Annotated in this window: 107 protein-coding genes and 3 pseudogenes (1 of these 110 running past the window's edge); 108 read left to right on the top strand and 2 right to left on the bottom strand. The window is 54.1% G+C overall.

The window, feature by feature from the left end; genetic code table 11:
- The 66 genes from ETR37_RS03745 to ETR37_RS03420 form a co-directional block, all read left to right on the top strand.
- Window positions 1-822, top strand: partial view of a flagellar hook-length control protein FliK gene (locus tag ETR37_RS03745; RefSeq protein WP_025039274.1) — the 3' portion only. 726 nt of this gene lie to the left of the window's left edge; the window shows 822 of its 1548 coding nt (coding positions 727-1548); its start codon lies beyond the left edge, outside the window; its stop codon occupies window positions 820-822.
- Window positions 819-1106, top strand: coding sequence for an EscU/YscU/HrcU family type III secretion system export apparatus switch protein (locus tag ETR37_RS03740; protein ID WP_011230707.1), 288 nt, complete (start codon window positions 819-821; stop codon window positions 1104-1106). The genes ETR37_RS03745 and ETR37_RS03740 overlap by 4 nt, the downstream gene beginning before the upstream one ends.
- Window positions 1107-1221: 115 nt before the next feature.
- Window positions 1222-2382 carry an ADP-forming succinate--CoA ligase subunit beta gene (gene sucC, locus ETR37_RS03735; protein ID WP_011230708.1) on the top strand — a complete coding sequence of 387 codons (1161 nt, stop codon included), beginning with the start codon at window positions 1222-1224 and terminating at the stop codon, window positions 2380-2382.
- A 17-nt stretch (window positions 2383-2399) separates the two neighbouring features.
- The gene (gene sucD / locus ETR37_RS03730) at window positions 2400-3302 is read left to right on the top strand and encodes a succinate--CoA ligase subunit alpha (protein ID WP_015374401.1); all 903 of its coding nucleotides are present in this window, start codon (window positions 2400-2402) and stop codon (window positions 3300-3302) included.
- 322 nt (window positions 3303-3624) lie between these two features.
- On the top strand, window positions 3625-4506 hold the full coding sequence (gene dprA / locus ETR37_RS03725; protein WP_015374402.1) for a DNA-processing protein DprA: 882 nt from the start codon (window positions 3625-3627) through the stop codon (window positions 4504-4506).
- Between the two features lie 78 nt (window positions 4507-4584).
- On the top strand, window positions 4585-6660 hold the full coding sequence (topA, locus tag ETR37_RS03720) for a type I DNA topoisomerase (RefSeq protein ID WP_015374403.1): 2076 nt from the start codon (window positions 4585-4587) through the stop codon (window positions 6658-6660).
- Window positions 6661-6755: 95 nt separating this feature from the next.
- Window positions 6756-7658: a tyrosine recombinase XerC gene (gene xerC, locus ETR37_RS03715; RefSeq protein WP_015374404.1), complete on the top strand. Its 903-nt coding sequence runs from the start codon at window positions 6756-6758 to the stop codon at window positions 7656-7658.
- Window positions 7659-7681: 23 nt separating this feature from the next.
- Window positions 7682-8224: an ATP-dependent protease subunit HslV gene (gene hslV, locus ETR37_RS03710; protein ID WP_011230713.1), complete on the top strand. Its 543-nt coding sequence runs from the start codon at window positions 7682-7684 to the stop codon at window positions 8222-8224.
- A gap of 17 nt (window positions 8225-8241) precedes the next feature.
- Entirely contained in the window at window positions 8242-9636 is a 1395-nt protein-coding gene (gene hslU, locus ETR37_RS03705) for an ATP-dependent protease ATPase subunit HslU (RefSeq protein ID WP_015374405.1), read from the top strand.
- Window positions 9637-9652: 16 nt separating this feature from the next.
- Window positions 9653-10432, top strand: a complete 780-nt coding sequence (gene codY / locus ETR37_RS03700; RefSeq protein ID WP_011230715.1) for a GTP-sensing pleiotropic transcriptional regulator CodY — start codon at window positions 9653-9655, stop codon at window positions 10430-10432.
- Between the two features lie 197 nt (window positions 10433-10629).
- Window positions 10630-11019 (top strand): flagellar basal body rod protein FlgB, encoded by a 390-nt coding sequence (flgB, locus tag ETR37_RS03695; RefSeq protein ID WP_011230716.1) that lies wholly within the window; start codon window positions 10630-10632, stop codon window positions 11017-11019.
- Window positions 11020-11022: 3 nt separating this feature from the next.
- Window positions 11023-11475, top strand: coding sequence for a flagellar basal body rod protein FlgC (flgC, locus tag ETR37_RS03690; RefSeq protein ID WP_013145762.1), 453 nt, complete (start codon window positions 11023-11025; stop codon window positions 11473-11475).
- A 19-nt stretch (window positions 11476-11494) separates the two neighbouring features.
- A complete protein-coding gene (fliE, locus tag ETR37_RS03685; RefSeq protein ID WP_011230718.1) occupies window positions 11495-11791 on the top strand; it encodes a flagellar hook-basal body complex protein FliE in 297 nt (98 codons plus the stop codon).
- An 81-nt stretch (window positions 11792-11872) separates the two neighbouring features.
- Window positions 11873-13459, top strand: coding sequence for a flagellar basal-body MS-ring/collar protein FliF (fliF, locus tag ETR37_RS03680; RefSeq protein ID WP_015374406.1), 1587 nt, complete (start codon window positions 11873-11875; stop codon window positions 13457-13459).
- A gap of 12 nt (window positions 13460-13471) precedes the next feature.
- Complete coding sequence (gene fliG / locus ETR37_RS03675) at window positions 13472-14491, top strand: flagellar motor switch protein FliG (protein ID WP_015374407.1); 1020 nt, start codon at window positions 13472-13474, stop codon at window positions 14489-14491.
- Window positions 14475-15254, top strand: a complete 780-nt coding sequence (fliH, locus tag ETR37_RS03670; RefSeq protein ID WP_015374408.1) for a flagellar assembly protein FliH — start codon at window positions 14475-14477, stop codon at window positions 15252-15254. Before fliG ends, fliH begins: the two co-directional genes overlap by 17 nt.
- Complete coding sequence (gene fliI, locus ETR37_RS03665) at window positions 15232-16542, top strand: flagellar protein export ATPase FliI (protein WP_081132402.1); 1311 nt, start codon at window positions 15232-15234, stop codon at window positions 16540-16542. The genes fliH and fliI overlap by 23 nt, the downstream gene beginning before the upstream one ends.
- 42 nt (window positions 16543-16584) lie before the next feature.
- A complete protein-coding gene (gene fliJ / locus ETR37_RS03660) occupies window positions 16585-17031 on the top strand; it encodes a flagellar export protein FliJ (protein WP_014195451.1) in 447 nt (148 codons plus the stop codon).
- On the top strand, window positions 17032-17643 hold the full coding sequence (locus ETR37_RS03655) for a MotE family protein (protein WP_015374410.1): 612 nt from the start codon (window positions 17032-17034) through the stop codon (window positions 17641-17643).
- Window positions 17640-18830, top strand: coding sequence for a flagellar hook-length control protein FliK (locus ETR37_RS03650; protein ID WP_081132400.1), 1191 nt, complete (start codon window positions 17640-17642; stop codon window positions 18828-18830). The genes ETR37_RS03655 and ETR37_RS03650 overlap by 4 nt, the downstream gene beginning before the upstream one ends.
- Window positions 18831-18847: 17 nt before the next feature.
- Complete coding sequence (gene flgD, locus ETR37_RS03645; protein ID WP_014195454.1) at window positions 18848-19276, top strand: flagellar hook assembly protein FlgD; 429 nt, start codon at window positions 18848-18850, stop codon at window positions 19274-19276.
- Between the two features lie 18 nt (window positions 19277-19294).
- On the top strand, window positions 19295-20095 hold the full coding sequence (flgG, locus tag ETR37_RS03640; RefSeq protein WP_081212545.1) for a flagellar basal body rod protein FlgG: 801 nt from the start codon (window positions 19295-19297) through the stop codon (window positions 20093-20095).
- Window positions 20096-20138: 43 nt separating this feature from the next.
- A complete protein-coding gene (locus ETR37_RS03635; protein ID WP_014195456.1) occupies window positions 20139-20363 on the top strand; it encodes a flagellar FlbD family protein in 225 nt (74 codons plus the stop codon).
- A complete protein-coding gene (gene fliL / locus ETR37_RS03630) occupies window positions 20350-20778 on the top strand; it encodes a flagellar basal body-associated protein FliL (RefSeq protein WP_011230729.1) in 429 nt (142 codons plus the stop codon). Before ETR37_RS03635 ends, fliL begins: the two co-directional genes overlap by 14 nt.
- Window positions 20779-20806: 28 nt before the next feature.
- Window positions 20807-21811 carry a flagellar motor switch protein FliM gene (gene fliM, locus ETR37_RS03625; RefSeq protein ID WP_011230730.1) on the top strand — a complete coding sequence of 335 codons (1005 nt, stop codon included), beginning with the start codon at window positions 20807-20809 and terminating at the stop codon, window positions 21809-21811.
- The gene (gene fliY, locus ETR37_RS03620) at window positions 21801-22982 is read left to right on the top strand and encodes a flagellar motor switch phosphatase FliY (RefSeq protein WP_020754640.1); all 1182 of its coding nucleotides are present in this window, start codon (window positions 21801-21803) and stop codon (window positions 22980-22982) included. The genes fliM and fliY overlap by 11 nt, the downstream gene beginning before the upstream one ends.
- 25 nt (window positions 22983-23007) lie before the next feature.
- Entirely contained in the window at window positions 23008-23367 is a 360-nt protein-coding gene (locus tag ETR37_RS03615; RefSeq protein ID WP_013145750.1) for a response regulator, read from the top strand.
- A gap of 19 nt (window positions 23368-23386) precedes the next feature.
- The gene (gene fliZ, locus ETR37_RS03610) at window positions 23387-24043 is read left to right on the top strand and encodes a flagella biosynthesis regulatory protein FliZ (protein WP_015374413.1); all 657 of its coding nucleotides are present in this window, start codon (window positions 23387-23389) and stop codon (window positions 24041-24043) included.
- Window positions 24036-24704 (top strand): flagellar type III secretion system pore protein FliP, encoded by a 669-nt coding sequence (gene fliP / locus ETR37_RS03605; protein ID WP_020754637.1) that lies wholly within the window; start codon window positions 24036-24038, stop codon window positions 24702-24704. The genes fliZ and fliP overlap by 8 nt, the downstream gene beginning before the upstream one ends.
- A gap of 15 nt (window positions 24705-24719) precedes the next feature.
- Window positions 24720-24989 carry a flagellar biosynthesis protein FliQ gene (gene fliQ / locus ETR37_RS03600; protein WP_011230735.1) on the top strand — a complete coding sequence of 90 codons (270 nt, stop codon included), beginning with the start codon at window positions 24720-24722 and terminating at the stop codon, window positions 24987-24989.
- 6 nt (window positions 24990-24995) lie between these two features.
- Window positions 24996-25769, top strand: coding sequence for a flagellar biosynthetic protein FliR (gene fliR / locus ETR37_RS03595; RefSeq protein ID WP_013523405.1), 774 nt, complete (start codon window positions 24996-24998; stop codon window positions 25767-25769).
- Between the two features lies 1 nt (window position 25770).
- The gene (flhB, locus tag ETR37_RS03590) at window positions 25771-26853 is read left to right on the top strand and encodes a flagellar biosynthesis protein FlhB (RefSeq protein WP_013523406.1); all 1083 of its coding nucleotides are present in this window, start codon (window positions 25771-25773) and stop codon (window positions 26851-26853) included.
- Window positions 26854-26871: 18 nt separating this feature from the next.
- Window positions 26872-28917 (top strand): flagellar biosynthesis protein FlhA, encoded by a 2046-nt coding sequence (gene flhA / locus ETR37_RS03585; protein ID WP_015374415.1) that lies wholly within the window; start codon window positions 26872-26874, stop codon window positions 28915-28917.
- Window positions 28914-30116, top strand: coding sequence for a flagellar biosynthesis GTPase FlhF (gene flhF, locus ETR37_RS03580; protein ID WP_060787824.1), 1203 nt, complete (start codon window positions 28914-28916; stop codon window positions 30114-30116). Before flhA ends, flhF begins: the two co-directional genes overlap by 4 nt.
- Complete coding sequence (locus ETR37_RS03575; RefSeq protein ID WP_060787823.1) at window positions 30110-30976, top strand: MinD/ParA family protein; 867 nt, start codon at window positions 30110-30112, stop codon at window positions 30974-30976. The genes flhF and ETR37_RS03575 overlap by 7 nt, the downstream gene beginning before the upstream one ends.
- Before the next feature lie 9 nt (window positions 30977-30985).
- Window positions 30986-32035: a protein-glutamate methylesterase/protein-glutamine glutaminase gene (locus tag ETR37_RS03570; RefSeq protein WP_015374418.1), complete on the top strand. Its 1050-nt coding sequence runs from the start codon at window positions 30986-30988 to the stop codon at window positions 32033-32035.
- A gap of 12 nt (window positions 32036-32047) precedes the next feature.
- Window positions 32048-34048: a chemotaxis protein CheA gene (locus ETR37_RS03565; RefSeq protein ID WP_015374419.1), complete on the top strand. Its 2001-nt coding sequence runs from the start codon at window positions 32048-32050 to the stop codon at window positions 34046-34048.
- 82 nt (window positions 34049-34130) lie between these two features.
- Window positions 34131-34568, top strand: a complete 438-nt coding sequence (locus ETR37_RS03560; protein ID WP_015374420.1) for a chemotaxis protein CheW — start codon at window positions 34131-34133, stop codon at window positions 34566-34568.
- 22 nt (window positions 34569-34590) lie between these two features.
- Window positions 34591-35223, top strand: coding sequence for a chemotaxis protein CheC (locus tag ETR37_RS03555; protein WP_011230744.1), 633 nt, complete (start codon window positions 34591-34593; stop codon window positions 35221-35223).
- The gene (locus ETR37_RS03550; protein WP_011230745.1) at window positions 35220-35717 is read left to right on the top strand and encodes a chemotaxis protein CheD; all 498 of its coding nucleotides are present in this window, start codon (window positions 35220-35222) and stop codon (window positions 35715-35717) included. Before ETR37_RS03555 ends, ETR37_RS03550 begins: the two co-directional genes overlap by 4 nt.
- Window positions 35718-35755: 38 nt before the next feature.
- Window positions 35756-36511 (top strand): FliA/WhiG family RNA polymerase sigma factor, encoded by a 756-nt coding sequence (locus tag ETR37_RS03545; protein ID WP_015374421.1) that lies wholly within the window; start codon window positions 35756-35758, stop codon window positions 36509-36511.
- Window positions 36512-36527: 16 nt separating this feature from the next.
- Window positions 36528-36773 carry a hypothetical protein gene (locus tag ETR37_RS03540; RefSeq protein ID WP_015374422.1) on the top strand — a complete coding sequence of 82 codons (246 nt, stop codon included), beginning with the start codon at window positions 36528-36530 and terminating at the stop codon, window positions 36771-36773.
- 8 nt (window positions 36774-36781) lie between these two features.
- Entirely contained in the window at window positions 36782-37399 is a 618-nt protein-coding gene (locus ETR37_RS03535) for a hypothetical protein (RefSeq protein ID WP_015374423.1), read from the top strand.
- 162 nt (window positions 37400-37561) lie between these two features.
- Window positions 37562-38269, top strand: coding sequence for a 30S ribosomal protein S2 (gene rpsB, locus ETR37_RS03530; protein WP_013145737.1), 708 nt, complete (start codon window positions 37562-37564; stop codon window positions 38267-38269).
- 157 nt (window positions 38270-38426) lie between these two features.
- Complete coding sequence (tsf, locus tag ETR37_RS03525; RefSeq protein WP_011230750.1) at window positions 38427-39311, top strand: translation elongation factor Ts; 885 nt, start codon at window positions 38427-38429, stop codon at window positions 39309-39311.
- A gap of 68 nt (window positions 39312-39379) precedes the next feature.
- Entirely contained in the window at window positions 39380-40102 is a 723-nt protein-coding gene (pyrH, locus tag ETR37_RS03520) for a UMP kinase (protein ID WP_011230751.1), read from the top strand.
- Between the two features lie 2 nt (window positions 40103-40104).
- Window positions 40105-40662: a ribosome recycling factor gene (frr, locus tag ETR37_RS03515; protein WP_011230752.1), complete on the top strand. Its 558-nt coding sequence runs from the start codon at window positions 40105-40107 to the stop codon at window positions 40660-40662.
- An 82-nt stretch (window positions 40663-40744) separates the two neighbouring features.
- The gene (locus ETR37_RS03510) at window positions 40745-41518 is read left to right on the top strand and encodes an undecaprenyl pyrophosphate synthase (protein WP_129446913.1); all 774 of its coding nucleotides are present in this window, start codon (window positions 40745-40747) and stop codon (window positions 41516-41518) included.
- The gene (locus ETR37_RS03505) at window positions 41515-42309 is read left to right on the top strand and encodes a phosphatidate cytidylyltransferase (RefSeq protein ID WP_014195473.1); all 795 of its coding nucleotides are present in this window, start codon (window positions 41515-41517) and stop codon (window positions 42307-42309) included. The genes ETR37_RS03510 and ETR37_RS03505 overlap by 4 nt, the downstream gene beginning before the upstream one ends.
- Before the next feature lie 20 nt (window positions 42310-42329).
- Window positions 42330-43478 carry a 1-deoxy-D-xylulose-5-phosphate reductoisomerase gene (dxr, locus tag ETR37_RS03500; RefSeq protein ID WP_011230755.1) on the top strand — a complete coding sequence of 383 codons (1149 nt, stop codon included), beginning with the start codon at window positions 42330-42332 and terminating at the stop codon, window positions 43476-43478.
- 2 nt (window positions 43479-43480) lie between these two features.
- Entirely contained in the window at window positions 43481-44746 is a 1266-nt protein-coding gene (gene rseP / locus ETR37_RS03495; RefSeq protein WP_173346434.1) for an RIP metalloprotease RseP, read from the top strand.
- 23 nt (window positions 44747-44769) lie between these two features.
- Window positions 44770-46473, top strand: a complete 1704-nt coding sequence (locus ETR37_RS03490; RefSeq protein WP_015374425.1) for a proline--tRNA ligase — start codon at window positions 44770-44772, stop codon at window positions 46471-46473.
- 102 nt (window positions 46474-46575) lie between these two features.
- Window positions 46576-50880: a PolC-type DNA polymerase III gene (locus ETR37_RS03485; RefSeq protein WP_033006432.1), complete on the top strand. Its 4305-nt coding sequence runs from the start codon at window positions 46576-46578 to the stop codon at window positions 50878-50880.
- A gap of 244 nt (window positions 50881-51124) precedes the next feature.
- Window positions 51125-51598 carry a ribosome maturation factor RimP gene (gene rimP / locus ETR37_RS03480; RefSeq protein WP_015374427.1) on the top strand — a complete coding sequence of 158 codons (474 nt, stop codon included), beginning with the start codon at window positions 51125-51127 and terminating at the stop codon, window positions 51596-51598.
- A 24-nt stretch (window positions 51599-51622) separates the two neighbouring features.
- The gene (nusA, locus tag ETR37_RS03475) at window positions 51623-52774 is read left to right on the top strand and encodes a transcription termination factor NusA (protein WP_015374428.1); all 1152 of its coding nucleotides are present in this window, start codon (window positions 51623-51625) and stop codon (window positions 52772-52774) included.
- Between the two features lie 13 nt (window positions 52775-52787).
- The gene (gene rnpM, locus ETR37_RS03470; RefSeq protein ID WP_011230761.1) at window positions 52788-53078 is read left to right on the top strand and encodes an RNase P modulator RnpM; all 291 of its coding nucleotides are present in this window, start codon (window positions 52788-52790) and stop codon (window positions 53076-53078) included.
- The gene (locus ETR37_RS03465; RefSeq protein ID WP_011230762.1) at window positions 53068-53376 is read left to right on the top strand and encodes a YlxQ family RNA-binding protein; all 309 of its coding nucleotides are present in this window, start codon (window positions 53068-53070) and stop codon (window positions 53374-53376) included. Before rnpM ends, ETR37_RS03465 begins: the two co-directional genes overlap by 11 nt.
- A 13-nt stretch (window positions 53377-53389) precedes the next feature.
- The gene (gene infB / locus ETR37_RS03460; protein ID WP_015374430.1) at window positions 53390-55609 is read left to right on the top strand and encodes a translation initiation factor IF-2; all 2220 of its coding nucleotides are present in this window, start codon (window positions 53390-53392) and stop codon (window positions 55607-55609) included.
- A complete protein-coding gene (locus tag ETR37_RS03455) occupies window positions 55606-55884 on the top strand; it encodes a DUF503 domain-containing protein (RefSeq protein WP_015374431.1) in 279 nt (92 codons plus the stop codon). The genes infB and ETR37_RS03455 overlap by 4 nt, the downstream gene beginning before the upstream one ends.
- A 15-nt stretch (window positions 55885-55899) precedes the next feature.
- Window positions 55900-56283, top strand: coding sequence for a 30S ribosome-binding factor RbfA (gene rbfA, locus ETR37_RS03450; protein WP_015374432.1), 384 nt, complete (start codon window positions 55900-55902; stop codon window positions 56281-56283).
- 54 nt (window positions 56284-56337) lie between these two features.
- Window positions 56338-57246: a tRNA pseudouridine(55) synthase TruB gene (gene truB / locus ETR37_RS03445; protein ID WP_013523418.1), complete on the top strand. Its 909-nt coding sequence runs from the start codon at window positions 56338-56340 to the stop codon at window positions 57244-57246.
- Between the two features lie 43 nt (window positions 57247-57289).
- A complete protein-coding gene (gene ribF / locus ETR37_RS03440) occupies window positions 57290-58270 on the top strand; it encodes a bifunctional riboflavin kinase/FAD synthetase (RefSeq protein WP_033006431.1) in 981 nt (326 codons plus the stop codon).
- Window positions 58271-58357: 87 nt separating this feature from the next.
- Entirely contained in the window at window positions 58358-58627 is a 270-nt protein-coding gene (gene rpsO / locus ETR37_RS03435) for a 30S ribosomal protein S15 (protein ID WP_011230768.1), read from the top strand.
- A gap of 140 nt (window positions 58628-58767) precedes the next feature.
- A complete protein-coding gene (gene pnp / locus ETR37_RS03430; RefSeq protein ID WP_015374434.1) occupies window positions 58768-60939 on the top strand; it encodes a polyribonucleotide nucleotidyltransferase in 2172 nt (723 codons plus the stop codon).
- An 87-nt stretch (window positions 60940-61026) separates the two neighbouring features.
- Window positions 61027-62010 carry a polysaccharide deacetylase family protein gene (locus ETR37_RS03425; RefSeq protein ID WP_015374435.1) on the top strand — a complete coding sequence of 328 codons (984 nt, stop codon included), beginning with the start codon at window positions 61027-61029 and terminating at the stop codon, window positions 62008-62010.
- On the top strand, window positions 61997-63244 hold the full coding sequence (locus ETR37_RS03420; protein WP_013145723.1) for a M16 family metallopeptidase: 1248 nt from the start codon (window positions 61997-61999) through the stop codon (window positions 63242-63244). Before ETR37_RS03425 ends, ETR37_RS03420 begins: the two co-directional genes overlap by 14 nt.
- Window positions 63245-63306: 62 nt before the next feature.
- Here ETR37_RS03420 and ETR37_RS03415 read toward each other — a convergent pair whose 3' ends face one another.
- Window positions 63307-63549, bottom strand: coding sequence for a YlmC/YmxH family sporulation protein (locus ETR37_RS03415; RefSeq protein WP_011230772.1), 243 nt, complete (start codon window positions 63547-63549; stop codon window positions 63307-63309).
- Window positions 63550-63741: 192 nt separating this feature from the next.
- On the opposite strand from ETR37_RS03415, the gene dpaA reads away from it, so the two are divergent.
- From dpaA to ETR37_RS03215, 38 genes and pseudogenes are all read left to right on the top strand, one after another.
- Window positions 63742-64647, top strand: a complete 906-nt coding sequence (dpaA, locus tag ETR37_RS03410) for a dipicolinic acid synthetase subunit A (RefSeq protein ID WP_013145722.1) — start codon at window positions 63742-63744, stop codon at window positions 64645-64647.
- Complete coding sequence (locus ETR37_RS03405; RefSeq protein WP_013145721.1) at window positions 64644-65249, top strand: dipicolinate synthase subunit B; 606 nt, start codon at window positions 64644-64646, stop codon at window positions 65247-65249. Before dpaA ends, ETR37_RS03405 begins: the two co-directional genes overlap by 4 nt.
- A gap of 111 nt (window positions 65250-65360) precedes the next feature.
- Window positions 65361-66404, top strand: coding sequence for an aspartate-semialdehyde dehydrogenase (gene asd, locus ETR37_RS03400; protein WP_015374436.1), 1044 nt, complete (start codon window positions 65361-65363; stop codon window positions 66402-66404).
- Window positions 66405-66424: 20 nt separating this feature from the next.
- A complete protein-coding gene (gene dapG, locus ETR37_RS03395; RefSeq protein ID WP_011230776.1) occupies window positions 66425-67678 on the top strand; it encodes an aspartate kinase in 1254 nt (417 codons plus the stop codon).
- Window positions 67679-67683: 5 nt separating this feature from the next.
- Window positions 67684-68559 carry a 4-hydroxy-tetrahydrodipicolinate synthase gene (gene dapA, locus ETR37_RS03390; RefSeq protein ID WP_015374437.1) on the top strand — a complete coding sequence of 292 codons (876 nt, stop codon included), beginning with the start codon at window positions 67684-67686 and terminating at the stop codon, window positions 68557-68559.
- A gap of 167 nt (window positions 68560-68726) precedes the next feature.
- Window positions 68727-70397 (top strand): ribonuclease J, encoded by a 1671-nt coding sequence (locus tag ETR37_RS03385; RefSeq protein ID WP_015374438.1) that lies wholly within the window; start codon window positions 68727-68729, stop codon window positions 70395-70397.
- 117 nt (window positions 70398-70514) lie between these two features.
- Window positions 70515-71255, top strand: a complete 741-nt coding sequence (locus tag ETR37_RS03380) for a ClpP family protease (RefSeq protein WP_015374439.1) — start codon at window positions 70515-70517, stop codon at window positions 71253-71255.
- A complete protein-coding gene (locus ETR37_RS03375) occupies window positions 71252-71476 on the top strand; it encodes a YlzJ-like family protein (RefSeq protein ID WP_013145716.1) in 225 nt (74 codons plus the stop codon). The genes ETR37_RS03380 and ETR37_RS03375 overlap by 4 nt, the downstream gene beginning before the upstream one ends.
- A 108-nt stretch (window positions 71477-71584) precedes the next feature.
- Entirely contained in the window at window positions 71585-73915 is a 2331-nt protein-coding gene (locus tag ETR37_RS03365) for an FtsK/SpoIIIE family DNA translocase (protein ID WP_015374440.1), read from the top strand.
- A 209-nt stretch (window positions 73916-74124) separates the two neighbouring features.
- Window positions 74125-74856, top strand: coding sequence for a GntR family transcriptional regulator (locus tag ETR37_RS03360; RefSeq protein WP_011230782.1), 732 nt, complete (start codon window positions 74125-74127; stop codon window positions 74854-74856).
- 84 nt (window positions 74857-74940) lie between these two features.
- Window positions 74941-76029 carry a BMP family lipoprotein gene (locus ETR37_RS03355; RefSeq protein WP_015374441.1) on the top strand — a complete coding sequence of 363 codons (1089 nt, stop codon included), beginning with the start codon at window positions 74941-74943 and terminating at the stop codon, window positions 76027-76029.
- Between the two features lie 393 nt (window positions 76030-76422).
- Window positions 76423-77949 carry an ABC transporter ATP-binding protein gene (locus ETR37_RS03350; protein ID WP_011230784.1) on the top strand — a complete coding sequence of 509 codons (1527 nt, stop codon included), beginning with the start codon at window positions 76423-76425 and terminating at the stop codon, window positions 77947-77949.
- The gene (locus ETR37_RS03345) at window positions 77949-78995 is read left to right on the top strand and encodes an ABC transporter permease (RefSeq protein ID WP_025951132.1); all 1047 of its coding nucleotides are present in this window, start codon (window positions 77949-77951) and stop codon (window positions 78993-78995) included. The genes ETR37_RS03350 and ETR37_RS03345 overlap by 1 nt, the downstream gene beginning before the upstream one ends.
- The gene (locus ETR37_RS03340) at window positions 78996-79955 is read left to right on the top strand and encodes an ABC transporter permease (protein WP_011230786.1); all 960 of its coding nucleotides are present in this window, start codon (window positions 78996-78998) and stop codon (window positions 79953-79955) included. It begins immediately after the preceding gene.
- Between the two features lie 153 nt (window positions 79956-80108).
- The gene (gene yfmF / locus ETR37_RS03335; RefSeq protein WP_129446912.1) at window positions 80109-81404 is read left to right on the top strand and encodes an EF-P 5-aminopentanol modification-associated protein YfmF; all 1296 of its coding nucleotides are present in this window, start codon (window positions 80109-80111) and stop codon (window positions 81402-81404) included.
- Window positions 81385-82674 (top strand): EF-P 5-aminopentanol modification-associated protein YfmH, encoded by a 1290-nt coding sequence (gene yfmH, locus ETR37_RS03330; protein ID WP_013145709.1) that lies wholly within the window; start codon window positions 81385-81387, stop codon window positions 82672-82674. The genes yfmF and yfmH overlap by 20 nt, the downstream gene beginning before the upstream one ends.
- Before the next feature lie 54 nt (window positions 82675-82728).
- On the top strand, window positions 82729-83445 hold the full coding sequence (gene ymfI, locus ETR37_RS03325; protein WP_129446911.1) for an elongation factor P 5-aminopentanone reductase: 717 nt from the start codon (window positions 82729-82731) through the stop codon (window positions 83443-83445).
- A gap of 62 nt (window positions 83446-83507) precedes the next feature.
- Window positions 83508-83756, top strand: a complete 249-nt coding sequence (locus ETR37_RS03320; RefSeq protein WP_011230790.1) for a DUF3243 domain-containing protein — start codon at window positions 83508-83510, stop codon at window positions 83754-83756.
- Window positions 83757-83887: 131 nt separating this feature from the next.
- Window positions 83888-84679, top strand: coding sequence for a DUF3388 domain-containing protein (locus tag ETR37_RS03315; RefSeq protein WP_015374447.1), 792 nt, complete (start codon window positions 83888-83890; stop codon window positions 84677-84679).
- A 27-nt stretch (window positions 84680-84706) separates the two neighbouring features.
- A complete protein-coding gene (locus tag ETR37_RS03310) occupies window positions 84707-85600 on the top strand; it encodes a helix-turn-helix domain-containing protein (protein WP_060788131.1) in 894 nt (297 codons plus the stop codon).
- Window positions 85601-85680: 80 nt separating this feature from the next.
- Window positions 85681-86259 carry a CDP-diacylglycerol--glycerol-3-phosphate 3-phosphatidyltransferase gene (gene pgsA, locus ETR37_RS03305; RefSeq protein WP_011230793.1) on the top strand — a complete coding sequence of 193 codons (579 nt, stop codon included), beginning with the start codon at window positions 85681-85683 and terminating at the stop codon, window positions 86257-86259.
- A 26-nt stretch (window positions 86260-86285) separates the two neighbouring features.
- Window positions 86286-87530: a competence/damage-inducible protein A gene (locus ETR37_RS03300; protein WP_129446910.1), complete on the top strand. Its 1245-nt coding sequence runs from the start codon at window positions 86286-86288 to the stop codon at window positions 87528-87530.
- Window positions 87531-87707: 177 nt separating this feature from the next.
- A pseudogene (locus ETR37_RS03295) lies at window positions 87708-87995 on the top strand (recombinase RecA); the annotation flags it as partial.
- A gap of 1024 nt (window positions 87996-89019) precedes the next feature.
- Window positions 89020-89103, top strand: a pseudogene (locus ETR37_RS20770) (hypothetical protein); the annotation flags it as partial.
- Between the two features lie 710 nt (window positions 89104-89813).
- Complete coding sequence (locus ETR37_RS03285; protein WP_063211235.1) at window positions 89814-91721, top strand: group II intron reverse transcriptase; 1908 nt, start codon at window positions 89814-89816, stop codon at window positions 91719-91721.
- Between the two features lie 186 nt (window positions 91722-91907).
- Window positions 91908-92582, top strand: a pseudogene (recA, locus tag ETR37_RS03280) (recombinase RecA); the annotation flags it as partial.
- A gap of 374 nt (window positions 92583-92956) precedes the next feature.
- Window positions 92957-94513, top strand: coding sequence for a ribonuclease Y (rny, locus tag ETR37_RS03275; RefSeq protein ID WP_011230797.1), 1557 nt, complete (start codon window positions 92957-92959; stop codon window positions 94511-94513).
- Between the two features lie 101 nt (window positions 94514-94614).
- The gene (locus tag ETR37_RS03270) at window positions 94615-95409 is read left to right on the top strand and encodes a TIGR00282 family metallophosphoesterase (protein WP_011230798.1); all 795 of its coding nucleotides are present in this window, start codon (window positions 94615-94617) and stop codon (window positions 95407-95409) included.
- Between the two features lie 128 nt (window positions 95410-95537).
- Window positions 95538-95798: a stage V sporulation protein SpoVS gene (spoVS, locus tag ETR37_RS03265; protein WP_003251598.1), complete on the top strand. Its 261-nt coding sequence runs from the start codon at window positions 95538-95540 to the stop codon at window positions 95796-95798.
- A gap of 92 nt (window positions 95799-95890) precedes the next feature.
- Entirely contained in the window at window positions 95891-96814 is a 924-nt protein-coding gene (locus ETR37_RS03260) for a dipeptidase (protein ID WP_015374450.1), read from the top strand.
- Window positions 96815-96969: 155 nt separating this feature from the next.
- Window positions 96970-98742: a 2-oxoacid:acceptor oxidoreductase subunit alpha gene (locus tag ETR37_RS03255; protein ID WP_015374451.1), complete on the top strand. Its 1773-nt coding sequence runs from the start codon at window positions 96970-96972 to the stop codon at window positions 98740-98742.
- The gene (locus ETR37_RS03250; RefSeq protein ID WP_011230801.1) at window positions 98709-99575 is read left to right on the top strand and encodes a 2-oxoacid:ferredoxin oxidoreductase subunit beta; all 867 of its coding nucleotides are present in this window, start codon (window positions 98709-98711) and stop codon (window positions 99573-99575) included. The genes ETR37_RS03255 and ETR37_RS03250 overlap by 34 nt, the downstream gene beginning before the upstream one ends.
- 228 nt (window positions 99576-99803) lie before the next feature.
- Entirely contained in the window at window positions 99804-101399 is a 1596-nt protein-coding gene (gene miaB, locus ETR37_RS03245; RefSeq protein WP_013145701.1) for a tRNA (N6-isopentenyl adenosine(37)-C2)-methylthiotransferase MiaB, read from the top strand.
- Complete coding sequence (locus tag ETR37_RS03240) at window positions 101377-101808, top strand: YlbF/YmcA family competence regulator (RefSeq protein WP_011230803.1); 432 nt, start codon at window positions 101377-101379, stop codon at window positions 101806-101808. The genes miaB and ETR37_RS03240 overlap by 23 nt, the downstream gene beginning before the upstream one ends.
- 223 nt (window positions 101809-102031) lie before the next feature.
- Window positions 102032-102580: an outer spore coat protein CotE gene (locus ETR37_RS03230; RefSeq protein ID WP_015374452.1), complete on the top strand. Its 549-nt coding sequence runs from the start codon at window positions 102032-102034 to the stop codon at window positions 102578-102580.
- A gap of 96 nt (window positions 102581-102676) precedes the next feature.
- Window positions 102677-105388 (top strand): DNA mismatch repair protein MutS, encoded by a 2712-nt coding sequence (gene mutS, locus ETR37_RS03225; RefSeq protein WP_129446908.1) that lies wholly within the window; start codon window positions 102677-102679, stop codon window positions 105386-105388.
- 15 nt (window positions 105389-105403) lie between these two features.
- Window positions 105404-107296 (top strand): DNA mismatch repair endonuclease MutL, encoded by a 1893-nt coding sequence (gene mutL, locus ETR37_RS03220; RefSeq protein WP_129446907.1) that lies wholly within the window; start codon window positions 105404-105406, stop codon window positions 107294-107296.
- A gap of 209 nt (window positions 107297-107505) precedes the next feature.
- Entirely contained in the window at window positions 107506-108531 is a 1026-nt protein-coding gene (locus tag ETR37_RS03215; RefSeq protein WP_129446906.1) for a C40 family peptidase, read from the top strand.
- Window positions 108532-108758: 227 nt separating this feature from the next.
- Here the strand turns inward: ETR37_RS03215 and ETR37_RS03210 are convergent, their stop codons facing one another.
- Window positions 108759-110279, bottom strand: coding sequence for a glycine betaine uptake BCCT transporter (locus ETR37_RS03210; protein ID WP_129446905.1), 1521 nt, complete (start codon window positions 110277-110279; stop codon window positions 108759-108761).
- A 193-nt stretch (window positions 110280-110472) separates the two neighbouring features.
- Here ETR37_RS03210 and ETR37_RS03205 point away from each other — a divergent pair, with 193 nt between their 5' ends.
- The 4 genes from ETR37_RS03205 to hfq all read left to right on the top strand — a co-directional run bounded on the left by ETR37_RS03205 (window position 110473) and on the right by hfq (window position 115137).
- A complete protein-coding gene (locus tag ETR37_RS03205; protein ID WP_129446904.1) occupies window positions 110473-111822 on the top strand; it encodes an MDR family MFS transporter in 1350 nt (449 codons plus the stop codon).
- A gap of 211 nt (window positions 111823-112033) precedes the next feature.
- Complete coding sequence (locus ETR37_RS03200; RefSeq protein ID WP_033006253.1) at window positions 112034-113731, top strand: methyl-accepting chemotaxis protein; 1698 nt, start codon at window positions 112034-112036, stop codon at window positions 113729-113731.
- A 193-nt stretch (window positions 113732-113924) separates the two neighbouring features.
- On the top strand, window positions 113925-114872 hold the full coding sequence (gene miaA, locus ETR37_RS03195) for a tRNA (adenosine(37)-N6)-dimethylallyltransferase MiaA (protein ID WP_129446903.1): 948 nt from the start codon (window positions 113925-113927) through the stop codon (window positions 114870-114872).
- A 34-nt stretch (window positions 114873-114906) separates the two neighbouring features.
- A complete protein-coding gene (hfq, locus tag ETR37_RS03190; protein WP_060788119.1) occupies window positions 114907-115137 on the top strand; it encodes an RNA chaperone Hfq in 231 nt (76 codons plus the stop codon).
- Window positions 115138-115343: the final 206 nt, after the last annotated feature.

The raw sequence follows: 115343 nt of genomic DNA, 5'->3' as shown, positions 1-115343 counted from the left end.
CTCGCCCCGTTGCCGGAGGACCGCCGCTTGGCGCTTCGGGAGGCGGTGCAATGCCGCCGGTTTGCCGATATCATTCGGCAGCTCGGCTTGACGGACGAGGAGGCGTTTTTGGAACGGTGGGCCGCTCTCGATGCTGCCTATCAAAGCGGAGCGCTGCCCGCCGCGGAAGCGAAGTTGTGGGCGGCCGCTCGAGCGACGAGAGATCCGGCGCTGTCGCTGTTTTGCTGGCTGAGGCGAGCGGCCGTGCGGCTTGGGCTTGAGGACGAGGCGGCGCTCGTCCGTGTTGGGAAAATCGAGGATTTGCCTTCCGCCCCGTCGTTGAAACGGCTGCTTCTTCGCTTTCTTCATGAATCGGGGAGCGAAGGGGCCAAGAGGGCGGCCGAAGCGATTCTCGACCAGCTCGATGGCATGGCCATCGCTGCTGGCGGCGATGGGCTCATTGAGCACGTATGGATTTCGTTTCCATTGCCGCTTGGCGGCCGCAGCAGCGATTTTGCTGTGTGCTGGCAAGGAAGGAGGAAACAAGGCGGGCCGCTTGATGCCGATTACAACCGCATTGTTTGTTGCCTGACGCTTGAAGAGCTGGGAGAGGTGATCGTTGATATGCGCGTGCAACGACGGATCGTCCACATCTCCATTTTTCACGATGATCCGCGGTTGGCGGTTGCTGCCGCTCGGATGGCTCCGCTTGTCAAAGAGCGGTTTCAGGCGCACGGCTATGCGCTTTCAGGCATTGATGTAAAGGCAACGCGTTCCGCCCCTCCTCCGCCTTCCGTTTTTCTGTTTGCCGACAGTTGCAGCGAGGTGGATTGCCAAGCATGAACGAGGAGCGGAAAAAAGCAGTCGCCTTGTCTTACGATGCGGCACTTGACGCAGCTCCGATCGTCAAGGCGAAAGGGGTTGGCAAGGTCGCCGAAGCGATCATCGCCGCCGCCCGGCAGCACGGCGTGCCGATTCGCCAAGATCCGACGCTTGTTGAGCTGCTGGGGAAAGTGGAGATCAACGAAATGATCCCGGAGGAGCTGTACGCCTTAGTGGCTGAATTGTTCGCGTTTTTGTATCAGCTTGATCAGGAAGCGAAAGGAGAAAGAGCGGGGAAGGGGTAATTTTCCTATTCCCCGCTTTCTTAATTTTGCGGCGAAACGGTGGACAAGCGCGAAATGTTAGGTATAAAATGAAAGCGCTAAGACTTTTTTGATTTTATACATAGGAGGTTGGCGCATGAACATTCATGAATACCAAGCAAAAGAAATTTTGCGAAGCTATGGTGTGAGCGTGCCGAACGGCCGCGTCGCGTTCACGGTGGATGAAGCGGTCGAAGCGGCGAAAGAGCTCGGCGCGCCGGTGTGTGTCGTCAAAGCGCAAATTCATGCCGGCGGGCGCGGCAAAGCGGGCGGGGTGAAAGTGGCAAAAAGCCTCGAGGAAGTCCGTACATACGCCAGCGAATTGCTCGGCAAAGTGCTCGTCACCCATCAAACCGGCCCGGAAGGAAAAGAAGTGAAACGGCTGTTGATTGAAGAAGGGTGCGACATCCAAAAAGAATACTACATCGGCCTTGTCGTCGACCGCGCCACCTCGCGCGTCGTGTTAATGGGGTCGGAAGAAGGCGGAACGGAAATCGAAGAAGTGGCGGCGAAAACGCCGGAGAAAATTTTTAAAGAATACATCGATCCAGCCGTCGGGCTCCAAGCGTTCCAAGCGCGCCGATTGGCTTTCAACATCAACATTCCGAAGCATCTCGTCAACCAAGCGGTCAAATTTATGATGGGCTTGTACCAAGTGTTTGTCGATAAAGACTGCTCGATCGCCGAAATCAACCCGCTTGTCGTCACCGGCGACGGCAAAGTGATGGCGCTTGATGCGAAGCTGAATTTCGATTCAAACGCCTTATACCGCCATCCGGACATCCTTGAATACCGCGACTTGGATGAAGAAGACCCGAAAGAAGTCGAAGCGTCGAAATACGACTTGAACTACATCGCTCTTGACGGCAACATCGGCTGCATGGTCAACGGCGCCGGCTTGGCGATGGCGACAATGGACATCATCAAATATTACGGAGGCGAGCCGGCCAACTTCCTCGATGTCGGCGGCGGCGCCAGCGAGGAAAAAGTAAGGGAAGCGTTCAAAATCATTTTGTCCGACCCGAACGTCAAAGGCATTTTCGTCAACATTTTCGGCGGCATTATGAAATGCGATGTCATCGCGAGCGGCATCGTCGCGGCGACGAAGCAAGTCGGTTTGACGCTTCCGCTTGTCGTCCGACTTGAAGGAACGAACGTTGAGCTTGGGAAAAAGATTTTGCAAGAGTCGGGCTTAAACATTATTGCGGCCGAATCGATGGCGGACGGAGCACAAAAAATCGTCGAGCTAGTACGTTAAGAAAGCGAGGGAGACACGTGAGCGTTTTTGTCAATAAAGATACGAAAGTGATCGTACAAGGGATTACCGGTTCGCAAGGGCTGTTCCATACAAAGCAGATGATCGAGTACGGGACGAACATCGTCGGCGGCGTCACGCCGGGCAAAGGCGGCACGGAAGTCGAAGGCGTGCCGGTGTTTGACACCGTTTCCGAAGCGGTCGAAAAAACAGGCGCGAACGCCTCGGTCATTTACGTTCCGCCGGCCTTCGCTGCGGATGCCATCATGGAAGCGGTCGACGCGGGACTCGACCTTGTTGTTTGCATCACCGAAGGCATTCCGGTGCTTGATATGGTGAAAGTGAAACGGTACATGGAGGGCAAAAAGACGCGCCTCATCGGTCCGAACTGCCCGGGCGTCATTACGCCGGAAGAGTGCAAAATCGGCATTATGCCGGGCTACATCCATAAAAAAGGACATGTCGGCATTGTTTCCCGTTCCGGCACGCTGACGTACGAAGCCGTTCACCAACTGACGCAAGCCGGCATCGGCCAGTCGACGGCGGTCGGCATCGGCGGCGACCCGGTCAACGGCACAAACTTCATCGATGTACTGAAGGCGTTTAACGAAGACGAAGAAACGTACGCGGTCATTATGATCGGCGAAATCGGCGGCACGGCGGAAGAAGAAGCGGCCGAATGGGTGAAAGCGAACATGACGAAACCGGTCGTCGGCTTTATCGGCGGGCAAACGGCGCCTCCGGGCAAACGGATGGGCCATGCGGGCGCGATCATTTCCGGCGGCAAAGGCACGGCCGCAGAGAAAATCAAAAAAATGACCGAATGCGGCATTAAAGTGGCGGAAACGCCGGCCGTGATCGGCGAAACGCTCATTTCTGTGCTGAAAGAACGCGGCTTGTACGAGAAATGCAAAACGCACTAATGGTTTGGCCCCGCACGTTGCCGTGCGGGGTGTTGCATATCATGTCTATAGATGCAATTTGAAGCTTTCCCATTTGCCGCTTTTACAGAGCAATTGGATCGGCTGTCGGGCGACCGAACAACGCCGCTTAAAGACCCATGTATGGGTCTGTGAAGCGGGTGGCTGTTCGGTCTTCCGTCACGCCAAGGCGTGACGGGGAAGCCTGCGGCTTGCCTCCGACAGTCGAAAAAATAGACAGGCGACTTTTCCGTCAAGGATATGTTAAACGTTTTCGTTGCACCGATCGATCCATGCTGAAGGTGAAAAAAGAAAGGGGATCAGTATGTACGATACGGTCCGCGACCGACTTATCCATCTCCATCATTGCCGCGGGGCAGGATGGAAGACGATTCATTCCTTGCTGAAGGTTGATCCGACGCTCACCGCTCCATTTTCTCTGCCTCCTCATGATCTCCGCCCGCTCGTTCCGCTTTCCGACGCTCAATGGACCGCTTTTTTCCATGATTTGCATTCCATCGATGTGCAACGTGTGATAAAAACATATATGGACCGGTGCATTCATGTGGTCACCGTGTTTGATCATGACTATCCGCCGTTGCTTCGGCATATTTATGCCCCGCCGTGGGTGCTGTATGCAAAGGGGGCCCCCGCTTTGCTTCAGGAGCGGAAACTGATCAGCATCGTCGGCACGAGGCGGCCGACGAAAGAAGGAATCGAAGCGTTGAACAAATTGGTGCCGCCGCTTGTTGCCGCCGGCTTTACGATCGTCAGCGGGCTCGCGTTTGGGATTGACGTGTGCGCCCACCAACTCGCCGTCCAGCATGGCGGGTCGACGATCGCCGTCATCGCTGGGGGACTTGACCACATTTATCCGAAAGAACATCGACCGTTCGCCGCCCTGCTGATGAACGAACAGTTGGTCATCGCTGAGCATCCGCCGGCAACGCGCCCACAGGCATGGCAGTTTCCCGCGCGCAATCGCATCATCAGCGGGCTGTCGCTCGGCACGCTTGTCGTGCAGGCGAAGCGAAAAAGCGGTTCGCTCATTACCGCCGCGTATGCGCTTGAGCAAGGGCGGGAAGTGTTCGCCGTCCCCGGCCCGATCGGTTTGGCGGAATCCGCTGGGCCGAATACGCTCATTCAGCACGGGGCAAAACTAGTGCAAGAAGCGGCGGACATTTTGGATGAATTCCCGTACGTGTAATGCACATGTTTGACAAATGCGGCAATAATCATTAATAATAATGAAGATTTCAATTTACCTCCTAGGGGTGGAAGATGGATGTCAGACTACTTAGTTATCGTCGAATCGCCAACGAAAGCGAAGACGATCGAACGATACTTGGGAAAAAAATATACAGTCAAAGCGTCGATGGGCCACGTCCGCGATTTGCCAAAAAGCCAAATGGGCGTTGATATAGACCACGGCTACGAGCCGAAATACATTACGATCCGCGGCAAAGGCCAGGTGATCAAAGAGTTGAAAACGGCGGCGAAAAAAGCGAAAAAAGTGTTTCTTGCCGCCGACCCCGATCGCGAAGGAGAGGCGATCGCCTGGCATTTGGCCCACATGCTCGATCTGGACATTCACTCTGATTGCCGCGTTGTCTTTCATGAGATCACGAAGGATGCGATTCAGCAATCGTTTCAAAAGCCGCGCGCGATCAATATGAATCTTGTTGACGCCCAGCAGGCGCGGCGCGTGCTCGACCGCCTCGTCGGCTATAACATCAGCCCGCTCTTATGGAAAAAGGTGAAAAAAGGATTAAGCGCCGGCCGCGTCCAATCGGTGGCGCTGCGCCTCATCATCGATCGGGAACGAGAAATTCGCGAATTTCAGCCGGAAGAATATTGGACGATTCAAGCGACGTTTCAAAAAGAAGGAGAGACGTTTGCCGCCTCGTTTTACAGTATTGACGGACAAAAGCGCGATTTAAAGACGGAGGCGGATGTGAAAGCCGTGCTGGACCGCTTAAACGGAACGGCATTTGCGGTGAAAACGGTGACAAAACGAGAGCGCAAGCGCAGCCCCGTGCCGCCGTTTACGACGTCGTCGCTTCAGCAGGAAGCGGCGCGCAAACTGAATTTCCGGACGAAAAAGACGATGATGATCGCCCAGCAGCTGTACGAAGGAATCGATCTTGGCAGCGAAGGGACGGTCGGTTTGATCACGTATATGCGCACCGATTCAACGCGCGTCGCCGAGACGGCGCAGCAAGAGGCGGCGGCATATATCGAGGCGACGTTCGGCGCTATGTATGTCAACCAGGAAAAGCGGAAAGAGAAGAAAAGCACGAACGCCCAAGACGCCCATGAAGCGATCCGCCCGACATCGGCATTTCGCGATCCGGACAAAGTGAAACCGTATTTGACGCGCGACCAGTTTCGGTTGTATAAACTCATTTGGGAACGGTTCATCGCCAGTCAAATGGCGGCCGCCGTGCTTGACACCATGAGCGTCGAGTTGGAAAACAACGGTGTCGTGTTCCGCGCCAGCGGCTCGAAGGTGAAATTTCCAGGGTTTATGAAAGTGTATATTGAAGGAACGGACGATCAAGCGGAAGAGCAGGACCGTATCCTCCCGGATTTGGAAGAAGAGGAAACAGTTGAGAGCGAAACGATCGAATCGAAGCAGCACTTTACGCAGCCGCCGCCGCGCTACACGGAAGCCCGCCTCGTCAAAACGTTGGAGGAACTCGGCATCGGCCGCCCGTCGACGTATGCCCCGACGCTTGATACGATCCAAAAACGCAACTATGTCGTCCTTGAGAACAAGCGGTTTGTCCCGACCGAGCTCGGCGAAATCGTTGTCGAGCTGATGCTCGAATTTTTCCCGGAAATTATCGATGTCGAGTTTACGGCGAAAATGGAAAAAGAATTGGACGAAATTGAAGAAGGGAAAGTGGAATGGATCAAAGTCGTCGACGAGTTTTACCGCGAATTTGAAAAACGGTTGAAAGTGGCGGAAAAAGAAATGCGCGCAGTTGAGATTAAGGATGAGCCGGCCGGCATTGACTGCGAGGTGTGCGGCAGTCCGATGGTGTACAAAATGGGCCGTTTCGGCAAGTTTATCGCCTGCTCGAATTTTCCGGAATGCCGCCATACGAAGCCGATTGTCAAAGAAATCGGCGTCAAGTGCCCGAAATGCCGCGAGGGCAACATCGTCGAGCGCAGCACGAAAAGAAAGCGGGTGTTTTACGGCTGCGACCGTTTCCCGGATTGCGACTTCGTCTCGTGGGATAAACCGCTCGCCCGCCCGTGTCCGAAATGCGCGGGGCTGCTTGTGGAGAAAGAGCTGAAAAAAGGTGTGCAAGTGCAATGCACGGCGTGCGACTATGAAGAGCGGCTAGAAGCTTGAAAAGGCATCGGATACAATTCAGAATTTTATAAAAAAACAGTTGCGTTCATGCGGATGAATATGGTACGATGTAGTAGCCGTTGCGGGGTGAGGCGATGGAGAATTCGAAACTTGCGTTACAATTATTCATGGAATATTTACAAATCGAGAAAAATTATTCACAATATACTATTGTGTGTTACCGGCGTGACATTGAGCAGTTTTTCCGGTTTATGGATGAGGAAGGAATCGGCGCGCTCAATGAAGTGTCCTACAGCGACGTTCGTTTATATTTGACGAAACTATACGAGCAACAGTTGGCCAGCCGTTCGGTCGCCCGCAAAATTTCGAGTCTGCGCAGCTTTTACAAGTTTTTGTTGCGCGAAGGGCGGGCGGCCGAAAATCCGTTTGCGCTCGCGACACTGCCGAAAAAAGAGCAAAAAATTCCTAATTTTTTATACCCAAAAGAATTAGAAGCATTGTTTCTTGTCAATGATGAAAATACGGCCCTAGGCCAGCGCAATGCGGCGCTGGTTGAGTTGTTGTACGCGACTGGCGCTCGGGTTAGTGAATGTTGTCACATACAGCTGTCTGATGTCGATTTTGTTGCGGAAACCGTGCTCATTCACGGCAAAGGAAACAAGCAGCGCTACGTTCCGTTCGGCCGTCCGGCCCGCGAAGCGCTTGAACGGTATATCCATAGGGGCCGACGCGAACTGACAAGAAAGCTGCCGGCGGACCACCGCTATTTATTTGTCAACGCCCGAGGCAATCCGCTCACGCCTCGGGGAGTGCGCCATATTTTGGATCGGATTGTCGAAGCCGCTGCGCTGACGCAAAACATCAGCCCGCACGTGCTTCGGCATACGTTTGCGACTCATTTGCTCAACGAAGGGGCCGATCTCCGTTCGGTGCAGGAACTGCTCGGTCATGCGCATTTGTCATCGACGCAAGTGTATACACATGTAACGAAAGACCGGCTGCGGCATATTTATTTGCAGGCGCATCCGCGGGCGTAACCCGCAGGCAAGGAGGGGAAATGATGGGAGCCTTTCATGCGACGACAATTTTTGCCATCCGCCATAACGGCGCATCCGCCATGGCTGGAGACGGCCAAGTGACGTTCGGCAATGCGGTCGTCATGAAGCATACAGCGAAAAAAGTGCGGCGGCTGTTCCAAGGAAACGTGCTCGCCGGTTTTGCCGGCTCCGTCGCTGACGCGTTTACGCTGTTTGAAATGTTTGAAGGCAAGCTCGAACAATGGAATGGCAACTTGCCGCGCGCGGCGGTTGAGCTGGCGAAAGAGTGGCGGAGCGATAAAGTGTTGCGCCGCCTCGAGGCGATGCTCATTGTTATGGACAAACAGCATTTGTTGCTTGTCTCCGGCACGGGCGAAGTGATTGAGCCGGATGATGGCATGCTTGCCATCGGCTCGGGCGGTCAGTATGCGTTGGCTGCTGGGCGTGCGTTGAAGAAGTACGCCGGCGGCTCGATGACCGCGAAAGAGATTGCCAAGGCGGCGCTCGAGATCGCCGCTGACATTTGCGTTTATACGAACGGCCATATTATTGTTGAAGAGCTGTAAAAAGGAGGAGGCCGATGATGGCGGAAACGTTGACTCCACGGCAGATTGTCGAAAAGCTCGATCAGTTCATCGTCGGGCAAAAAGAGGCAAAAAAGGCGGTGGCGATCGCGCTTCGCAACCGGTACCGCCGCAGTTTGCTCGATGAAAAATTGCGCGATGAAGTGATGCCGAAAAACATTTTAATGATCGGCCCGACCGGGGTCGGGAAGACGGAGATCGCCCGCCGGCTCGCCAAACTCGTCGGCGCCCCGTTCATCAAAGTCGAAGCGACGAAATTCACCGAAGTCGGTTATGTCGGGCGCGACGTCGAATCGATGGTGCGCGATTTGGTGGAAACGTCAGTTCGGATCGTGAAAGAACGAAAAATGAACGAAGTGAAAGACAGGGCTGAACAGCAGGCGAACAAGCGGCTTGTTGAACTGCTCGTTCCGGGCAAGCCAAAGCAGACAATCAAAAATCCGCTTGAGCTGCTGTTTGGCGGCCAAGGAGCCCAAGCGGACAACAGCTACAGCCATGAGGATGAACAGGTGGAACAAAAGCGGCGCCAAGTTGCTTGGCAGCTGGCAAACGGGCAGTTGGAAAACGAGATGGTGACGATTGAAATCGAGGAACAGACGCCGTTATGGTTTGACTTTTTGCAAGGGGCAGGCATTGAGCAGATGGGGATGAACATGCAGGACGCCTTGAGCAGCCTCATGCCGAAGCGGCGCAAAAAGCGGCGTCTCAAAGTGAGTGAAGCGCGCAAAGTGCTCATCAACGAGGAAGCGCAAAAGCTGATCGACATGGATGAAGTGACGCAAGAGGCCGTCCGCCTGGCTGAGCAGTCCGGCATCATTTTTATCGATGAAATCGACAAAATCGCCCGCAGCGGAGCGGTGTCCGGCTCGGCCGACGTCTCGCGCGAAGGGGTGCAGCGCGACATTTTGCCAATTGTCGAAGGGTCGACCGTCATGACGAAGTACGGACCGGTGAAAACAGACCATATTTTATTCATCGCCGCCGGCGCGTTCCATATGGCGAAGCCGTCGGATTTGATCCCTGAGCTGCAAGGCCGTTTCCCGATCCGCGTCGAGCTTGCGAAACTTTCGGTCGACGATTTCGTAAGAATATTAGTCGAGCCGAATAACGCGCTCATTAAACAATATCAAGCTCTTTTGGCAACAGAAGGTATAAGTCTTGAATTTTCTGACGATGCTATTCGTAAGATTGCCGAGGTGGCGTTTGAAGTAAACCAGACGACCGACAACATCGGTGCGCGCCGGTTGCACACGATTTTGGAAAAACTGCTGGAAGACTTGCTGTTTGAGGCGCCGGACATCGGAATCGACAAGGTCGTCATCACACCGCAATATGTCGAGCAAAAACTCGGCAGCATCGTCAAAAACAAAGATTTAAGCGAGTTTATTTTATGAGGAGGAGATGAAATCCATGAACTTGCTAGAGAAAACGCGGAAAATCAACGCCATGTTGCAAAAGGCGGCCGGGCGGCCGGTCAATTTTAAAGAAATGGCAGAAACGCTTTGCGAAGTGATTGAAGCCAATGTGTTTGTCGTCAGCCGCCGCGGCAAACTGCTTGGATTCGCCATTAAACAATCGATTGAAAACGAACGGATGAAGCGGATGCTGGAGGAGCGCCAGTTTCCGGAAGAATACACGAAAAACTTGTTCAACATTACGGAAACGTCTCCTAATATTGATATTAATAGCGAATATACGGCGTTTCCAGTGGAAAATCGTGACTTGTTCAAAACCGGCTTGACGACGATTGTTCCGATCAACGGCGGAGGCGAGCGGCTCGGCACGCTCATTTTATCGCGCCTTGACCGCGAGTTTGACAATGACGATCTCATTTTGGCTGAATACGGTGCGACGGTCGTCGGCATGGAAATTCTGCGTGAAAAGGCGGAAGAAATTGAAGAGGAAGCGCGCAGCAAGGCGGTCGTGCAAATGGCGATCAGCTCCCTTTCTTACAGCGAGCTTGAGGCGATTGAACATATTTTTGAAGAGCTTGACGGAACGGAAGGGCTGCTTGTCGCGAGCAAAATCGCCGACCGCGTCGGCATCACCCGCTCGGTCATTGTCAATGCTCTGCGCAAACTAGAAAGCGCCGGCGTGATCGAATCGCGCTCGCTCGGCATGAAAGGAACGTACATTAAAGTATTGAACGACAAGTTTTTAAGCGAACTGGAAAAATTGAAATCGAGCTGAACGGCGTAGCCGCCTAAGCCCGCTGGGTATTTTGGCCCGGCGGGTTTTTTGTTGTTGGCAAACATCTTTGGCATCGTTTTTCTGTAATGGCATCGTCGAAAAATAGTACCAAGTTCCGTCTATACATTAGGTTTTCTTTCCCGTAAAATGAAAATTAGCAGAAATTGTCGAAAAATAGGAGAAAAGAGGGGATTCCATTGGCGCTCTTTTCAGCGACGATCGGTTGGCTTGAACAAGGGCTTCGCTACGCTGCGCTTCGCCAACAGGCGATCGCCGACAACATCGCCAACGCCGATACGCCGGGCTATAAGGCGAAAGATGTGCGCTTTCAGGCTGAATTGGAACGGGCGTTTCGGCTTGAGGCCAAACGGACGAATCCGAAGCATTTTTCGTTTCCAAACGAACAAAATGGAAAAATCATCGTGACGACGGACACAACGGTGAGTTACAATCATAATGGAAACAGTGTCGATATTGATCAAGAAATGTCAAAACTAGCAGAAAACCAAATTTATTACAATGCCTTAATCGAGCGGCTCAACGGCAAATTTACCACGTTGAAAACCGTGATTAAAGGAGGGAAATAACGGGTGTCTTTGTTTCAAAGTCTAAACATTTCGGCTTCGGCGTTGACCGCCCAACGGTTGCGCATGGACGTGATTGCCTCCAACATCGCTAACGTCGATACGACGCGCGCCCGCCTTGTCAACGGCGAATGGGAGCCGTACCGTCGCAAAATGGTCATCATCGAACCGCAGAGCGGGTCGTTTTCGGGCTATTTGCAGGCTGCGCTCGGCCGTGCCGACGCGGTGGACGGCGGAGTGCGGGTGCGCGAAATTGTCGATGATCCGGCGCCGTTTAAACTCGTCTACGACCCGAATCACCCGGATGCGGGCGCCGACGGCTATGTGCGTCTGCCAAACGTCGACCCGCTGAAAGAAATGGTGGACTTGATCGGGGCGACGCGTTCGTATGAGGCGAACGTTACGGTGTTGAATGCTTCGAAAGGAATGCTCATGAAGGCGCTCGAGATCGGGAAATAGCATGCGAGGGGGATAAACGATGATTGATGGAGCAAGCCGCATTGGGCTGACGATGTCTTCCGCCGTTTCGCCCCCAGCGAAGCCGGCTGAGGCGCAAAAGCAATTCGCCGCATTTTTCAAAGAGGCGCTCAACCGCGTGAACGAAGCGCAAATTCAAGCCGATGCGCTGACGGAAAAGCTCGTTCGCGGGGAGAACGTTCAGTTGCATGATGTGATGATCGCCGCGCAAAAAGCGAGCATCACGTTGCAGCTGACGCTGGAGATCCGCAACAAAGCGATCGAAGCGTATCAGGAAATGATGCGCATGCCATTGTAGCAGCAATGAATCGCAATACATACGGAAGCCGCCGCCATTGTTGCGCTATGGCGGCAGGTATTGGATCATCGGGGGAATTGTATGAGAAGGAAATGGAAAGAGTGGTGGAGCCGCGCTCGCGCGTTTTGGCAGGAACGGACAAAAAAGCAGAAATGGCTCGTGCTCACTGCGGCAGCGGCCGTGCTTTTGGCCGTTGGCGTCGGCGTCTTTTTCGCCACAAGGACGGAAATGGTGCCCCTCTACAGCAATTTGTCGCCGCAAGAAGCGGGGCAAATTAAAGCAACGCTTGACCAGCGCGGCGTTCCGGCCGAAGTGGCGGACGGCGGGACGACGATTAAAGTGCCGAAAGAGCAAGTGGACGCGCTGAAAGTCGAGCTCGCTGCGGAAGGCATCCCGAACAGTGGAGTCATTGACTATTCATTTTTCGGCCAAAACGCGAGCTTCGGCATGACGGACAATGAGTTCAATATGGTGAAGCTGAAGGCGATGCAAACGGAACTCGCCAACTTGATCAAGACGATCGACGGCGTCGAGGACGCCAAAGTCATGATCAACCTTCCGCAGCCAAGCGTATTTGTTTCCGATGGAAAAGGTGAAGCCTCGGCTTCGATCGTGCTGAAGACGAAGCCGGGCTATCAATTCAGCGACGAGCAAATTCGGGCCTTGTATCATCTCGTTGCCAAAAGTGTTCCGAATCTCTCTACAGATAATATCGTCATTATGAATCAGTTTTTTGAGTATTATGACCTAAAAAATGATGGGGAAAATTCGACAGGGGCGACATTCGCCTCACAGCAGCAAATCAAAAAGCAGATCGAGCGCGACATTCAACGCCAAGTGCAGCAACTGCTCGGCACGATGATGGGGCAGGATAAAGTCGTCGTCTCCGTGACGGCGGATGTCGACTTTACGCAGGAGAAACGAGAAGAAAATTTGGTTTCTCCAGTGGACGAGAAAACGAAGCAAGGTATTGCCGTCAGCGTTCAGCGCATTAAAGAGACGTACTCCGGGAGCGGTGCGCCGCCCGGAGGCGCCGCTGGAACAGGCGCGAACGAAGTGCCGGGCTACCAAAACGCAAACGGCGCAACAAACGGCAACTATGAACGAACCGAAGAGACGATCAACAACGAGGTAAACAAAATCAAAAAGCAAATCGTCGAAAGCCCATATAAAATCCGCGACCTAGGCATCCAAGTGATGGTCGAGCCGCCTGACCCTAATGATCCGAACTCGCTGCCGCCCGAGACGGTCAATGATATTCAAAAACTGCTAGGCACAATCGTTCGGACGTCAATTGACAAAAGCGAGGCGCAAACGCTCACGGATCAAGACATCAACAACCGCATCGTCGTTTCGGTGCAAAAATTCAACGGCAAGCCGACATTCACCCAATCGACGCCGGACCGGCCGGTGTGGTGGTGGTATGCGGCCGGCGCAGGAGCGCTGTTGCTCGTCGCCTTGCTGTTGTTCCTCTGGCTGCGCCGCCGCCGTGAAGACGAGGAAGAGGAAGAAGAACGCTTGTTTGCTCCGCCGCTTTCGACGGAGCCGGATTTGCCGGAGCCGCCGGAGACGGAGGCAGCGTTGCGCCGTCGACAGCTTGAGCGTCTGGCGAAAGAAAAGCCGGATGAGTTTGCCAAACTATTAAAAACGTGGCTATCGGAAGAGTAGGGGGAACGGCGTATGGCAAAGCGCGAACGAAAAGGCGGGCTGTCGGGCAGGCAAAAAGCAGCCATCCTGCTTATCTCCCTCGGCCCGGATGTGTCGGCCTCTGTCTATAAACATTTATCCGAGGAAGAGATCGAGAAGCTGACGCTGGAAATTTCCAACGTCCGTCAAGTGACGACGGAACAAAAAGAGGAAGTGCTTGAAGAGTTTCGACAGCTCGCCCTGGCGCAAGATTACATCGCCCAAGGCGGCATCGCCTATGCGAAAGAAGTGCTTGAAAAAGCGCTCGGCCCGGATAAGGCAATGCAGATCATCAACCGCCTGACATCAGCGCTGATGGTGCGGCCGTTTGATTTCGCCCGCAAAGCCGACCCGATGCAGCTGTTAAACTTCATCCAAAATGAACATCCACAAACGATCGCTCTGATTCTTTCGTATTTGGAGCCGGCGCAGGCAGGGCAAATTTTATCGGCGCTGCCGCAGGAAATGCAGGCGGATGTCGCCCGGCGCATCGCGCTGATGGACAGCACATCGCCGGAGATTATCAACGAAGTCGAGCAAATTTTGGAGCGGCGGCTGTCTGCGACCGTCGTGCAAGATTACACGCAAGCCGGCGGCATTGAGGCGGTCGTGGAAGTGCTGAACCAAGTCGATCGGAGCACGGAGCGGACGATTTTGGATGCCTTGGAAATCCAAGATCCGGAACTGGCCGAGGAAATCAAAAAACGGATGTTTGTCTTTGAAGATATCGTGACGCTCGATCACCGCGCCATTCAGCGCGTCATCCGCGAAGTGGATAACAATGACTTGATGCTGGCGCTTAAGGTGGCGAGCGATGAAGTGAAAGACATCGTCTTCCGCAACATGTCGACAAGAATGGCGGAGACGTTCAAAGAAGAAATGGAATATATGGGGCCAGTCCGGCTGCGTGATGTCGAGGAGGCGCAATCGCGCATCGTCGCCGTGATCCGACGTCTCGAAGAGGCTGGAGAAATCGTCATCGCGCGCGGGGGAGGAGATGATATTATTGTCTAACGTCATTAAAGCGCCAAAATTGGCGGTGCGCTCTGGGAAAAAGACGATCGTCGTGCAGCGCCATGTTTCCGATCTTCCATCGTCCGGCGACGATCGGCAACGGGAGATGGAAGCGGTCGCCGCCGCCAAGGAAGAAGCAGCCGAGCTTCGCCGCCAGGCAGAGCAATATTACGAATCGGTGCGCGAGCAGTTGGCCCGCGACAAAGAGGAATGGCAGCGTGAGAAAGAGCGCCTCATCGAGGAAGCGCGCGCCCGCGGGTATGAAGACGGCTATGCGGCTGGGCGCGAGGAGGCTTTGAGCGAGCACCGCGCGTTGATTGAGCAAGCCCGCCGCTTGGCGGAGCGAGCGAACACCGAATTTTACGCTCGCATCGAATCGACGGCTGAGGCGATGCTGGAGGTGGCGTTAAAAGCGGCCGAACGCATTCTCGGCGCCGCGCTTGAGGGCGATCGAAACGCTTTTTTGCCGCTCGTGCACCAAGCGTTGCAGGAAGTGCGCCAGCAAACGGAAGTGGCCGTTTATGTGCATCCGCACGGCTACGAAATCGTGGCAGAACAAAAAGAGCTGCTGAAATCTCTGTTTCCGCATCGCGTTGATCTATTCATCTACCCGGACGATGCGCTTCCTGAATATGGATGTGTCGTGGAGACGCCGTTTGGACGCATCGAGGCGGGCGTCGATGTACAGCTTGAGCGGCTGCGCGAGGCGCTCTACCGGCGATTGAAGGAGGGGGCGTTTTCTGAACTGGCAGGCGCTTCTTGATGAAATCAACGCTGTCGACTTGTATAAACGGTTTGGCAAAGTGTCGCGCGTCATCGGCTTGATGATGGAATCGAAAGGACCGAAAAGCTCGATTGGGGATCTTTGTTACATCCATGAACAGAGCGGATGCCGGAAAATTCCCGCCGAAGTCGTCGGCTTTCATGAACAGCACGTCTTGCTTATGCCGTTTTCCGCCACGACCCATATCGCTCCCGGCTGTTTTGTCGAAGCGACCGGCCGACCGCTTGAAGTGCACGTCGGCGATGCGCTCATTGGCATGGTTCTGGATCCGCTCGGCCAACCGCTTGACGGGAGCCCGTTGCCGCCCGGGCTGAAGCCGGTTTCGGTCGAACGCGATCCGCCCAATCCGCTCGTTCGGCCGCCGATTGTCGAACCGCTTGAAGTCGGCATCCGCGTCATCGACAGCCTGCTTGCCGTCGGCAAGGGGCAGCGCGTCGGCATTTTTGCTGGCTCGGGCGTCGGCAAAAGCACGCTCATGGGAATGATTGCCCGCCATACGTCGGCTGATGTGAACGTCATCGCCTTAATCGGCGAGCGTGGCCGCGAAGTGCGCGAGTTTTTAGAGCGCGACCTTGGCCCAGACGGCTTGGCCCGCTCGGTCGTCGTCGTCGCCACGTCCGACCAGCCGGCGCTGATGCGCGTCAAAGGCGCCTATACGGCAACGGCGATCGCCGAATATTTTCGCGACCAAGGGGCGGATGTCATGCTCATGATGGACTCGGTCACCCGCGTCGCGATGGCGCAGCGGGAGATTGGCCTTGCCGTCGGTGAGCCGCCGACGACGAAAGGCTATACGCCATCGGTCTTCGCCCTCCTGCCAAAGCTGCTTGAACGGGCTGGAACGAACGCTTCCGGCACGATCACCGCGTTTTATACGGTGCTTGTTGACGGCGATGACATGAATGAGCCGATCGCTGATGCGGTGCGCGGCATTTTGGATGGCCATTTTGTGTTGGAACGCCAGCTGGCGAACAAAGGGCATTACCCGGCGATCAACGTGCTCAAAAGCGTCAGCCGCGTCATGCCCCACATGATCAGCGCAGAGCACCGCGAAGCGGCAAACCGGTTCCGCCGCCTTCTGTCCACTTATATCGATTCGGAGGATTTGATTCAAATCGGGGCGTACAAACGGGGGTCGTCCCAAGAAATTGATGAGGCGATCGAATTTTATCCGCAAATGATGGCGTTTTGCCGCCAAAACATCGATGAAAAAACGACGCGCGCCGAAAGCATTGATAGGTTGTTGCGCTTGCTGTCGGTTCGGTGAGAAATCGCGCGCCATGTTCAGACGATGAAAGGGTGAACAAATGTGACGCCGACGTTTCGGCTGCAAAAAGTGCTGGCGATGAAAGAAAAAGAAAAAGAAAAGGCGCTTGGCGAATACGAGGAGGCGGTCCGCCGGTTTGAGCAGGCAGCCGAAACGCTTTACCGCCTGCTCAAGGAAAAAGAAGAATGCGCGGCGGCTCGGGATGAACAGCTTCAAGCCGGCCTGTCCGTTGGAGACATTCGCCTTAGGCTGCAATATATGGCGAATTTAGAGCGGATGATCGACCATTATCAGCTCGTCGTCATGCAGGCGCGCGAGCAGATGCAGCGCCGGCAGCAGCGTTTGATGGAATTGAATATCGAAGTGAAAAAATACGAAAAAATGCGCGAGCGCATGAAGCGGTGGGCCGAGCAGCTTGAGAGGGAAGCGGAACGCCGCCTGCTCGATGAAATGGCGGTTCAACGTTTTGCAAGGCAAGGAGAGGTATAGATGGCGGAGAGCAAAGTTGAACAGGAAATGCAGGCGAGTTGGTGGCAATGGCTGTTGTTTGTCATTGTCATTCCGAGTGCGTTTGCCGCCTCCTTTCTGTTGTTGATTTTAAACATTGCCGGCGTTGATGTGGCCAAGGCGGCAAAGCAGTGGACCATAAAGGCGCCGTTTGTCTCCGAGTGGATCAACTGGAGCAAAAGGGAGAAAGCTTTGCAAAAAACGATTGAAGCTCAGCAGCAGACGATCAACCAGCAAAAACGAACGATCGCCGACCAACAAAAGCAAATCAAGCAGTTGAAAAACGAATTGGCGGCAAAGGAAAAGGAAATCGCCCAGCTGTCTGCGCCAAGCGGGAAAACGGACGCTCAGGCTGAGCCTGTTGACGAGCCGGCCTTGACGGAAGAAGATGTCGTCGGCATGTATGACGCCATGTCGGAAAAACAGGCGGCGGCGATTTTAGCGGAACTGCCTGAGAGCGAAGCGCTCCGTGTACTGAGCCAGATTGACGGCGACAAAGCGGCAGCCATTTTGGAACAAATGCCGGCTGGGCAGGCGGCGAAACTGTTGGCATCGTTAAGTAAAAGGGCGATGGGGAAGGAGGCGGCCGAATGAAAGTAACGATCACAGCAAACGCGCCGCTATCGGCAGGCGCTATGGCGGTGAAAAAAGAGGCGGAAAACGCAAACGTGTTTGCGGCGTTGCTTGCTGATAAGCAACAAGAGTTATTGCCCGCTGGGGCAGAGACTAGCTTGCTTCAAGAGGAGTCGAGCAAAAACAAAGAGCCAGATTGGCAAAATGGCGGAATGGAAACGGGCGCAGCCGGACAACCATCTTCAGCGGAAAAGAAGCCGGCGCAAATCGAATCATTGTGGCTTGCCCCTTCCCTCGTGGCTGCTTGGGCTGTCGCTCCAATTTCGGCAGCTGCAGGCGCGCCGCTTTTAGCGGCGGATCAGCAGGCGGAAGGGAAAACGAGTGATCATGGGACATTTCCGTTTGTCGGTGCGATGAATGGTGAAGAAAAGATTGCCGCTCAGCCGGCGGCCGATGAAGCGGGATTGGAACGTGCGTTCATAACCGACGGACAAAAACGTGGTCATATCGATGCTGAATCGGGTTCGCCTTCCAGCGGAAAAACCGGGATGTTTCCACTGCTCCTGAGCGACGGCGACCAGCGCCCGTTCCGTGAGCAGGGAGGCAACAGGGCGGTTGTCGCGCTGCCGAACGGAGTTTCTTCTGTGCGACCGGCTGGCGAAAAAGACGTTTCGCTGCCAAAAAGGGGGGACAAGGGGCAGGGCGGCGAGGCCGCTCCTTCGTTCACTACTCCTCCTGCGCTTTTATCACCCTCCTTTTCATCTGTCGGGTTGGTCGGCGAGATGCCGGCGTCAGCTGGCGGAAGCGTCGCTGATCAAGTCGCCCACGCGCTAAGGTCGGCGCGGTGGATGAAGCTTCCAAACGGTGTCATGCAGCTTGTCATCCGTCTGCATCCGGAACATCTCGGGACGGTGACGGTGAAAATGACAGAGGAAGGTGGAAAGCTCGCCGCCAAGCTGCTCGTGGCGAACGACGCGGTGAAAGAGTTGCTCTACGCTCATTTGCCGCAGCTTGCTCAGCAGCTTGATGCGAGTTCCATCACGGTCGAAAAATGGACCGTTTGGTCGGATTATGACAGCCCCGCGATGCCGCCATATTCCGGAAACCGCCAAGGAGGGCAGCAGCAGGGCGAATCGCGGCAAAAACAAAAGCGGGAGCCATCATCTTCCTTCCCGTTTGCGCTAGACGGGATCGAAGCTGACGCATAAGGGGGAAAAGAACGAGGATGACAACGAATGCGATTGACGGGAGCTTATGGCTGACAAACGCGGTTCAGCCGGAACGGAAAACGGGCAATCAAATTTTAGGAAAAGACGATTTTCTCAAAATTTTGCTCGCTCAGCTCGAAAACCAAGACCCGCTCAATCCGATGGAAGATAAAGACTTTATCGCGCAAATGGCGAGCTTCTCTTCGCTTGAGCAAATGATGAACATCGCCAATTTGATGCAGCAATGGATGCAAGCGTCAAGCCGCGATGCGCTTTTGCGCTACAGCGAATGGATCGGCAAAACGGTGCACTGGCAAGACGGCGAGACGACGATGAGCGCCGTCGTTCAATCGGTCATGCAAAAAGACGGCCAAGTGACTCTTGGGCTTGATAACGGGACAACGATTGCCGCGGATGCGGTCGTGAAAGTCGAACAAAAAGGATAAAAAGGGGAGAGGAAACCGATGCTTCGTTCCATGTATTCCGGAATCGGCGCCATGCGCAACTTTCAAACGAAGTTGGATGTCATCGGCAACAACATTGCCAATGTCAATACGTACGGGTTTAAAAAAGGACGAACGATTTTCAAAGATTTGATGAGCCAGACGATTTCCGGCGCCAGCGCTCCTGGCACTGCCGGCCGCGGCGGGACGAATCCAAAGCAGGTCGGGCTCGGTTCGCAGCTGGCGGCGATCGACACCGTCCATACGCAAGGCAGTTTGCAAACGACCGGCCGCGTGCTCGATTTGGCCATTTCCGGCGACGGGTTTTTCGTCGTCGGCGATGCGTCCGGCAACAATCGCATGTATACGAGAGCCGGGAATTTTTATCTCGATTCGCAAGGCTATATTGTCAATGCCGATGGCCAATATTTGCTCGGTGTTGGAAATAGCCGCCTTCAAGTTCTGACAGATGCGAAAAGCTTAAGCATCGGAGCGGACGGCCAAGTGACTATTGTGAACGCATCCGGCAACTTGCAGACAATCGGCACGATTCAGCTCGCGAAATTTGCCAACAATGACGGATTAGAAAAAGCCGGCAACAACTTGTTCCGCGAAACGACCAACTCTGGAGCGCCAACGATAGGGGCGCCGGGAGCGAACGGAACCGGAACGATCGTCTCCTGCGCGCTTGAGATGTCCAACGTCGACCTTGCCGAGGAATTCACGGAGATGATCGTCGCCCAGCGCGGCTTCCAGGCGAATACGCGCATCATTACGACATCGGATGAAATTTTGCAAGAGCTTGTCAACTTGAAAAAATAGAATAGGAGGTAGGGCGTGAGCGGCGTCTTGCGCCTGTTGCCCGATGATTTCGTTAACGAAGCTCAACGGCAAACGGTTTGTGCTCAATGCGTTGTACATCGAACAAATTGAAGCGTTTCCTGATACGACCGTGACGCTGACGAACGGAAAAAAATTCGTCGTTCGCGAAACGGTCGAGCAAGTGGCGGCGCGAGCGAGCGAATTTTACCAGCAGCTTGGTGTGTTTCGCTTACCGAAAGCAGGAGGATTGGACCGTGAAAGGGAATAAAGCAATCAAAACGATGATCATTGTGCTGGCGGTCATCGCTTTGGCTGGAACGGCGGCGCTTGTCGCGGTGATGAAGATGGGGCATGCGGAAAAACAAGGGGCGCCAAGCGCTGACGAACTGGCGGAACGATCGATCGACATTCCGGAAATGACCACCAATTTAGCAGACGGACGTTATATTAAAATCTCATTTAAAATTGAAACAGACAGCGATCAAGGAAAAGAAGAGGCGGAGAAACGCGATTTTCAGATGAAAGACGTGATCATCGAGCAACTTTCGCAGATGAAAGCGGCCGACTTTAAAGGAAAAGAAGGGCTGACGGCGCTGAAAGAGAGGCTGAAGCGCGAGATCAACGGATTGATGCAAGAAGGGAGAGTGGAGAACGTCTACATTACCTCTTTTATCCTCCAGTAGCCCTGTCATTGGAAGGGGGGAAGATGAAATGACGGCCGGGGAAGTATTGTCGCAAAGCGAAATTGACGCGTTGCTCGCGGCGCTTTCTGCAGGGGAGATGAGCGCGGAGGAGCTGAAAAAAGAGGAGGAAGGCCGACGCGTCAAAACGTATGATTTTCGGCGGGCGCTCCGGTTTTCCAAAGATCAAATCCGCAGCCTGACGCGCATTCATGAAAATTTCGCCCGTCTGCTGACAACGTTTTTTTCCGCCCAGCTGCGAACATATGTGCAAATTTCGGTCGCATCGGCCGACCAAATTCCATACGAAGAATTTGTCCGCTCCATCCCAAAAATGACGATCATCAATGTCTTTGAGGTGCCGCCGCTCGGCGGGCATGTCCTTTTGGAAGTCAACCCGAACATCGCTTACGCCATGCTTGACCGGGTGATGGGCGGGCGCGGCGTCGGGATGGATAAAGTGGAGCATTTGACGGAGATTGAAACACGCATCATGTCCAATTTGTTTGACAAGGCGTTTGTCCATTGGCGCGACGCTTGGGAATCGGTGGCGGAAGTCGACCCGCTCTTTGTCGATTTTGAAGTCAATCCGCAGTTTTTGCGCATGATTGCGCCGAACGACACCGTTGTCGTCATTTCGCTCAACACGCAAATCGGCGAAGCGCGCGGCATGATGAATGTGTGCATTCCGCATGTCGTCTTGGAGCCGATTATGCCGCGGCTGTCGGTGCATTACTGGATGCAGGCGCAAAAAAAGGAGCGTTCCCCCGAGGAAGCGAAACGGATCGAACAGCGCATCCGCGCGGCAAAATTGCCGATTATCGCTGAACTGGGAACGGCGGTCATCACGGTCAATGAATTTCTTCAACTCGAGGCCGGCGATGTCATTCAGCTCGAGCAGTCGATTCATGAGCCGCTCGTGGTCAAAATCGGCCATATTCCAAAGTTTATCGGCCAGCCGGGGAAGCGGAACAAAAAGCTGGCGGTGCAAATTTTAGCGATGATCGAGGGGGACGAAGACGACCATGATGAATGATGGAATGTTGTCGCAGGATGAAATTGATGCTTTGTTGCGCGGAATGGACAGCGACGGACCTATTCCGGCGCTTCATGATCTTCTCTCTCCGCTTGAGCAGGACGCCCTTGGGGAAATCGGCAATATTTCTTTCGGCAGTTCGGCCACTGCCCTGTCGATGTTATTGAACCAAAAGGTGGAAATTACGACGCCAAGCGTGTCCATTATCGAGCGCACAAGCGTCGCGGATGAATTTCCGCAGCCATATGTCGCCATCCAAGTCAACTATACGGAAGGGCTGCTCGGGACAAACTTGTTGGTCATTAAACAGCAAGACGCGGCGATTATCGCTGATTTAATGCTTGGCGGCGACGGAACGGCGGCCGATGGTCCGCTCGGAGAGATTCAGCTGAGCGCTGTTCAAGAAGCGATGAACCAAATGATGGGTTCAGCGGCGACGTCGATGTCGACCGTCTTTGGCAAGCGGGTTGATATTTCCCCGCCGACGCTCCATCTGCTTGATTTAGCGGAAGGAAAAGGGATGGAATATTTGCCGGACGAAGACTTTTTCATTAAAGTGTCATTTCGGCTGAAAATCGGCGAGTTGATCGACTCAAGCATTATGCAGCTGTTGCCGATCGATTTCGCGAAAGAATTGGTTGCCCAATTGCTCGGCTCGCCGCTTGAGGAGCCGGGGGCAGCGGAAGTGAGCCTTAAGTCGTCGGCGGACGACCGGCCGTTTCGCGAGCCGCAGCCTGTTCCAATTGACGTTCAGGCAAACGGCGGTGCGGCCGCTTCAGAAGCGGCGAGCCGCTCGACGGATGGACCGCCGGCTGGGCGGGCGGACAAGGAGAGGGAGGGTGCAGCCGCTCGGCATATTCAAACCGCCGATTTCGTCGAGTTCGATGCCCCGCCGCTTGCGGCAACGGAGGCGCGCAATTTGGAGCTGCTGTTTGATGTGCCGCTGCAGGTGACGGTTGAACTCGGGCGGACGAAGCGGTCGGTGCAGGAAATTTTGCAGCTGTCGACTGGATCGATCATTGAGCTCGATAAACTGGCCGGCGAACCGGTCGATGTGTTTGTCAACAACAAGCTGATCGCGAAAGGCGAGGTTGTCGTCATCGATGAAAATTTCGGCGTACGCATCACGGACATCATCAGCCAAAGCGATCGGCTGACAAAGTTAAAATAAACAGGCGTTTGGGAGGTTAGGGGACATGGCAAGAGTGCTTGTCGTTGATGATGCGGCATTTATGCGCATGATGATTAAAGACATTTTGACGAAAAACGGACATGAAGTCGTCGCCGAAGCGGCCGATGGACGGCAGGCGATCGAGAAATACAAGGAAACGCGGCCCGATGTCGTGACAATGGATATTACGATGCCGGAGATGGATGGGATTGCGGCGCTCAAGGAAATTAAAAAAATCGACAGCAATGCCAAAGTCATTATGTGCTCCGCGATGGGGCAGCAGGCAATGGTGATTGATGCCATTCAAGCCGGGGCGAAAGATTTTGTGGTCAAGCCGTTCCAAGCCGACCGCGTCATCGAAGCGATCAACAAAACGATCGGGTGAGCGATCAGAGGTGGAAACGATGGCAATTTGGCGCTGGGCGGCCGTTTTGCTGGCAGCAGCCATTGCTTTGGGGCCGACGCCGGCATCGGCCGCCCAAAGCCCCACGGTCGCCGACTGTCTGCAGCATCCCGATTCATGCGGGCCGTCAGCTCCTTCCGGGCAGCAGACAAACCAAACAGCGAATCAAGCCGCTGATGCGGTTTCCGCTTCCGATGTGCTTCGGCTCATCGGCGCGACCGCCTTTGTCCTCATTCTCCTTTATGCGGTGTTAAGGTGGATGTCCCGCCGTCAGTCGTTTGTTTCAAGCCAAAAGGGCGTCATCGAGCATCTCGGCGGGACGAGCGTCGGGACGAACCGCTCTGTACAGCTCATTAAAGTCGGCCGTCGGCTGCTCGTCATCGGTGTCGGTGATTCGATTCAGCTTCTGAAAGAAATTGAAGACGAACAAGAAATGAATGAACTGTTGGAGCAACATCGCGCACGGTTGGAGCGAATGGCGGAGTTGGGCCGGCTTGGCTCCTTCCTTCGAGGCGAGTGGACGGGGAAATCAAAGCGGAAAAACGGTTTGCCGCCGTCGTTTTCGGCGCTGTTGGCGGAGGAGATGAAGCAAATGGCCGAAAAGCGAAACGAGTGGCTCAATCGGTTGAAGAAGAAAGGGACGGCGGACGATGAGTGAATTTGTCCATATGTTTGATTCGATGGCTCCCGAGCACGTGTCGACAGCGGTGAAGCTTCTTCTGTTGCTCACCGTGTTGTCGATCGCACCCGGCATTCTCATTATGATGACATGTTTTACCCGCATCGTCATCGTTTTGTCGTTTGTGCGCACGGCGCTCGGCACACAGCAGATGCCGCCGAACCAAGTGCTCGTCGGGCTCGCCTTGTTTTTAACGTTTTTCATTATGGCGCCGACTTGGAAAGACATCAACGATCAGGCATTGCAGCCGCTGTTTGCCGACAAAATTGACTTGGAGGAGGCGTATGAACGGGCGGCTGTTCCGCTGAAGCAGTTTATGAGCCAATACACCAGGCAGGAAGATTTGGCGCTGTTTTTATCATACAGCGGCGCCAAACAGCCGAAAACGGTCAACGACATCCCGATGACCGCGCTCGTGCCGGCGTTTGCCATCAGTGAGTTGAAAACGGCGTTTCAAATGGGCTTTATGATTTTTATTCCGTTTTTAGTCATCGACATGATCGTCGCCAGCGTCTTAATGTCGATGGGGATGATGATGCTGCCGCCCGTGATGATTTCGCTGCCGTTTAAAATTTTATTGTTTGTCCTTGTTGATGGCTGGCATTTGGTCGTCAAATCATTGTTGCAAAGTTTTCAATAAAGATAGGTGGCGTTTATGAGTGCCGATTTCATCATCCGCCTTGCTGAACAAGGCGTGTATATCGTGCTTGTCGTCTGCGGGCCGCTCTTGTTGTTGTCCCTTGCCGTCGGGCTTGTCGTCAGCATTTTCCAGGCGGCGACGCAAATTCAAGAGCAGACGCTCGCGTTTGTGCCGAAAATCGTCGCCGTCTTGCTTGGACTTGTGTTTTTTGGGCCGTGGATGCTCTCGAAAATGGTGTCGTACGCGCACGATATTTTCAACAATCTTGCTTCGTTTATAGGCTGATCGGCGATGGAACAAGCATGGACTTATTTTCCGGCGTTTTTGCTCGTCTTTGTCCGCGCCGCTTCGTTTTTCGCGGCGATGCCGTTGTTTTCCTATCGGACCGTGCCGGCTTCGTATAAAGCCGGATTGGCGTTTTTGTTCAGCTGGCTGTTGTTTTTGGCGATGCCCAAACCGGTGTTGGCGCTTGACGGTGTGTATGTATTGCTTGTCGTAAAAGAAGCGCTCGTCGGATTGGCGCTCGGGCTGCTGGCAGCGATCCTCATGGCGGCGATGCAAATCGCCGGCGGCTTGATCGATTTTCAAATCGGGTTTGCCATCGCCAACGTCATCGACCCGCAAACTGGAGCGCAAAGCCCGCTGCTTGGCGAATATCTTCATTTGCTCGCCCTGCTGCTTTTGCTCGCTCTCGATGGCCACCATTTGCTGCTTGACGGCATGTTTTACAGCTATCATTGGTTGCCGCTTGACCGCCTGCCGCACGTTGCTGACGGTCGGGCGGTGGAATACGCGGTGCGGGCGTTTGCTGCGATGTTCGCCGCCGCTTTCCAAATGGCGGCCCCGCTTGTCGGATCGCTCTTTTTAGTCGACGTGGCGCTTGGCATCATCGCCCGCGCGGTGCCGCAAATGAACATTTTTGCGGTCGGCTTTTCCGCCAAAACGGCAGCGGCGTTTTTGCTCCTGTTGGCGGGGATTGGGACGATATTGCTTGCGGCGCGCAGTGTATTTCACTTCATGTTTGCCTCGTTGCGCGAGTTGATGCGGCTGTTGGGGGGCGGATAAGATGGGCGAGTGGCGGCTCGATTTGCAATTTTTCGCTGGGGAAAAAACGGAAAAGGCGACGCCTCGCAAACGGCAAGAAGTGCGGGAAAAAGGACAGGTGGCCAAAAGCGGTGATGTCGTCTCCGCTTCCGTGTTGCTTGCTTCATTTCTTGCTTTGTCCTTGGCGGGGGCGTACGAGCGGGACGGTCTGCTGCGGTTGTTCGCCCGCGCCTTGTCCGATTCTGCCTCCCCTTCGTTGACGGTTGACTCGCTTCACCGGCTGTTTCTTGACTGGCTTTCCCATGCATCCTTGCTTTTGGCGCCGCTGTTCGCCGCCGCAGTGCTGGCGGCTGGGTTGGCCAACTTTTTGCAAATCGGCGCCTTGTTCACCGTTGAACCGTTAAAAATGGATGGGAACCGCCTCAATCCCGTGCAAGGAATGAAACGGCTGTTTTCGTTGCGCGCCTTGGTCGAGCTGTTGAAATCCGTGTTAAAAGCTGGAATCATCGGTGCGGTCGTGTTTGCGGCGCTGTTGGCCGAACGAAGCGAGCTTGCGGCGCTCGTTTCCAAGACGCCGGGTGAGGCTTTGACTGTCGTCGGCGGCTTGACGGTGAAAATGGGGCTGTACGCCGCGGGGGCGCTCTTGTTTTTAGCGCTGTTTGATTACTTGTATCAGCGGTTTGAATTTGAAAAAAGCATCCGCATGTCCAAACAGGACATTAAAGATGAATACAAAAAGACGGAAGGCGATCCACTCATCAAATCGCGCATCAAGCAAAAACAGCGTGAGATGGCGATGAGGCGGATGATGCAGGAAGTGCCGAACGCGGATGTCGTCATTACCAACCCGACGCATTACGCCGTTGCCCTCAAGTATGAAGACGGCAAGATGGAAGCGCCAGTCGTCGTCGCGAAAGGGGCGGATTATATGGCGTTGAAAATCAAGGAAGTGGCGAAAACCCATGGCGTCGTGACGGTCGAAAATCGCCCGCTTGCGCAGGCGCTCTACCGCCAGACGGAAGTCGGCGACATGATTCCAGAGGCGTTTTTTAAGGCAGTGGCGGAAATTTTGGCGTACGTCTATCGGCTCAAAGGAAACGTGTAGCAACAAGGAGAGAAAACCATGCAAGCGCAAATCAAAGATTTATCCGTATTGTTTCTTGTCGTGCTCATCGTCGCCATGCTCGTCATCCCGCTGCAGACATGGCTGTTGAGCGTCTTGATCATCATCAATATTTCCCTTGCCTTGCTTGTATTGCTGACGGCGATGAACACGAAAGAGCCGCTTGAGTTTTCCATTTTTCCGTCATTGCTTTTAGTGCTGACGCTGTTTCGGCTCGGGCTGAATGTGTCAACCACCCGCTCGATTTTAAGCAAAGGGGAGGCGGGCGGCGTCGTTGAAACGTTCGGAACGTTCGTCGTTGGCGGCGATGTTGTCGTTGGGTTTGTCGTGTTTTTGATTTTGGTCATCATCCAGTTTGTTGTCATCACCAAAGGGGCGGAGCGCGTCTCGGAAGTGGCGGCCCGCTTTACGCTCGATGCGATGCCCGGCAAACAGATGAGCATTGACGCCGATTTGAACGCCGGCATGATTTCGGAGCAAGAAGCCCGAAAGCGGCGGGAAAAAGTGGCGCAAGAAGCCGACTTTTACGGAGCGATGGACGGGGCAAGCAAATTTGTGAAAGGCGACGCCATCGCCGGCATCATTATCGTCGTCATCAACATGTTGTTTGGCATGGTGATCGGCGTTGTGGAGAAAGGAATGGATATAGGGGAGGCGGCAAAGCGCTACACGCTTTTGACGGTCGGCGACGGCATCGTCAGCCAAATTCCGGCGCTGTTGATTTCCACGGCGACCGGCATCATCGTCACCCGGGCGGCGTCGGACAGCAACTTGAGCGGCGATATTATGCGCCAGCTGTTCGCGTTTCCGAAAATGTTGTACGTCACGGCAGGAACGATTTTCCTGCTCGGCTTGTTTACGCCGATCAACGACTTGTTGACGATGCCGATTGCCGGGCTGCTGGCGCTTGGCGGCTACCGATTTATCGAGCGGCAAAAGCAAGAAGAAGCGGCATTGGCCGCTCCGGAAGAGGAGGCGGCGGCCGCCGACGAATTGAAAAGCCCGGAAAGCGTCATCCAACTGCTGCATATTGATCCGATTGAATTTGAGTTCGGCTATGCGCTCATTCCGCTCGCTGATGCCAATCAAGGCGGGGATTTGCTTGACCGGATCGTCATGATTCGCCGTCAGCTCGCGCTCGAGCTTGGCATTGTCATCCCGGTTGTGCGCATTCGCGACAACATCCAGTTGCAGCCGAATGAATACCGGATCAAAGTGAAAGGAGAGGAAGTGGCGCGCGGCGAGCTGCTGCTTGACCATTATTTGGCGATGAGCCCCGGAGTTGACGATGATTCGATTGATGGCATTGACACCATCGAGCCGGCGTTTGGTCTGCCGGCGAAATGGATTTCCGAGACCGTCAAAGACCGGGCGGAAATGCTTGGCTATACAGTCGTCGACCCGCCATCGGTCGTCTCGACACACTTAACGGAGGTGCTGAAAGCCCATGCCCACGAACTGCTGGGGCGTCAGGAAACAAAACAGCTGATCGATCATTTAAAAGAATCGTATCCGGTGCTTGTCGACGATGTGACGCCGAATCCGTTGTCTGTCGGCGACGTGCAAAAAGTGCTCGCCAAGCTGCTGAAAGAGAAAGTGTCGATCCGCAACTTGCCGCTCATTTTTGAGGCGCTTGCCGATTTTGCCCGCCTGACCAGCGACACCGATTTGTTGACGGAATACGTCCGCCAAGCGTTGGCGCGGCAAATCACCTCGCAGTACGCCGTGCCGGGCGAGCCGCTGCGCGTCATTACGCTGTCGGGCAGGGCGGAAAAAACGATCGCCGACGCCGTGCAGCAAACCGAACACGGCCGCTATTTGGCGCTCGAGCCGGCGCGGGCGCAGGCATTTGTGGAAGCGGTCGCCGCGGCGCTTGAACGCTATCCGTTCGCCGGCCAGACGCCGATTTTGCTCTGCTCCCCGGCGGTGCGCATGTACGTCCGACAGCTGACCGAGCGCCATTTTCCGACTGTTCCGGTGCTGTCGTACAACGAGCTTGAAACGGATGTCGAAGTTCAAAGCGTGGGGATGGTGGAAATCGAATGAAAGTGAAAAAATTTGTCGCCCCGTCCATGAACGAAGCGATGAAAATGGTTCGCGCCGAACTTGGCCGCGACGCCGTCATTTTGCACTCGAAAGTCGTGCAGACCGGCGGATTTTTCGGTCTGTTTGCGAAAAAAAAGATCGAAGTGTTGGCCGGCGTTGATCCGGATCCACTGCCGCTGCGTCAGCCGGATGCCGCCGCGTCTTTGACGCGTCAGCCGGATGCCGCCGCGTCTTTGACGCGTCAGCCGAGTGCCGCCGCGTCTTTGACGCGTCAGCTGAGTGCTGCTGCGTCCTTTGCCCCTTTGCCGGCGGCCGAGCGGGAGGAAGACGGCTCGCTTGCCCGTGAGATCGAGGAAGTCAAGGCGCTCATCCGTCAGTTCAACGCCCGCTCGTCTTCGCTTTTGTATCCTCCACCGCTTGCGGAAGCGGAACGGCGCCTCGTTCGGCAAGGGATGGCGGATGTGTACGTCCGCCAAGTGATGGATCGCCTGCTTGAACGGTGGTATGCCGACAAAGACGGCCGGTCGCCCGCTGCGGTCTCCGCCTGGACGAAAGAAGCGGTGCGCGATCTATTGTCGACGCTTCCGTTTGTCAAAACGGCGGAGCAAAAAAAGTATATGATTTTGCTTGGTCCGACCGGGGTTGGAAAAACGACGACGCTCGCCAAAATGGCAGGGCGCGCCGTCCTCGAGCAAGGGAAAAAAGTCGGGTTCATCACGGCCGACACGTACCGGATCGCCGCCATCGACCAACTGAAGACGTATGCCGACATTTTGCACGCTCCGTTGGAAGTATGCTACAATGCCGACGATTTTCGGACGGCGAAGCGGAAATTGGCCGGCTGCGATCTCGTGTTCGTCGATACGGCTGGCCGCAACTTCCGCAATCCGCAATACGTGGATGAACTGCAGCAAACGCTCGAGTTTGACAGCGAAACGGAAACGTTTCTTGTATTCGCCGCCACGGGAAAGTATGACGATATGAAAACGATTTACAACCACTTTTCCCACCTGCCGATCGATCGGCTGATCGTGACGAAGCTCGATGAGACGGACTCGTTTGGAACGATCGTCAATGTGTTGCTTGACAGCCGGCTTGCCGCCGCCTATTTCACGAACGGGCAAAATGTGCCGGACGACATGGTGGAAGCGTCCGCAGACCGGCTCGTTCATCTGCTGTTTGGGGCGGAGCGATGGTGAGCGATCAAGCAGAACGGCTGCGCTATGAGCTGGGCCGCCGGCTGACGCCGGCGGCGGGGCCGCGGACCATCGCGGTGACGAGCGGGAAAGGCGGAGTCGGCAAGTCAAACCTTTCGCTCAATTTTTCGCTGTCGCTCTCGAAGCTCGGGTTTCGCGTCTTGCTGCTTGATATGGACATCGGCATGGGCAACATCGACATTTTGCTCGGCCAGTCGTCGCCAATGACGCTTTCGGATTGGTTTTCCGCGCGGTTGCCGCTTTCCGAGCTGGTAAAAAGCGGACCGGAGCATCTATCGTATATTGCTGGGGGGACGGGCGCCGCGCAATGGTTGAGTGTCGATCGATCCGCTATCGACTATTTGTTGGCCGAGCTGCAGACGGTGGCGTCGCGATATGATTATCTCATTTTCGATATGGGGGCGGGTGCCTCAGAAGAACGATTGTATTTTTTAAAGTCCGTCGACGATGTGTTTATTGTCACGACGCCGGAGCCGACCGCGATGATGGATGCGTACGCCATGATGAAATATATGCACACCGCCGGCAGCGAGGCTCCGTTTTCCGTCATCGTCAACCGCGCCGGCAGCGAGCGGGAAGGATATGGCGTCTTTTCGCGCCTGCAGCATGCCGCCAGTCGGTTTTTCCATAAAGACATCGCCTTGCTTGGCGTCGTTCCTGAAGACCGGACTGTGGCGCGCTGTGTCGTCCGGCAAACGCCGTTTGTTCTCTTTGATCCGGCGGCGAAGGCGAGCCGGGCAGTGCGTCAAATGGCGTGCCGCTATGCGGCGGGAGGAGAAAAAGAGCCGGAGCGGGCTCCCCGCTTTTTTGCGAAGCTGCGTCAACTTTTGCTAGAAAGGTAGAGACGGAACATGAAGACGATCAAGGTGCTTGTCGTCGATGACTCGGCGTTTATGCGCAAATGGATCAGTGATTTTTTGTCCGAGCATCCGCGCCTCGAAGTCATCGGAACAGCTCGCAACGGCCGGGAGGCGCTCGAGAAAATCGCTGCCCTAAGGCCGGATGTCGTGACGCTTGATGTGGAAATGCCGGTCATGAACGGGCTCGAAACGTTGCAGCGCATCATGCGGGATCATCCCGTGCCGGTCGTCATGGTGTCAAGCACGACGACCGAAGGGGCGGAAAACACGATCGCCGCCATGCAGTACGGGGCGGTCGACTTTGTCGCCAAGCCGTCCGGACCGATTTCGCTCGATTTGTACAAAGTGAAAGACGAGCTGATTGGCAAAGTGCTGCACGCGAGCGAAGCGAACGTGGCTGCCTTGACTGCTCCGCGCCGCCAACGTCCGTCTTGGCGCCCATCGTTCAAAGCGGCGGCGCGCCCGCAACAGGCCATCGTTGCGATCGGCACTTCCACCGGCGGCCCGCGTGCGCTCGAGACGGTGCTGACGCAGCTTCCGCCCGATCTAGCCGCTCCGGTCGTCGCTGTCCAGCATATGCCCAAAGGGTTTACGGCGTCGCTCGCCAATCGGCTTGATGCGCTTGCCGCGATCACGGTCAAGGAGGCGGAAGACGGGGAAGTGCTGCAAAATGGCACCGCCTATATCGCGCCAGGCGGCGTCCATCTCATCGTTCGTGAAGAAGGCGGCGCGCTTAAAGCCCGTTTCGACGAATCGCCGCCGCGCGCCGGCCATCGTCCGGCTGTTGACGTATTATTTGAGTCGCTTGCTGCCATTCGCCGCTGTCGGAAAATCGCGGTGATTATGACCGGCATGGGAAGCGACGGAACAGTAGGGTTGAAAATCCTGAAGGAAAGCGGGAACACAAAAGCGATCGCGGAAGCGCGCGAGACAGCCGTTGTCTTTGGGATGCCAAGAGCGGCGATCGAGGCTGGCGTCGTTGATGTCATCGCACCGCTTGACAGCATCGCCGCTGCCATCGTCCAATCGATCGGGGAGTGAGGGGGAAACGGCATGGACATGAGCCAATATTTGGATTTATTTATTGATGAAAGCAAAGAGCATTTGCAGGCGATCAACGAGCGGCTGTTGGAACTTGAAAAAACGCCGGAGGACATGTCTGTGGTGAATGATATTTTCCGTTCGGCCCATACGTTGAAAGGCATGTCCGCCACGATGGGGTTTGAAGATTTGGCCAATTTGACGCACCAAATGGAAAACGTGCTCGATGGCATACGCAATCGGCGGCTTTCCGTTACCCCGGAATTGCTTGACGTCATTTTTGAGGCCGTCGACCATTTGGAGGCGATGATCAGTTCCATCGCTGCAGGCGGCGACGGAACGCGCGATGTAAGGAGAACAGTCGAACAGCTGAAACGAATCGAGCAAGGGGAGATGCCCAACAAGCAGGCAGCAAGGGAAGAACCGCCCCTTGAACATGCGTATGGGGAATTTGAATACCATGTGCTCGAGCAGGCGAAGGAGCAGGGATTTTCCGTCTACGAAATCCGCGTTCGGCTTCGCGATGACTGCTTGTTGAAAGCAGCGCGCGTCTATATGGTGTTTGAACAGCTGAATGAAGTCGGAGAAATTGTGAAAGCAACGCCGCCGGTCGAGATGCTGGAGGAAGAACAGTTTGACCGGGAGTTTCTCGTTACGGTCGTATCCAAAGCGCCAGCCGATGAGTTGCAAAAGCGGCTGATGGGCATTTCGGAAATTGATGACGTCAAGGTGTCTAGGCTATCGAGCGATGAACCGTCGGCAGAAAGTGAGAAAGCGGCTGCGCCCCAACAACCGGCCGCTATGGAGCAGGCCGCGGCCGTTCAAGCCGAAGCAGAGGCGCCGGAAAAACAAACAGTAAAACAGGCGACGAAAACGATCCGCGTCAACATTGAACGGCTCGATCGGTTGATGAACTTATTTGAAGAATTGGTTGTTGATCGCGGTCGGCTTGAGCAAATTTCCCGCGAGCTGAACCATGCCGAATTGACGGAAACGGTCGAGCGGATGTCTCGCATCTCGAGCGATTTGCAGACGATCATTTTAAATATGCGCATGGTGCCGGTCGAAACGGTGTTCAACCGCTTTCCGCGCATGGTGCGCCAACTCGCCCGCGAGCTCGGCAAAAAGGTGCGTCTTGACATCATCGGCGCGGATACCGAGCTTGACCGGACGGTGATCGATGAAATCGGCGACCCGCTTGTCCATTTGATCCGCAATGCGCTCGACCACGGCATCGAAGCGCCGGACGTCCGGGCGGCGCGCGGAAAGCCAGAAGAAGGGATCATTCAATTGCGAGCGTACCATAGCGGCAACCATGTCTTTATTGAAATCGAAGATGACGGCGCCGGCATTTCCCGGGAGAAGGTGCTGCAAAAGGCGAAAAGCCGCGGCATTGTCTCGCCGCAGGCGGCGGAGCATTTGAACGATCAGCAAATTTACGAGCTTATTTTCGCTCCCGGCTTTTCGACCGCTGAAAAAGTTTCGGACATTTCCGGCCGCGGCGTCGGTTTGGATGTCGTCAAAAGCACGATTGAATCGCTCGGCGGCACCGTTTCGGTCGATTCGCAGCCTGGAAAAGGGTCGCTCTTTTCCATTCAGCTGCCGCTCACATTGTCGATCATTTCGGTGTTGCTCGTTCAAATCGCTGAGGAAACGTACGCGATTCCGCTGTCATCGATCATTGAGACGGCGCTGGTGAAAAAAGAAGAGATTTTTTCCGCCCACAACCAGCCGGTCATCGATTTTCGCGGCAAAATTGTGCCGCTCGTCCGCCTGAAAGACGTCTTTGCTGTTCCCGGAGCGGCCGATGACGGAGATGCGGTGGCGGTCGTGATCGTCCGGAAAGGAGAAAAACTGGCGGCGCTGGCGGTTGACTCGTTTATCGGGCAGCAAGAAGTCGTGTTGAAATCGCTTGGAAACTATTTATCTTCCGTTTTTGCCATCTCGGGGGCGACGATTTTAGGAGACGGCCGAGTGGCGCTGATTATCGACTGCAACGCGCTCGTGAAGTAGGGGGCGGCCGTGTCGGTGCGAGGGAGACTATAGTGTTGATCTGCCGTTTTCAGTGGCATGTCGAAAAAAAGGGGAGGATTGGATGACGGCCAGTGTGCAAGCAGACTGGAAAGTGATTGCGTTTCGCCTGAAAGATGAAGAATATGCTCTGCCGGTGCAGCATGTCCGTTCCATCGAGAAAATGCAGCCGATCACGCGCGTGCCGGGGACAGCCCATTATGTAAAAGGGGTCATCAACTTGCGCGGTGTTGTGACGCCGATCATCGATTTGCGCGAGCGGTTTGGATTTGCCCCCGAACCATATGGGGAGCAGACGCGGATCATTATCGCCGCTCTTGAAGATATGGAAGTCGGGCTTATCGTCGATGCTGCGAATGATGTCCTTGATCTGCCGACGGAAAGCATCGAACCGCCGCCAGAGGCCATTGGCTCCGTTGAGGCAAGTTACATCGACGGCGTGGCGAAAGTGGAGAATCGGCTCCTCATTTTGCTCGATTTGGCGAAAGTGCTCGACCGATAACCTGTAGAGAGGAGCATTGACCTTGGACGATATTCGCAACTTGACGGGGATGCATATTGACATTTTGCGCGAAATCGGCAACATTGGCGCCGGCAACGCGGCGACGGCTTTGTCGACGTTGCTGAACAAGAAAATTGAAATGGCGGTGCCGCGCGTTCAAATTGCGACGTTTGCCGAAATGATGGAATCAATCGGTGGACCGGAACAAGTAGTGGCGTGCGTCTATTTGCGCATCGAAGGAGAAGCGCCGGGAAACATGTTTTTCGTGCTGCCGCCGGAACAGGCTGAGCGGTTTGTCCGCCGGATGATTGGCGATGACTCATTTTCGTTTCAAGGAGAAGCCCATGAGCTTGGCTGCTCGGCGCTTCAGGAGCTCGGCAATATTTTAGCCGGTTCGTATTTGTCGGCATTGGCTGACTTTACGCGGCTCAACTTGCACCCGTCTGTGCCGGCATTGGCCATTGACATGATCGGAGCTGTGCTGTCGTTTGGGTTGCTTGAGCTGTCGCGCGTTGGCGATTACGCCATTTTGATTGACACAGCCATTTACGATGAACGGCGCCCGGACGAAAGCATCAACGGCCATTTCTTTCTTCTGCCTGACCCCGAGTCGTTTTCCACTATCTTTCGAGCACTAGGTGTGGATGGTCTATGAGCACAGCGCAGGCTGTCAAAATCGGCATTGCGGAAATGGAGGTCGTCATAGCGCCGAATGTCATCCGCACATGCGGGCTTGGGTCGTGCGTCGGCGTCGTCATTTACGATGCAGGCAAGGCGGTTGCCGGCATGGCGCATGTCATGCTTCCGCATTCCTCGATGGCGCGCGGCGGAGTCATCAATGCGGCTAAATACGCTGATACGGCGGTCGAGGCGCTCGTTCAGCTTGTCATTGCCGCTGGCGGGCGGAAAGGGATGCTGAAAGCGAAGCTGGCCGGCGGGGCGCAAATGTTTTCGTTTTCGACAGTTGGCGGCGATATGATGCGCATTGGCGCGCGCAATGTGGAGGAAGTGAAAAAGCAGCTCGAGCGGCTTCACATTCCGGTCGTCGCCGAAGATGTCGGGGGCCATAGCGGCCGCACGATCGAATTTAATCCGCAGACGGGCGTGCTCTCCATCCGCACCGCCGCTCAAGAAATCAAGGAAATATGACCGGGATGCGCCGTTTCCGCAAGGCAAGGGGGAGAATAATGGGAAGCGCGCTAAAAGGAGAAGAACGGAAATATTGGGATGAATGGATCCATGGCCGCGACCGTCGCGCGGCCGAGGAGCTGGTGCAGCGCTATATGCCGCTTGTTTTCTACCACGTGCAGCGGCTTTCGGCGACGCTGCCGAGCTCCGTGCCGAAGGATGAGCTCGTCAGCCTTGGACTCGTCGGCTTATACGATGCGTTGGAGAAATTTGATCCATCGCGTGATTTGAAGTTCGACACGTACGCCTCGTTCCGCATCCGCGGCGCCATCTTAGACGGTTTGCGCAAAGAAGACTGGCTGCCGCGCAGCATGCGCGATAAGGCAAAAAAAATTGAGGAAGCGATCGAGCGGCTTGAACAGCGGCACATGCGATCGGTGACGGCGAAAGAGATCGCCGCTGAGCTCGGGATGACGGAAGAGGAAGTGCAGGCGGCGGCGAGTGAAACGTTTTTTTCCCATTGGCTGCCGCTCGGGCAGACGACCGTCGACGAAGATGAAGGACTGCTTTCGGTTCGCGACGACCGCGCTCCGCTTCCCGAGGAGCAAATCGTTAAGCAGGAAATGATCGAAAAGCTGGCTGAAGCCATCGGACAGCTGAATGAAAAAGAGCAGCTCGTCATCAGTTTGTTTTACAAAGAGGAGCTGACGTTTACAGAAATCGGGAGCCTTTTGCATTTGTCGACATCAAGAATTTCGCAAATTCATGCGAAAGCGCTTTGGAAACTGCGCCGCTTCTTTGAAAAAGAGCCATGAGGGGAGAGAAAACGCGATGGACATCCAGCTTCCAGCGTTGCAAAGCGTCATGCCGAAAGCGCCCGACGCGGAAAGGCTTCAAACCTCAACGCAACAACATTCCTATGCCGTGCAGGCGCAAATGGCAGCTGCCGGCCAAAAGCGGGCGGAGCGTGCGCGTCGTCGGGTGACGGATAAACGAACGAGCGCCCGTCTTGAGCAGGAGGCGTCCCGTTTTGGAGGACACCCTTATAAAGGAAAAACGATCGACATTCAAGGATAGTGAACATCATGATGGCATTTTGGCTAACGATCAGTTTGCTGCTGCACGCCTTGTCGTTTTGGTTGATCATTGTGCTTTTCCTTCGCCTGTCGCGGCTTGGCGAGGCGGAGAGGCGGGCCGAGGAGCTCGAGGAAGCCATGACCGCTTATCTCGCTGCCTGGAAGGAAGAAAACGAGCGCTTTTTGGCTGAACTTGACTCGTTGCTTAATAGCGGCGCGGCTCCATTCGTTTCTGCACCGGAAACGAACGATGCGCCCAGTGGGCAACGGGGCGCGAACGGGAAAGAGACGGCGTCCATGCCGGGGGCAGGAGGCGGTGAAATCGGAGCGGGGTTCGAAAAGCGAACAGCGGAAGCAAAAAAGGGGGAAAACGAGCCGGCGGAGCGGGGAGAAACCGAAAAACGCGCCAAAACAAGCCGTCCAAGCGCCGCTCCGGGCTATTTCCCAGACATCGAAGCGGTCAAGGATGTGCTCGAACTTTCACACGCCCGACCGGCCGACGCGAGTGAGCTTGCTCGCCGCCTATATGCGGAAGGAGAGACAGTCGAGGAAATTGCCAAACAGCTCGGCAAAGGGAAAACGGAAGTCGAGCTATGGCTCAAATTTGCGCAAAAAACGAATCAATAGGCGAATAACAGCTTGATTTGCCGCTTGCAGTTGTGATATATTTTTTCATGGTGTGAATACACACGCCTGGTGATTTCAGCAACGGTGCTGGCAACGCCAGTCTTGCTGAAAGATGAGGCAGGCGGAGGACCAAAAACCACTAAGGAAACAGGAGGAGCATACATGTCGGTTATTTCGATGAAACAACTGCTTGAAGCTGGCGTCCACTTTGGACATCAGACGCGCCGTTGGAATCCGAAGATGAAAAAATACATTTTCACGGAGCGCAACGGCATCTATATCATCGACTTGCAAAAAACGGTGAAAAAAGTCGAGGAAGCCTACAACTTCGTTCGCGAATTGGCGGCGAATGGCGGCAAAATTTTGTTCGTCGGCACGAAAAAACAAGCGCAAGAGTCGGTGAAGGAAGAAGCGGAACGCTGCGGCATGTTTTATGTCAACCAACGCTGGCTCGGCGGCACGCTGACGAACTTCGCTACGATCCAAAAGCGGATCAAACGGCTGCGTGAAATTGAAAAAATGGAAGAAGATGGAATATTTGACGTTCTGCCGAAAAAAGAAGTCATTCGCTTGAAAAAAGAAAAAGAGCGTCTTGAGAAGTTTTTGGGCGGCATCAAAGACATGAAAGAGCTGCCGGATGCGTTGTTTGTCATTGACCCGCGCAAAGAGCGGATCGCGGTGGCGGAAGCGCGCAAGCTGAACATCCCGATCATCGGCATCGTCGACACGAACTGCGATCCGGATGAAATTGACTATGTCATTCCGGCCAACGACGACGCCATCCGCGCTGTTAAGCTGTTGACTTCGAAAATCGCCGACGCCGTGCTTGAGGCGAAACAAGGCGAAGAAGCGGCCGTCGCAGCAGAGTAACGATGCACAAGAAAGGTGATAAGAGGGGAAAGCCTTTTATCACCTTTTTTTGAGACAGAAATGAGCAACTTTTGGCTATACTAACGAATAAGGGCAAAACGGGAAGCCGCTGCCGGCACCGATACATATACGGGACAATGAGAAGGAGGATTTTTTTATGGCGATTACAGCACAAATGGTGAAAGAACTGCGCGAAAAAACAGGCGCAGGCATGATGGACTGCAAAAAGGCGCTCACCGAAACAAATGGTGACATGGAGAAAGCGATCGACTGGCTGCGCGAAAAAGGAATTGCCAAAGCGGCGAAAAAAGCGGACCGCATCGCGGCCGAAGGGATGGCGTACATTGCGGTGGAAGGCAATACCGCCGTCATTTTGGAAGTGAACTCGGAAACGGACTTCGTTGCGAAAAACGAAGCATTCCAAACGCTTGTCAAAGAGCTGGCCGCCCACTTGCTGAAACAAAAGCCGGCTTCGCTTGATGAAGCGCTCGGTCAAACGATGGACAACGGCTCGACCGTCCAAGACTACATCAACGAAGCGATCGCCAAAATTGGTGAAAAAATTACGCTTCGCCGCTTTGCCGTCGTCAATAAAGCGGACGGCGAAACGTTCGGTGCGTACTTGCACATGGGCGGGCGCATCGGCGTATTAACGTTATTAGCCGGCAATGCGAGCGAAGACGTCGCCAAAGATGTCGCCATGCACATTGCCGCACTTCATCCGAAATACGTCTCGCGCGACGACGTGCCGCAGGAAGAGATTGCGCATGAGCGTGAAGTGTTGAAGCAGCAAGCCTTAAACGAAGGCAAGCCGGAGAAAATCGTTGAAAAAATGGTCGAAGGCCGGCTGAACAAGTTTTACGAAGACGTCTGCCTGCTCGAGCAAGCGTTCGTGAAAAACCCGGATGTGACGGTGCGCCAATACGTCGAATCGAACGGAGCAACAGTCAAGCAGTTCATCCGTTACGAAGTCGGCGAAGGGCTCGAAAAACGCCAAGACAATTTTGCAGAAGAAGTCATGAGCCAAGTCAGAAAACAATGACGGACCGCAACAGGGAACACGCGCGTGTTCCCTGTTTTTCAAAGTGATTCGCATCATGGAGGTTGGACATGGAACAGCCAAAATACAAACGCGTCGTGTTAAAGTTGAGCGGGGAAGCGCTCGCCGGAAAGCAAGGGTTTGGCATTCAACCGGCGGTCATTCAGTCGATCGCCAAACAAGTGAAAGAAGTTGTTGAACTGGGCGTCGAGGTCGCCATCGTCGTCGGCGGCGGCAACATTTGGCGTGGAAAAACGGGAAGCGAAATGGGCATGGACCGGGCGACGGCTGATTACATGGGCATGTTGGCGACGGTGATGAACGCCCTCGCTTTGCAGGACAGCCTTGAGCAGCTCGGCGTGGAAACGCGGGTGCAAACATCGATTGAAATGCGGCAAGTGGCCGAACCGTACATTCGCCGCCGGGCGATTCGCCATCTTGAGAAAAAACGAGTTGTCATTTTCGCCGCCGGCACAGGCAACCCGTACTTTTCGACCGATACGACCGCGGCCTTAAGGGCGGCGGAAATCGAGGCGGACGTCATTTTAATGGCGAAAAACAACGTCGATGGCGTCTACAGCGCCGACCCGAACGTCGACGCCAATGCGGTCAAATACGATGAGCTGTCGTACTTGGACGTCATCAAGCAAGGGCTCGGCGTCATGGATTCGACTGCTTCCTCGCTTTGCATGGACAACAACATTCCGCTCATCGTCTTCTCGATTATGGAAGAAGGCAATATTAAACGCGCTGTGTTAGGTGAAAACATCGGAACGATCGTAAGGGGGAAATAACGATGGCAAAGCAAGTGATCCAACAGGCGAAAGAAAAGATGGATAAAGCGGTGCAAGCGTTCACCCGCGAGCTGGCAAGCATTCGCGCCGGACGGGCGAACGCAGGGCTGCTTGAGAAAGTAACCGTTGACTATTACGGCGTGCCGACGCCAATCAACCAACTGGCCTCCATCAGCGTGCCGGAAGCGCGGCTGCTTGTCATTCAGCCGTACGACAAATCGGCCATTAAAGAAATGGAAAAAGCGATTTTAGCATCGGATTTAGGGCTGACGCCATCGAATGATGGATCGGTCATTCGTCTTGTCATTCCGCCGCTCACCGAGGAACGGCGCCGCGAGCTCGCGAAGCTTGTCAAAAAGTATTCAGAAGACGCGAAAGTCGCGGTGCGCAACATCCGCCGCGATGCGAACGATGAATTGAAAAAACTCGAGAAAAACGGCGAGATTACGGAAGATGAGCTCCGCAGCTACACGGACGAAGTGCAAAAGCTGACCGATGACCACATCGCCAAAATTGACGCCATCACAAAAGAAAAAGAAAAAGAAGTGATGGAAGTATAGGCAAAACCATGCAAACCCTCTATGTTGATGGAGGGTTTTTTTGCTATAATGGAAAGGCAAAACACGATCCCGGAGGACTCGTATGTTCAATAAAATGCGAAAAACAAAAGAGAAAGACGTCCCGGTGACGAAAGAAGAGGTGCTCAGGCATCCGATGCCGAACCACGTCGCCATCATTATGGACGGAAACGGGAGATGGGCGAAAAAGCGGGCGCTGCCAAGGGCGGCCGGCCATTACGAAGGCATGCAAGTTGTGCGCAAAATCACTCGTTTTGCGAATGAGCTGGGGATTCAGATTTTGTCGCTTTACGCGTTTTCGACAGAAAACTGGAAACGTCCGAAAAGTGAAGTCGATTATTTGATGAAGCTGCCGGAACAGTTTTTGACGACGTTTCTTCCCGAGCTCGTCGCCGAAAATGTCAAAGTCCAAGTGATCGGTCATGCGGAGGCGCTGCCCGATCATACGCGCCGGGCGGTCGAGAAAGCCGTGAAGGAAACAAGCGGCAACACCGGCCTTGTGTTAAACTTTGCCCTTAATTATGGAAGCCGGGCGGAAATCGCTGCCGCCGTAAAGCAGATCGCCAAAGACGTCGAACGCGGGATGCTCGCGCCGGAAGACATCACCGAGCCGCTCATTTCCTCGTACTTGATGACGAGCGGGCTCGCTGACCCTGACTTGCTCATCCGTACGAGCGGGGAGATTCGCTTGAGCAATTTCATGCTTTGGCAGTTGGCGTATACGGAACTTTGGTTTACGGATGTCTTATGGCCGGATTTTACGGAGCAACATTTCTTAGAGGCGATTGCCGCTTACCAGCGGCGCGACCGCCGATTTGGAGGAGTGTCAGCGCGATGAAGCAGCGAATCATCACCGGAGTCATAGCGGCGGCGCTCTTTTTGCCGATTGTTATTTTTGGCGGATTTCCGTTTATAATAGTAACATATATATTGGCCACGATTGGGCTGTTTGAATTGTTGCGGATGAAAGGGATGCACCCGTTGTCGTTTGTCGGGGCGGCTGGATTGATCGCCCTTTGGCTGTTGCTCGTTCCCGCCCGTTACGGCGGCGAGTGGTTGGCGTCTGGGACCGCCAAATTTGGCGTGCTCGCCGCTTTGGCTTTTTTGCTGCTTGTCGGTACGGTCGTGACGAAAAATGCGCTCTCGTTCGATGAGGCGGCGTTTGTCGTTTTGGCGGTCGTCTATGTCGGCGTAGGGTTTTTCTGTTTCGGCGCTGTTCGTTTGGTTGGGTTCGTGTACTTCGTTTATGCCTTGTTTGTCATTTGGGCGACTGACATTGGGGCGTATTTCTTTGGCCGCGCGTTTGGCCGGCGCAAGCTATGGCCGGAGATCAGCCCAAAAAAAACGGTGGAAGGCGCCATCGGCGGCATCGCTTCCGCGGCTGTTGTCGCCGCGATTTACGAGTGGGCGGCGGCGCCGTTTGGCAGTTTGGCGGCCGCGCTTGGCGTCGCGCTGCTGCTGTCGGCGTTCGGTCAGCTCGGCGATTTGATCGAATCGGCATTTAAGCGCCATTACGGCGTCAAAGATTCCGGGGCGATTTTGCCGGGACATGGCGGCATTTTAGATCGGTTTGACAGCTTGCTGTTCGTGCTGCCGATATTGTACATATTGCTTGAAATCGCACGATAAGCGGGTGAGGAGTGAAACGATTGAAATATATTAGTATATTAGGGGCGAGCGGATCGATCGGCACACAGACGCTCGATGTCATCCGCGCCCATCCGGACGAATTCCGCTTGGCCGCCGCATCGGTCGGGAAAAATATCGAGGCGGCGAGGCGGCTGATCGCTGAATTTTCCCCAAGTCTTGTCGCCGTCGCTGACCGTGATGCGTATAAAGTTCTTTATCGCGAGTACCGCGGGCGGACGACGATCGTGTACGGAGAGGAAGGATTGATTGAAGCAGCCGTTTGCCCACAAGCCGATGTTGTCGTCACCGCTGTCGTCGGCAGCGTCGGCCTTGTGCCGACGCTGAAGGCGATTGAAGCGGGAAAAGCGATCGCCCTCGCCAACAAAGAGACGCTCGTTGTCGCCGGACATCTCGTCATGGCTGCAGCCAAGCGGCGCGGTGTGCCGCTGTTGCCAGTTGACAGTGAACATTCCGCCATTTTTCAATGTCTGCAAGGGGAAAGGATGGAACACGTTGACAAACTCATTCTGACCGCATCCGGCGGCAGCTTCCGCGACAAGACGCGCCGAGAGCTCGCTCATGTGACGGTTGAGGAGGCGCTTTGCCATCCGAACTGGTCGATGGGGGCAAAAATTACGATTGATTCGGCGACCATGATGAATAAAGGATTTGAGGTCATTGAGGCTCATTGGCTGTTCGGGCTGCCGTATGAGCGGATTGAGGTTGTTTTGCATCGAGAAAGCATCATCCATTCGCTCGTTCAGTTCCGTGACACAAGTGTATTGGCGCAGCTTGGAACGCCGGATATGCGCGTTCCGATCCAATATGCGCTTGCGTATCCAAAGCGGTTGCCGCTCCCATCCGCCAAGCCGCTTGATTTCATCTCGCTTGGGGCGCTCCATTTCGCCCCGGTTGATTTCGACCGCTATCGCTGTTTGCGTCTCGCCTATGAGGCTGGCAAGCGCGGCGGCTCGCTGCCGACGGTGTTGAATGCGGCCAATGAGGAGGCGGTGGCGGCGTTTTTAGCCGGGCGCATACCGTTTTTGGCCATCGAGGAGTGGATTGAACGCGCGCTCGAGCGCCATCGGCCAGTGAGCAATCCGCAGCTTGAGGACATTCGTGAAATCGATGCGGACGCGCGCGCCTACGTCCGCTCACTACTATCATAAAGGTGGTTGAAACGTTGGAATCGATCATTTCATTTATCGTCGTCTTTGGTGCCCTCGTCTTTTTTCACGAGCTCGGCCACTTGCTGCTAGCAAAACGGGCCGGCATTTTGTGCCGCGAATTTGCCATCGGCTTCGGGCCGAAAGTGTTTTCGTTCAAGAAAAACGAAACGGTGTACACGATCCGCCTGCTCCCGCTTGGCGGCTTCGTCCGCATGGCCGGTGAAGACCCGGAGACGATTGAATTGAAGCGTGGGCAAGTCGTCGGTCTTTTGCTTGATGAGAGCGGCCAAGTGGAAAAAATCGTCCTCAACCATAAGGACGATTATCCGAATATCCGCGTAGTGGAAGTGGAAGAGGCCGATTTAGAGCATGGCATGTATGTGACCGGCTATACGGACGGCGAGCGGTTCGAGCGGTTTACGGTCAAGGAGCCGGCGTTTTTCGTCGTCGACCGCCAAGAGATTCAAATTGCTCCGTACCATCGCCAATTTGCGGCAAAAACGCTCGGGCAGCGAACGATGACGATTTTGGCCGGACCGCTCGCCAACTTTCTCTTGTCGCTCGTTGTCTTTATCATCATCGGTCTTTTGCAAGGCTATCCGGTCGACAAGCCGGTGATCGGCGAGCTGACGCCGGAAGGAGCGGCGCGCGCCGCCGGCTTGAAGCAAGGGGATGAAGTGATCGCTATTAACGGCGAACGGATGGAAACATGGACGGAAATCGTCAACACGATTCGCGCCCATCCGGGAGAACCGCTTCAGTTTCAAATTGAGCGGAATGGGAAAGAACGGAGTGTGACGGTCACTCCGGAGGCGAAAACGGTGCAAGGGGAGACGATCGGCTTGATCGGCGTCTATCAGCCGATGGAAAAATCGGTGTTGGGCTCGATCAAGCAAGGGCTGGTTGAGACGTATTACTGGACGCGGGAAATTGTAACGGGGCTCGGCCAATTGATCACCGGCCAGTTTCAGCTTGACATGCTGTCCGGACCGGTCGGCATCGCTGTATCGACCGGCAAAGTGGCGGAGTCTGGGATCTACTACTTGATGAAATGGGGCGCGATTTTAAGCATCAACCTGGGGATTGTCAACTTGTTGCCATTGCCGGCGCTAGACGGCGGGCGGCTCCTCTTTTTCGCCATTGAAGCGGTGCGCGGCAAGCCGGTCGACCGGCAAAAAGAAGGAATGGTTCATTTTATCGGCTTTGCCTTGCTGATGTTGCTGATGCTTGTGGTGACATGGAATGACATTCAAAAATTTTTCCTATAGAGAGAAAACGAGGTGGCTAATGGATGAGACAAAGTCAAGCATTTATTCCGACGTTGCGTGAAGTGCCGGCGGATGCGGAAGTGAAAAGCCATCAGCTCCTGCTGCGGGCCGGCTTCATTCGTCAAAGCGCAAGCGGCGTCTATACGTTTTTGCCGCTTGGGCAGCGTGTTTTGCAAAAAGTGGAAGCCATCATTCGCGAGGAAATGAACCGGATTGGAGCGATGGAGCTCTTCATGCCGGCCTTGCAGCCAGCTGAGCTTTGGCAGCAGTCCGGCCGCTGGTACTCGTACGGGCCGGAACTGATGCGCTTAAAAGACCGGCACGAGCGCGATTTCGCCCTCGGGCCGACGCATGAGGAAATGATCACGGCGATCGTCCGCGACGAAGTGAAAACGTACAAGCGGCTGCCGCTTGTCTTGTACCAAATCCAAACGAAATTCCGCGATGAAAAGCGTCCGCGTTTTGGGCTGTTGCGCGGCCGCGAGTTCATGATGAAAGACGCCTACTCGTTCCATACGTCGAAAGAAAGCTTGGATGAAACGTACAACAACATGTATGAGGCGTATGCGAACATTTTCCGCCGCTGCGGATTGAACTTCCGCGCCGTCATCGCCGACTCGGGGGCGATTGGCGGCAAAGATACGCATGAGTTTATGGTGCTCTCGGACATCGGCGAAGATACGATCGCCTACTCCGATGCGTCTGACTATGCCGCCAACATCGAGATGGCGCCGGTCGTGGCCACGTACGAAAAAAGCGATGAGCCGCCAGCCGAATTGAAAAAAGTGGCGACGCCGGGGCAAAAAACGATCAATGAAGTCACGTCCTATTTGCAAGTCTCGCCGGAGCGTTGCATTAAATCGCTCTTGTTCAATGTGGACGGCCGCTATGTGCTCGTTCTCGTCCGCGGCGATCATGAAGCGAACGAGGTGAAGGTGAAAAACGCACTCGACGCGACGGTCGTCGAATTGGCGACGCCGGAAGAAACGGAGCGGGTGATGAACGCTCCAATCGGTTCGCTCGGCCCGATCGGCGTCAGCGAAGACGTCACGGTGATCGCGGACCATGCTGTCGCCGCCATCACGAACGGCGTCTGCGGCGCGAACGAGGAAGGATACCATTACATCGGAGTCAACCCGGGCCGCGATTTTGCCGTCAGTCAATACGCCGATTTGCGCTTCGTAAAAGAAGGCGACCCGTCGCCGGATGGCAAAGGGACGATCCGCTTTGCCCGCGGCATTGAAGTCGGGCATGTGTTTAAGCTGGGGACAAAATACAGCGAAGCGATGAACGCCGTCTATTTGGATGAAAACGGCCAAACGCAGACGATGATCATGGGTTGCTACGGCATCGGCGTATCAAGATTGGTGGCCGCAATCGCCGAACAGTTTGCTGACGAACACGGGCTTGTGTGGCCGGCTTCGGTCGCACCGTTTCACATCCATTTGCTTACAGCGAACGCAAAAAGCGATGAACAGCGCGCGTTGGCGGAAGAGTGGTATGAAAAGCTCGGACAGGCTGGGTTTGAAGTGTTGTATGACGACCGCCCCGAACGGGCCGGAGTGAAGTTTGCCGACAGCGATTTGATCGGCATTCCGCTCCGCGTCACCGTCGGCAAGCGAGCGGGCGAAGGCGTTGTGGAAGTAAAAGTGCGGAAAACGGGCGAGACGTTCGATGTGCCGGTCAGCGAGCTTGTCGACACTGCGCGCCGTCTCCTTCAATCATGAGTGCCGGCGCTTTCGAAAAAGAATTCTGTCTTTTTCGCCGGCGCTTTTGTTATGGTATGATATAGAAAGAGAATGATGTTGAGAGGGGAACAAACGGACGTCATGGTGACAAAAGAGCAAAAAGAGCGGTTTCTCATCCTGCTTGAGCAGCTGAAGATGACGTCGGACGAATGGATGCCGCATTTTCGTGAGGCAGCCATTCGCAAAGTCGTGATCGATAAAGAGGAGAAAAGCTGGCATTTTTATTTTCAGTTCGACAACGTGCTGCCGGTTCATGTATACAAAACGTTTGCCGATCGGCTGCAGACGGCGTTCCGCCATATCGCCGCCGTCCGCCATACGATGGAGGTCGAAGCGCCGCGCGTAACTGAGGCGGATGTGCAGGTGTATTGGCCGCTTTGCCTTGCCGAGCTGCAAGAAGGCATGTCGCCGCTTGTCGATTGGCTCAGCCGGCAGACGCCTGAGCTGAAAGGAAACAAGCTGCTTGTCGTTGCCCGCCATGAAGCGGAAGCGCTGGCGATCAAACGGCGGTTCGCCAAAAAAATCGCTGATGTGTACGCTTCGTTTGGGTTTCCCCCCCTTCAGCTTGACGTCAGCGTCGAGCCGTCCAAGCAAGAAATGGAACAGTTTTTGGCGCAAAAACAGCAAGAGGACGAAGAGCGAGCGCTTGCTGTACTGACCGATTTAGCGAGGGAAGAAGAAAAGGCCGCGTCTGCGCCGCCGTCCGGTCCGCTTGTCATCGGCTATCCGATCCGCGACGAGGAGCCGGTGCGGCGGCTTGAAACGATCGTCGAAGAAGAGCGGCGCGTCGTGGTGCAAGGCTATGTATTTGACGCCGAAGTGAGCGAATTAAAAAGCGGCCGCACGCTGTTGACCATGAAAATCACCGATTACACGAACTCGATTTTAGTCAAAATGTTTTCGCGCGACAAAGAGGACGCCGAGCTCATGAGCGGCGTCAAAAAAGGCATGTGGGTGAAAGTGCGCGGCAGCGTGCAAAACGATACGTTCGTCCGTGATTTGGTCATCATCGCCAACGATTTGAACGAAATCGCCGCAAACGAACGGCAAGATACGGCGCCGGAAGGGGAAAAAAGGGTCGAGCTCCATTTGCATACCCCGATGAGCCAAATGGACGCGGTCACCTCGGTGACAAAACTCATTGAGCAAGCGAAAAAATGGGGGCATCCGGCGATCGCCGTCACCGACCATGCCGTTGTTCAGTCGTTTCCGGAGGCCTACAGCGCGGCGAAAAAACACGGCATGAAGGTCATTTACGGCCTTGAAGCGAACATCGTCGACGATGGCGTGCCGATCGCCTACAATGAAACGCACCGCCGTCTTTCGGAGGAAACGTACGTCGTCTTTGACGTCGAAACGACGGGCCTGTCGGCTGTGTACAATACGATCATTGAGCTGGCGGCGGTGAAAGTGAAAGACGGCGAGATCATCGACCGGTTCATGTCGTTTGCCAACCCTGGACATCCGTTGTCGGTGACAACGATGGAGCTGACTGGGATCACCGATGAGATGGTGAAAGACGCCCCGAAGCCGGACGAGGTGCTAGCCCGTTTTGTTGACTGGGCCGGCGATGCGACGCTTGTTGCCCACAACGCCAGCTTTGACATCGGTTTTTTAAACGCGGGCCTCGCTCGCATGGGGCGCGGCAAAATCGCGAATCCAGTCATCGATACGCTCGAGCTGGCCCGTTTTTTATACCCGGATTTGAAAAACCATCGGCTCAATACATTGTGCAAAAAATTTGACATTGAATTGACGCAGCATCACCGCGCCATCTACGACGCGGAGGCGACCGGGCATTTGCTTATGCGGCTGTTGAAGGAAGCGGAAGAGCGCGGCATACTGTTTCATGACGAATTAAACAGCCGCACGCACAGCGAAGCGTCCTATCGGCTTGCGCGCCCGTTCCATGTGACGCTGTTGGCGCAAAACGAGACTGGATTGAAAAATTTGTTCAAGCTTGTGTCATTGTCGCACATTCAATATTTTCACCGTGTGCCGCGCATCCCGCGCTCCGTGCTCGTCAAGCACCGCGACGGCCTGCTTGTCGGCTCGGGCTGCGACAAAGGAGAGCTGTTTGACAACTTGATCCAAAAGGCGCCGGAAGAAGTCGAAGACATCGCCCGTTTTTACGATTTTCTTGAAGTGCATCCGCCGGACGTGTACAAGCCGCTCATCGAGATGGATTATGTGAAAGACGAAGAGATGATCAAAAACATCATCCGCAGCATCGTCGCCCTTGGTGAGAAGCTTGACATCCCGGTTGTCGCCACTGGCAACGTCCATTACTTGAACCCAGAAGATAAAATTTACCGGAAAATCTTAATCCATTCGCAAGGCGGGGCGAATCCGCTCAACCGCCATGAACTGCCGGATGTATATTTCCGTACGACGAATGAAATGCTTGACTGCTTCTCGTTTTTAGGGCCGGAAAAAGCGAAGGAAATCGTCGTTGACAACACGCAAAAAATCGCTTCGTTAATCGGCGATGTCAAGCCGATCAAAGATGAGCTGTATACGCCGCGCATTGAAGGGGCGGACGAGGAAATCAGGGAAATGAGCTACCGGCGGGCGAAGGAAATTTACGGCGACCCGTTGCCGAAACTTGTTGAAGAGCGGCTTGAGAAGGAGCTAAAAAGCATCATCGGCCATGGCTTTGCGGTCATTTATTTGATCTCGCACAAGCTTGTGAAAAAATCGCTCGATGACGGCTACCTTGTCGGGTCGCGCGGATCGGTCGGCTCGTCGTTTGTCGCGACGATGACGGAAATCACCGAGGTCAATCCGCTGCCGCCGCATTACGTTTGCCCGAACTGCAAGCATTCGGAGTTCTTTAACGACGGTTCAGTCGGCTCAGGGTTTGATTTGCCGGATAAAAACTGCCCGCGATGTGGGACGAAATACAAGAAAGACGGGCACGACATCCCGTTTGAGACGTTTCTCGGCTTTAAAGGCGACAAAGTGCCGGATATCGACTTGAACTTTTCCGGCGAATACCAACCGCGCGCCCACAACTATACGAAAGTGCTGTTTGGCGAAGACAACGTCTACCGCGCCGGGACGATTGGCACGGTCGCTGACAAAACGGCGTACGGATTTGTCAAAGCGTATGCGAGCGACCATAACTTAGAGCTGCGCGGCGCGGAAATCGACCGGCTCGCGGCTGGCTGCACCGGGGTGAAGCGGACGACCGGGCAGCATCCGGGCGGCATCATCGTCGTCCCGGATTATATGGAAATTTACGATTTTACGCCGATTCAATATCCGGCCGATGACACGTCCTCTGAATGGCGGACGACTCATTTCGACTTCCATTCGATCCACGACAATTTGTTGAAGCTCGATATTCTCGGGCACGACGATCCGACGGTCATTCGCATGCTGCAAGATTTAAGCGGCATCGATCCGAAAACGATCCCGACCGACGACCCGGATGTGATGGGCATTTTCAGCAGCACCGAGCCGCTTGGCGTTACGCCGGAGCAAATCATGTGCAATGTCGGCACGATCGGCATTCCGGAGTTTGGCACGCGCTTCGTTCGGCAAATGTTGGAAGAGACAAGGCCAAAAACGTTTTCCGAACTCGTGCAAATTTCCGGCTTGTCGCACGGCACCGATGTGTGGCTCGGCAACGCGCAAGAGCTCATTCAAAACGGCACGTGTACGTTATCGGAAGTCATCGGCTGCCGCGACGACATTATGGTCTATTTGATTTACCGCGGGCTCGAGCCGTCGCTCGCTTTTAAAATCATGGAATCCGTGCGCAAAGGAAAAGGCTTAACGCCGGAGTTTGAAGCAGAAATGCGCAAACATGATGTGCCGGAGTGGTACATCGATTCATGCAAAAAAATCAAGTACATGTTCCCGAAAGCGCACGCCGCCGCCTACGTGTTAATGGCGGTGCGCATCGCCTACTTTAAGGTGCACCATCCGCTTTTGTATTACGCGTCGTACTTTACGGTGCGGGCGGAGGACTTTGACCTTGACGCCATGATCAAAGGATCAGCCGCCATTCGCAAGCGGATTGAGGAAATCAACGCCAAAGGCATTCAGGCGACGGCGAAAGAAAAAAGCTTGCTCACGGTTCTTGAGGTGGCCTTAGAGATGTGCGAGCGCGGCTTTTCCTTTAAAAATATCGATTTGTACCGCTCGCAGGCGACGGAATTCGTCATTGACGGCAATTCTCTCATTCCGCCGTTCAACGCCATTCCGGGGCTTGGGACGAACGTGGCGCAGGCGATCGTGCGCGCCCGCGAGGAAGGCGAGTTTTTGTCGAAGGAGGATTTGCAACAGCGCGGCAAATTGTCGAAAACGCTGCTCGAGTATCTAGAAAGCCGCGGCTGCCTTGACTCGCTTCCAGACCATAACCAGCTGTCGCTGTTTTAGTGGAAACGCCGCCGCTGAAGGAAGCGGACAGCGCTCTTTCGCCCGAGCGGCAGTTTCCCGTTGCAATATATTTCCCAATGTGTTATAGTTTTAGTGGAATTGGCAAAGATAATGGCAAGCAGAGAGTGGGGAAACCCACTCTTTCGTCTTGAATGGGCACCCATCTCTCGTTCATTCCCCGCCTTGTGCAGGGGATTTTCTCATTATGCCACGCATGCACGTTTGCTCGGTAAGGAGGAACACAATGAGCAAAAAGGTGACAGAAACGGTCGAACAACTCGTCACACCGATCTTAGACGAAATGGGGCTTGAACTCGTCGATATTGAATATGTGAAGGAAGGGAAAAATTGGTTTTTGCGCGTCTTCATTGACTCTGACGATGGCGTCGATATTGAACAATGCGGTGCTGTCAGCGAAAAATTGAGCGAAAAGCTCGATGAAGTCGATCCGATTCCGCATAACTATTTTTTGGAAGTATCATCGCCCGGAGCGGAGCGGCCGCTGAAAAAGGCAAAAGATTTTGCCAAGGCCATTGGGAAACATGTATATATCAAAACGTATGAGCCCATTGAAGGAGAAAAGCAGTTTGAAGGCGAACTAACCGCTTTTGACGGAACGACCGTGACGCTGTTGGTCAAAGACCGCGGACGGCAAAAAACGGTCGCCATTCCGTATGAAAAAGTGGCAAGCGCCCGATTAGCCGTCATTTTCTTCTAATCGCAAAAGGGGGATTTTTGTTGCATGAACACGCAATTGCTTGAGGCGTTAGCCGATCTGATGCGGGAAAAAGGCATCAGCAAAGAAGTCGTGATGGAAGCGATCGAAGCGGCGATCGTTTCGGCGTATAAACGCAATTTCGGGCAGGCGCAAAACGTGCGCGTCGATCTCAATATGGACACCGGCACGATCCGCGTGTTCGCGCGCAAAGATGTCGTCGAAGAGGTGGCCGATCCGCGCCTTGAAATTTCGCTTGAGGAGGCGCAGCGGATCAATCCGAATTATCAAATCGGCGACGTCGTCGAGCTCGAAGTGACGCCGCGCGATTTCGGGCGCATCGCCGCACAGACGGCGAAGCAAGTCGTCACCCAGCGCGTGCGCGAGGCAGAGCGGAGCATCATCTACGCCGAATTTGTCGACCGTGAAGAGGACATTATGACCGGCATCGTTCAGCGCGTCGACCCGCGCTTTGTCTACGTCAGCCTCGGCAAGGCGGAGGCGCTCCTGCCGGCAAACGAACAAATGCCGAATGAAACATATAAGCCGCACGACCGGTTGAAAGTATACATTACGAAAGTGGAAAAAACGACAAAAGGGCCGCAAATTTTCGTCTCCCGCACCCACCCGGGACTGTTGAAACGGCTGTTTGAGCTCGAAGTGCCGGAAATTTACGACGGAACGGTCGAGATTAAATCGATCGCCCGCGAAGCCGGCGACCGTTCGAAAATTTCCGTCCACTCCGACAACCCGGAAGTCGATCCGGTCGGCGCATGCGTCGGACCGAGAGGGCAACGCGTGCAGGCCATTGTTGATGAGCTGAACGGAGAAAAAATCGATATCGTCCGCTGGTCGGCCGATCCGGTGGAGTTTGTCGCCAACGCGTTAAGCCCGGCGAAAGTGTTGCGCGTCATTGTCAACGAGGAGCAAAAGGCGACGACGGTCATCGTTCCGGACTATCAGCTGTCGCTCGCCATCGGCAAACGCGGGCAAAACGCGCGGCTGGCGGCGAAATTGACCGGCTGGAAAATTGATATTAAAAGCGAATCGGAAGCGCGGGAGATGGGCATTGATCCGCATGCGCCATCCACTTCGCTTGATTTCAGCGATGCGGCGGCCGATAATGAAAATAGCGAAGAAAACGGCCCATCGTTTGATCAATCAGCGGAAATCGAGTGAGGGGGAATGAAAAATGGCAGCGCAAAAGAAAATTCCGTTGCGCAAATGCGTCGTCACTGGAGAGATGAAGCCGAAACGGGAGATGGTGCGCATCGTCCGCTCGAAAGAGGGGGAAGTGTCGATCGACCCAACCGGCAAAAAGGCGGGGCGCGGCGCGTATATTACCCTTGATCCGGAATGCATTTTGCAGGCGAAAAAGAAAAACATTTTGGCCCGCCATTTAAAAGCAGACATCGATGATGCGATTTATGACGAATTGCTCGCCTTGGCGGAAAAGGAGAAACAGGCCGGACATGAAGCATAACCGTTGGGCATCGCTGCTTGGATTGGCGCAGCGGGCGGGCAAAGTCGTCTCCGGCGAGGAGCTTGTCGTCAAAGAAGTGCAGCGGGGTCGGGCGCGGCTCGTCTTGCTTTCGCAAGACGCATCGGTCAACACCGAAAAAAAAGTGACGGACAAATGCACGTTTTATGGCGTCCCGCTTTGCAAAGTGCCGGACCGGTATGTGCTTGGCGGCGCGATCGGCAAGGACGCCCGCGTCGTTGTCGCTGTCATCGACGAAGGGTTTGCGCGCCAATTGCAAACGATGCTCGACCGATCTTAATGGGGGTGACTGTATGTCGAAAATGCGTGTGTATGAATACGCGAAAAAACAGAACGTTCCAAGCAAGGACGTCATTCATAAATTGAAAGAAATGAATATTGAAGTGAACAACCATATGGCGATGCTGGAGGCTGATGTCGTCGAAAAACTCGACCATCAATATCGCCCGAACACCGGGAAAAAAGAAGAGAAAAAGGCGGAAAAGAAAACGGAGAAGCCGAAACGGCCGACGCCGGCGAAAGCGGCCGATTTTGCTGATGAGGAAATGTTTGACGACAGCAAAGAAGAGGCGAAAATGAAACCGGCGAAGAAAAAGGGAGCGCCAAAAGGGAAGGAAACGAAAAAAACCGAGGCGCAACAGCAAGAAAAGAAACTGCTCCAAGCGGCGAAAAAGAAAGGAAAAGGGCCGGCGAAAGGGAAAAAGCAGGCAGCACCAGCCGCCAAACAAGCGCCGCAGCCGGCGAAAAAAGAAAAAGAGCTGCCGAAAAAAATTACGTTTGAAGGCTCGCTTACCGTGGCCGAACTGGCGAAAAAGCTTGGCCGCGAACCGTCGGAAATTATTAAGAAGCTGTTTATGCTCGGCGTGATGGCGACAATCAACCAAGATTTAGACAAAGACGCCATCGAGCTCATCTGCTCGGATTACGGCGTTGAAGTCGAAGAAAAAGTGACGATCGATGAGACGAACTTTGAAGCGATCGAAATTGTCGATGCGCCGGAAGATTTGGTTGAACGGCCGCCGGTCGTGACGATCATGGGGCACGTCGACCACGGGAAAACGACGTTGCTTGATGCGATCCGCCATTCCAAAGTGACGGAGCAAGAAGCCGGCGGTATTACGCAACACATCGGTGCGTATCAAGTGACGGTCAATGACAAAAAAATTACGTTCCTCGATACGCCGGGGCATGAAGCGTTTACAACGATGCGGGCGCGCGGCGCGCAAGTGACCGATATCGTCATTCTTGTCGTTGCCGCGGATGACGGGGTCATGCCGCAGACGGTGGAAGCGATCAACCACGCCAAGGCGGCAAACGTGCCGATTATTGTCGCCATCAACAAAATCGATAAGCCGGAAGCGAACCCGGACCGCGTCATGCAAGAATTGATGGAATACAACCTCGTTCCGGAGGAATGGGGCGGCGATACGATTTTCTGCAAGTTGTCGGCGAAAACGAAAGAGGGCCTTGATCATCTTTTGGAAATGATTTTGCTTGTCAGTGAGATGGAAGAATTAAAAGCCAACCCGAACCGGCGTGCGGTCGGTACGGTGATCGAAGCGAAGCTTGATAAAGGGCGTGGCCCGGTGGCAACGCTTTTGATTCAAGCGGGAACGTTGCGTGTCGGCGATCCGATTGTCGTCGGCACAACATACGGGCGCGTGCGCGCGATGGTGAACGACAGCGGCCGGCGCGTCAAAGAGGCGACTCCGTCCATGCCAGTCGAAATTACGGGGCTGCATGAAGTGCCGCAAGCCGGCGACCGCTTCATGGTGTTTGAGGATGAGAAAAAGGCGCGGCAAATCGCGGAGGCGCGGGCGCAGCGGCAGCTGCAGGAGCAGCGAAGCGCCAAAACGCGCGTCAGCTTGGATGATTTGTTTGAACAAATTAAGCAAGGCGAAATGAAAGAGCTGAATTTGATCGTCAAAGCCGATGTTCAAGGATCGGTTGAGGCGCTTGTCGCCGCCTTGCAAAAAATCGATGTGGAAGGCGTGCGGGTGAAAATCATCCACGCGGCTGTCGGCGCCATCACCGAATCGGATATTTCGCTGGCGACGGCATCGAACGCCATCGTCATTGGATTTAACGTCCGTCCGGATGCAAACGCAAAGCGCGCCGCTGAATCGGAAAAAGTCGACATCCGCCTCCATCGCATCATTTACAATGTCATCGAGGAAATTGAAGCGGCGATGAAAGGGATGCTCGATCCGGAGTACGAAGAGAAAGTGATCGGTCAGGCGGAAGTGCGGCAAACGTTCAAAGTATCGAAAGTCGGCACGATCGCCGGTTGCTATGTCACGGACGGCAAAATTACCCGCGACAGCAAGGTGCGCCTCATTCGCCAAGGCATCGTCGTCTACGAAGGGGAAATCGATTCGCTCAAGCGGTATAAAGACGATGTGCGCGAAGTGGCGCAAGGGTATGAATGCGGGTTGACGATCAAAAACTTCAATGATATCAAAGAAGGAGATGTCATCGAAGCATACATCATGCAGGAAGTGGCCCGGGCATGATCGGCTTCGCCGCGTGCGAATGCATCATCTACAACGCCCGCTCTCTCAAGGATAAACGGGCCGTCCTGCAGCGGGTCATGACAAGAATCCGGCAAAAATATAACGTCTCTGTGGCCGAAATTGATCATCAAGACGCATGGCAGCGGGCCAAAATCGGCCTTGTTGCCATTACGTCCAGCCGCCGGGCGACCGAACGGGAGCTCGAGCGGGCGCTTGCTTTGATCGACTCGTTCCCTGAGCTGGAGCGGGCGGCCACATCATTCGAGTGGTTGTAACCGAGGTGATGGGTGATGAATATACGGGCAACTCGCGTTGGCGAGCAAATGAAAAAAGAGTTGAGCGACATCATCAGCCGCAGGCTGAAAGACCCGCGCATCGGCTTTGTCACGGTGACCGATGTGCGGGTCACCGGTGATTTGCAGCAGGCGAAAGTGTACATCAGCATCCTCGGCGATGACAAGCAGCGGGAAGAGACGTTGAAGGCGCTCGAGAAAGCGAAAGGGTTTATCCGTTCGGAAATCGGGCAGCGCATCCGCCTTCGCAAGACGCCGGAAATTTTCTTTGAAATCGATGAAACGATGGAATACGGCAGCCGCATCGAACAGCTGATCCGGCAAATTTCAAGCGATGACCACCCGGCGAAAGAGGCGGATGGGGAGCCGAACAATGGATAGACGAACCGTCTATCCATTTCCATTCATGATCATGGAAACGGAAAGGGTGCGTCGATGGACGGGGTATTGCTGCTGAATAAACCGAAAGGGATGACGTCTCACGACTGCGTGGCCAAAGTGCGCCGTCTGCTTGGCGTAAAAAAAGCGGGACACACCGGCACGCTTGACCCAAACGTGTCCGGTGTGCTGCCCATTTGCCTTGGCAAGGCGACGCGCATCGCCGAGTTTTTGACCGGGACGACGAAAACGTATGAAGGAAAAGTGACGCTTGGCGCCGCGACGACAACCGAAGATGCGGACGGCGACATCATCGCCGCCCGTCCGGTTGACCGGCCGATTGCGCGCGCGGAAATCGAAGCGGTGTTTGACAGCTTGACCGGAGAAATTGAGCAAACGCCGCCGATGTACTCCGCGGTGAAAGTGGGCGGCAAAAAACTGTATGAATACGCGCGCGCCGGCATCGAAGTCGAACGTCCGACGCGGCGCGTGACCATTTATGAGCTCGAACTGCTTGATGAACGTGAACAATTCTTTGGGGAAACGGTGTCATTTCGCTTTCGCGTCACGTGCAGCAAAGGCACGTACGTGCGTACGCTGGCGGTGATGATCGGCGAGCGGCTCGGCTATCCGGCGCATATGTCCGACCTCATCCGTACGGCGTCCGGGCCGTTTCGGCTTGAAGATTGCGTAACGTTTGAAGACGTTGAGCGCCGGGCGGCCGACGGGACGGCTGATGCCTTGCTCATCCCGATCGAGCGGGCGCTTTTTCATTTGCCGAAATATGAAATCAATGATAAAGTAGCAGAGAAGGTAAAAAACGGGGCGCTGCTCCGGCTTCCCGCTTTTTTAGAGAAGCTTGACGGGCCGGTCGTGCTTGTTTCGCCCGAGCGGGAAGCGCTGGCCCTGTACGTGAAGCATCCGGCGCGCCCCGGCTTGATGAAACCGCTCAAAGTGTTTCGTTAACGCCGCGGGTGCAGCGCGGAAATAAAGAAGGTAGGTCATGGACATGGAAACGCTGTTTCTTTCGCATCCCCACCGTCTCGAACGCCAGGCGCTCCCTCCGACGGTGATGGCGCTGGGCTATTTCGACGGCATCCACCTCGGCCATCAAAAAGTGATCCGTACCGCGGTCGAGATCGCCAACGAGCGTGGGTACGAAAGCGCGGTGATGACGTTTCATCCTCATCCGTTCGTTGTGCTTGGCAAACAGTCCGAGCTGCGCTCGATCACGCCGCTTGGCAAAAAGGAGCAGCTGATTGCATCACTTGGCGTCAACCGGCTGTACATCGTTGAATTTACGCCGACGTTTGCTGCGCTGTCGCCAGAAGCGTTCGTTGACCAATATTTGGACGGGTTGCACGTGAAACATGTCGTCGCCGGCTTCGATTTCACTTATGGGCGGTTCGGAAAAGGAACGATGGAGACGATGCCGATTCATGCGCGCGGCCGCTTTGGACAGACGGTCATTCCGAAGCTCGCGGTCGACGGGGAAAAAGTGAGCTCGTCCCGGGTGCGGAAACTGCTCGAAGACGGGGCGGTCGAACAGCTTCCCCGCCTGCTCGGCCGCTTTTATGAGCTTGAAGGAACGGTCGTTGCCGGGGAACGGCGCGGGCGGATGATCGGCTTTCCAACGGCGAACATCGCTTTAAACAGCGATTATGCCTTGCCGGCAGTCGGCGTCTATGCAGTCAAGGCGGTGATCGGCGGGCAAGTATATGAAGGGGTGGCGAACGTCGGCTACAAACCGACGTTCCATAAAACGCGCGAAGGATTGCCGAATATTGAGGTGCACTTATTCGAGTTTTCCGGCGATCTTTATGGACAAACGATGACCATTGAGTGGCACCGCCGTCTGCGGAGCGAGCAGAAGTTTACCAGTGTCGATGAACTGACGGCGCAAATCGCCCGCGACAAGAAAGAGGCGGAGCAGTATTTCCGCTGTTTCAGCGAAAAGACTTGCATTTTGCCGGAAAAAGAGGTATTCTAATCAATGTATGCGAACCATTGCTTGGCTAGGCGAGTCACCGACGCCCGCTCGGCAATCGGGGATCTAGGACTAGGGAGGTGAACAAGGATGGCATTGACGCAGGAGCGCAAACGCGAAATCATCGAGCAGTTTAAAATCCATGAGAACGACACCGGTTCTCCGGAAGTGCAAGTTGCGATCCTGACGGAGCAAATCAACAACTTGAACGAGCATTTGCGCATTCATAAAAAAGACCATCATTCACGGCGCGGCTTGCTGAAAATGGTCGGGAAGCGCCGCAACTTATTGGCCTACTTGCGCAAGAAAGATGTGGCGCGCTACCGTGAATTGATTGAGAAACTTGGATTACGTCGATAAAAAAGCGGGAGCATTCCCGCTTTTTTGCTAGTTTATAGGCGTGATTGACACGGCGATGATAACAATGGTGCCAATTCGTCTATACTAATCATCAGCGGATCTATAATTTCATCTGTACATAGAGAGGAGTACTCGTCTGTATGGAACAAGAGAAACGCGTGTTTTCCATCGATGTGGCCGGGCGGCCGCTCATCATTGAGACCGGCGAGCTGGCGAAACAGGCGAATGGCGCGGCGCTCGTCCGCTACGGCGATACGGTCGTGTTGAGCACAGCCACCGCGTCGCGAGAGGCGAAAAACGTTGACTTTTTCCCGCTCACCGTCAACTACGAGGAACGGTTGTATGCGGTTGGAAAAATTCCTGGCGGGTTTATTAAGCGCGAAGGTCGCCCGAGCGAGAAAGCCATTTTGGTGAGCCGTCTCATCGATCGACCGATTCGCCCGCTGTTTGCCGAAGGATTCCGCAACGAAGTGCAAGTCGTCTCGATGGTCATGAGCGTTGATCAAGACTGCGCGCCGGAAGTAGCGGCCTTAATCGGTTCGTCGGTGGCGCTGACGATTTCCGACATTCCGTTTGAAGGGCCGATCGCCGGTGTCATCGTCGGCCGCGTCGACGGCCAGTTTGTCATCAATCCGACGGTCGAGCAAATGGAAAAAAGCGATCTGCATCTTGTCGTCGCCGGCACAAAAGATGCGATCAACATGGTGGAAGCCGGGGCAGATGAGGTGCCGGAAGAAGTGATTTTGGAAGCGATCATGTTCGGCCATGAGGAAGTGAAGCGGCTCATCGCCTTCCAAGAGGAAATCGCCGCCCAAGTCGGCAAAGAAAAAATGGAAGTCGTCCTTTACGAGCCGGATCCAGCGCTGGAGGCGGAAATCCGCCAGCTTGCTGAAGCGGACATTAAGCGAGCGGTGCAAGTGCCGGAGAAACTGGCGCGCGATGCTGCCATTGAAGATGTGAAAGCTGGCGTCATCGCCAAATATGAGGCGGAAGAAGCGGATGAGGAGAAGCTCAAGCAAGTACAGGAAATTTTGCATAAACTCGTAAAAGAGGAAGTGCGCCGTTTGATCACGGTCGAGAAAATCCGTCCGGACGGGCGCAAAGTCGATGAAATCCGTCCGCTTTCATCGGCGGTCGGCGTCCTGCCGCGCACGCACGGCTCCGGTTTGTTTACGCGCGGGCAGACGCAAGTGTTGAGCATTTGTACGCTTGGGGCGCTTGGCGACGTGCAAATTTTGGACGGGCTTGACCTTGAAGAATCGAAGCGGTTTATGCACCATTACAACTTCCCGCCGTTTTCCGTCGGGGAAACCGGGCCGATGCGCGGGCCGGGGCGTCGTGAAATCGGACACGGGGCGCTTGGCGAACGGGCGCTCGAGCCGGTCGTGCCGTCGGAGCGCGAATTCCCGTATACGATCCGCCTCGTTTCAGAAGTGCTTGAGTCGAACGGCTCGACATCGCAGGCCAGCATTTGCGCCAGCACGCTGGCGATGATGGATGCTGGGGTGCCGATTAAAGCACCGGTCGCCGGCATTGCCATGGGGCTTGTGAAAAACGACGACCATTACACGATTTTGACGGACATTCAAGGCATCGAAGACCATCTTGGCGATATGGACTTTAAAGTCGCCGGCACGAGAAAAGGCGTGACGGCATTGCAAATGGACATTAAAATAAAAGGATTGACGCGCGAGATTTTGGAAGAGGCGCTCATGCAAGCGCGCAAAGGGCGGCTCGAGATTTTGGATCATATGATGCAAACGCTCAGCGAACCGCGCAAAGAGCTGTCCAAATATGCACCGAAAATTTTGATCATGCACATCAACCCGGACAAAATCCGGGAGGTGATCGGACCAAGCGGCAAGCAGATCAACAAAATCATCGACGAAACCGGCGTCAAAATCGACATCGAACAAGACGGCACGATTTTCATCTCGTCTGTGGATGAAGCAGCCAACCAAAAAGCGAAGCAAATCATCGAAGACATCGTCCGTGAAGTCGAAGTCGGCCAAGTGTACTTAGGCAAAGTGAAACGGATTGAAAAATTCGGCGCCTTCGTTGAGTTGTTCAACGGCAAAGACGGGCTTGTCCATATTTCCGAGCTCGCTGAAGGGCGGGTCGGCAAAGTCGAAGACGTCGTTTCGATTGGCGATGAAATTTTAGTGAAAGTAACGGAAATCGATAAGCAAGGGCGCGTCAACCTGTCGCGCAAAGCGGTGTTGCGCGATGCCCGCAACATTGGAGGGGAACTGCCGCGGGAATCTAGGGAAAAACGAGGAAGACGGCCGGAGCGCCATCGCATGAAGCCTTAGGAATTTGTTTCTTAAGGCTCTTTTGTTATGTTCTATCCTGTCCCCCTAAGACATATGTTGTAGTAGTAAAAAAGGAGGGGGACAAGGGTGAACAACGGAATTGCCCGCTATATGGCGCTAGCGGTCATGTTTCTTGCCGCCTGGGCGGCGGTTCATTGGCCTCCGGTTGGCGATTACATCGCGAGCTGGCGTCCGATGGAAACAACCGCGATGAAAGAGCGCGACAAGCTGTACGACACGATCGTCAAACAAGCGAAGCAATATGAAATTCCCGCCCAAGATGCGGTCATCGATAAAGTATGGAAGGCGACGCCCGGCTACAACGGGCTCGCCGTCGACATTGACGCCTCCTATCAAAACATGAAGAAAACGGGGATGTTTGATGAGCGAAAACTCGTGTTCCGTCAAGTGCCCCCGCGCGTCCATTTGGACGATTTGCCGCCGGCGCCGATTTACCGCGGCCATCCTGACAAGCCGATGGTGGCGTTTGCGGTCAATGTCGCTTGGGGGGAAGAATACCTCCCCGACATGCTTGAGACGATGAAAAAATACAATGTCAAGGCGACGTTCTTCTTGGAAGGACGATGGGTAAAAAAACACCCGGAGATGGCAAAAATGATAGCAGACGCCGGCCATGAAATCGGCAACCATTCCTACAGCCATCCCGATATGAAAACGCTCGCTGTCGATGACATCCGCCGCGAGCTCGAGAAAACAAACGAAGTGATTAAGGCGGCGACATCGGTGAAATGCAAATGGTTTGCCCCGCCAAGCGGCAGCTACCGCGACGAGGTCGTCGAGGTCGCCGCGGAACTCGGCATGAAAACGATTCTATGGAGCGTCGATACAATTGATTGGCAAAAACCGTCGCCATCTGTTATAGTGAAACGGGTGACATCGAAAGTTCATCCTGGCGCCATCATTTTGATGCACCCAACGATGCCGACGGCGGCTGCACTTGACGAGCTGATCACCTCGATTAAGCAAAAAGGCTACGCCCTAGGCAGCTTGACGGCCTTATTCGATGAGAAAAGACTGGCAAACAAACAGGAGGAACATGGAGTTGATTAACAAATATACGTGCAAAAACGGTGTGCGAATCGTGCTCGAGCAAATTCCGACTGTAAGGTCGGTGGCCATCGGCATATGGATCGGGACCGGCTCGCGCAATGAAACGGAGCAAACCAATGGCATTTCCCATTTTTTAGAGCATATGTTTTTCAAGGGGACAACGACGCGCACGGCCCGGGACATTGCGGAAGCATTCGACAGCATCGGCGGGCAAGTAAACGCCTTTACATCGAAGGAGTATACGTGTTACTACGCCAAAGTGTTGGATGAACACGCGCCGCTGGCGCTTGAAATGCTCGCCGATATGTTTTTCCACTCGACATTTGTGGAGGATGAGCTGCAAAAGGAGCGCAACGTCGTGCTCGAGGAAATCAAAATGTATGAAGATACACCGGATGACATCGTCCACGATTTGCTCGGCAAAGCGTGCTATGCGGGTCATCCGCTCGGCTATCCGATTTTGGGCACGGAAGAGACGCTGCGCACGTTTACTGGCGACACGCTGCGCCAATATATGGCGGACTACTATACACCGGATCGCGTCGTCATTTCGGTCGCCGGCAACGTCGACGAACGGTTTATTGATGAGGTTGAGCGCTATTTCGGCTCGTTCGCCGCAGAGAGCAAGCCGCCTTCTTCAGGGACGCCGGCGTTTGTGCCGCAAAAGATCGCGCGCAAAAAGGACACTGAGCAGGCGCACGTATGCATCGGATTCAACGGGTTGCCGATCGGCCATCCGGACGCGTACCCGCTCCTCATCTTGAACAATATTTTAGGCGGCAGCATGAGCAGCCGGCTGTTTCAGGAAGTGCGCGAACAGCGCGGATTGGCGTATTCGGTGTTCTCGTACCATTCCGCCTACCAAGACAGCGGCCTGCTCGCCATTTACGCCGGCACAGGAAGCAGCCAGCTTGATGTGCTGTTCGAAACGATCCAGCAGACCATTCGCCAGCTGAAGGAGGACGGAGTGACCGAAAAAGAGTTGCATAACAGCAAAGAGCAGATGAAAGGAAGCCTGATGCTTGGGCTCGAGAGCACGAACAGCCGGATGAGCCGCAACGGCAAAAATGAACTCCTTCTCGGCCGCCACCGCTCGCTTGATGAGATCATTGAAGAGATTGAAAGTGTCACGGTGGAAAAAGTAAACGAACTGGCGCGCACGGTTTTCACGGACGATTACGCGCTCGCCTTAATCAGCCCGGACGGCGTGCTGCCGCGCCCGCTCCGTTCATAGACCGAGCTCAAAAAAGCTAACGACCTTTCGCTAGGTTGTTAGCTTTTTCGTTTCCGCCTCTTTCACCCTTCCTCGGGGACGTCGATCATCACCATATCGGCGCCGATTTTGCGAATATATTTCCACGGCACGCGAATTTCCTGTCCGTCTTTGCGAAACCCGAACCATTTTCCCGTTGGGATGAGCAGCGCCTCGATCTGCCCCGTTTGCTCGTTGATTTCCAAATCGGTCTGCCCGAGCACCCCGAGCCGCTCGGCTCGGCTTACATCGACAATTTCTTTTCCGCTTAATTCGCTCAGCCTCATGCTGGTTTCCTCCTTTTTCGCTTCTTTACTTTATATGTAAGGAACAAAAACAGAAAAAATGACTGCCTCTTGTCAGCTTTGGGCGCATATCGCCCATTTTTTCCTGCAAGGATATTCACCTATATTTTCCCTCCAACATAAGATGGGAAAGGAAACGGAGCAGTTTGCCAGAAAAGAAGGTGAGCGTACAACATGATGCTGACAGGAATGCATATCGCCATCATCGGCGGCGATGCTAGGCAGCTTGAAGTCATCCGCAAACTCGTTGAACTCGACGCGAAGTTGTCGCTTGTCGGCTTCGACCAGCTCGCCCATCATTTCACCGGGGCGATGAAGCTGCCGATTGGCGAAGTCGATTTTGCCGATTTGGATGCGATCATTTTGCCGGTTCACGGCACGACGCTGGACGGAAACGTCAACAGCGTGTTTGCCCACGAACCGATTCCGTTTACAGAAGAGATGGTGCAAAAAACGGCGCGGCAATGCACGATTTATTCCGGCATCAGCAACGCGTATTTGGACGAATTGGTGAAAAAAACAGGGCGCAAGCACGTGCAGTTGTTTGAGCGCGACGATGTCGCCATTTACAACTCCATTCCGACCGCGGAAGGCACGGTGATGATGGTCATTCAGCATACGGATTTTACGATCCACGGCTCATGCGTTGCCGTCTTGGGGCTTGGACGCGTTGGCATGACCGTCGCCCGGACGTTCGCCGCGTTGGGGGCGAAAGTGAAAGTCGGGGCGCGCCGGTCGGAGCATCTCGCCCGCATTACAGAAATGGGGCTCGTGCCGTTTCACTTAAACGATTTGGAAAAAGAAGTGCGTGACATTGACGTCTGCATCAACACCGTGCCTCATCTCATCGTGACGGCGAGCGTCATCGCCAAAATGCCGCCCCATACGCTGATTATCGATTTGGCGTCAAAACCGGGCGGCACTGACTTCCGCTATGCCGAAAAACGCGGAGTGAAAGCCATTTTGGCGCCCGGGCTGCCGGGGATCGTCGCGCCGAAGACAGCTGGGCAAATCATCGCCAACGTCTTGGCGCAGCTGTTATATGCAGATTTACAAAAACGGGAGGAGAATCATGCATGAGCGGAAACAGCTTGAAAGGAAAACGGATCGGCTTTGGCCTCACCGGGTCGCATTGCACATATGATGCGGTGTTCCCGGAGATCGAGAAGCTTGTCAACGAAGGAGCGGAGGTGCTGCCGATCGTCACCTATACGGTGAAAACGACGAACACCCGCTTCGGGGAAGGGGAAGAATGGGTGAAAAAACTGGAGCAACTGACCGGAAACGAGGTGATCGATACGATCGTCAAAGCAGAACCTCTCGGACCGAAAATCCCGCTCGACTGCATGGTGATCGCCCCGCTCACCGGCAACTCGATGAGCAAGCTGGCCAATGCCATGACGGATTCCCCCGTGCTGATGGCAGCGAAAGCGACGATGCGCAACCACCGCCCGGTCGTGCTTGGCATCTCCACGAACGATGCGCTCGGCTTAAACGGCGTCAATCTAATGCGGCTTATGGCAGCAAAAAACATTTATTTCATCCCGTTCGGCCAAGACGCCCCGCAGGCGAAGCCGAACTCCATGGTCGCCTACATGCCGCTTTTGCGCGATACGATTCTCGCCGCGCTTGAAGGGAAGCAGCTGCAGCCGGTCATTATCGAGCGGTTCCGCTACAACTGAATCAAAAATCAATGTTCCGCATAAAAATGTTCTCTCGTCCACAGCGGAATGTGATAAAATAAAGACTATGAATTCACTTCTTAGAGTGACGATGTGGAAGGAGAATGGTTGATGGCTCAAAAACAATATCATGTCGCTGTCGTCGGAGCAACGGGGGCAGTTGGGCAGCAAATGGTGCGGACGCTTGAAGACCGGAACTTCCCGGTTGGAAAATTGACTTTGTTGTCATCGGAGCGGTCAGCCGGCAAAAAAATGCGCTTTCGCAGCGAGGAGATCGAAGTGCAGGCGGCATCGCCCGAGCGCTTTAACGGGGTCGACATCGCCTTGTTCAGCGCCGGCGGCGCCGTATCGAAAGCGCTGGCGCCGGAAGCGGTGCGGCGCGGGGCGATCGTGATCGACAATACGAGCGCGTTTCGGATGGAGGAAAACGTGCCGCTTGTCGTTCCGGAAGTGAACGAAAGCGATTTGACGTGGCATAACGGCATTATCGCCAATCCGAACTGCTCGACGATTCAAATGGTCGTGGCGTTGGAGCCGATTCGAAAAGCGTTTGGCTTAGAGCGCGTCATCGTCTCGACGTACCAGGCCGTCTCCGGGGCGGGAGCGCAGGCCATTGAAGAGCTCAACGAGCAGACGAAAGCCGTGCTCGAAGGCAAGCCGGTTGAGGCGAACATTTTGCCAGTGAAATCGGACCGGAAGCATTACCCAATTGCGTTCAACGCCATTCCGCAAATCGATAAGTTTCAAGACAATGGATTCACGTTTGAAGAGATGAAAATGATCAATGAAACAAAAAAAATCATGCATATGCCTGAGCTGAAAGTGGCGGCGACGTGCGTGCGCATTCCGGTGGCGAGCGGCCATTCGGAATCGGTGTACATCGAAATTGAACAAGACGGCGTCACCGCCTCTGACTTGCAGGCGGTGCTCCGCGAAGCGCCGGGCGTCGTGCTTCAAGATGATCCGAGCGAACAGTTGTATCCGATGCCGGCCCATTGCGTCGGCAAGTACGACGTGTTTGTCGGCCGCATCCGCCGCGATTTGGACAACCGCCGCGGCTTCCATCTATGGATTGTCGCTGACAACTTGCTAAAAGGTGCAGCCTCGAACTCGGTGCAAATCGCAGAAAGTTTGTTGAAGCTCGGGCTCATTTGAAAAAGCATCGAGGTGTTAGCATGAAACTCATTGTTCAAAAGTTCGGCGGCACGTCCGTCCGCGACGAGCGCGGGCGGAACTTGGCGCGCCGCCATATTGAACGGGCGTTGGAAGATGGCTATAAAGTCGTGGCCGTCGTATCGGCTATGGGACGTTGCGGCGATCCATATGCGACCGATACGCTGCTTAGTTTGATCGGCGGCGTTCATCACCATGTCACAAAACGAGAGCAAGATATGCTTATGGCGTGCGGAGAAATCATCTCAAGCGTTGTGTTCAGCAACTTGTTGAACGAACACGGCATCAAAGCGACGGCGTTCACCGGCGCCCAGGCAGGATTTTGCACGAACAGCGATCATACGAACGCGAAAATTCTCGAAATGCGCTGCGACCGCCTCCTTGAGGCGCTTCGGCAATACGACGTCGTCGTTGTCGCCGGCTTTCAAGGCATGGCGGAAAACGGCGACATAACAACGCTCGGCCGCGGCGGGAGCGACACGTCGGCGGCAGCGCTCGGCGCGGCGTTAAACGCGGAGTGGGTTGATATTTTCACCGATGTCGACGGCGTCATGACCGCCGACCCGCGCATCGTTGAGAGCGCCCGGCCGCTTGACGTCGTTACGTATACGGAAATTTGCAACATGGCGTACCAAGGGGCGAAAGTGATCCATCCGCGCGCGGTGGAGATCGCCATGCAGGCGAAAGTGCCGCTGCGCATTCGCTCGACGTACTCCGATGCCCCCGGGACGCTCGTCACTTCATCGGTGCGCGGCCGAAAAGGAAGCGATGTGAAAGAGCGGCTTGTCACCGGCATTACGTACGTCGCCGACGTCACACAAATCAAAGTGCTGGCGAAAGAAGGCCACTATGAGCTGCAGTCTGACGTGTTTCAAGCGATGGCCCATGAAGGGATCAGCGTGGACTTTATCAACATTTCCCCGTACGGTGTTGTGTACACCGTGAGCGGCGACATGACGGAAAAAGCGGTGGCCGCCCTGCGCCGCATCGGCTACGAACCGGCCGTGACGCCCCGATGCGCCAAAGTGTCGGTCGTCGGCGCCGGCATTGCCGGCGTACCGGGGGTGACGGCGAAAATCGTCACTGCCTTGTCGGAGCAAGGCATTCAAATTTTGCAGTCCGCCGACAGCCATACGACGATTTGGGTGCTAGTGAAGCAAGACGATATGGAAAAGGCGGTCAACGCTCTGCATGACGCCTTCTGTTTATCCGAGGCGGATGCGGGCGAAGATGAAGCGATTTGGAGCGAGGAGTGAAAACCGTGGTTCAGTTCGGGAACATCATAACGGCGATGGTTACGCCATTTGACCGAAAAGGGAATCTCGACTTGGCAAAAACAACGGAGCTTGTCAACTATTTGCTTGACAATGGCACAGATGCGCTCGTTGTCGCCGGCACGACCGGCGAGTCGCCGACGTTGACGACCGAGGAAAAAATCGCGCTTTTTCGCCATGTCGTCTCCGTCGTCAACGGCCGGGCGCCGGTCATTGCTGGAACGGGCACGAACGATACGCGCGCGTCGATCGAGCTGACGAAAAAGGCGGAAGAGGCGGGCGTCGATGCTGTCATGCTTGTGGCGCCGTATTACAACAAGCCGAACCAAGAAGGGCTGTATCAACATTTCAAAGCGATTGCCGAAAGCACATCGCTGCCGGTGATGCTGTATAACGTTCCAGGGCGCACGTCGGTGAGTCTTGCTCCGGAGACGGTCATCCGGCTGTCCGAAGTTCCGAACATTGTCGCTGTCAAGGAAGCGGGCGGCAATTTGGACGCCATGGCGGAAATCATTGAGCGTACGCCGGACGACTTTTTGCTCTACAGCGGCGACGACAGCTTGACGCTTCCAGTGCTAGCGATCGGCGGCAATGGCGTCGTCTCGGTCGCTTCGCACATCATTGGCAATGAAATGCAGGAAATGATTCGTTCCTTTTTAGCGGGCGATCATCAGAAGGCGGCGGCGCTGCATCGAAAATGGCTGCCGCTCATGAAAGGCTTGTTTGCCGCCCCAAGCCCGGTGCCGGTGAAAACGGCGCTGCAGCTGCGCGGGCTGGACGTTGGTTCGGTGCGCCTTCCGCTTGTGCCGCTTGCCGAACAAGAGCGGAAGGAGCTAAGCCGCCTGCTCGATGCGCTGTCGTAACGAAACGATTCCCCAACGCTTTGCTTGCGCGTTGGGGCCTTTTTTTGCCTTGGCTGTGAAATCCATTGGCTGGTGAATGAACCATCTTGTGTTTTTCAGCATCGATTCGTTATAATAAAAGCAAGTGACTTTGAGCGGGTTAGCATCACAATTGGGAGGACGCAGCCTTGAAATCGAAAATAAAGCCGGTAGAGAAAATACGCATTTTTGCCCTTGGGGGAGTCGGAGAAATCGGCAAAAACATGTATGTTGTCGAATTGGACGAGGACATTTTTGTCATCGACGCCGGGGTGATGTTTCCGGAAGACGAAATGCTCGGCATCGACAAAGTGATCCCGGACATCACCTATTTGATTGAACGGCAGCATCGCATTCAGGCCATTTTTCTCACCCACGGGCACGAGGAGCATATGGGGGCGATCGCCTACGTGCTCAAGCAGCTGTCTGTGCCGGTATACGGAACGAAGCTGACGCTCGGGTTGGCGGAGGCGCTGTTAAAAGAACAAGGGGTGTCGGGCGCAAAGCTCAATGAAGTTCATCCGGATGCGGAGCTCGTGTTTGACAAGGCGAAAGTGACGTTTTTCCGCACGATCCACAGCATCCCCGATTCGATCGGCATCAGTCTGCATACATCGCAAGGTGCGATCGTGTACACGAGCGATTTTAAATTTGACCAAACCCCGTACGGCAACAACCGCACCGACTTAGGGAAAATGGCGCAAATCGGCGAAGAAGGGGTGCTGTGTCTTTTGTCGGACAGCACAAACGCCGAACGCCCCGGCTACAGCGGCTCCGATACGGTAGTCGCCTATGAGATCGCTGACGTGATCGGCCATGCGAAAGGACGCGTGTTTGTTGCCTGCTACGCTTCCAACATCACCCGCATCCAGCAAGTGCTGTACGCCGCCCGCCAATCCGGGCGTAAAGTGGCAGTCATCGGCAAAACGCTGCATAAAGTAATGGACATCGCCGTGCGCCTTGGCTATTTGCACGTTCCAGACAAGGTGACGATTTCTGCGCACGATATCGATCGCTACCATGACCGCGAGCTCGTCATTTTGACAACCGGCGGGCATGGCGAGCCGATGAGCGCGCTTTGGCGCATGGCGCGTCAAGCGAACAAACAAGTGAACATCAAAGAAGGGGATACCGTCATCGTCGCCGCATCCGTCATGCCGGGCTATGAGCTTGGGTTCGCGAAAACGATCGACGCCTTGTATCGGGCCGGCGCCAACGTGATTTACCGCGACCGGCAAGTGCACGTATCTGGGCACGGTTGCCAAGAAGAATTAAAGTTGATGCTCAATTTAATGAAGCCAAAATACTTTATTCCGGTGCATGGGGAATATCGGATGCAAAAAGCGCACGCCCGGTTGGCGAAGGCGGTCGGCATCTCGGAGGAGCGGACGTTTTTAATCGACAAAGGCGAAGTGATCGAGTTCCGCGGCGGTGCCGCCCGCCCCGGCGGCAAAGTGCCGTACGGCAACATTTTAATTGATGGCCTCGGCATTGGCGATGTCGGCAACATTGTGTTGCGTGACCGCCGCTTATTGTCCCAGGACGGCATTTTGATCGCCGTCGTCACGCTGAATAAAGAAGCGAAAACGATCGCCGCGGGGCCGGAAATCATCTCGCGCGGATTCGTCTACATGCGTGAGTCGGAGACGCTGCTCGAAGAGGCCGAACAAATGGTGGCGGAGATCATCAAACATTGCCTGGAATCATACATGCTCGAATGGTCGTCGTTGAAAGCGAACATCCGTGAAGCGTTAAGCCAGTTTTTATTTGAAAAAACGAAGCGCAGACCCATGATTTTGCCTATTATTATGGAAGTATAATGCAATCATGCTCAAAGTCAACTGGAAAATGCCGGAAACGGTCAGTCGTTGCCGGCATTTTTCTTTTTTCTTTCGGCCATACTAAGCGTATGATCGACAAGAAAGGAGACGAAATGGATGGAGAAGGAACGTTATTTTCAAGCGGAAACCGAGGGCGAACAGCCGGAAACAAAGGCCGAGGAAGCGACTGCGGCCATCACCCAGCTTGGGCAGACGAACGTCCCGCAAATGGATCCCGATACGAACATTCATTGTTTGACGATCGTCGGACAGATTGAAGGGCATATTCAGCTGCCTCCGCAAAATAAGGCGACGAAATACGAGCACGTCATTCCACAGATTGTGGCCATCGAGCAAAACCCGAAAATTGAAGGGCTACTCGTCATTTTAAATACGGTCGGCGGCGATGTGGAAGCAGGGCTCGCCATTGCCGAAATGCTCGCCTCGCTCTCGAAACCGACTGTTTCCGTTGTGCTTGGCGGCGGCCATTCGATCGGCGTGCCGATCGCTGTGTCGTGCAACTATTCGTTCATCACCGAGACGGCGACGATGACGATTCATCCGATCCGTTTGACGGGGCTTGTCATCGGCGTGCCGCAGACGTTTGAGTACTTGGATAAAATGCAGGAGCGCGTCGTCCGCTTCGTGACGAAACATTCGAAGATCAGCGAGGAAAAGTTTAAAGAGCTCATGTTTTCCAAAGGCAATTTGACGCGCGACATCGGCACGAACGTCGTTGGGCCTGACGCCGTTCGGTACGGGCTCATCGATGAAGTCGGGGGCGTGTCCCAAGCGATGGCGAAGCTGCGCGAGCTGATCGCGATGAGGAAAAACGGGGAAGGGAAGATGATCCAATGATTTTGTATACGATCATGCCCGAACATTTGATTTTTCCGGTCGATGCCGCTGTTTATGAGAAGCGGAAAATGGTGTATTACGATGGCATTCCGTTTCTCGTCCAATCTGTCGAAACGGGAGAATATGAAATCGTACAAAACTTAAGCACGAATCCGTTCCATTTTTTAAACGCCAAATATGCGCCTGGGGCGCGATTTCCGGCTTCTCTGGCAACATCGTAATGAATTGTTCAGCCGTTCATGATATAATAGTAAACAAACGGAAAAAAGCAGCCATTGTTGGCTGCTTTTTTCCGGCTTGCCAATTCATTCATGCTGGAGTGAACGATCATGGCGAAACGAAAGCGAAGAAGAAAAGGGAAACCGTCAAAAACACAGCCATGGACGGAAACCATCCGCTTTGAATTGATCGGACTTGGCTTGCTCGCGGTCGCTGTCGTTGCGATGGCCCGCCTCGGGCTTGTCGGGGAGACGCTCGTGCTTGTGGGCCGCTTTTTTTTCGGCGAATGGTACATGCTATTAGTAGGCGGACTTTTCCTATTATCGCTCATCGTCATGTGGCGGCGGGAGTGGCCGTCATGGACGGGCCGCCCGTTTGTCGGCGCTTCGTCCATCGCCGCGGCGCTTCTGCTTTTGAGCCATGACAAGCTGTTTGAACTCATGTCGCGGCGCGGCGAGCTTGATCCGAGCATCATTCGGACGACGTGGGGGCTGTTTTGGAACGAAGCAAGCGGCAAGGCGGCCGATGTGGATTTAGGGGGCGGAATGGTCGGCGCCCTGTTATTTGCCGCCAGCTACCAGCTGTTCGATTCGCCCGGGACGAAATGGATTTGTTTCCTTCTGTTCATCGTCGGCTTTGTCGTGCTGACCGGGAAATCGCTGCGCGAGACGGCCGGCAAATGGGTTGCTTTTGCCGCAGCGTTTGTGCGAAAAGAATGGTTGGCGTTTGTCGAAGATATCAAGCAATGGCGGGCGGGGAGGAAGCGCAAGGAAAGCGGCGGCCGAAGCCGACGCTCGCGGCGGGCGGCCGCAAAGCGGGAAGACGAGCCGGCTGAAGCAAGCAGCGTCGAGCCGGATGAGGAATTGCTTTCCCCGCCGCCGATCATTTCCGATTTTGCCGCAGTCCGGTCGGCCGCTGAGCCGGAAGAAGAGAAGAATCCACTGGTGGAAGGCGACAGTGGGGGGGAGGAGGACAAACCGGCGCCGCCGCTTGCGTTTTCCGAGCATGAAAACACCAATTACGACCTGCCGCCGCTTGATTTGCTTCGCCTGCCGAAGCCGGCCGGGCAATCGGCCGATCATGCGAACATTTACGCCAACGCGCGAAAACTGGAGAAAACGTTCCAAAGCTTCGGCGTCAAGGCGAAAGTGACGCAAGTGCACCTCGGTCCGGCGGTGACGAAATATGAAGTGTATCCGGACGTCGGGGTGAAAGTGAGCAAAATTGTCAGCTTAAGCGACGATTTGGCGCTCGCTTTGGCGGCGAAAGACATCCGCATTGAAGCACCGATCCCCGGCAAGTCCGCGATCGGCATCGAAGTGCCAAATGAAGAGATCGCCACTGTTTCGCTGCGCGAAGTGCTGGAAGCCATTGAGCATACACGGGACAAGGCGAAGCTTTTGATTCCGCTTGGGCGCGACATCTCCGGTGAAGTCGTCGCTGCAGAACTAAACAAAATGCCGCATTTGTTGATCGCCGGCGCGACCGGCAGCGGCAAAAGCGTCTGCATCAACGGCATTATCGTCAGCCTGCTCATGCGCACGAAGCCGCATGAGGTGAAGCTGATGATGATCGATCCGAAAATGGTGGAGTTAAGTGTGTACAACGGTGTTCCTCATTTGTTGACACCGGTCGTCACCGACGCGAAAAAAGCGGCCCAGGCGCTGAAAAAAGTCGTCCAAGAAATGGAGCGGCGCTACGAGCTGTTCTCGCATACCGGCACGCGCAACATTGAAGGATATAACGAGCATATCCGCCACCATAACGAAACGGCGTCGGAACAGCAGCCGCTTTTGCCATACATCGTCGTGATCATCGACGAATTGGCCGACTTGATGATGGTGGCTTCCTCGGATGTGGAAGAGGCGATCACCCGTTTGGCGCAAATGGCGCGCGCCGCTGGCATCCATTTGATCATCGCCACCCAGCGCCCGTCGGTGGACGTCATCACCGGCGTCATCAAAGCGAACATTCCGTCGCGCATCGCCTTCAGTGTATCATCGCAAATCGACTCGCGCACCATTTTGGATATGGGCGGGGCGGAAAAACTGCTCGGCCGCGGCGATATGCTGTTTTTGCCGATGGGGGCCTCAAAACCAGTGCGCGTCCAAGGGGCGTTTGTCTCCGACCAAGAGGTGGAAGACGTCGTTCGGTTTGTCATCGGACAGCAGCAGGCGCAATATTATGAGGAGATGTTCGTCGAAGACAGCGAACCCTCTTCCTCAGCCCTTGAAGACGAGTTGTACGATGAGGCGGTCCGTCTTGTCGTTGAAATGCAAAGCGCCTCCGTCTCGATGCTGCAACGCCGCTTCCGCATCGGTTACAATCGCGCCGCTCGGCTCATTGATGCCATGGAGGAGCGCGGCGTCGTCGGCCCGTATGAAGGAAGCAAGCCGCGCGCCGTTCTTTGGTCGAAGGAAGATTTAAAAAAGACATCATAAATGGGAAAAAGGGCGGGCGAAAAAAGCCTGCCCGCTCAATCATACATCTTATTGGAAGCGTTGCCAATCCTATTTCTTTTTCTTCGACAAAATTTGATATCACCTATTTATTTGCCCAGTAAAAAATGATATAGTAATCTCAAAAAGGTTATATGTCTAATGTCAGAGGTCTGATCTCAACGGAAATGCGTAACACGGAGGACGTTGTCATGTCAATCAAATCAGACAGCCGCCACCTTTACTTGCAAGTGATTGATCGCATCAAGCGCGATATTGAAACGGGAGTGTACAAAGAAAAGCAAAAACTGCCGTCCGAGTTTGAACTCGCCAAACAGCTTGGCGTCAGCCGGGCGACATTGAGGGAAGCGCTCAGGGTGCTTGAAGAAGAAAACATTATCATCCGCCGCCACGGCGTCGGAACGTTTGTCAACGCCCGTCCGCTGTTTACGTCCGGCATCGAGCAGCTCTCAAGCGTCACGGATATGATTCGTCAAGCGGGGCGCAAGCCAGGAACGATTTTTTTGTCTTCCTCCATCCAACAGCCGACGGAAGACGATATGCGCCGTTTCCAATGCCGGCCGGACGAGAATTTGCTGCTCATCGAGCGGGTGCGCACCGCTGATGGAGAGCCGGTCGTTTATTGCTTGGATAAAATTTTATGCAAATATTTGCCCAAAGGGATCTCTTATGAGCAAGAGTCGTTGTTTGAAAACTTGCACAACCAAACGCATCGCGACATCGCCTATGCGGTCGCGCGCATCGTGCCGCTCGGCTATCATGAAAAAGTGTCGCCGATTTTGCAATGCGACCCGGAAACGGCGCTGCTTGTGCTCAAGCAAATGCATTTCGATAAAAACGATGAGCCGATTTTTTATTCCGTCAACTACTTCCGCTCCGACAAGTTCAGCTTCCATGTCATGCGGAAGCGGTTCAGCTTTTAAGGGGGTGAAAAGGGTACATAGAAAGAAGCCGGAAGTTTCATACTAAATAAAGGAACCAATTTTCAAAGCAGGGGGTAGTGATGGATGAAAAAGCGAATGGGATTGCTTTTGTCCACTTTGTTCGCCGCCAGCACGCTGCTTGCCGCTTGTGGCGGTCAAGGGGGAAATAATGCCGGGGGCGGAAAAGACACGTTCAGCGTCGCCATGGTCACCGACGTCGGCGGCATTGACGACAAATCGTTCAACCAGTCGGCTTGGGAAGGGCTGCAAAAGTTCGGCAAAGACAACGGGCTTGAAAAAGGCCGCGGCGGCTACGACTACTTGCAGTCATCGAGCGACGCTGACTATGCCACGAACTTAAACAAGCTTGTGCGCAGCGACTTTGACTTGATTTTCGGCATCGGGTATTTGATGGGCGACGCGGTGAAAGAAGTCGCGAAGCAAAACCCGAAAAAACATTTCGCCATCGTCGACACGGTTGTTGACGAGCCAAATGTCGCCAGCATCACGTTCAAGGAGCATGAAGGCTCGTTCCTTGTCGGTGTTGTCGCCGGGCTAATGACGAAAACGAATAAAATCGGCTTTGTCGGTGGGATGGAGATTCCGTTGATCGAAAAATTCGAAAGCGGATTCCGCGCTGGCGTGAAAGCGGTCAATCCGAAGGCGACTGTGGAAGTGCAATACGCCGGGGCGTTCGACCAAGCGGATAAAGGGAAAGCGATCGCCTCGAGCATGTACGCGTCTGGCATCGACATCATCTACCATGCAGCTGGAGCGACTGGGAGCGGCGTCTTCTCGGAAGCGAAAGATTTGAAGAAGAAAGATCCGAACCGCGAAATTTGGGTCATCGGTGTTGACAAAGACCAAGCGCCGGAGGGAGAAGTGAAAGTCGGCGGCAAAACGTACAACGTAACGCTCACTTCGATGGTGAAGCGCGTCGACGTCGCTGTCTATGACACGGCGAAACGGGCGAAAGAGGGCGACTTCCCGGGCGGCAAAACGATTGAGTACGGGTTGCCGGAAAATGGGGTTGGCATTGCCCCGACGCAAGACAACATTCCGGAGAACGTGTTAAAAACTGTTGACGAATGGAAGCAAAAAATCATCAAAGGCGAAGTGAAAGTTCCGACAAACCGGAAAGAGTACGAGCAATTCGCTGCGACGATCAAGTGACGAATAACGGCGAAGAAGGCTAGCGCGAGCCGCTAGCCTTCTTCAAAATCGTCAACTACCCCCACTTCGCGAACGCTTGAAGTGGGGGCTTGCANNTACTTGGCTTCCACACACAACAGACGGACCTACGCTCGATGTTTGACGGTTGCAGCGTTTCCTGCAACCAACTCCATCCATCGAGCAGCCGTTATGGGAGTGCCTTTATTGAACAGTTTTCTCCACGCCTTTATTCGATCATACACAAAAGAAAGGGGGAACGCGCATTCCTCTCCCACTTACTCCCTTTGGTCGTTGAAGTGGGAGTCTCCTGCGCGAAATAGGATGAAGGGCGGCTGTTTCGCTGTCGCCTTTCATTTTGTGATTTTGACCTTGCTTGAGTAAGGAGTGAATGGCTTGGAATACGTGATTGAAATGCTCAATATCCGCAAGGTGTTTGGCACGTTTGTCGCCAATGACAACATTACGCTGCAAGTGAAAAAGGGGGAGATACACGCTCTGCTTGGCGAAAACGGGGCCGGCAAATCGACGCTCATGAACGTGCTGTTCGGTTTATACCAGCCGGACGGCGGCGAAATCCGCGTGAAAGGAAAGCCGGTGCGCATCACCGACCCGAACGTCGCCAATGATCTTGGCATCGGCATGGTGCATCAGCACTTTATGCTCGTCGATACGTTCACCGTGACGGAAAACATCATCTTAGGCAGCGAGCCGACGCGGGCCGGAACGATCGATATGAAGCGGGCGGAGCGGGAAGTGCGCGAATTGTCGGAACGATATGGACTCGCGGTCGATCCGACAGCGAAGATCGCCGACATTTCCGTCGGCATGCAGCAGCGCGTGGAAATTTTAAAGACGCTTTACCGCGGCGCCGATATTTTGATTTTTGACGAACCGACAGCGGTGTTGACGCCGCAGGAAATTCGCGAGCTCATGCAAATTATGCGCACGCTCGTCCGCGAAGGAAAATCCATCATTTTAATTACACACAAACTTAAAGAAATTATGGAAGTGTGCGACCGCGTCACCGTCATCCGCCGCGGCAAAGGAATTGCGACGCTCAATGTGGCGGAGACGAATCCGAACGAACTGGCGGCGCTCATGGTCGGCCGCGAGGTGCAGTTTACGACCGCTAAGAAACCGGCTGAGCCGGGAAAACCGGTGTTGGAAATTAAAGACTTAGTCGTCAAGGACGCGCGCGGGATCAAAGCGGTCAACGGTTTGAACTTGACGGTGCACGCCGGCGAGATCGTCGGCATTGCTGGAGTCGACGGCAACGGCCAGACCGAGCTCATTGAAGCCATAACCGGCTTGATCAAAGCTGAATCAGGGACAATCCGCCTCAACGGCCGAGACATTACGAATTTGCCGCCGCGCAAAATCATCGAAGCCGGCGTCGGCCATATTCCGCAAGATCGGCATAAGCACGGGCTTGTCCTTGACTTTCCGATCGGCGAAAACATGGTGCTGCAAACGTACTATCAGCCGCCGTACTCGAAACGGGGTCTGTTGAATTTTCAAGCCATTTACGAAAAAGCGCGCCAGCTCATCCGCGAATTTGACGTGCGCACGCCGGATGAATATACGAAGGCGCGGGCGCTATCGGGCGGAAACCAGCAAAAAGCGATCATCGGCCGTGAAGTCGACCGCGACCCGGACTTGTTGATCGCCGCCCAGCCGACGAGGGGGCTTGATGTTGGAGCGATCGAATTTATTCATAAGCGGCTCATTGAACAGCGAGACCGCGGGAAAGCGGTGCTGCTCGTCTCGTTTGAGCTTGACGAAGTGATGAACGTCAGCGACCGGATCGCTGTCATTTATGAAGGAAACATCGTCGCCATCGTTGATCCGAAAGAAACAACCGAACAGGAGCTCGGGCTGTTGATGGCTGGAAGCAAACGGAAGGAAGCAGGTGTGTCGTGATGAAGTCGAATCGTCTCCAGCAATTTTTGATACCATTGTTGGCCGTTCTTCTTGGCATGATCGCCGGTTCGATCGTGATGCTTGCAAGCGGCTACAACCCGATCGCTGGGTTTTACGCTCTCGTGTACGGGGCGTTTGGCGATACGTACTATATCGGCGAAACGATCCGCCAGACGACGCCATACATTTTAACGGGCTTGGCGGTGGCGTTTGCCTTTCGCACCGGCTTGTTTAACATCGGGGTTGAAGGGCAGCTGATCGTCGGCTGGCTCGCTGCCGTCTGGGTCGGGGTGTCCTTTGATTTGCCCAAAATCATCCATTTGCCGCTTGCCTTGTTGGCCGCCGCGTTGGCCGGGGCGCTATGGGGCTTGATTCCGGGTGTGCTGAAGGCGTATTTAAAAGTGCACGAAGTCATTATTACGATCATGATGAACTATATTGCTTTGCATGTAACGAACGCCATCATCCGTTCCGTTTTGTCTGATGAGGGATTTAAATCAAAGCCGGTGAAAGAAAGCGCATCGCTTCACTCCGACTTTTTTGATGCCATTACGCATCATTCCACCATGCATTACGGCATTTTCATCGCTGTCGCCGCCGCATTTGTCATGTGGTTTTTGCTTGAGCGGACGACGAAAGGGTTTGAGCTGCGGGCGGTCGGTTTCAATCAGCATGCGTCACAGTACGCGGGCATGAATGTGCGCGCCAACATCATTTTAGCGATGGTCATCTCCGGCGCTTTTGCCGGCGTCGCCGGGGCGATGGAGGGGCTTGGCACATTTGGAAACATCTCGACGAAAGCCGGCTTTACCGGCCTTGGATTTGATGGCATCGCGGTTGCCTTGATCGGAGGAAACAACGCGTTTGGCATTTTGCTCTCCGCCTTGTTGTTTGGCGCCTTAAAAGTCGGGGCGTTGGAAATGCCGTCAAGCGCCGGCGTGCCGACCGAACTCGTCGATATTATTATCGCGCTCATCATTTTCTTTGTTGCATCCAGCTACATGATCCGCTGGCTGTTATCTCGTTGGCAAAAGGGGGCGGAGTAAGTGAGCGTGTATGACGTCTTGCAAACGATTGTCCCGACAACGATTTTCTTTGCGGCTCCTCTCATTTTCACCGCCCTTGGCGGCGTGTTTAGCGAACGGTCCGGCGTCGTCAACATCGGGCTTGAAGGATTGATGACCATCGGCGCGTTTGTCGGCATCGTCTTTAATTTGACGTTTGCCGATCGGTTTGGCGAATGGACGCCGTGGCTTGCCTTATTGGCTGCCATGGTGGTCGGCGCTGTATTTTCCCTGCTGCACGCTGTCGCGTCGGTCACATTTCGCGCCGACCAAGTCGTAAGCGGGGTGGCGATCAACTTTTTGGCGCTTGGTCTGTCGCTGTTTTTAGTGAAGAAAATGTACGGCAAGGGGCAGACGGACCAAATTCAAGTTGGGTTTGACAAAATTGACGTGCCAGTGTTAAGCGACATTCCCGTCATCGGGCCGCTGTTGTTTTCCAACGCGTACGCGCCGTCGTATATCGCCATTGCGCTGGCGTTTGTATCATGGTATGTCATTTACAAAACGCCGTTTGGCCTGCGGCTGCGTGCGGTCGGCGAACATCCGATGGCGGCGGATACGATGGGGATTCATGTCGCCAAAATGCGCTACATCGCTGTCATGATCAGCGGCGCGCTCGGCGGCTTGGGCGGTGCGGTATACGCGACGATCATTTCCCGCGATTTCAGCCATGCGACGATTTCCGGGCACGGATTTATGGCGCTTGCGGCGATGATTTTCGGCAAGTGGCATCCGATCGGCGCGATGGGGGCGGCGCTCTTTTTCGGGTTGGCGCAAAGCTTAAGCATCGTCGGGCAAACGATTCCGTTCTTGAAAAACGTCCCGACCGTTTACTTGCTCATCGCCCCGTATGCACTCACGATTTTGGCGCTGGCGGGCTTCATCGGCCGCGCTGAGGCGCCGAAAGCGGCTGGCACGCCATACATCAAAGGAAAACGGTGATGAAAGCGGCTGTCCGAAAAACGGACGGCCGTTTTTGCTGAATGGAATGATTTGCATTTTTCCATTGGCAAAAGGTATATTGTTGATAAGACGCTTTACAATAAATGAAAGATAGTGCATATCTGCAAAGAGAAAAAGTAAGGAGGAGTTGGATTGGTCGACGAAAAAGTCACAGCGGTCGGACCGGTTCGCGTCCATACGATTTCGACCGATAAGTACAAAACGAACACGATCGTTTGGAAAATGAAGGCCCCTCTTGCTAAAGAGACGGTCACGCTGCGCGCGCTTTTGCCATACGTCTTGCAAAGCGGCACGGCCGACTATCCGAGCGTTAAGGCGCTGCGCACCTATTTGGATGAACTGTATGGGGCGACGCTGAACGTCGATTTAACGAAAAAAGGCGAACATCATATCATGACGATTCGCATCGATGTCGCCAATGAACGATTTTTGCCGGAGCAAACGCCGTTGCTTTCGAAAGCGCTTCAGCTCTTGGCCGATCTTCTGTTCCGCCCGGCTCTTGATGGCGGGCGGTTTGTCACCGACATTGTCGAGCAGGAAAAGCGGGCGCTCCGTCAACGCATTCAGGCGGTGTATGATGACAAAATGCGCTATGCGAACATGCGCCTTGTAGAAGAAATGTGCAAAGGCGAACCGTACGCCCTCTCTCCAAACGGCGAGCTTGAAGACGTGGACGGCATCACGGCGGAAGGGCTGTATCGCTATTATGAACGAGCGCTGGCCGAGGATGAGCTGGATCTATATGTCATTGGCGACGTGGCTGAAGAGGCGGTGCTCAATGCGGTGAAGCAGCGTTTTTCTCTGCCGGATCGTCCAAAGCGGGAGCGCGCATCGTCGGTTTCTGTCAAGCCGCAAGGGGAAGTTCGCGAAGTCATCGAGCGGCAAGACGTGAAGCAAGGAAAGCTCAACATCGGCTATCGGACAAATGTGACGTATGAAGATGACGATTATTACGCCTTGCAAATGTTTAACGGCATTTTTGGCGGTTTTTCCCATTCGAAGCTGTTCATCAACGTCCGCGAGAAGGCAAGCCTTGCCTATTATGCCGCCTCAAGGCTTGAGAGCCATAAAGGGCTTTTGATGGTCATGTCCGGCATTGAACCGGCCCACTATGAGAAGGCGCGCCGCATCATCGATGAGCAAATGCAGGCGATGAAAAACGGCGATTTCACAGATGAAGAAATGGCGCAGACGAAAGCGGTCATCCGCAACCAGCTGCTTGAGACGCTCGATACGCCGCGCGGGCTTGTGGAGGTGTTGTACCATAACGTCGTCTCAACGCGAAAGCGCCCGATCGATGAATGGATGGCCGGCACCGATCAAGTGACGCGCGAGGATGTGGTGCGCGTCGCTGACAAGGTGAAGCTTGATACGGTGTACTTTTTGACCGGAATGGAGGCGACGGAAGATGGAAAAACGGGTGTATGAGACGCTGCACGAAGAGCTGTTTTATGAAAAAATGGACAACGGCCTTGACGTGTACATTTTGCCGAAAAAAGGATTCAACAAAACGTATGCGACATTCACCACGAACTACGGTTCGGTCGACAACCAGTTCGTCCCGCTCGGTAAAACGGAGATGAAGCGCGTTCCGGACGGCATCGCCCATTTTTTGGAGCATAAGCTGTTTGAAAAAGAAGACGGCGACGTGTTTCAGCAGTTCAGCAAACAAGGCGCCTCGGCGAACGCCTTTACGACGTTCACCCGCACCGCCTATTTGTTCTCAAGCACCGACAACGTCGAGAAAAACTTGGAAACGTTGATCGATTTTGTGCAAAGCCCGTACTTTTCCGACAAGACAGTGGAAAAAGAAAAAGGGATCATCGGCCAGGAAATCCGGATGTACGACGACAACCCAGACTGGCGCGTCTATTTCGGCGCCATCGAAAGCATGTATCACAACCATCCGGTCAAAATCGACATCGCCGGCACAGTTGAATCGATCGCCCAAATTACGAAAGAGTTGCTGTATGAGTGCTACGAAACGTTTTACCACCCGAGCAACATGCTTTTGTTTGTCGTCGGCCCGGTCGATGAACAAAAAATCATGCAGCAAATCCGCGACAACCAGGCGAAAAAGTCGTTCCCGCAAGCTCCGGAAGTGAAGCGGTTTGCGTATGAAGAACCGAGCGCAGTAGCGGAAAAGAAAAAAGTGATTCCGATGCATGTGCAGACGAACAAGTGCTTTGTCGGCATCAAAGCGCCGTCCGTTCCTGAAGCCGGCGAACAAAAACTTCGGCATGAGCTTGCCTTCCACGTCGCATTGGACTATTTGTTTGGAAAAAGCTCGCCGCATTATGAACGGCTGTACCGCGAAGGATTGATCGATGATACATTTATGTACGATTATACAGAAGAGCGCGGGTTCGGCTTCGCGTTGATCGGCGGCGATACAAGGGACGCTGAACGGCTCGCTTCGGAAATTCAAACGGTGCTGCTGTCGTTTTCGTCGGAAGCAGTCAAAAAGGAAGAGTTTGAACGGGTGAAAAAGAAAAAAATCGGCGCCTTTTTGCGCGCGCTCAACTCGCCGGAATACATCGCCAACCAGTTTACGCGCTACGCGTTTTACGGATCCAACTTGTTTGACATTTTGCCGGCGCTTTCATCCCTTGCCATGGACGATATCGCGGCGGTTGCCTCTTCTTGCTTCCGCGATTCGCAAATCGCGGTTTGCGAAGTCGTTCCAAAAGGGCAATAAGGCATCCTTCCTGAGAAGGATGCTTTTTTGCGGCAAAAAGGAGAGGATGGTTTCATGCGCTACGCCTTGATTACGGGAGCCTCTGGAGGCATCGGACAAAGCATCGCCCGTGTGCTCGCTCGGGAGGGGTACGGACTTTTTCTCCATTACTATCGGCGACGGGCGCCTGTTGAAGCGCTGAAAGAAGAGCTTAACGATGTGCATATTGTGCCGATTGAGGCCGATTTGTCGGCACCGGATGGGGTGGAAAAGCTCGTTTCGCAAATCGATCGCCCGGTTGATGCCATCGTTTACAACAGCGGTGCAAGCTATTACGGATTGTTGACCGACATGAACGATGAATTAATCGAGCGGATGGTGCGGCTTCACATGACAAGCCCGGCGTTGCTCATCAAAAGGCTGATCCCATCAATGGTGGCGAGAAAGCGCGGTCATATTGTGTTCATTTCCTCGATTTGGGGATTGTGCGGCGCTTCGTGCGAGGCGGTGTACTCGATGACAAAGGGAGGGCAGAACGCGTTTGCCAAGGCGCTGGCCAAGGAGCTTGCCCCAAGCGGCATTCGCGTCAACGCTGTTGCACCGGGGGCGATTGATACCGATATGCTGCGGGTGTTTCGTCCTGAGGAGCTGGAAGCGCTCACTGACGAAATTCCAGCCGGCCGGCTCGGCACCCCGGATGAGGTGGCGGAAACGGTGGCGTTTTTGCTGTCTGATGGCGCTTCGTATATCACCGGCCAAGTCATTTCCGTCAACGGCGGCTGGTATTGTTGAACGTATATTTTCCGGTTCGGCAGGCAAACTATCCTTGAAACATTCAACAAGGAGGGATTGACATGTCGGTACTGGATAACTTTGAACAATGGAAAGACTTTTTGGCGGAACGTTTAGAACAAGCGCAACAGCAAGGATTGACCCAGCAAGTGATCACAGATGTCGCTTACCAAATCGGGGATTATTTGGCGAAACACGTCGACCCGAAAAACCCGGAAGAACGGGTGCTCGCTGATCTTTGGAGCGTTGCGGATGAAAAAGAGCAGCACGCCCTTGCCAACATGATGGTCAAGCTGGTCCAACAAAAATAATCACCCGGTAAAAGAGAGGGGCCTCCCTCTCTTTTTTCTTCCTCCTTTTCGGTTGCTTTTCCATTTATAATTATAGTAGTATGAACTTAGCATAAGGCGTTCGTGCGGACACCGGCAAGGGAGGAGACGGGATGGGCAAGCAGGAATGGTATTTGGAATATGAAATTCATGTCAACCGCCCGGGGTTGCTCGGCGACGTTGCTTCGCTGCTCGGTATGTTGTCCATTAACATCGTGACGATCAACGGTGTCCGGGATTCGCGCCGCGGCATGTTGCTTTTGTGCGACAATAACGAGCAAATTGAACGGTTGGCGACGATCTTGCGGACGATGGACAACATTACGGTGACGAAGCTGCGCCAGCCGAAGCTGCTCGACCGCCTCGCCGTCCGCCACGGCCGTTATATCCAGCGCGATGCCGATGACAAAAAAACGTTCCGCTTCGTCCGTGATGAACTTGGACTGCTTGTCGATTTTATGGCGGAACTTTTTAAAGAAAAAGGGCATAAGCTCATCGGCATCCGCGGGATGCCGCGCGTCGGCAAGACAGAATCGATCGTCGCCGCCAGCGTGTGCGCCAACAAACGATGGCTGTTTGTTTCATCGACGCTGATTAAACAGACGGTTCGCACGCAGTTGATGGAAGATGAGTATAGCGAGGACAACATTTTCATTATCGACGGCATCGTCTCAACGCGCCGCGGGAACGAGCAGCACTGGCAGCTCATCCGTGAGCTCATGCGCCTTGAGGCGACGAAAGTCGTCGAGCATCCGGACATGTTTGTTCGCCATACGGAATACACGCTCGATGATTTTGATTATATGATTGAGCTGCGCCATGAACCGGACGAAGATATTTCCTACGAAGCGATTGACCGCCCGTCATTGTTGGGCGATGACGGGTTTTCCGAATTTGGGTTTTAATTTAAAAAAAGTGGAAGGTGTTGGCCGTTGACGGAACTAGGAAAACGTTTGCGGGAAGCACGGGAAGAAAAAAAGATGAGTTTGGACGAGCTGCAGGAGATGACGAAAATTCAAAAGCGGTATTTGATCGGCATCGAAGAAGGCAACTATGCCATCATGCCTGGAAATTTTTATGTGCGTGCCTTCATCCGGCAATATGCTGAAGCGGTCGGGCTTGATCCGGATGAGCTGTTTGAACAGTATAAACAGGACATTCCCCAGTCTTATCAAGATGACATTCCGCAGACGCTGTCGCGCGTGAAGACGCACCAGCAACTGTCTGCCGAGGGGGCGAAATGGCTCGATTGGCTGCCGAAAGTGGTTGTCGCGGCGGTCGTCATCGGGGCGGCAGTCCTCGTTTGGGTGCTGCTCCAGCACGGCGCCGCAAATGAGCCGCCGACAAAGACAAGCCCAAAAACAGCGGAGGTCGAAAAGCCGAAACATTCGCCGCTTGAGCAAGCGAAACAAAAGCAGCCGGCGAAGGAAACGGACGAGAAGGCAACGAATGAAAACGGACAGCAAAATGAACAGCCAGCGCCGACTGGCGAAGAAGAACAGCCGGCTGCGGCGATGAATGTGACGGAAAAGCGCGGCAACACGGCGACGATTGAAGTCGAAAGCTCCGGCGCGTTTTCCATCGAGCTTTCATCCAAAGGAACGTCATGGGTCGAAGTATACAATACGAAAGGCCATACGTTTTACCGCGGAAACTTGACAAGCGGGCAGACGAAAACGTTCGATCTGTCGGCCGAAAGCGAAGTATGGGTGAAAATCGGGCGTACGCTGGACGTCGACATGAAGGTAAACGGCCAGCCGTTTGCCTATCCGTTTGCCCCGAAAGAGGAAGTATACCAAAAGCTGCATTTCGTGTTGAAGAAATGATGGAACAGGGCGCTTTTCCGCAGGAAGGCGCCTGCTTTTCGCACGGACTGAACGATGTTGAATGAGCGGAGGTATTTGTGGTGAACTTGCCGAATAAAATTACGGTAGCACGCATTATGCTCATCCCGTTTTTCTTGATCGTGATGCTCGTTCCGTTCGGGTGGGGAAGCATCCAAATCGGCGGGACAGAGCTTCCGGTGGCCCATCTTGCCGGCGCGCTCATTTTCATCATCGCCTCAGCGACGGACTGGATCGATGGCTACTATGCCCGCAAATACGGGTTGGTGACGAATTTAGGAAAATTTTTAGATCCGCTTGCCGATAAATTGCTTGTGTCGGCGGCGCTGATCGTGCTTGTCGAGCTCGGGGCCGTTCCGGCGTGGATGGTGATTGTCATCATCAGCCGCGAGTTTGCCGTCACCGGCTTGCGGCTCGTGCTTGCCGGCGAGGGGGAAGTCGTCGCTGCCAACATGCTTGGCAAAATCAAGACATGGACGCAAATTGTCGCCATTTCCGCTTTATTGTTACATAACTTCCCTTTCTCGCTCATTTCGTTTCCGTTCGCTGAATTGGCGCTGTGGGTGGCGGTCATTTTCACGATTTGGTCTGGCTGGGATTATTTTGCGAAAAACAGACATGCGTTTTCCCATTCGAAATAGCCGGCCGCAAAGGGGGAGAAAGTCTGTTGAACGCGGAGATCATTGCCGTTGGCTCCGAGCTGTTGCTTGGGCAAATCGCCAATACGAACGCCCAGTTTTTGTCGCAGCAGCTGGCGATGCTTGGCATTAACGTCTATTTCCATACCGTCGTCGGCGACAACGCCGGCCGCCTCGAACAGGCGGTGAAAACGGCGCAAACGAGAGCGAACCTCATCATTTTCACCGGCGGTCTCGGCCCGACGAAAGACGATTTAACGAAGGAGACGATCGCCCGTTTGCTTGGCCGCCGACTCGTGATCGACGAGGAAGCGCTCCGAGCGATTGAGGCGTATTTTGCCCGCACAAACCGGCCGATGACAGAAAACAATAAAAAGCAGGCGCTCGTCTTGGAAGGATCGACGGTGCTGAAAAACGAGCACGGCATGGCGCCAGGGATGGCGCTTGTGGCAGACGGCATTACGTACATGTTGCTGCCCGGGCCGCCGAAAGAAATGCGGCCGATGTTCAAAAAATACGGAAACGCCTTTTTGCGCCGTACGTTTTCGCTTTCCGAGCGCATCGAGTCGCGCGTGCTCCGCTTTTTTGGCATCGGTGAATCAGCGCTCGAGACGGCGATTGCGGATTTGATCGACGCCCAGTCGAATCCGACGATCGCGCCGCTGGCCGGCGACGGTGAAGTGACGCTTCGTCTGACAGCGAAGCATCAGGATGAGGCGGAGGCGAAGCGGCTTCTTGACGAAGTGGAAGCGGCCATTTTGGCGCGCATCGGCCGCCACTGCTACGGATATAACGATGAAACGTTGTTTACAAAGACGCTCGAGCGGTTAAAAGAAAGAGGATGGACGATCGCGTCGGCCGAAAGTTTGACCGGCGGCCTTTTCCTCGAACAGCTCACCGCCATCCCCGGCGCGTCTCAAGTCGTGCAGGGCGGTGTCGTCTGCTACACAAACGGCGTCAAAGAACAGGTGCTTGGCATACCGCGCACGCTGCTTGAGGCAGAAGGGGCGGTGAGCGAGCCGTGCGCCCGTTTGCTTGCTGAAAACGTCCGCGCGATGTGCGATGCGGATATCGGCATCAGCTTCACCGGCGTCGCCGGACCCGATCCGCTTGAGGGCCACCCGCCCGGCACCGTGTATATCGGCATCGCCGTCCGCGGGCGCGATGCAACTGTCCACCGTCTGACGCTGTCCGGCACGCGTGATGCCATTCGCATCCGCACCGCCAAATACGGCTGTTTTTTTCTGCTTGAGATGCTCGCGGCCGACTGCTGATCGGCCGCCCCCTTCCTTCTCCATTCTCCACCGCACATCGTTTTTTCCACCGCATGAGTATGGCGATTGTTGCTAGTTTCTCCACCGAAAAAACGAATGGACGTTCGTTTTTTGCTTGGCAATGGCCGCAAAACGCGGTATAGTATAAGTAGTCCTAGAATAAGGAGGAGTAGGTTAGTGAACCAAGATCGTCAAGCTGCATTGGAGCAGGCATTAAAACAAATTGAACGACAGTTTGGCAAGGGGGCCATCATGAAGCTCGGCGAGCAAGTCGACCGCAAAGTGTCGGTCGTGCCGAGCGGTTCGCTGGCGCTCGACATCGCGTTAGGCGTCGGCGGCTATCCGCGCGGGCGGATTGTGGAAATTTACGGCCCGGAATCGTCCGGGAAAACGACCGTTGCCCTTCACGCGATCGCGGAAGTGCAAAAGCGGGGCGGGCAAGCAGCTTTCATCGACGCAGAGCACGGTGCGACCTGTTGCTGACTGAAGTATGGCGGAAACGCCGTGCGAAAAGTCAGCGGGACTGAGCATGAGTAGGTCCTAACTGCATCACCGAGAGCTCGGTGAAAATCCGAGACGGGAATGAAGGTTGGCATTCCCGCCCTAATACCCCGACGTGCGGTCATGGTGCGCAACATGGCTGTACGAAGCTCGGAGAGGACGGCGAAAAGCAGACCTGAGAAGCGGTTAGCGAAGTAGCCGGGGGTCCATAAAGCTCCTATGGCTAGAGAACGCATAGCGTTGGAACGAACCACCGGAAGTACGGCTCGTAAGGCGTGGGGCGCCGAAAAAAGAAGGCGCTCACCTCCTAAGTGAGGTTCAGCCCTGGATGAGGTATTCGTGTTTGCCGAGTCTGGATTGATCCCGCAGAGGATCTTTGCCTTGAGCCCTCCAACCATGGGCAGAAAGGCGGCTGACGGGTCAGAGGTGGAGCCTAAGGGAGCATGCAAGGATAGGTGATGCGGTACAGGTGAACCACCCCAGCGGATGCCAAGGGATGCGCATCCCGATGCCGCTAAGCAGGAGGAAATGACTGCTGAAGGGGTGGGGCAGCAGCCCGTAGTAGTGATGAAGCAGGGTAACTCCTGCGGAGCGAAGGGGCATAGTCGAGTACCCTAGGTTACTAACCCAGACAATGATTAGGAAGCCGTGAGGAAATCCGTAAGGGTTTCGGTGAGCAAAACTGACTAAAAACGTGTATGGTACAAATCCGCTAGAAAGGATTTGATACTATCAACCAAACGTTTCAAGAACTAATCATTCCTAGGTCGGAGCAGGAATTCCGCGACCTACAAGACAAGATGTACGCCATTACACAATAAGTAAACTCGAGGAATACAGAAAGTGCGTACACTAGTAAAGTCTAGAGCGGATTAGTAACCGGGGTACTCGATGGAACGCCGTGTGCGGGGAAACTCGCACGCACGGTGTGAAGCGGGGGAAAATAGCCCCTCCGGGTAATGCCGAGGGTGACTATTACCTATCGCTATCGCTCGACCCCATCTATGCACAAAAATTAGGGGTCAATATCGATGAATTGCTGCTTTCCCAGCCTGACACGGGCGAGCAAGGTGCGTCACGTTTCCGTATAAGTGCGTAGGCACGAAAGCGGAGTCCGATGGGAACATCGGGACAACTCTACAGCCGAGTTGGAAGGTGAAATTCCTTCCCGTGGTGATAGTCCTATATCCACGAGCCTGAGACTCCTGCATGCATTCCGGTGCACCCTCACCGGGATGTATGAAGCCAGGTGAAGTCGTAACCCAAGTAGCCTAAGGCCGCAAAATGTGGCTATGGCGAAAGTGGTGCGGGGCTCCTTAAAAGACGCCTATGGTGACGAAAGGAACCTATGCGTGAAGCTCGGTTACCGGTGCTCCCTGAAAAGGGACCATACAGGACGAACCACCGTGTCTTGTTTGCGGTGTTTCCTTTAACCGGCTGGCTTAGTTCGGTTACTGCTCTGATGGGTAGCGGACGTTCCAATCAGAGGTCCTGCCGAGTAGAGTAGGCACCTAAGGGCGTTCAAAAGAAGGGATAGGCTGTAGGGAACGTGAGAGGCCCCCTAAGGAGGAGACAGGGCTGGTCGATGATATCTTAGGGGGAGTCAGCGGTTCCATAGTAATGATGAAGGAGCGCCGTTTGAACCCCAAAGGCAACGATGGGGGAGGAAAAAACGCTCTGGAGTGAAGGGAACCAGCCGGGGCGGCAAAGTATCTACATGTTACGGCAAGCAGGCTAATTCATGGCACTTCCACCCAGTATTATAAAAAGGGAGAAAGGAGCATGAAGGTAAACAAACTTGTCGTAAAAAGCGAACAGGACTTGAGAAACTGCTTGGATCTTCTTTATCAAGAAGCTAAAAAGGGAAAACATTTTTACGGGATGCTTGAGTTGCTTCAAAATGATGTTGTCATTTTAGAAGCTATTCGCAATATTAAAAGCAATAAAGGTAGCAAAACGGCGGGGATTGATCAGAAAATAGTAGATGATTATTTGCTTATGCCAACGGAAAAGGTTTTCGGGATGATAAAAGCCAAACTCAATGACTATAAGCCTATACCAGTGAGAAGGTGCAACAAGCCCAAAGGAAATGCCAAAAGCTCAAAAAGAAAAGGCAATAGTCCGAATGAGGAAGGGGAAACGAGGTCCTTAGGAATATCCGCGGTGACGGATAGAATCATCCAAGAGATGCTCCGGATAGTGCTCGAGCCGATTTTCGAAGCCCAATTCTATCCGCACAGTTATGGGTTCAGACCGTATCGCTCCACCGAACATGCCTTAGCCTGGATGCTGAAAATCATCAACGGAAGCAAGCTGTATTGGGTTGTAAAAGGTGACATTGAAAGTTATTTTGATCACATCAATCATAAGAAGCTTCTGAACATCATGTGGAATATGGGCGTTAGGGATAAACGGGTACTATGCATCGTTAAGAAAATGCTGAAGGCGGGGCAAGTGATACAAGGTAAATTCTATCCAACCGCTAGGGGGATTCCTCAGGGAGGAATTATTAGCCCGTTGTTGGCTAATGTATATCTCAACAGCTTTGACTGGATGGTTGGCCAAGAATATGAGTATCACCCTAATAACGCAAACTATCGGGAAAAGAAAAACGCATTAGCGGCGTTAAGGAACAAGGGACATCATCCCGTCTTTTACATTCGTTATGCTGATGATTGGGTTATTCTTACGGATACGAAAGAATATGCGGAAAAAATAAGGGAGCAATGTAAGCAGTATTTAGCCTGTGAGTTGCACTTAACTCTATCGGATGAGAAAACGTTCATTGCAGATATCCGCGAACAACGGGTTAAGTTTCTTGGCTTTTGTATTGAGGCAGGAAAGCGGCGCTTTCATAAAAAAGGATTCGCCGCTAGAATGATTCCCGATATGGAAAAAGTCAATGCCAAGGTCAAAGAAATTAAGCGCGATATTCGATTGTTAAGAACGAGAAAATCGGAATTAGAGAAAGCCCTTGATATTGAAAACATTAACGCCAAAATTATAGGATTAGCCAATCATCTAAAAATAGGCATTTCCAAGTACATTATGGGCAAAGTAGATCGCGTCATTGAAGAGACAGCCTACCGCACCTGGGTTAAAATGTATGGGAAAGAAAAAGCGGCGCAATATAAAAGGCCTGTGTCAGAGTTTCACAATCGGATTGACAGACATAAAGGCTATCAAATGAAACATTTTTCTGTCGTCACAGAGGATGGCATAAGAGTAGGGATTACTCATGCAAAAATAACGCCTATACAGTATGCAACAGTATTCAAACAAGAAATGACCCCATACACTGCAGACGGCAGAAAAATGTATGAAGAAAAGCATAGAAAAATACGATTGCCAGATAAAATGAGTCTGTTTGATCACGATTCGATATTCATCTACATTTTATCTGAGCATAATGATGGGAAATATAATCTTGAATATTTCTTAAATAGGGTGAATGTATTTCACAGAGATAAAGGAAAATGCAAAATATGTGCTGTATACTTAAGTCCCGGTAACTTCCACTGCCATCATATTGACCCGAGTAAACCTTTAAGTGAGATCAATAAGACCGTTAATCTAGTTAGCTTATGCAACCAATGCCATAGGCTTGTCCATAGCAACCAAGAACCGCCGTTTACAGAACGAAAAATGATTGACAAACTAACGGAGTATAGGAACAAGCTGAAAATATAAAAGTTCTGTTCGCTGGAAAAATTGTAGGTGCTGCTGCCATGTCATCGCGAGGTGATATGGTGGAGAGATAGCCCAAACGGGGCTATCGAAGCTGTCCCGGTGGAACGCCGTGTGCGGGGAAACTCGCACGCACGGTGTGGGGTGGGGGAAAAGCCGGAGATTGCATCAAAGGCTTACCTATCACTATCGCTCGAAATCGCGGAAGCGCTCGTGCGAAGCGGCGCGGTCGATATTATCGTCATCGACTCGGTGGCGGCGCTTGTGCCGAAAGCGGAAATTGAAGGGGAGATGGGCGACGCCCATGTCGGCTTGCAAGCGCGGCTTATGTCCCAGGCGCTTCGCAAGCTGTCTGGCGCCATTAACAAATCGAAAACGATCGCCATCTTCATCAACCAAATTCGCGAAAAAGTCGGCGTCATGTTTGGCAATCCGGAAACGACGCCGGGCGGGCGGGCGCTCAAGTTTTACGCTTCCGTCCGCCTAGAGGTGCGCCGCGCCGAGCAAATTAAGCAAGGCAATGATATGGTCGGCAACAAGACAAAAATTAAAGTCGTCAAAAACAAAGTTGCGCCGCCATTTAAAACGGCTGACGTCGACATTATGTACGGCGAAGGCATTTCCCGCGAAGGGGAAATTCTCGACATGGCGTCCGAATTGGACATCGTGCAAAAAAGCGGTTCGTGGTATTCGTACAAAGACGAGCGGCTTGGCCAAGGGCGGGAAAACGCGAAGCAATTTTTGAAGGAAAACCCGCACATCGCCGATGAGATCGCCCGCGCCATCCGCCAGCATTACGGCATCGACGTTGAAGAGGGAACGAGCGAACCGCAGCAAGACGGGTTCGGATTGCTTGAAGAATAACGGCACAAGGCGTCCTGGCAAGTGGCTGGGGCGCCTTTTTCCATCCGTCCGGCCTGCCAAGGAGAGCGATAAGCCTAAAAAGGACGGCGGGCGGAACGGTCTTGTTCCGTTGTCATCCTCTAGGCGCGTCGGTGTAATATCTTGACAATTCCTATTGCCGCCTTTACAATGAACATGTATATTTGTCCATACGCGCGGCAGGGCCATACGCCCGCCCGCTGCGGCGGACCGCCTTCGTGCGGAAGGCTGCGCGGGTCGATTGTGATGCCAAGCGACTGAGCTAATGGATTGAAAACGGGAATGTCCATCTGCGCCGGTCATGGCGGTGAGAAGAGAGAACGAAAGGAAACCGAACAGCAAGAGGAGGTGAAACGATGGGTTCGATCATCATCTCCGCTTTGCTTGCCTTAGTCATTGGTGCCGTTGTTGGCTTTTTTGTTCGCAAATCGATTGCCGAAGCGAAAATCGGCGGGGCGAAAGCCGCTGCCGAACAGCTGATTGAGGAGGCGAAACGCGAGGCGGACGCCTTGAAAAAAGAAGCGCTTCTCGAAGCGAAAGACGAGATTCATAAACTGCGTACGGAGGCGGAGCGTGATATCCGCGACCGGAGAAGCGAGCTCCAAAAACAAGAAAACCGCCTGATGCAAAAGGAGGAAAATCTCGACCGCAAAGATGAAGCGCTCAACAAACGCGAGGCGTTGCTTGAGGCAAAGGAAGAAGCGTTGAACGAAAGACAACAGCATATTGAACAAATGGAAAGCAAAGTGGAAGCGCTCGTCAAACAACAACAAGCCGAACTTGAACGCATTTCCGGCCTGACGCGCGACGATGCCCGCCAGCTCATTTTAGAGCGCGTTGAGAAAGAGCTGTCGCATGAGATTGCGATGATGATCAAAGAGGCGGAAACGCGGGCGAAAGAGGAGGCAGACAAACGGGCAAAGGCGATTTTGTCGCTTGCCATCCAACGTTGCGCCGCCGACCATGTCGCCGAAACGACGGTTTCCGTCGTCAATTTGCCAAACGACGAAATGAAAGGGCGGATCATCGGGCGCGAAGGGCGGAACATCCGCACGCTCGAGACGTTGACCGGCATCGATTTGATCATCGACGATACGCCGGAAGCGGTCATTTTGTCCGGATTTGACCCGATTCGCCGCGAGACGGCGCGCATCGCGCTCGATAAGCTTGTGCAAGATGGCCGCATCCATCCAGCGCGCATTGAGGAAATGGTCGAAAAGGCGCGCCGCGAAGTGGATGAGCATATCCGCGAAGTCGGCGAACAGACGACGTTTGAAGTCGGTGTTCACGGCTTGCATCCGGATTTGATCAAAATTTTAGGGCGGCTCAAGTTCCGAACGAGCTACGGACAAAACGTGCTGAAACATTCGGTGGAAGTGGCGTTTTTAGCCGGACTGATGGCGGCCGAGCTTGGGGAGGACGAAATGCTGGCGCGCCGGGCCGGCTTGCTTCATGACATTGGCAAAGCGATCGACCACGAAGTGGAAGGAAGCCATGTGGAAATCGGCGTTGAGCTGGCGACGAAGTATAAAGAACATCCGGTCGTCATCAACAGCATCGCTTCCCACCATGGCGATACGGAACCGACGTCGGTCATCGCTGTGCTCGTCGCGGCGGCCGATGCGCTGTCGGCGGCGCGGCCGGGAGCGCGCAGCGAAACGCTGGAAAACTATATCCGTCGTCTAGAGAAGCTTGAAGAAATCGCCGAATCGTACGAAGGCGTGGAAAAATCGTACGCCATTCAAGCTGGACGTGAAGTGCGCATTATGGTCAAACCAGATATGATCGACGATTTGGAAGCGCACCGGCTGGCGCGTGACATCCGCAAACGAATCGAAGAAGAGCTCGATTACCCGGGCCATATTAAAGTGACGGTCATCCGCGAAACGCGGGCGGTCGAATACGCGAAATAAAGTGGCTATTGCCACTTTCTTTTTTTGTGCGTAAAATAGGAGGGTATAGCGATGCGGAGATAGATGCAAGGCGATATGTTTCGTTTAGAAAGGGATCAAGGATGAGAATTTTATTTATCGGCGACGTCGTCGGTTTGCCGGGGCAAAAAATGGTGGAGCACTATTTGCCAAGGCTGAAGGAAAAACATCGGCCGGACGTTGTTGTGATCAACGGCGAAAACGCCGCCGGCGGGAAAGGAATCACCGAACCGATTTACCGGGCGCTTCTCGCTTGGGGGGCTCATGTGATCACGTTGGGCAATCACGCATGGGACAAACGCGATATTTTTGAGTTTATCGATCAGGCGAAGGCGCTGATCCGCCCGGCGAATTACCCGCCCGGCACGCCGGGAAAAGGCATCGTCTTTGTGCCGACCGAGCATGGCGAAGCGGCGGTCATCAATTTGCAAGGGCGAGCGTTTTTGCCGGCGATTGACTGCCCATTTCAAAAGGCGGACGAGCTGATCGCCGCCGCCTCCGCGCGCACGCCGGTCATCATCGTCGATTTCCATGCCGAGGCGACGAGTGAAAAACAGGCGATGGGCTGGTACTTAGACGGCCGCGTATCCGCGGTCATCGGCACGCATACACACGTCCAGACGGCCGATAACCGCATTTTGCCAAGAGGGACGGCGTACATTACCGACGTTGGCATGACCGGTCCATACGACGGCATTTTAGGCGTCGATCGAGAGGCGGTGCTGCGCAAATTTTTAACCGGCCTGCCAGTTCGTTTCGACGTCAAGGAAGGACGAAGCCAATTGAATGCCGTCTTTGTTGATGTAGACGAAAAAAGCGGACGGGCGTTTCGCATTGAACGGTTGATCATTAACGATGACCACCCTTATTTTGAATAGTCCATCTTTTAAAAATTTTTTAAAATGTCCTCCTCCCATGCAGGAATAGTTGTCGAAACAGTGAATATAGTTACAATGAAGACCTTTTACCGAAATCATTTTCCAAGGAAACGAGGGAGGAGCTAGGAATGGAAATATTAAAAGTTTCAGCAAAATCGAATCCGAACTCTGTAGCTGGTGCACTTGCCGGGGTGCTGCGCGAGCGCGGCGCAGCGGAAATTCAAGCGATCGGCGCAGGTGCATTGAACCAAGCCGTTAAAGCAGTAGCGATCGCACGAGGGTTTGTGGCACCGAGCGGCATGGACTTGATTTGCATTCCGGCGTTTACGGATATTATCATCGACGGAGAAGAGCGGACAGCGATCAAATTGATTGTCGAACCTCGTTAACTGGATGATCAGACAATGGCGGCTATAACCTGTTGGCGCCTTCGGCTGCGAAGGCAGGCAGGTTATTTTTGCTTTTTCAAGGGGGGAACGGAATGATCTTCGATGCCCATTGCGATGTGTTGATGAAGTTATGGCAAGATCGGTCTCTGTCGTTTTACGACGGAGCTTCGCTTCACGTCACTCTTTCCGGGATGGCGGAAGCAGGGGTGAAAGTGCAATGCTTTGCCATCTACATACCGGAAACGGTGCCGGAGGAAGCCCGGTTCACTGTTGCGCTGGAGATGGTGGATATCTTCTTTACCCATGTGATCGAGGCGTTTCCGTCTGTGAAGTTCGTGCGGACGAGACGGGATATCGCCGCCCTTAAAAAAGAGGAAGTCGGCGCCATGTTGACGCTGGAAGGGTGCGACGCCATCGGCGCCAACCTTGTCAAGCTAAAGACGCTCCTTCGCCTCGGCGTCGCTTCCGTAGGGTTGACATGGAACTTCCCGAACGCTGTCGCTGACGGAGCGTGGGAGAAGCGCGGCGCCGGGCTGACGGCGTTTGGCCGGCAAGTCGTTGCGCTTCTTAATGAAGCAAAACGATGGGTCGATGTGTCCCACTTATCGGAGAAAGCGTTTTGGGATGTCATCGAGATGGCTCGGTTCCCCATCGCTTCCCATTCCAACGTGCATCGTCTATGCCCGCATCCACGCAACTTAACCGACGAGCAGATCAAAGCGTTGATCGAAAAAGACGGCATGATCGGCATTAATTTCGTTCCGTATTTTTTGACGGCGAAGAAAAACGAGGCGATGATCGCTGATGTGCTTCGCCATCTCGACCATATATGCGCGCTCGGGGGGGAAAACAACGTCGGGTTTGGTTCCGACTTCGATGGCATCACGGAGACGGTCGCCGGCCTTGGAACGGTAAGGGAATATGCGCGGCTTGTCAACGAGTTGTACAAGCATTACTCCACCGAGCAAGTATCCCGCTTTTTATTCGGCAACTTCTACGCCCATTTGCCGGAGTGACGAATATCACGGAGTATCGGCTCTGCGTATCCTAGAATAGAAGACAGGGCATCGGCGGCGCCGGCTGAAAAAGGCGTCCAAAATGGTAGTTTCCTTGTCAGAAAAGTGGTACAATAGTAGCGAAAGGCTGGAGTGAATATAAAGGGGTGTAATGCATGATCGAACAGCTGTCATGGAAGGTGGGCGGCCAGCAAGGGGAAGGAATTGAAAGTACAGGGGAAATTTTCTCCACAGCGCTGAACCGCCTCGGATATTACTTATATGGATACCGCCATTTTTCTTCACGCATCAAAGGGGGTCATACGAACAACAAAATTCGCGTCAGCACAAAACCGGTGCGGGCGGTCGCTGATGATTTGGACATCTTGGTGGCGTTCGACCAAGAGACGATCGACTTCAACTTCCACGAGCTGCGTGACGGCGGCATCGTCATGGCGGACGCCAAATTCAATCCGGTGATTCCGGAAGGAAAAGGAGTGGCGCTTTACGCCGTTCCGTTCACCGATATCGCCACACAGCTTGGCAATCCGCTGATGAAAAACATGGTTGCCATCGGCGCGACAAGTGCGGTGCTCGATTTGGACGCCGCCGTGTTCGAAAGTGTTGTCGTTGATACATTTGGGCGCAAAGGGGCGCAAGTCGTTGAGAAAAACATGGAAGCGATTCGCGCTGGAGCGCAATATATGAAAGAGCAGCTCGATGGTTCGACGAAAACGATGAAACTAGCCAAAGCCGACGGCAAACGGCGAATGTTCATGATTGGCAACGATGCCATCGCCTTGGGCGCCATTGCCGGCGGGGCGCGCTTTATGGCCGCCTATCCGATCACCCCAGCTTCGGAGATTATGGAGTATTTGATTAAAAAGCTGCCGGATTTTGGGGGCGCGGTCATCCAGACAGAAGATGAAATCGCCGCCTGTACGATGGCGATCGGCGCCAACTATGCGGGCGTGCGGGCGTTCACCGCTTCGGCCGGACCCGGGTTGTCGCTTATGGCCGAAGCGATTGGGCTGGCCGGGATGACGGAAACACCGCTTGTTGTCGTCGATACGCAGCGGGGCGGTCCAAGCACCGGCTTGCCGACAAAGCAAGAGCAGTCGGATTTGCTCGCGATGATCTATGGCACGCACGGGGAAATTCCCAAAATTGTCATGGCGCCAAGCACGGTCGAAGAAGCGTTTTACGATATGGCGGAAGCGTTCAACTTAGCTGAGGAATACCAATGCCCGGTCATTTTCCTGTCGGATTTGCAGCTGTCGCTCGGCAAGCAGACGGTTGAGCCGCTTGATTACGATCGGATCGAGATCCGCCGCGGCAAGCTGATGAATGGTGAACTGCCGCCGCTTCCGGACAAAGACAACTTCAAACGGTATGAAATCACGCCGGACGGTGTTTCGCCGCGGGTGCTGCCGGGAACAAAATACGGCATCCACCATGTCACCGGGGTCGAACACGCCGAAACAGGCCGCCCGTCAGAGACGGCGGCAAACCGCCGGGCGCAAATGGAAAAACGGATGCGCAAACTTGAGCACATCCACTTCCCGACGCCGGTGCACAAACAACTCCGCCACGAAGAACCGGATTTGCTCCTTGTTGGCTTTTTATCGACGCGCGGAGCCATTGAAGAAGCGATGGAGCGGCTCGAGCAAGATGGCGTCAAAGTCAACCATGCGCACATCCGTCTGCTTCATCCGTTCCCGGTTGACGACGTGCGGCCGCTTGTCGAGAAAGCGAAACGAGTCGTCGTCGTCGAGCAAAACGCTACCGGGCAGCTGGCGAATTTGTTGAAAATGAACGTCGGGCACGCTGATAAAATCGCCAGCGTCTTAAAATTCGACGGCAATCCGTTCTTGCCGGGCGACGTCTATACTAAATGCAAGGAGTTGTTAGCGCAATGGCCACCTTTAAAGATTTCCGCAATGATGTGAAACCGAACTGGTGTCCGGGGTGCGGCGACTTTTCCGTGCAGGCCGCCATCCAGCGCGCGGCCGCCAATCTCGGGTTGGAGCCGCACGAACTCGCGGTCATTTCCGGGATCGGCTGCTCGGGCCGCATTTCCGGCTACATTCACTCTTACGGCTTTCACGGCACGCACGGCCGCGTTTTGCCGCTGGCGCAAGGAGTGAAAATGGCGAACCGCGATTTGACGGTCATCGCCGCCGGCGGGGATGGCGACGGATTCGCGATCGGCATGGGGCACACGGTTCATGCCATTCGCCGCAACATCGACATCACATACATCGTCATGGACAACCAAATTTACGGGTTGACGAAAGGACAAACATCGCCGCGCAGTGCTGCCGGCTTCCAAACAAAAAGCACGCCGCACGGGTCGATCGAGCCGGCTTTGTCGCCGCTCGAGATCGCGTTAAGCGCCGGAGCGACGTTTGTCGCGCAAGGTTTCTCAAGCGATTTAAAAGAATTGACAAGCTTGATTGAGGAAGGCGTCAAGCATAAAGGCTTTGCGCTCATCAACGTCTTCAGCCCGTGCGTGACGTACAACAAAGTGAATACGTACGAGTGGTTCAAAGAGCGGCTCATCAAGGTGAGCGACATCGAAGGATACGACCCGTCCGACCGGGAGATGGCGATGCAGACGGTCATGAAATACGATGGTCTCGTCACCGGGATCATTTATCAAAACAAAGAACAAAAGTCGTACCAAGAGCTTGTGCCAGGCTACAGCGAGGCGCCGCTTGCCGAGGCGGAGCTGAAAATGAGCAAAGAAAAGTTCGCCGAACTCGTAGCAGAGTTTATGTAAAAATGGAAACCATTTGCACCCGATGGAGGCTTGCCTCATTGGGTGTTTTTTGTTATCATGACATGTTCCGGTCCTCCGGAACAAACCCCATTGTGTTTCCTTGCCGCTCGCGATATACTATGGTAGTGTGTGGTTGGAAGAAATTTGTCGAGGCGAGGCCGGCTGCACAGGAAACGGCGGCCGCTCGTCCCGGATGATCGAATGATTTTGTGAAGAAAGGAGATTGCTATGAACGAAAAACAACGTTTGGAGCAAACGGGACAAATCAAAACCGAAAGCCATCCAGCGGACAGAAAATCCGCCTTGGACCGGCTGAAAGAAAAAACGACGAAAGACTATGAGAAATATTTCACGAGCGTGTTTCTCCCGCCGAATTTAAAAGAGGCGAAGAAACGCGGCAAAGAGGAAGTCAAGTACGTCAAAGACTTTGCGATTCCTGAAGAGTTTCGCGGCATGGGGCGCGGACGGAAGTTTTACATCCGCACGTATGGCTGTCAAATGAACGAGCACGATACGGAAGTGATGGCCGGCATTTTCATGGCGCTCGGCTATGAGCCGACCGACCGTCCGGAAGAGGCAAACGTCATTTTGCTCAACACGTGCGCGATCCGTGAAAACGCGGAAAACAAAGTGTTTGGCGAGCTCGGCTACTTAAAGCCGCTCAAAACGACGAACCCGGACTTATTGCTCGGCGTGTGCGGCTGTATGTCGCAAGAAGAATCGGTTGTCAAGAAAATTTTAAAGCAATACCAATACGTCGACCTTATTTTCGGCACGCACAACATCCATCGCCTGCCGTACATTTTGCATGAGGCGTACATGTCGAAAGAAATGGTCGTCGAAGTATGGTCGAAAGAGGGCGACGTTGTTGAAAACTTGCCGAAAGTGCGCAAAGGGAAGATTAAAGCATGGGTCAACATTATGTACGGCTGTGACAAGTTTTGCACGTACTGCATCGTTCCGTACACGCGCGGCAAAGAGCGAAGCCGCCGTCCGGAAGACATCATCCAAGAAGTGCGCCAGCTCGCCGCCCAAGGCTATAAAGAAATTACGCTCCTTGGGCAAAACGTCAACGCTTACGGAAAAGATTTCACCGACATCCAGTACGGCCTTGGCGATTTAATGGATGAGCTGCGCAAAATTGACATTGCGCGCATCCGCTTCACAACGAGCCATCCGCGCGACTTTGACGACCGGCTCATCGAAGTGCTCGCCAAACGCGGCAACTTGGTTGAGCATATCCATTTGCCGGTGCAATCGGGCAGCACGGAAATTTTAAAAATGATGGGCCGCAAATATACGCGCGAGGAGTACTTGGAGCTCGTTCGCAAAATCAAAGCCGCCATTCCGGATGTCGCGTTGACGACGGATATTATCGTCGGCTTCCCGAACGAGACGGACGAGCAGTTTGAAGAAACGCTGTCGCTTTACCGTGAAGTCGAATTTGACTCGGCCTACACGTTCATCTATTCACCGCGCGAAGGCACGCCGGCGGCGAACATGAAGGACAACGTGCCGATGGAAGTGAAAAAAGAGCGGCTCAAGCGTCTCAACGACCTTGTTCAAGAAATCGCGGCCAAGAAAATGAAGCAATACGAAGGGCAAGTCGTCGAAGTGCTTGTGGAAGGCGAAAGCAAAACGAATCCGGATGTATTGGCGGGTTATACGCGCAAAAACAAGCTCGTCCACTTCGTCGGCCCCAAATCGCTCATTGGCCAATTGGTCAACGTGCGCATTACGCAGGCAAAGACGTGGACGCTGACGGGCGAGCTAGTCAATGAAGCGATCGAGGTGAACGAACATGGCAAAATATACGCGGGATGATATCTTGGCCCAGGCGAAGCAGCTGGCGAAAATGATCGCCGAAACGGAAGAAGTCGACTTTTTCAAACGAGCGGAAGAAAAAATCCACCAAAACGAAAAAGTGCGCACGTTGATCAACGAGCTGAAATCGCTGCAAAAGCAAGCGGTCAACCTTCAGCATTACGGAAAACATGAAGCGCTGAAACAGGTTGAGGCCAAAATTGACGCCATTTACGAAGAGTTGTCGCAAATCCCGATCGTCAGCGAATTCCAGCAGTCCCAATCCGATGTGAACGACCTGCTTCAGCTCGTCGCCTCGACGATTTCGAATACGGTGACCGATGAAATTCTCGCTTCGACGGGCGGCGACGTGCTGCGCGGCGAAACCGGCGCCGCGCTTCGCTACAACAAACACGGCGGCTGCCATTAATGGCATGCGGCTCAAAAGCGTCCTTTGGGGCGCTTTTTTTCTTATGGGCGCGCTCTCCCTTTCCCCGAACCGCGGGCGGCTATCTGGCGGCAAAAAAGAAGGCACATCGAACGGAGCAGGCGCATACAATGAACTATACGGAATAATAATTCATTTGCTGTGCACATTAGCGGAGATGGCGCATAGGATGAAATGAAGATTCATTTGAGGAGGGTTCCGTTCGATGTCTGAATACAGAGAAATTATTACGAAAGCTGTTGTCGGCAAAGGCCGCAAGTTTACACAATCGACCCATACGGTGACGGCGCCGAACCGCCCGTCAAGCATTCTTGGCTGCTGGATCATCAACCACCGTTATGAAGCGAAAAAATGCGATAAAACGGTCGAAATTCACGGCCATTATGACATCAACGTCTGGTATTCGTACAACCACAATACAAAAACCGAAGTCGTCACCGAAACGGTGTCGTATACGGACGTCGTCAAATTAAAATATCGCGACAAAGATCATTTAATCAGCGATGACACCGATGTCATCGTCCGCGTCATCCAGCAGCCGAACTGCCTCGAATGCACGATTTCGCCAAACGGCAATAAAATCGTCGTCGATGTTGAGCGGGAGTTTGTCGCCGAAGTGATCGGCGAAACGAAGGTGTGCGTTGCCATCAATCCGGAAGGCTGCGGCAAGGACGACGATTTTTGCGACGAGGATGACCTTGATGAAGAATTAGAAGATTTAAGCCCAGATTTGCTGCTTGGCGAAGAAGAATAAAACTAGGAAATTTCTTTCCTAGTTTTTTCTTTTGCCGCTTGTTATAATAGTAGCGCAATCAACGAGCCTTCGGGCCGAAAAGGTTGGGGAGAAGCGATGCCATCGTACACACCGATGATCCAGCAATATTTGCACATTAAAGCGCAATATCCGGACGCGTTTTTATTTTTCCGGCTTGGCGATTTTTACGAACTGTTTTTTGACGACGCCATCAAGGCGGCGCAAGAGCTGGAAATTACGCTCACAAGCCGCGATGGCGGCGGCGATGAACGGGTGCCGATGTGCGGGGTGCCGTACCATTCGGCGCAAGGATATATTGAACAGTTAATCGAAAAGGGATATAAAGTCGCCATTTGCGAACAAGTCGAAGACCCGAAAACGGCCAAAGGCGTCGTTCGCCGCGAAGTGGTGCAGCTCATCACCCCAGGGACGCTCATGGAAGGCAAAGGGCTCACCGAGAAGGAAAACCACTACTTGGCGGCGCTCACGCCGTTTGCTGATGGTACATACGGATTGGCTTACGCCGATTTGTCGACCGGCGAGATTCGGCTCACGCTTCTTTCTTCGTGGGAGGAAGCAGCAAACGAATTGCACGCCGTTGGAGCGCGGGAGATCATCGTTGCCACAGACAGCGGCGAAGAGTGGGTGCGCGAGCTGAAAGAGCGGTACGGGGCGGCGGTCTCTTATGAGGACGACACATCTCTATGCGACGAATGGAACGGCGTCATCGGCCATGTGGCGCAAGAAAAGTTGCGGCAGGCCGCAGCCCGCTTGCTTCATTACCTCGTCCGCACGCAAAAGCGGCGGCTCGATCATTTGCAGCCGGCTGAGTTGTATCAAGTTGACCACTATATGAAAATGGACCGACATTCCAAGCTGCATTTGGAATTGGTCGAAACGGTGCGGTCAAAAGGAAGGAAAGGCTCGTTGTTATGGCTTTTGGATGAAACGGTGACAGCGATGGGCGGGCGGCTCTTAAAACAATGGCTGGACCGGCCGCTCATTGATCGGCGCGAAATCGAACGGCGCCTCGATTTTGTGGAAACGTTGAAAACGAGCTATTTTGAACGGCAGGAGCTGCGCGACAGGCTGCGCGGTGTTTACGACATTGAGCGCCTTGTCGGCCGTGTCTCCTACGGCAACGCCAATGCCCGCGATCTCGTGCAGCTGAAAAAGTCGCTTCTTCAAGTGCCGGCGCTCCGCCAGACGGTCGGCGCGCTGCCGCTCGCTGAAGCGGACAAGCTGTGCGAGCGCCTTGACCCGTGCGAAGAGCTCGTCGATTTGCTCGAGCGCTCGATTCAAGAACAGCCGCCGCTTTCCGTCAAAGAAGGGAACCTCATCAAAGACGGGTATGACAAGCAGCTCGACCGCTACCGCGATGCGAGCCGCAACGGCAAAGCGTGGATCGCTGAACTTGAGGCGAAGGAGCGGGAAGCGACCGGCATCAAATCGCTCAAAGTCGGCTACAACCGAGTGTTTGGCTACTATATTGAAGTGACAAAGCCCAATCTCCCCCTTGTTCCGGAAGGACGTTACGAACGGAAGCAGACGCTCGCCAACGCCGAGCGCTTTATCACCCCGGAGTTGAAGGAAAAAGAGGCGCTCATTTTGGAGGCGGAAGAAAAAAGCATCGAACTCGAATATGAACTGTTTGTCGCCATTCGCGAGCAGGTGAAGCAATACATCCCGCGCCTGCAGACGTTGGCGAAAGCCATTGCCGAGCTTGATGTGCTTCAATCATTCGCAACGATCAGCGACGAGTATCGCTACGTGCGTCCGCAGTTTTCCACGGAGCGCGTCTTGGTGATTCAAGGCGGCCGCCACCCGGTTGTCGAAAAAGTGCTCGGCGCGCAAATGTACGTGCCGAATGACTGCTACATGAACCGCGAGCGGGAAATGCTGCTCATCACTGGACCGAACATGGCTGGAAAAAGCACGTACATGCGGCAAGTGGCGCTCACCGCCGTCATGGCGCAAATCGGCTGTTTCGTTCCCGCCGAGCGGGCGGTGCTGCCCATTTTTGACCAAGTGTTCACCCGCATCGGCGCTGCTGACGACCTGTCGGCAGGACAAAGCACGTTTATGGTCGAAATGTTGGAGGCGCGCCACGCCATCGCTCATGCGACGCAAAACAGCCTCATTTTGTTTGATGAAATCGGGCGCGGCACATCGACGTACGACGGCATGGCGCTCGCCCAGGCGATCATTGAGTATATTCATGACCATATCGGTGCGAAAACGCTGTTTAGTACGCACTATCACGAATTGACAGCCTTGGAACAGTCGCTTGGGCGGCTGTGCAACGTCCATGCCCGCGCCGTTGAGGAGAATGGCAAAGTCGTCTTTTTGCATCAAATCGCCGACGGGCCGGCTGATAAAAGCTACGGCATTCACGTCGCCGAGCTGGCCGGGCTGCCGGCTTCGCTCATTGAACGCGCGCGGGCCATTTTAGCGGAACTGGAGAAAGAGGCGGGAAAACAGGAAGCCGCCGCAGGCAGGATGGACGATGGCGCTTTGGCGGAAGCGGGTTTGGCTGTTCAGGGGAACGAAGCGTTAGACGTCGGCAGTAAGGTTGAGCGCGAGAAGGCCTCCCGTCCGTCAGCCGGCGCGGCGCGGGAGGGTGTTTTGACGGAAGCGGCGTTTGAGCAGCTGAGCATGTTTCCTGACCTTGCCCCGGCGCCTGTGGAGCCGCCTCTTTCAAGCAAAGAGAAAAAGGCGCTCGCGGCGCTGAAAGAGATCAATTTGCTCGAGATGACGCCGCTTGAGGCGTTAAACAAACTGTACGAGCTGCAAAAGCTTGTCAAGTAACGTGGAGGTGGGGGCATGGGACGCATCCGCAAGCTCGATGATCAGCTGGCAAACAAAATTGCCGCCGGCGAAGTCGTTGAGCGGCCCGCTTCCGTGGTGAAAGAGCTGGTCGAAAACGCCATCGACGCCCACAGCACGGCGATTGACATCGACCTTGAAGAAGCGGGGCTGGCGAAAATCCGCATCATCGACAACGGCGACGGCATGGAAGAAGACGATTGCCTTCTTGCGTTTGAGCGGCATGCGACAAGCAAAATCCGCGACGAACATGACTTGTTTCGCATTCGCACGCTCGGATTTCGCGGCGAGGCGCTGCCAAGCATCGCGTCCGTGTCGGAAGTCGAGCTGACGACCGGCACAGGCCGCGGACCGGGGACGAAGCTCGTGTTAAAAGGAGGCGCGCTCGTCTCCCGCGAGCGGGCGGCCGGACGCAAAGGAACGGAGATTACGGTGTCCAACTTATTTTTCAACACCCCGGCGCGGCTCAAGTATATGAAAACGATCCACACCGAGCTCGGCCATGCGGCCGACGTCGTCAACCGGCTAGCGCTCGCCCATCCGGACGTGTCATTCCGGCTTCGCCATCACGGCAAGACGCTGCTGGCGACAAACGGCAGCGGCGACGTTCGGCACGTGCTCGCCGCTATTTACGGCGCCGAGACGGCGAGACAAATGATCCCCATCGAAGCGGAATCGCTCGATTTTACCGTTCGCGGCTACATTTCGCCGCCGGACGTGACGCGCGCCTCGCGCAACTACATCTCGCTTGTTGTCAATGGCCGCTATGTGCGCAGCGTGCCGCTCATGAAAGCGATTGAAGCCGGCTACCATACGCTCTTGCCGATTGGCCGCTATCCGATTGTGTTTTTATCCATTGAAATGGATCCGGTGCTTGTCGACGTCAACGTCCATCCGGCAAAGCTCGAAGTCCGCTTTAGCAAGGAAGCAGAGCTGAATGAGCTCGTCACAGACGCCATCCGCCAGGCATTTCGCGAGCGGACGCTCATTCCGTCCGTATCGGCCGACAGCAAGATGGCAAAACCAAAGGCGGAGCAGGCGGCTTGGACGTTCACTCATCGCGTCCGCGAGCCGTCTGTCTTATCGAGCGACATCGGCGGCGGGGAAGATGCGACCGCCCCTTTTGCGCCGCTAACCGGTGACGCACCGGCTGAGCGGCCATCCGCGGCTGTGCAGACGGATGAATGGGGAATACCGGACGAACATGGGCCCGCTTTCGAGCGAAAGCAGGAGGAAGAGGTGGGAGAAGAGCGGCGCGCCCTCCGCTTGCCGACAGATGGGCAAGCGGAGGATAAAGCGGCGGCCGATCGCCTGCCGCCGCTTTATCCGATCGGACAATTGCATGGGACGTACATTTTGGCGGAGAACGAACATGGGCTGTATATGATCGATCAGCATGCGGCTCAAGAGCGGATCAACTATGAATATTTCCGGGAAAAACTTGGCGAAGCCACGAAGGAAGTGCAGGAGCTGCTCGTTCCGTTGATGTTTGAATATCCAGCCGACGAGTACGAGCGGATCGCCGCCTGCCGCAATGAGTTGGCGCGCTGCGGCGTGTTTCTTGAGCCGTTTGGGCCGCGGGCGTTTCTCGTTCGCTCCCATCCGACGTGGTTTCCGAAAGGGAGAGAAAAGGAAATCATCGAGGAAATGATCGAACAAGTGTTGGCGGTCAAAACGGTCGACATCAAGCAATTGCGCGAACAAGCGGCGATCTTAATGAGCTGCAAGCGCGCCATTAAAGCAAACCAACATTTGCGCCAGGATGAACTGTTCGCTTTGCTTGAGGCGCTGCGGCAGACGACGGACCCATTTACTTGTCCGCACGGCCGGCCGATCATCGTTCATTTTTCGACATATGAAATTGAAAAACTATTTAAACGGGTGATGTAGCCTGCGCCCCCTTTGCGCGACAAAGGGGGCGCTTTTTGTAATCGTTTTGTAATCTACTTTTATTCTTTCTGTTACAGACGGATTGCTTTGATTTTACTATAATGGCACATGTGCAGGAATACTGTGGTGAATTTTGTAGAGTGATAGCGAATTTTGTATAAACATGGATACATAAAGATGGATACATCGACGTCATAGGGGGATGCAGCATGAAAAAAACGGTTGTATTAACAAGCACGTTGATCGGCTCGTTGTTGGCCGGCCACGCGGCATCGGCGGCGAGCTATACGGTGCAAAAAGGCGATACGCTTTGGGAGATTGCGAGGCAGTATGACACAACCGTCAGCGCATTGAAGCAGCAAAACAACTTGACGTCCGATCTTATTTTTCCAGGACAGGTGCTGCAAGTCAATGAGCAAGGCGAAAGTGAACAAGCAGTTGCAAATACATACACCGTTCAGCCCGGTGATACGTTGAGCGGAATTGCCCGCAAGTTTGGAACAACGGTTGACACGTTGCTCAAGTTGAACCCAAGCATTGCGGATCCCGATTTCATCCGCGTCGGGCAGAAGTTGCAAGTAGCAGGGGGACAGGAACGTTCCAATACATACAATGTGCAGCCGGCAGCCGTGCCGACAAGCGGCCGGTATATCGTGCAGGCGGGGGATACGCTGCTTGGGATTGCGAACAAGTTTCAAACGACGGTCGACCGTCTATTGGCACTGAATCCACAAATTACAAACCCGAACATTATTCGCATTGGCCAAGCCATTAAAGTGGCGGGCGGAACGGCTGATGTCCGGGAGGCCAAGCAGCAGGTGTCGGCCGCCAACTCGGCTGCCGCTGAGTCCTCCGCATCGCTTGCCGACCGAATCATCGATATTGCGGAAAAATATTTAGGGGCGCGCTATTTGTATGGAGCAAGCCCGTCGCGCACCGATGTGTTTGACTGCTCATCGTTTACGATGCGCGTTTTTGGCGAAGCCGGCATTTCGCTGCCGCGCACATCCATCGCTCAGGCGCAAGCGGGAAGAACGGTGTCGTTTGGCCAGTTGCAAAAAGGCGATCTCGTCTTTTTTGATACCGATTCGAACGGCACAATCAACCACGTCGGCATTTATGCTGGCAACGGGCAAATGATCAACGCCACCGTTTCGCTCGGTGTCACGTATTCGTCGCTCACGTCCTCATATTGGAAAACGCGGTTTGTAAAAGCGGTCCGGGTGCTTAACTAACGGGATGCGTATGGACGTCGGCTTAAACATAACCGAATGCGGCGGAAGGCTGCTCGCATAAAGCACATTTGTGGCTTTGGCGGGCAGCCTTTTTTTATGCATCCCGTGCAAAGATGTTGCTTCAGCTGCTGATCGTCACAACCAAGGGAATCATAAGGCCTGTCAATCATTTCGTACATCCTATAATAAGAAAAGGTGTCCCGTTGCTTGAGGGACACCTTTGGTCATTATTGGATGGGTTTTTTCGCTTTTCGCGTCACTTCCTCCTGAAATGAACGGATAAGGGACAGAACGATCAAAATCATGATGATCGCAAACGGGAATGCAGCGATGATCGAAGCGGTTTGCAACGCTTGCAGACCGCCAGTCCACAGCAAGATCGTCGCAGCTGCCGATTGAATGATGCCCCAGACGAACTTGACCGAATTTGGCGGGTTTAAACTGCCGTTAGTGGTTTGCATGCCGAGCACAAACGTTGCTGAGTCTGCCGATGTGACGAAAAATGTGCAAATGAGCAAAATGGCAATTCCCGAGAGCAATGGAGCGAATGGGAAATGTTCGAATGTAAAAAACAGAGCTGTTTCTACTCCTTTTTCATTCATTACCTCGCCAATGCCGGCATGTTGGAACTGCTCCAAATAAAGAGCTGAGCCGCCAAACACGGAAAACCAAAGGGCGCTGAAAATCGTTGGAACCACCAAGACACCGATCATAAATTCACGGATCGTGCGCCCACGGGAAATGCGAGCAATAAACGTCCCCACAAACGGCGCCCATGCGATCCACCACGCCCAATAAAAAATGGTCCACACTTTCGGCCAATCATTTTGCTCGAACGGGTTGAGCCGGAAACTCATCGAGGGAAGATTTTGTAAGTACGTCCCGATCGTCGACGTGAACACATCCATAATAAAATTCGTTGGACCGGCAAACAGCATGAACAACATAAGCAACAATGCGAGCGCAATATTGATGTTGCTCAGCCATTTTATGCCTTTGTTTAGGCCGGTTTGCGCCGAGAGCATAAACAGAGCCGTGACAACCACAATGATGAGCAGTTGTGTTGAAATAGAGTTTGAAATATTTGGGAACAACTGATGCAATCCCCCACTGATTTGAATGGCTCCCAGCCCTAGCGAGGTGGCGACGCCAAAAATGGTTGCGTATACGGCTAGCGTATCAATGGCTACACCGAGACCGCCTTCTGTCCGCGCTCCTAGCAACGGGCGCAGCGTGCGGCTAATGATGCCGGCTTCCTGCTTGCGAAACTGGAAGTAAGCGAGCGCCAAGGCAAGGATGCCGTAGATCGCCCATGGATGCAGCCCCCAATGGAAAAACGAGTAGTGCATCGCCAAACGGGCCGCTTCCGCCGTTGCCCCTTCCCCTGTTGGCGGCGTGTAATAGTGGGACACCGGTTCAGCCACTCCCCAAAACACTAACCCGATTCCCATTCCGGCGCTAAACAGCATAGCAAACCATGTCATATAGCTGTATTCCGGTTCTTCTCCGTCACGGCCGAGACGGATATTCCCATAGCGGGAAAAAATGAGAAACAAACAAAACGCTAAAAACAACGAAGCGCTAAGCAAATAAAACCAGCCGAATTTATCGATCAGAAACGAGTGCACCGCGTTGCTGACCGCCTTTAAATTGTAGCGTGGCAGCAAAGACTCCGGAACGACTCCCCAAATAATAAACACAATGGCGATCACAATGGAAATAGAAAAGACGCTTGTTGTTTTTTTCATCTCATTCCTCCTTATTTGTACAATAATCTCATGAGGATCGTGTTAGCGGTTTTGGGGCTTTGCACTTTTAGGGTAACAAAATTCGACAATGAATACAAACGATCCAAATTTTTGACGCATATCATTTTGTGCCATGATTTTTTATCGTGTAAAATAAAATACTTGTAGTTTACCAAAAAAGGAGGTTATTTGTATGAGCAGCCGCCTGTCGGTCATGGTCAGCATCGTGCTGGCGATGCTCGTCGCGTCCATGGATACGACCATCATGAACACGACAATGCCGATCATCGCCGAAGAGCTTGGGGAATTTTCCCTGTATGCGTGGACGTTTGCATCGTACATGATTGCGACGACTGTCCTGTCGCCGATTGCCGGTCGTCTGTCGGACTTATTCGGCCGCAAAAAAGTATTCAGCTTTGGCATTATTTTATTTTTAATCGGTTCGCTTCTTTGCGGGTTGTCGCAAAACATGGTGCAGCTCGTTTTGTTCCGCGCCTTGCAAGGGGTGGGGGCCGGATTTATGATGCCGTTTCCGGCGATTATCGCCGGCGATTTGTTCCCCGTGGAAAAGCGCGGAAAAATCCAAGCGTTTTTTACGGCCATGTGGGGACTTTCTGCCGTGTTGGCGCCGCTTTTAGGTTCGCTGTTTGTCGAGTATGCGACATGGCGCTGGGTTTTTTATGTCAACATTCCGATTTGCTTGCTCTCGCTTTTGACGCTGCTTCCGTATAAAGAAGTGTATGAACCGAAGCGGGCGGCGGTTGATTATATGGGCGCGGCGCTGTTTGCGGCGGCGATCAGCTTGCTTTTGCTCGTCACGGTCGTTGAACAGGGGCGATGGTGGTACGGTGCGGCCGGAGCGTTGTTGCTTGTCGTCTTTTATTATTTCGAAAAACGGCAGCCATCTCCGCTTGTGCCGCTGTCGCTTGTTCATCATCGGACGCTCAAATGGATGAACATTAATGGCTTTGTCAGCTGTGTCGCCTTGTTTGGGACGTCAAGCTACATCCCGCTCTTTTTGCAAAATGTCGCCCACTTGTCCGTGTTTGCCAGCGGCGTCGCCTTGCTCGGCTCCTCGGTCGGCTGGATGATCGCCGCCGTGCCGGCGGGGAAGTGGATTTTGCGCTATGGCTATCGTCCGCTTCTCATCATCGGCAACGTGCTACTTGTCGCTTCCGGCCTTTTCCTCGCCTTGCTGAATGAAAGCCATGGGTTTTGGTACGTCTTTTTCATCATGTTTTTGCAAGGGCTGTCGTTCGGCTTGACGTCAACCGTGGGCGTTATCGGCTCGCAGCAGCTTGCTGATGCCCATGAAAAGGGGATTGCAACTGCCTTTTTTATGTTTTGCCGCAATATCGGCACGGCGATCGGCGTCACGGTGATGGGAGCGTTTTTGGCGCAGGCGTCGGCCTTTATGACCGGCATTCGCCACCTGTTTTTATTTGGTTTAATTGGCAGCATCATCGCGCTCATTACCTCATTTTTTATCCGCGATGAAGCGGAAGCCGGCCGAAACACGTGGCAGCCGGAAGGAACGGCGTAAGGCGGGGAAGCGGCATGGGTGCGGCCTGTTTGCTCTTTGCGAGTTGACGGTGAAAGAGGAGGCTCATTGAGAAAATCCAGTTGATTTTCTCAATGAAGCAGGCCTTTTCATCAAAGATGGCGAAAGAGCCAAAAAAACCCTAAACATTGTCTGTGATCATCCGATAATGTAGATGGAACAACATACTGATTCACAGACGGAGGATTTGCCAATGAACATGAAAATGACCGTGCGCAAAAAACTGCTGGCTGGGTTTGGCCTTGTCTACGTATTGATTGTATGGCTAGTCGGCTTTTCTTATTACGAAATTTCCAAACTGAACGGTACATATACCGATGTCATTGACAAACGGGTGCCGAAGCTCGTCAACGTCAAGGAGCTGGAGGTGCTCATCCGCCGCCAAGTCGGCAGCATGCGCGGCTATTTGTTGACTGGCGATGAGACGTCAAGGAAAAACTTTGAAAAAGCGCATGAGGAGTACAAGAAAATAAGCGAAAAACTTGCGGCGGAGTTGACGCAAGCCCAAACAAAACAATGGCTGGCTCAGCTTGATTTATTGGAGCAGCAGTTTTACGAACTGGGGCAAAAAACGTTTGATTTAAAAGATCAAAACAAAACGGCGGAATACAATGCACTCATTGTGACGACGGGTCGAGACATTACAAATCAGTTCGATGACGTCGTTTCCCGGCTTATTTCCAGCCAGCAGTCGGAGATGAACAAAGCAAGCAAAAAAGCGGATGATGAAGCTTCAGATGTGCAGAAGTTCATTATCGTTGTGGGCATATTGACCGTGGCGGTCGGCGCGATTGCCAACTATTGGATCAGCCGCTCGCTTTCCCGCCCGCTATTGGTGCTGTCGGATGCGGCTGGTCGGATCGCTGCCGGCGATTTGACCAAGACGAAAACCGGCGTCCGCAACCGGGACGAAATCGGCGAGCTGGCCGCTTCGTTTGAACAAATGGCCCAAAATTTGCGCGAAGTGCTAAAGGAAGTGGCGCAAAACGCCGAGCAAGTCGCCGCTTCGTCGGAGGAGCTGGCAGCGAGCGCCGAACAGACGAGCAAGGCGACCGAGCAAATCGCCATGACGATTCAGGGCGTTGCTTCCGGCATGGACAAGCAAATGCAAAGCGTGGAAGAAACGTCCGCCGCCGTCGATTCGATGTCTGAGAGAATCGAGCAAATTTCCGGACGGGCGCAAAGCGTGTCCGCCATCGCTAGTGAGGCGTCGAGACAAGCGGCTGAGGGCGGGCAAACGATCGAGGCGGGCGTCGCGCAAATGAACAAAGTGAACGATACGGTCGAGCGGCTGGCTGACCTCATTAAAGGGCTTGGCCACCGTTCCGAGCAAATCGGCTCCATCATCGAAGCGATCCGCAATATTGCGGCGCAGACGAATTTGCTTGCGTTAAATGCCGCGATTGAGGCGGCGCGCGCCGGGGAGCACGGGCGCGGCTTTGCCGTCGTCGCCGATGAGGTGCGCAAACTCGCCGAGCAGTCGGCGGAATCGGCGCAGCAAATCGCCGAGCTGATCGCCGCTATTCAAGACGAAACGGCTCGTGCCGTCCAATCGATGGAGTCGGTCGTCCATGAGGTGGCGAGCGGAACGGGGGTCATTCGCGCTTCCGGGGAAACATTTGCCCGCATTCGCGCTGCCGTCGATGAAGTCGCTGTGCAAATTCGCGACGTATCGTCGGCGGTCAGCGAGATGGCCGCTTCTTCCGAGCAAATCGCCCGCTCTGTCCGGCTTGTCGCTGATGTGGCCGAATCGACGTCCGCCGGCGCCCAGGAAGTATCGGCGGCGACCGAAGAACAGTTGGCGTCGATGGAGGAAATTTCGGCTTCGGCCGCGTCGCTCTCGAAAATGGCGGACGATTTGCAGGCGATTGTCAACAAGTTTTCATTATGATGAGCGCCTTTTATGGCGTTCATTTTTTTCCATATGGTTATGGCGAAAGGGAAGAAAGGCGATTTTTCGCGTTGCCATGTATAAAACGATTTGTGGATGGCGAAAACGTATGAAAGAAATGGTTCCATGCACAGCTGTTTTTATGTATAATGATGGTTGACACAAGTCCCACAACAGAAAGCAGTGACGCGCTATGGCTGAAAAAGTCGCCGTCATCGTCGGGCCGACGGCGGTCGGCAAAACGAAGCTCGGCATCGCGTTGGCGAAAAAGCTGGGCGGAGAGGTCATCAGCGGCGATTCGATGCAAATTTATAAAGGGATGGACATTGGCACGGCGAAAGTGAAGCCCGATGAGATGGAAGGAATCCCGCATCATTTGCTGGACATCAAAGAGCCGTGCGAACCGTTTTCCGTCGTCGAATTTCAGCGGCTTTGCCGTGCGCTCATCACCGAGATTTCGGCGCGCGGCCGGCTGCCGATCATCGTCGGCGGCACCGGGCTGTACATTCAGGCAGCCCTTTACGATTACCAATTTTCCGCCGCCCCTTCCGACGAAGCGTACCGCCGGGCGCTCAAACAGCTGGCGGCCGAGCAAGGAGCCGAAGCGCTTCACCGGCGGCTTGAGGCGGTTGATCCAATAAGTGCGGCCCGCATTCATCCGCACAACATCCGCCGCGTCATCCGCGCCTTGGAGGTGTATCACTCGACCGGAAAACCGTTCAGCGAATGGCAGCGAGGCCAACAAAAACAGCTGTTGTATGAAGCGGCCATCATTGGGCTGACGGCGGAGCGGAGCGTGCTTTACCGGCGGATCAACGAGCGGGTCGATCAAATGATTGCCGAAGGGTTGGTGGACGAGGCGAGAGCGCTTTACGACCGCGGCTTTCGCGATTGCCAGGCGGTGCAGGCGATTGGCTACAAAGAGCTGTACGATTATTTTGACGGCCGCGTTTCCCTTGATGAAGCGATCGAGCAGCTGAAACAAAATTCGCGCCGCTATGCGAAACGGCAGCTCACTTGGTTTCGCAACCAAATGCCGGTCGAATGGTTTGACATGACGGACGCCAAGATGTTCGCCGCTAGAGTGGAGGAAATTTTTCGCTACATAGCAGGAAAGCTTCGACTCGAAGCGAATATATAACCATATCTTTAGAGAGAAAAGAGGAGGACGTTCCATGAAAACGACGATCAACATTCAAGACCAGTTTTTAAACCAGCTGCGCAAAGAGGGCATTCAAGTGACCGTCTTCTTATTGAACGGCTTCCAGCTGCGCGGGTATATTAAAGGATTTGACAATTTTACCGTGCTTTTGGAAGTGCAAGGAAAACAACAGCTCATCTACAAACACGCCATTTCAACGTTTGCGCCGGAGCGGAACATCCAGTTTGAAACCGAGCACCAGTAATGCCGACGGTACATACACCGCCGAGAGAAGACGCCTTTCCTAATGGGGGGCGTCTTTTTCGATGCCCGTCGGTCTGCACTTTGTTCCCGTTCCGCTGTTCCGTTGATCTGAGCGGCTTTTTCAATTTGAATGCGTAAACGGCTGTTTTTTTGAATAAAAATATCACGAGTGTTGATTATCCAAAATTAGACATACGCCTTCCATAA

The sequence above is a fragment of the Geobacillus sp. PK12 genome (genome assembly GCF_004123125.1).
Classification (GTDB): Bacteria; Bacillota; Bacilli; order Bacillales; family Anoxybacillaceae; genus Geobacillus; species Geobacillus zalihae.
This window is presented reverse-complemented; position numbering and strand designations above follow the sequence as displayed.

Bases quoted from the DNA above. Each gene is read 5' to 3' on its own strand.
- ETR37_RS03740 (WP_011230707.1), top strand. From the start codon at position 819: ATGAACGAGGAGCGGAAAAAAGCAGTCGCCTTGTCTTACGATGCGGCA.
- sucC (WP_011230708.1), top strand. From the start codon at position 1,222: ATGAACATTCATGAATACCAAGCAAAAGAAATTTTGCGAAGCTATGGT.
- dprA (WP_015374402.1), top strand. From the start codon at position 3,625: ATGTACGATACGGTCCGCGACCGACTTATCCATCTCCATCATTGCCGC.
- topA (WP_015374403.1), top strand. From the start codon at position 4,585: ATGTCAGACTACTTAGTTATCGTCGAATCGCCAACGAAAGCGAAGACG.
- xerC (WP_015374404.1), top strand. From the start codon at position 6,756: ATGGAGAATTCGAAACTTGCGTTACAATTATTCATGGAATATTTACAA.
- hslV (WP_011230713.1), top strand. From the start codon at position 7,682: ATGGGAGCCTTTCATGCGACGACAATTTTTGCCATCCGCCATAACGGC.
- hslU (WP_015374405.1), top strand. From the start codon at position 8,242: ATGGCGGAAACGTTGACTCCACGGCAGATTGTCGAAAAGCTCGATCAG.
- codY (WP_011230715.1), top strand. From the start codon at position 9,653: ATGAACTTGCTAGAGAAAACGCGGAAAATCAACGCCATGTTGCAAAAG.
- fliE (WP_011230718.1), top strand. From the start codon at position 11,495: ATGATTGATGGAGCAAGCCGCATTGGGCTGACGATGTCTTCCGCCGTT.
- fliF (WP_015374406.1), top strand. From the start codon at position 11,873: ATGAGAAGGAAATGGAAAGAGTGGTGGAGCCGCGCTCGCGCGTTTTGG.
- fliG (WP_015374407.1), top strand. From the start codon at position 13,472: ATGGCAAAGCGCGAACGAAAAGGCGGGCTGTCGGGCAGGCAAAAAGCA.
- fliH (WP_015374408.1), top strand. From the start codon at position 14,475: ATGATATTATTGTCTAACGTCATTAAAGCGCCAAAATTGGCGGTGCGC.
- ETR37_RS03655 (WP_015374410.1), top strand. From the start codon at position 17,032: ATGGCGGAGAGCAAAGTTGAACAGGAAATGCAGGCGAGTTGGTGGCAA.
- ETR37_RS03650 (WP_081132400.1), top strand. From the start codon at position 17,640: ATGAAAGTAACGATCACAGCAAACGCGCCGCTATCGGCAGGCGCTATG.
- flgD (WP_014195454.1), top strand. From the start codon at position 18,848: ATGACAACGAATGCGATTGACGGGAGCTTATGGCTGACAAACGCGGTT.
- flgG (WP_081212545.1), top strand. From the start codon at position 19,295: ATGCTTCGTTCCATGTATTCCGGAATCGGCGCCATGCGCAACTTTCAA.
- ETR37_RS03635 (WP_014195456.1), top strand. From the start codon at position 20,139: ATGATTTCGTTAACGAAGCTCAACGGCAAACGGTTTGTGCTCAATGCG.
- fliM (WP_011230730.1), top strand. From the start codon at position 20,807: ATGACGGCCGGGGAAGTATTGTCGCAAAGCGAAATTGACGCGTTGCTC.
- fliY (WP_020754640.1), top strand. From the start codon at position 21,801: ATGATGAATGATGGAATGTTGTCGCAGGATGAAATTGATGCTTTGTTG.
- ETR37_RS03615 (WP_013145750.1), top strand. From the start codon at position 23,008: ATGGCAAGAGTGCTTGTCGTTGATGATGCGGCATTTATGCGCATGATG.
- fliZ (WP_015374413.1), top strand. From the start codon at position 23,387: ATGGCAATTTGGCGCTGGGCGGCCGTTTTGCTGGCAGCAGCCATTGCT.
- fliP (WP_020754637.1), top strand. From the start codon at position 24,036: ATGAGTGAATTTGTCCATATGTTTGATTCGATGGCTCCCGAGCACGTG.
- fliQ (WP_011230735.1), top strand. From the start codon at position 24,720: ATGAGTGCCGATTTCATCATCCGCCTTGCTGAACAAGGCGTGTATATC.
- fliR (WP_013523405.1), top strand. From the start codon at position 24,996: ATGGAACAAGCATGGACTTATTTTCCGGCGTTTTTGCTCGTCTTTGTC.
- flhB (WP_013523406.1), top strand. From the start codon at position 25,771: ATGGGCGAGTGGCGGCTCGATTTGCAATTTTTCGCTGGGGAAAAAACG.
- flhA (WP_015374415.1), top strand. From the start codon at position 26,872: ATGCAAGCGCAAATCAAAGATTTATCCGTATTGTTTCTTGTCGTGCTC.
- flhF (WP_060787824.1), top strand. From the start codon at position 28,914: ATGAAAGTGAAAAAATTTGTCGCCCCGTCCATGAACGAAGCGATGAAA.
- ETR37_RS03575 (WP_060787823.1), top strand. From the start codon at position 30,110: ATGGTGAGCGATCAAGCAGAACGGCTGCGCTATGAGCTGGGCCGCCGG.
- ETR37_RS03570 (WP_015374418.1), top strand. From the start codon at position 30,986: ATGAAGACGATCAAGGTGCTTGTCGTCGATGACTCGGCGTTTATGCGC.
- ETR37_RS03565 (WP_015374419.1), top strand. From the start codon at position 32,048: ATGGACATGAGCCAATATTTGGATTTATTTATTGATGAAAGCAAAGAG.
- ETR37_RS03560 (WP_015374420.1), top strand. From the start codon at position 34,131: ATGACGGCCAGTGTGCAAGCAGACTGGAAAGTGATTGCGTTTCGCCTG.
- ETR37_RS03550 (WP_011230745.1), top strand. From the start codon at position 35,220: ATGAGCACAGCGCAGGCTGTCAAAATCGGCATTGCGGAAATGGAGGTC.
- ETR37_RS03545 (WP_015374421.1), top strand. From the start codon at position 35,756: ATGGGAAGCGCGCTAAAAGGAGAAGAACGGAAATATTGGGATGAATGG.
- ETR37_RS03540 (WP_015374422.1), top strand. From the start codon at position 36,528: ATGGACATCCAGCTTCCAGCGTTGCAAAGCGTCATGCCGAAAGCGCCC.
- ETR37_RS03535 (WP_015374423.1), top strand. From the start codon at position 36,782: ATGATGGCATTTTGGCTAACGATCAGTTTGCTGCTGCACGCCTTGTCG.
- rpsB (WP_013145737.1), top strand. From the start codon at position 37,562: ATGTCGGTTATTTCGATGAAACAACTGCTTGAAGCTGGCGTCCACTTT.
- tsf (WP_011230750.1), top strand. From the start codon at position 38,427: ATGGCGATTACAGCACAAATGGTGAAAGAACTGCGCGAAAAAACAGGC.
- pyrH (WP_011230751.1), top strand. From the start codon at position 39,380: ATGGAACAGCCAAAATACAAACGCGTCGTGTTAAAGTTGAGCGGGGAA.
- frr (WP_011230752.1), top strand. From the start codon at position 40,105: ATGGCAAAGCAAGTGATCCAACAGGCGAAAGAAAAGATGGATAAAGCG.
- ETR37_RS03510 (WP_129446913.1), top strand. From the start codon at position 40,745: ATGTTCAATAAAATGCGAAAAACAAAAGAGAAAGACGTCCCGGTGACG.
- ETR37_RS03505 (WP_014195473.1), top strand. From the start codon at position 41,515: ATGAAGCAGCGAATCATCACCGGAGTCATAGCGGCGGCGCTCTTTTTG.
- ETR37_RS03490 (WP_015374425.1), top strand. From the start codon at position 44,770: ATGAGACAAAGTCAAGCATTTATTCCGACGTTGCGTGAAGTGCCGGCG.
- ETR37_RS03485 (WP_033006432.1), top strand. From the start codon at position 46,576: ATGGTGACAAAAGAGCAAAAAGAGCGGTTTCTCATCCTGCTTGAGCAG.
- rimP (WP_015374427.1), top strand. From the start codon at position 51,125: ATGAGCAAAAAGGTGACAGAAACGGTCGAACAACTCGTCACACCGATC.
- nusA (WP_015374428.1), top strand. From the start codon at position 51,623: ATGAACACGCAATTGCTTGAGGCGTTAGCCGATCTGATGCGGGAAAAA.
- rnpM (WP_011230761.1), top strand. From the start codon at position 52,788: ATGGCAGCGCAAAAGAAAATTCCGTTGCGCAAATGCGTCGTCACTGGA.
- ETR37_RS03465 (WP_011230762.1), top strand. From the start codon at position 53,068: ATGAAGCATAACCGTTGGGCATCGCTGCTTGGATTGGCGCAGCGGGCG.
- infB (WP_015374430.1), top strand. From the start codon at position 53,390: ATGTCGAAAATGCGTGTGTATGAATACGCGAAAAAACAGAACGTTCCA.
- ETR37_RS03455 (WP_015374431.1), top strand. From the start codon at position 55,606: ATGATCGGCTTCGCCGCGTGCGAATGCATCATCTACAACGCCCGCTCT.
- rbfA (WP_015374432.1), top strand. From the start codon at position 55,900: ATGAATATACGGGCAACTCGCGTTGGCGAGCAAATGAAAAAAGAGTTG.
- truB (WP_013523418.1), top strand. From the start codon at position 56,338: ATGGACGGGGTATTGCTGCTGAATAAACCGAAAGGGATGACGTCTCAC.
- ribF (WP_033006431.1), top strand. From the start codon at position 57,290: ATGGAAACGCTGTTTCTTTCGCATCCCCACCGTCTCGAACGCCAGGCG.
- rpsO (WP_011230768.1), top strand. From the start codon at position 58,358: ATGGCATTGACGCAGGAGCGCAAACGCGAAATCATCGAGCAGTTTAAA.
- pnp (WP_015374434.1), top strand. From the start codon at position 58,768: ATGGAACAAGAGAAACGCGTGTTTTCCATCGATGTGGCCGGGCGGCCG.
- ETR37_RS03420 (WP_013145723.1), top strand. From the start codon at position 61,997: ATGGAGTTGATTAACAAATATACGTGCAAAAACGGTGTGCGAATCGTG.
- ETR37_RS03415 (WP_011230772.1), bottom strand. From the start codon at position 63,549: ATGAGGCTGAGCGAATTAAGCGGAAAAGAAATTGTCGATGTAAGCCGA.
- dpaA (WP_013145722.1), top strand. From the start codon at position 63,742: ATGATGCTGACAGGAATGCATATCGCCATCATCGGCGGCGATGCTAGG.
- ETR37_RS03405 (WP_013145721.1), top strand. From the start codon at position 64,644: ATGAGCGGAAACAGCTTGAAAGGAAAACGGATCGGCTTTGGCCTCACC.
- asd (WP_015374436.1), top strand. From the start codon at position 65,361: ATGGCTCAAAAACAATATCATGTCGCTGTCGTCGGAGCAACGGGGGCA.
- dapG (WP_011230776.1), top strand. From the start codon at position 66,425: ATGAAACTCATTGTTCAAAAGTTCGGCGGCACGTCCGTCCGCGACGAG.
- ETR37_RS03380 (WP_015374439.1), top strand. From the start codon at position 70,515: ATGGAGAAGGAACGTTATTTTCAAGCGGAAACCGAGGGCGAACAGCCG.
- ETR37_RS03375 (WP_013145716.1), top strand. From the start codon at position 71,252: ATGATTTTGTATACGATCATGCCCGAACATTTGATTTTTCCGGTCGAT.
- ETR37_RS03365 (WP_015374440.1), top strand. From the start codon at position 71,585: ATGGCGAAACGAAAGCGAAGAAGAAAAGGGAAACCGTCAAAAACACAG.
- ETR37_RS03360 (WP_011230782.1), top strand. From the start codon at position 74,125: ATGTCAATCAAATCAGACAGCCGCCACCTTTACTTGCAAGTGATTGAT.
- ETR37_RS03355 (WP_015374441.1), top strand. From the start codon at position 74,941: ATGAAAAAGCGAATGGGATTGCTTTTGTCCACTTTGTTCGCCGCCAGC.
- ETR37_RS03345 (WP_025951132.1), top strand. From the start codon at position 77,949: ATGAAGTCGAATCGTCTCCAGCAATTTTTGATACCATTGTTGGCCGTT.
- yfmH (WP_013145709.1), top strand. From the start codon at position 81,385: ATGGAAAAACGGGTGTATGAGACGCTGCACGAAGAGCTGTTTTATGAA.
- ymfI (WP_129446911.1), top strand. From the start codon at position 82,729: ATGCGCTACGCCTTGATTACGGGAGCCTCTGGAGGCATCGGACAAAGC.
- ETR37_RS03320 (WP_011230790.1), top strand. From the start codon at position 83,508: ATGTCGGTACTGGATAACTTTGAACAATGGAAAGACTTTTTGGCGGAA.
- ETR37_RS03315 (WP_015374447.1), top strand. From the start codon at position 83,888: ATGGGCAAGCAGGAATGGTATTTGGAATATGAAATTCATGTCAACCGC.
- ETR37_RS03285 (WP_063211235.1), top strand. From the start codon at position 89,814: ATGAAGGTAAACAAACTTGTCGTAAAAAGCGAACAGGACTTGAGAAAC.
- rny (WP_011230797.1), top strand. From the start codon at position 92,957: ATGGGTTCGATCATCATCTCCGCTTTGCTTGCCTTAGTCATTGGTGCC.
- ETR37_RS03270 (WP_011230798.1), top strand. From the start codon at position 94,615: ATGAGAATTTTATTTATCGGCGACGTCGTCGGTTTGCCGGGGCAAAAA.
- spoVS (WP_003251598.1), top strand. From the start codon at position 95,538: ATGGAAATATTAAAAGTTTCAGCAAAATCGAATCCGAACTCTGTAGCT.
- ETR37_RS03260 (WP_015374450.1), top strand. From the start codon at position 95,891: ATGATCTTCGATGCCCATTGCGATGTGTTGATGAAGTTATGGCAAGAT.
- ETR37_RS03255 (WP_015374451.1), top strand. From the start codon at position 96,970: ATGATCGAACAGCTGTCATGGAAGGTGGGCGGCCAGCAAGGGGAAGGA.
- ETR37_RS03250 (WP_011230801.1), top strand. From the start codon at position 98,709: ATGGCCACCTTTAAAGATTTCCGCAATGATGTGAAACCGAACTGGTGT.
- miaB (WP_013145701.1), top strand. From the start codon at position 99,804: ATGAACGAAAAACAACGTTTGGAGCAAACGGGACAAATCAAAACCGAA.
- ETR37_RS03240 (WP_011230803.1), top strand. From the start codon at position 101,377: ATGGCAAAATATACGCGGGATGATATCTTGGCCCAGGCGAAGCAGCTG.
- ETR37_RS03230 (WP_015374452.1), top strand. From the start codon at position 102,032: ATGTCTGAATACAGAGAAATTATTACGAAAGCTGTTGTCGGCAAAGGC.
- mutS (WP_129446908.1), top strand. From the start codon at position 102,677: ATGCCATCGTACACACCGATGATCCAGCAATATTTGCACATTAAAGCG.
- mutL (WP_129446907.1), top strand. From the start codon at position 105,404: ATGGGACGCATCCGCAAGCTCGATGATCAGCTGGCAAACAAAATTGCC.
- ETR37_RS03215 (WP_129446906.1), top strand. From the start codon at position 107,506: ATGAAAAAAACGGTTGTATTAACAAGCACGTTGATCGGCTCGTTGTTG.
- ETR37_RS03210 (WP_129446905.1), bottom strand. From the start codon at position 110,279: ATGAAAAAAACAACAAGCGTCTTTTCTATTTCCATTGTGATCGCCATT.
- ETR37_RS03205 (WP_129446904.1), top strand. From the start codon at position 110,473: ATGAGCAGCCGCCTGTCGGTCATGGTCAGCATCGTGCTGGCGATGCTC.
- ETR37_RS03200 (WP_033006253.1), top strand. From the start codon at position 112,034: ATGAACATGAAAATGACCGTGCGCAAAAAACTGCTGGCTGGGTTTGGC.
- miaA (WP_129446903.1), top strand. From the start codon at position 113,925: ATGGCTGAAAAAGTCGCCGTCATCGTCGGGCCGACGGCGGTCGGCAAA.
- hfq (WP_060788119.1), top strand. From the start codon at position 114,907: ATGAAAACGACGATCAACATTCAAGACCAGTTTTTAAACCAGCTGCGC.